Here is a 112,793-nt window from a genome sequence, read left to right on the forward strand (position 1 = left end):
CCGCCGCCATCCGGCGCGCCGCCGTCTTCGCGGTCGTCGTCGCCGCCGTCGTCATCCTGCTGGCCGCGCTGCACATCCGATGTCGGTGGCAGGAAGTCCAGCGCGTTGCCGTACTTCTGATTGACTTCCTCCGGACTGTAGATCCGCGGGGCGCTGAGCGGCTGGAACTGACTGCTGGTCGACGTGCCCTCATAGGCCTGGGTGAGCAGAACCCCGCCCGCCTGGTTGGAGACGAAGACGGAACCCGTCTGGCCGTTGTCGTCGGGCAGATTGACGACTTCCGATTCCTCGCCCTCCTGCGCGCCCTGGCCGGTCACGTAGGTGCCGCGGATACCGATGGTCAGCACCGGGGTCTTGACCTGCAGCGCGTCGTCGCCGCTCTGGGCGACCTGGCCGGAGACAAACGAGAAGGAACCCTGCAGGACGTTCATCACTGCGCTGCCGGTGCCGGCGCTCGGATCATAGACGAAATCGTCGATGACCATGCGGGCGTCCTGGCCGATCGAGAAGGTGGTGTCGTCATTGAAACGCAGGCCGCAGGCGCCACCCGCGGCAGTCTCGATCACGTCGTCCTGATAGACCGGATCGCCTGCGGACAGCTCGACGCGGCTGCCATCGGTGCGGGTGGCGACGACCACGCCATCGACCGCTTCCACCACGCCGATGGGATTGCCGAGACCGGCGCCGAGCTGCGCCAGACCGCCCGCCCTGGGCCCGGCGAGCAGCTCGGCCAGGTGGCCGGCGATCTGCGCGCCGTTGAGCGTGTATAGGTCGGGCGGCGTCTCTGTGCCGAAAAAGTCGACGATCAGGATCTTCGTGCCGTCCTTGCCCTGAAGGATCAGGTCGGAACCGGCGCGCACGAAGTCGGCGGTGAGCAGCAGCGCGCCGTGATCGATCACCAGCGCATTCTGGCCCGCCGCGTTGAGCACCTCGGCGAACTGTCCCTGGGGGGCCTCCTCGCCGAAGGTCGTCCTGTGGAATTGTCTCGTCATGACACCGCTCCGCCCCTGCGCAACGGATGACCCGGCGGCCGGCCCCTGAGGTCCGCAACCGAGTCCACCCCCCTCATACGCACACCCGAGGATAGATGACACGCCGGCTCATCCAACGTGCGAGCTTCACTATAACATCGCCCCGACGCAGCAGCACGCATCACATTTTCGCGGGTTTCCGGCGCGATTTCAGCCGGCTCTAACGCCCGGGAAAGTTGGGCGCCCGCTTCTCCACGAAGTGCGCGACGCCTTCCTTGAAGTCCGCCGAATCGAAACTCGCCGGCATCTCGGAATTCGCCGTCAGGATCGCGCTCTCCAGCGACTGGTGCAGGGCCTGGTAGACCTGCTGCTTCATCACGCGGATGGACCGCGGCGAGACCATGGTCGCCAGTTCCTCGGCGTAGGCGCGGGTCTCGTCGATGAAACGCTCGTCCTCGATGACCCGGTTCACCAGCCCCATCTGCCGCGCCTCCTCCGACGTCACCTTGCGCGCCGACAGCAGCAGGTCGAGCGCGTTGGCATGCCCGACAAGCGCCGGCAGCATCCAGGAGATGCCGTGCTCGGCGATCAGGCCGCGGCGGGAAAAGGCGGTGGTGAAGACGGCCGACCGGGCGGCGAAGCGCATGTCGCAGTAGAGCGCCATGATCATGCCCAGCCCGGCGCAGGGCCCGTTGACCGCCGCCAGGATCGGCTTCGGCACGGTGGGGAAATAGGCGTAGCGCATGGAATAGTCGCGCCCGGGGTTCAGGCCGCCGGGAATGGCGTTGTCGACCGCCGAGACGCTCTGCAGCCGCCCCCGCATGGCCGAACTCTCGTCCTGGATGTCGCCCAGCAGGTTCATGTCCGCCCCGGCGCAGAAGCCGCGTCCGGCGCCGGTCAGCACGATGGCGCGCACGCCGTCGTCCTTCGACGCCTCGATCATGGCCTCGCGGACCTCCGCTTCCATCTGCCGGGTCCAGGCGTTCAGCGCATCCGGCCGGTTGAGCGTGACGGTCAGGACCGGGCCGTCCTTCTGGTATAGAATTTCCGCGAACGCCATATCATCCTCCCTGTGGTCGTTCGGCCCATGATGGCGGAGAGCCCCGGCGGATGGAAGAAGCACAGAGCAGTCTGAAATTCGGGGCATTCGACCTCATGCTCCTCGGCGCTTTCTTCATCAGCTACAACGTGCTGGCCCTGATCCAGGTCGCCTTTCTGTACAGCGGCCGGAGCCTCGCCTTCGCCGCCGTTTCGGTGGCCGCTGTCCTGGCGGCGCCGGGCATGAGGATGCTGGATTTCGCAGAATCCTGCGCAGCGCGGCCAAGCGCGATCCTCTGCAGCGACGAAAAGCCGGTCCTGATCGGCCTGGGCACGGTCTGGGCCATTGTCTGTCTGGCGGTGCTCATGATCTACCTGACGCTTCAGGCCATCAGACTTCTGCGGACCGGACGCCGATGAAGGCCGGGGCCCGGACGGCGGACCGGATGATCACGGGCAGGGGAGAGTGAAATGAAAGCGTTCGAAGTCCATGTCGGCGATACGGAGATCGCCGACCTGAACGCACGGCTGGACGCGACGCGCTGGCCCAGGGAGGAACCGGCGGACGCGGGCTGGAACTACGGCGCCAGCATGGCCTATGTCCGGGAGCTCTGCGCCCACTGGCGCGACGCCTTCGACTGGCGCGCGGTCGAGGCCCGGATCAACGGCTTCGACAACTTCACCGCCGACGTCGACGGCATCGACATCCATTTCATCCTGGAGAAGGGCTCGGGCGCGCAGCCGACGCCGCTGATCCTGACCCATGGCTGGCCGGGTTCGATCGTCGAGTTCCTGGAGGTGATCGAGCCGCTGGCCCATCCCGAACGCTTCGGCGGCGATGCGGAGGACGGCTTCGACGTGATCGTCCCCAGCCTGCCGGGTTACGGCTTCTCGGGCGCGCCGCCGAAGGCGATCGACTGCCGCGAGACGGCGCGGCTCTGGCGCGGGCTGATGGTCGACGTCCTGGGGTATCAGGGCTTCATCGCGCAGGGCGGCGACTGGGGCTGCCTGGTGACGTCCTGGCTCGGCCTGAACCACGCCGATGTCTGCAAGGCCATCCATCAGAACATGTGGATCCTGCGCCCGGCGCGGGACGACAGCCGCCCCTATGACGCCGAGGAGAAAGCCTGGACGGGGCGGCGCAGGCAACTGATGGCGACCGAAACTGCCTATCAGGCGATCCAGTCCACGAAGTCCCAGACCCTGGCCTACGGGCTGACCGACTCACCGGCGGGCCTGGCGGCCTGGATCGCCGAGAAGTTCCACCGCTGGGGCGATACGGGCGGCGATATCGAGAGCCGGTTCTCCAAGGACCGGCTGCTGGCGAACATCGCGCTGTACTGGTTCACGGCGACGATCAACACGTCGGCCTGGATGTACCGCTCGATCATCGAGAGCGACAATTTCATCGCGCCGCCGGGCCGGAAGATCGAGGTTCCGACCGGGGTCGCGCACTTCCCGGGCGACATCTTCGCCACCCCGCCGCGCCAGTGGGTCGAGCGGGTCGCCAACGTCGTGCACTGGACCGACATGCCGGCCGGCGGCCATTTCGCCGCCATGGAGGAACCGGCGCTGTTCGTCGACGACATCCGCGCCTTCCGGCGGCTGGTGGAGGCCGACAGCTAGTCGCCTGCGGAGTGTCAGTCCCCCGGGGCGGCCTGCTTTTCCTTCTCCGCCATCATCGCCTTGAGCTCTTCGGGCGTCAGGCGGACAATGTCCTCGTTCTGGTGGCTGTAGAGGTCGAAATCCTCGGTATCGAGCTCCTCGAGCACCGTCTCGCCGTCGAGGACGCTCCGCTTCCAGGCCTGATGCGCGGCTTCCTCGCCATGGAACTCCGGCATGACTTCCTCCGCGAACAGGCGGTAGCTCTTGCAGATATCCTCGTGGCTGGTGCGGCCGGCCTGGGCCACCAGAATGCACTGGTCGACATGGGCGTCGGCGAACATGCGCAGCTTCTTCCGCAGCGTCTCCGGGCTGCCGATCAGCGCCGTCTCGACAGCCTTCTGCGCCTTTTCGGAATGGCGCCAGTCCTGGTAGGCGGCCCAGAGGTCGCTCTTGCCCGGCGCGTCGACGCCCTTCCTGCCGTAATAGGACAACGCGAAGATGAAGAACGTCCACCCCGACGCCTTCTCGATCGCCTCCTCGTCCGTCTCGGCGCAGAAGAAGCCGTTGGCGATGGCGATGTTCGGGTTGAGCGGATAGTCGGTCAGCGGCTGGCGGCGGCGCAGCAGACAATTGTAGTAGCGATGCACCCAGGCCCGCGCGGCCTCCGCCGAGATGAAGCTGAAGCCCAGCGCCCCCATGCCCCACTCGCCGGCCTTGGCAATGGTCTTGATGTTGGAGCAGGCGACCCAGAGCGGCGGATGCGGTTTCTGCAGCGGCTTCGGCACCACGTTGCGGGCGGGGAAATCGAAATGCTCGCCGTGGAATTCCCAGTCCGTCTTCGTGAACATGGGCACGATGGCCTGGACCGCTTCCTCCCAGCGCTCCCGCTTGGTGCGGACCTTGACGCCGAAGGGGTGCAGTTCCGCGGGGCCTGCGCCCTCGCCAAAGCCCAGCTCGACACGCCCGTTCGACAGCAGGTCCAGCGTGCCCACCTTCTCGGCCACGCGATGCGGCTGGTTGGTGGTGATCTGGACGATACCGTGGCCCAGGCGGATGTTCTTCGTGCGCTGGCTGGCCGCGCCGAGGAAGACCTCCGGCGCCGAGGAGTGCGAATACTCCTCCAGGAAGTGATGCTCGACCACCCAGGCGGCGTCGAAGCCCAGCCGGTCGGCCAGTTCGATCTGCTCCAGCGATTCGTTCAGGATGCGGTGCTCGCTCCGCTCGTCCCAGGGCCGCGGGATCTGGTGCTCGTAGAAGATGCCGAACTTCATGCCTCAGTCCTCCCCCTGACCATTGCCGCCATAGTCGCCCCAGAACGCGACCGGGCCATTATAGCGATGGAAGCCCTGATAGGGTTTCGCCCTGGTATGGTCGGGTATGTCCCAGTCCTGGCGGATCGACTGGCTGGCGCCGTGGACGTAGTAGCAGGCGCCGGAGACGTAGGACGCCCCCTCCGACAGCAGGAATGTGATCACCGAGGAGACCTCGGATTCCGTGCCCATGCGCTTGAAGGGCATCTTCTTCAGCCCTTCGGTGAACTTCGCCTGCATCTCGGGCGTGTAGGCGTTCATCCCCGAGGACGCGATATAGCCCGGCGCGACGGAGTTCACGCGGACGCCGTGATTGGCCCATTCGACCGCCAGGGTCTCGGTCACCGACATCATGCCGGCCCGCGCGCCGGCCGAGTGCACCATGGCCGGCATGCCGCCGATCGGATCGGCGACGATGTTCACGACGGAACCGCCATTCGCCTTCATCCACTGGGTGAAGCACTCCCGGGCGACCACGAATCCCGAGACGAGATTGTTGCGAATCACCGTCTCGAAGCCCTTCTGGCTCATGTTCTCGGCCGGCGACGTGAACTGCCCGCCGGCATTGTTGACCAGCCCGTCGATCCGACCCAGCCGCTCGATGACGTCGGCCACCATCGCCCGGACCGCTTCCTCGTCGCGCAGATCGCAGGCGTGGCATATCGCCCGGCCGCCGTCCTCCTCTATCTCCTGAGCCACGGCCTCGAGGCGCTCGAGGCGCCGGCCAACCAACGCCACCGCCGCGCCCAGCGACGCCAGTTCATGGGCGTTGCAGCGCCCGATACCGGACCCGCCGCCGGTCACGATGACGGCCCGGCCCTCGAACAGGCCAGGCCGATATATCGACCTGTAGGACATGATGATGCCTCCCCGCGTTCTCCATCCCGCCACAATGCATAAGTCACAATCGCAGCCGCGAACAGGCCGCGATCACACTTTGGCAAGGCTTCTGTTGTAAAGATCGCGAATACGCGGCAATTTCGATCGGCATTCGGGCAAGGAGTTCTGAGATGGGGATCAGCAGGAACCTGGCCGTCCTGGCCTTGGGCGGGATGATGTTGACGTCGGCTGCAGCAGCAGCCGATGCGCCCGCCGATCCCTACGAGCAGACCAACCGCGAAATCTTCGACTTCAACATGGGCCTCGACCGCGCCGTGATGCGGCCCGTCGCCCGCGGCTATCGCACCGTGGCGCCGGAGCCGCTGCGCCTTGGCGTGTCCAACGCACTGGAAAACCTGACGGAACCGCGCACGCTGATCAACAACATCCTCCAGGGTGACGGCGAAGCGGCGTGGAACACCTTCATGCGTTTCATGATCAACTCCACCGTCGGCATCGGCGGCCTGTTCGACGTCACCACGGCCGGCAATTTCCACCGCCGCAAGGAAGACTTCGGCCAGACGCTGGCGGTCTGGGGCTACGAAAGCGGCGCCTACATCATGCTGCCCGTCTTCGGCCCCTCGACGGGCCGCGACACGGTGGGATTCGTCGTCGATTCGGTGACCGATCCCTTCAATCTCGTATTCGGTTTCGTGCCGACGGCCGCGCGCACCGGCACCGCCATGGTCGACAAGCGCTCCGAGGTGATCGAGGAATTCGAGGTGCTGGAGGATACGGCGATCGACCTCTACGCCTCCGTGCGCACGCTCTACTACCAGAACCGCGAGAACGCGATCCGCAACGGCGCACCGCCGCCGCTGGACGATCTGTACCGGGATCTGGAGCTGGAGAAGAGCGTCGAAGTCAGCTTTCCCCGCGCCCAGAACAACTGATCTCAACAGCTGTCGGGCCTGGGCCCGATGCGGAAGGGCCCGTCCGCAAGGCGGGCCCTTTTTCGTTCTGTGCCGGCCGCTTCCGGAAGGAGGAGCGGCCGGCATGACGATTCGCGAGAACCTTCACGCCGGCCGCTTGGGAGGACCGCCGCCCCTTGGGGTGTTGGGGATCGCAGGACGACGGTCAGTGCCATGCCAAGGCCTGATCAACATCGTCTTATTGAGAATGATTGTCAATCTCATAATTTCGATGCGGGCTTTTTTTGCCGCCAGGCTCCGGGGGACGCTCAGTCCTCCTCGGGCCGGCCCCGCATCATCCTGAGCGGATTGTAGGTCAGCACCACGTCGCCCTTCTGGTTGACCACCTTGTTGTCGGTGCGAACCAGGGCGCGGTTGCCCTTCTTCGCCGGGCGGATCTCGGTGACTTCCCCTTCCACGTGCAGCGTGTCGCCGGCGAAGGACGGCCCCTTGACGTCGATCTCGCAGTTCAGGAAGGCGAGGCCGGTACGCGCGATGGTCGACGGGATCACCAGGCCCTCGGCCAGCGAGAAGACCAGGGCGCCCGGCGCCAGACGGCCGGCGAAGTCGGTATGTTCCTCCAGGTACCAGTAGCTTGTGAACAGCTCCTCGGTGAGGCCGGAGACGCCGACGAAGTTCATGATGTCGGTTTCGGTGATGGAACGCGTGAGCGTCCTGAACTTCCAGCCGACGGACCAGTCCTGATAGTAGAATCCATGTCCCAGGAGTTGCATCAGATCGCCTTTTCCTTCTTCTCGATGGCCGCACCGGCGGCCAGCATCGCTTCCACGGTCGCCTCGTCGTAGCCGAGTTCCCCCAGCACCTCGCGCGTCTGTTCGCCCAGATGAGGGGTGTGACGGCGGACGCTGGCGGGACTCTTCTCGAAATTGACCGGGTATTTCATCGTCCGCAGCGGCCCTTCGGTCGGATGGTCGTATGTCTCCCAGAATCCGACATCCGTCAGGTGCCGGTCGGTCAGCAGATCTTCCGGCGTGTTGACACGGGAGCACGGCACGCCGTGCGGCTCCAGGGCGGCCAGCCATTCATCCGTGGTCAGCGCCTTGCTCAGCTCTGCCAGCGTCGAATAGACCGTGTCGACGTTCTTCTGGCGCGCGGCGAACGAGTTGAACATCGGATCCTCGGCCAGGTCCGAACGGCCCGCCGCCTCCAGCACCACCCGCCATTGCCGGTCGTCATAGGGCAGGATCGCCACCCAGCCGTCCCTGGACGGATAGGGCTTGCGCCACGGCGTGCGCAGTCGGCTGTAGCCCGTCGGACCGGTGGCGTCGGCGTAGGTGGCCCCGTCCAGATGTTCGATCAGGTTGATGTGCACCATGGTCTCGAACATGGGCACCTCGACGAACTGCGCCTCGCCCGTCCGCTCCCGGTGCAGCAGCGCCGTCACCACGGCGTTGGCCGCCATCAGACCGGTGGTCTTGTCCGCCTGGACGAAGCCGACATAGCGCGGCTGGTCCAGCAGCCAGCCCTGGATCGCCGCGCCGCCCGAGGCCGACTGGATGATGTCGTCAAAGGCCGTCTTGTGACCGTAGGGGCCCTTCTCCGAAAAGCCGTAGGCGCCGACATAGATCAGGTTCGGATTGACCGCCTTCAGATCCTCGTAGGCGATGCCCAGCTTGCGCACCGCCTGGGGCCGGAGCGCATGCATGAAGACGTCCGCCGTTTCGATCAGCCGCATGAAGGCTTCCAGCCCCTCGGGCTTCTTCAGGTCCAGACAGAGCGAACGCTTGTTGCGGTTGCAGTTGAGGAAGCACGAGGCCATGCCGTCTCGCCGCGTTGTGCCGATGGCGCGCGCCAGGTCGCCGGCCGGCTCCTCCACCTTGATCACGTCCGCGCCGAGGTCGCCCAGCATCTGCCCGGCCAGCGGGCCCAGCACGATGCGGGTCAGGTCGACGACGCGGTAGCCCGCCAGCGGGCCCTTGTTTTCCGTCTCCATGGCGTCAGTAGCTTCTCGGCAGCCCGAGCTTCCGCTCGGCGATGTAGTTCAGGATCATCTGCATCGAGACGGGCGCGATGCGCGCGATCATGCTTTCTCGCATCAGCCGTTCGACGTGATACTCCTTGGCATAGCCCATGCCGCCATGAGTCATCACCGCCTGGGTCGCAGCCTTGAAGCCGGCCTCGGCGCCCAGGTACTTGGCCGCGTTCGCTTCGCCGCCGCAATCCTCGCCGCGGTCGTAGCGATCGGCGGCCAGCATGCACATCATGTAGGCGGCCTCCAGCTCGGCCCAGTTGACCGCCAGCGGATGCTGGATCGACTGGTTCATGCCGATCGGCCGGCCGAAGACGACGCGGTCCTTGGCGTATTCGGTGGCCCGCGCCAGCGCGTTCTGGCCGATGCCGACGGCCTCGATGCCGACCAGCACGCGCTCGGGATTGAGGCCGTGGAGCAGGTAGTAGAAGCCCTTGCCCTCCTCGCCGATCAGGTCTTCCTTGGGCACCGGCAGGCCGTCGATGAAGACGGCGTTCGAATCCACCGACTTGCGGCCCATCTTCGGGATCACCCGGGCCTCGATGTAGTCGCGGTTGAAGTCGGTGTAGAACAGCGAGATGCCGTCGGTGGACTTCTTGCTCGCCTCCTTCGGTGTGGTGCGGGCCAGCAGCAGGATCTTGTCGGCTTCCTGCGCCGTCGACGTCCACATCTTGCGGCCGTGGACGACGTAGTTGCCGTTGCCGTCCTTCTCCGCCCGGGTCTTGATCGAGGTGGTGTCGAGGCCGGCATCCGGCTCGGTGACGCCGAAGCAGGTCTTCTGCTCGCCCTTGATCAGCGGCGGCAGATGCGCGCGCTTCTGGTCCTCGTTGCCGGCGACGACCAGCGGATGCGGGCCGAAGATGTTGATGTGGATGGCCGACGCCGCGCTCTGCGCGCCCGACGACTTCGCCACCGTGTGCATCATTATCGCCGCCTCGGTGACACCGAGGCCCGCGCCGCCATATTCCTCGGGCATGGCGATGCCCAGCCAGCCGCCGTCGGCCATGGCCTTGTGGAAGTCGTGCGGGAACTCGCCGGTCTCGTCGCGGTCCAGCCAGTAGGCGTCGTCGAAGCGTTCGCAGATCTTCGCGACGGCGTCGCGGATCGCTTCCTGCTCATCGGTCAGTCGAAAATCCATTCGGTGCCTCCCCAGGTTCGAAGTGTGAGTCTAGCGCGCCGCGGCGCGTGAGAGAAAGACGAAGGGCGAACCGGCGGCCACGAGGACGACGGCGCCGACATAGAACAGCGCGGCATGACCGCCCGCCGCGTCATGGATGAAGCCGCCCAGCCAGGCGCCGAGCCCGCCGCCGGCGCCGCCGAAGGCCAGGATCGCGCCGTAGATGCGGCCGAAGGCCGGACCCTGGAAAGTGCGGCTGACGATGGAGGAGACCATGGGTCCGCGGCTGCCCAGTGTCAGGCCGAGACAGACGGCCGAGCCGTAGAGTACGAACTCGCTGAACATCTCCGGCAGGGCCAGGAAGCCGGCATAGGAAACCAGGGTGAGGCCGTAGGACAGCGTCGCCGCGCGCAGCATGCCCAGCCGGTCGGCGATGACGCCGAAGGCGACCATGCCGACAGGCGCCAGCGCGCCGGCCACGCCATAGATCGACGCGGCCTCCAGCGCCGGCACGCCCAGCACCTGGAAATAGTCGACGAGTTGTGTGATGGCCACATAGATGCCCATGCCGGTGATCCCGTAGATCCACGACAGCGCCCAGAACGGCCAGCCGCCGAGCGCTTCGCGGAGACTGCGGTAGTTCGGACGCCGCGGCCCCTCGCGCGGGGCCGCCGCGGCCGCGGCGATCTCCGGGTGGCCCGCCCGGAACCGCCCCCACGGCGCGAACAGCGCGATCGGGACGATGACGGCGAGGCCGATCAGGGTCAGACCCCGATAGGCGCCCTGCCAGCCGAAGCTGTCGATCAGCAGCTGGGTGATGGGCGAGAACAGCAGCACGCCGATGCCCATGGAGGAATGCACAAGGCCGAGCGCGGTCGAACGGCTGCGGTCGAACCAGCGGCTGACCAGCGCCGCCTGGACGACAGTGCCGAGCAGCGCCGTCGCCGTGCCGACGGCGACCCCGTGGCCGAGATAGAAGCTCCACAGCCCCCAGTCGGTGCTCGCCAGCATCAGGCCGCCGGCGGAACAGGCGATGCCGAGCAGATAGACCGGCCGCGCCCCGGCCCGGTCGAAGATGATACCCGCCAGCGGGGCGCCGAGTCCCCAGCAGGTCATGGCGATGGCGTAGATCGCCGTCAGTTCGTCCCGGCTCCACGAATGGGAGAGGTCGAGCGGCCTCAGCATGACGACGAAGCTGTCGAACAGTCCCCGCCCCGTCATGCCGATGACGAAGCAGAAGAACAGCACCCCGGCGGCGTTCCAGCGGGCGCCACGCGCGCTCAGGGAACCGGCGCTGCCCTTCGGCAGGGAATCCGCGCTCACGCGGCGAGAACGGGCGCGAGCGCCCGCAGCAGCGCCTTCGGCTGTTCGAACATCATCATGTGACCGCAGTCGTCCAGTTCGGTGACAGCGGCGCCGCCGATCATCGCCGCCGTCTTGCGGCCGGCCTTGAGCGGCGTCATCAGGTCCTGCCGGCCGAGGACGACGGTCGCGGGACAGCCCACCGCAGCGGCGGCCTTCTCGCCGCCCTTGTAGGCCGAGCAGATGGCCAGGCACTTGTGCAGGACGCCGGGCCGGGCCTGTTCGATGACGCGCGTGTCGGCGCCCACCATCCACAGGCCGGGGACCTGGAAGCCGCCGAAATGGGCGCGGGGGCCGTGTGCCCAGTCGTTCATCAGGCCGATGGCGAGCGGCAAATCGTTCTTCGCCGCGTCGAGAAAGGCCTCGTTGACCGCAAGCGGATAGCAGAAGCCCAGCAAACCCAGCGCCCTGATCCTTTCCGGTTGCTGGCCGGCGGCCTCCATGGCGATCAGCGCGCCCATGGAATGGCCGATCAGCCTGGCCTTCCCCACGCCGAGTTCATCCAGAAGCCGATGCAGCCAGCGCCCGCATTCCTCGATGCTGTCGGGCAGTTCGCCCTCGGATCGGCCGCAGCCCGGCAGGTCCACCGCCAGCACCGAATGGCCGTGATGGGCGAGCCAGCGCGTCTGCAGCGCCCAGGCCAGATGGTTCATGGCCGCGCCGTGGATCAGCACCACGACGTCGCCTTTCGGGTCGAAGGCCCTGCCGCCGGTGTGGGCGAAGACCTTGTTGCCGTCGATCGTGAATTCCATCGCCCCTACTCCGCCGCCGCCTTGAGCACGCGCTGGCTGGCGCGCAGGGCCGATTTCAGATCGTCGATCAGGTCGTCCGCATCTTCCAGCCCGACCGAGAGACGCACCAGATCCTCGCCGACGCCGGCCGCCTTCAGCGCCTCGGCGTCCATCTGCTGGTGGGTGGTGGACGCCGGGTGGATCACCAGCGACTTGGCGTCGCCGACATTGGCGAGGTGGGAGAAGACCTTCAGGTTCTCGATGAACGCACGGCCGGCCTCGCGGCCGCCATTGACGCCGAAGCTGAAGATCGCGCCGGCGCCGTCGGGCAGCAATGCCTTCGCCCGTTCGTGGTCGGGATGGCTCTCCAGGTCCGGATAGGCGACCCAGCCGACCGCTTCGTGGCCTTCCAGGAAGGCGGCCAGCCGGCGGGCGTTCTCGACATGGCGCGGCATGCGCACGTGCAGGGTCTCGACACCCTGCAGCAGGTAGAAGGCGTTCTGCGGCGACATGCAGGCGCCGAAGTCGCGCAGGCCTTCGGCGCGGGCCCGCATGCACAGCGCCGCCGGCCCGTACTCCTCCCAGAAGTTCAGGCCGTGATAGCCCTCATAGGGTTCGGTGAGCGTCGGAAACTTCCCCGACGCCGCCCAGTCGAAGGTTCCGCCGTCGACCATGGCCCCGCCGATGGCGATGCCATGTCCGCCCAGGAACTTCGTCACCGAGTGCATGACGATGTCGGCGCCGTGCTCGACGGGCCGGAACAGATGGGGCGTGGCGAAGGTGTTGTCGATCATCAGCGGCAGCCCGTGGTCGTGCGCGATGCGCGCCACCGCCGGAATATCCATGATCTCGAGGCCTGGATTGCCCAGCGTCTCGCCGAACACCAGACGGGTCTCGGGCCGGATGGCCTTCGCGAAGCCTTCGGTGTCGCGGGGGTCCACGAAGGTGGTGGTGATGCCGAAGCGCGGCAGCGTGTGATGGAACATGTTGTGGCTGCCGCCGTAGATCGAGGCGGAACTGACGATGTGCCCGCCCTGGCCCATCAGCGTCGAGACCGCCAGGAACAGCGCCGCCTGTCCCGATGCCGTGCAGACCGCGCCGACGCCGCCTTCCAGCGCCGCCAGTCGCTCCTCGAGGACCGCAACGGTGGGATTGGAAATGCGCGAGTAGATATGGCCGGGCGTTTCCATGTTGAACAGCGCGGCCGCATGGTCGGCGTCGTCGAAGACGTAGGAAGTGGACTGGTAGATCGGTACGGCGCGGGCGCCGGTGGCCGGGTCCGGGTGCTGGCCCGCGTGCAGGCCCAGCGTCGCCGGCTTCGGATATTTCGGTTTCATCGCATCTCCCCATGCCGTCGTGGCGGCGGAAAGATCGATACCAGTCTTGGGCAAGACGAAAAAGAAAAACCGCGCCCGGTGCCCGGGTCGCGGCCTTTCACGGAGATCTCCCTCGGGCTTCTATTCCGCCCTTTGTGGTTAGCCGTTCCCTGTCAAACTCGGCTCCGCGGGTGAATTAAGGCGGCTCGAAAATGGACCGTCAAGCATACCGCTCGACGTATTTTGACACGCTACAGTACCATCAAGTACTTGCCAGTAAGGAGCGAGTCGGATTCGGCCGCTCCCTTTGGGGAGGGAGCTGGGAGCGGCCGAGTTCGACAGGGAGGGTGAGGAAGCTGTCTTGTCCTCGATACCCATCATGAGGGCGGGAAGTTAACCAAAGCTGAATCACGCTTGCATTTTTCCTCGAAAACGACCGTCAGTTGCACTATTCGGGACGCGTCCGTTGTCTGAACCGCATGAAACGGGTCAGGATCGGGATCCCGGACGCCGGCGCGACACGAGCCGTCGGCATTGGAGGCGATGCAGGATCATGAACGATCACGCCGACCAGCAGACGAATATCACTGTCCGGCTTCCGGCCGGCCCCTTGCGCCGCGTCCATGACTACTGGGCGGCGGGCGTGGCGGACGGCCTGTTGCCCGGCCGGCAGGACCTCAGGCCCGAAGATCTGACCGACATACTGGGGCACCTGTTCCTGATCGATGCGCCGGAGGCGGGCCGATACCGCTACCGCCTGATCGGCACGCGGGTGGCGGAATGGTCGGGCGGCGACGCCACGGGCAGGTATCTGGACGATCCGGTCTGCGGGGAAAGCCGCTTCCGGTTCATCGACCTGGTGCACGGCGTCGTGGAGACGCACCGTCCCATGGCCACGCTCGGCGAACCGGCGATCTTCGGCGGCAGCGCGTTCCTGTTCGACCGTCTGATGCTGCCGCTGGCGGCCGACGGCAGGAATGTCGACATGATCCTGGGCGTCGCCGACATGAAGCCGGGGCCGACCGGAGGCGGGCGCCGAAGCCTCAGCGCTTGAATACCGAGTCGGCGGCGTTGAGCACCGATTTCTTCCGCTCGACGGCCGCTTCCAGGCGGGCGATCTCGGCATGCAGCGCCGCGATCCGTTCCTGAAGCTCCTCCACCGAGACGTCGTCGAGGTCCCGCGCGGCAAAGAAAGTGTCCCTGGCGCGTTCTTCATCGTCCGTCATGGTCAATCCTCACTTGCTCCCATGCGGCCACAACAATAGATCGAAAGAGCTTCGCGACCAAAAAAGGGGAAGGCCATGGCCTCGTTGCCGGACGAAATGAATGCGATCGAGATCACGGGCCCAGGCGGGCCGGACGTGCTGAGGCAGGTTCGGCGGCCGGTGCCCCGGCCCGCCCATGACGAGGTGCTGATCCGGGTCGCGGCCGCGGGCGTCAACCGCCCCGACTGCATCCAGCGCGCCGGCGGCTATCCCCCGCCTCCCGGCGCCTCCGACCTGCCCGGCCTGGAGGTCGCGGGCGAAATCGTCGCCAGGGGCGCCGGCGTCAGCCAGTGGAAGGAGGGCGACCGGGTCATGGCCCTGGTTGCCGGCGGCGGCTATGCCGAATACTGCGCCGCGCCCGCGCCGCAGTGTCTGCCCGTCCCCGATGGCTATGACATGGTGAAGGCCGCGGCGGTGCCGGAAACCTTCTTCACCGTCTGGACCAACGTCTTCGACCGCGGACGTCTGCAGGGCGGCGAAAGCTTCCTCGTTCACGGGGGCTCCAGCGGCATCGGCACCACGGCGATCCAGCTCGCCAAGCGCTTCGGCGCGCGCGTCTTCGCCACCGCCGGCTCGGCGGAGAAGTGCGACGCCTGCGTGAAACTGGGCGCGGAGCGGGCGATCAACTACCGCGAAGAGGACTTCGTGGAGGTGGTGAAGGAACTGACCGGCGGCGACGGCGTCAACCTGATCCTCGACATGGTCGGCGGCGACTATTTCCGCCGCAACGTCAAGGCCCTCGCCGTCGAGGGCCGGCTGGTCCAGATCGCCTTCCTCGACACCCCGAAGGTCGAGTTCGACTTCACGCCGATGATGCTGAAGCGCCTGACGCTGACCGGGTCGACACTCCGTCCGCGTTCGGTTCAGCAGAAGGCGGAGATCGCCGAGGCGCTGGCCGAGCACGTGCTGCCGCTGCTGGCCTCCGGCGCGGTCGCGCCGGTGATCGACACCGTCCTGCCGATCGCAGAGGCTGCGAAGGCCCATGAAAAAATGGAGGCGAGCACCCACATAGGAAAGATCATGCTCGAGGTCTGACAACTTGCGTGATCGCGCAGAAACGTATAATGCGCTTGACCAACTCCACTCAGCATCATCAGGAGACGACATTGGCATTGCCATTGATGCCGAAGGCCACAGCCGTATGGCTGGTTGACAACACGACCCTGAGCTTCAAGCAGATCGCGGAGTTCTGCGGCATGCATACGCTCGAGGTGCAGGGCATCGCCGACGGTGAGGTCGCCCAGAACATCGTCGGGCTGGATCCGGTCGCCAACAGCCAGCTCACACGCGCGGAAATCGAGCGTTGCGAGCAGGACGAGAAAGCAACCCTGCAACTGAAGGAAACGGCGCTGCCGCCGGAACGCAAGACTCGCGGCGCACGCTACACGCCGGTCTCGAAGCGCCAGGACCGCCCGGCCGCGATCGCCTGGATCCTGCGCCATCATCCTGAACTCACGGACGCCCAGATCCAGCGACTGCTGGGGACCACCAAGGACACCATCAACAAGATCCGCGACCGGACTCACTGGAACATCCAGCAGATCAAGCCGACGGATCCCGTGAGCCTGGGCATCTGCACCCAGACCGAACTCGCCAAGGCGGTCGAGAAGGCCGTCGAGCGCCGCCGCAAGGCGCTGGCCGAGAGTGGCGAACCCGTCGAGGCCGAGGCCATACTCGACCCGCGCAACCGCCTGACGGCCGATGCGGCCGAAATGGCCGCCGCCTTCGGCCTGAACCGCGGCAAGGGCGACGACGAAGAGAAGGATGACGAAGAGGAGCCGACCGTCGATTCCGTCTTCGGCAGAAAGACCTGAACCCATGGCCGACGAAGACGGCGCTCTCGACGCCCGCAACGCGATGGAAGAGAGCGTCGAAGCGGATTTCGCACGCCTGAAATCCGTCCTGGCCCTGGGCTGGCGCAAGGACCCCCGCTACGTCCAGGCCCTGATCGACCGGCTCACGGTCGAGGGCCTGCTGGACGATGTCTCGCGCCCGAGACGCCGCGTCTACCGTGTTATTGTGGACTATTTCGAGGATGCGCTGGACGAGCGCGAGGACGCGGACCGGAACCGGGAACGCAAGCGCGCCGGCCGGCGCAGCTATCTGCGGCGGATGCTGGGCGACGGCTGACCGCCCGCGGGCCGGGTCAGGGCTGGTCGAGCGGGCGGAAACGCGGCAGCGACCTGACCCGCTCGATCCAGCGCCGGATCGCCGGATGACGTCCCAGGTCGAAGCCGCCCTGATCGGCCACATGAGTGTAGGCGAACAGCGCTATGTCGGCGATCGTCGGTTTCTCGCCGACGAACCAGTCGCGCCTTTCCAGCTGCCCCTCCATGATATCGAGCGCGCGATAACCCTCGCTTTCCCGAGCGGCCCACTGCTGCTTCCGCTCTTCGGTCAGCGCTCCGTGGCGAGACCACGAACGCAGCACGGCGATATAGGGTTCGTGGCTGTACTGTTCGAAGAACATCCACTTCAGCACTTCGGCGCGGACGCGCCTGTCGTCGGGCAGGAAGGCGGTTCCATCGGCGAGGTAGAACAGGATCGCGCCCGATTCCCACAGGCAATCGCCATCTCCCAGATCCAGCACCGGGACCTTGCCGTTCGGCGACCGGGCGAGGAATTCCGGGCGCCGGCTCTCCCCGGCATAGGTATCCACCTCGACGCGCTCGAACGGAATTTCCAGCCACGAGAGCAGCAGCCGGACCTTGTAGCCATTTCCGGAATCCAGGTTGTCGTAAAGCCTCAGCACGATGTCCCTCCAGGCGCTTGCGGCGCTATCTGATGCCCGCCAGCCAGACACCCGCAACCGAGAAGTTCTAGGCAACCCGCCAGGTTTCTCTCAACCGTCCCGGCGGCGGAATTGGCCCGGCAGGAATTGCCGCGGGGCCATGACCACCGCATGGACGAGAAAATTCACCGCCCCCAACATACTGAAAATCCGTGCCATTTCTCATGAGGCGGCGTGGCACCGACCTTGCTGATGGATGTCCGACGATTTTCATTTTCGGACGATGAACATGCCAGCCGCTTCGGACATTCTCGCCTTCGACAGAAGCTACGCCGCCGACAGGGCCGCGGTGCGCGACGCTTACAGCAGGACGCGCGAGCGAGAAGAAACCCGCCCTGCCTTCGCCGACTCGCTCGAGCGCGCCCGGCAGGACGACCGCCGGCCCGCCGAGCGCGCCGGCCGCCCGAACGACACAGGCGCACCACCGAAGAGCTCCGACGGGTCCGCCGGGACGCACGAACCGCCTCGCGCCGGGGGCATCACCGACAAGGAGGCGGCCGCCGAGAACCGCGGCGAGGACGGCCAGGTTCCGGGCGCACAGCCGGCCGAGAACGTCAAACAGACCGTCTCCGCCAGGGATACCGCCATCGCCGCTGCCGCGGCGGCCGCCGGTCAGGGTACGGCCATCACCTCGGCGGGCGCTGCAGCCACGCCCGCGCAGCCGGGCGGCGGCGGTGGCGGCGGTGCATCCGCTTCCGGCGCCGCAGCCGCGCCGAACGCCGCTGCGCAGGCGATCGCCGCAGCGGCTCAGAAGACCGTGCAGGGTGAGGCGCCGGCCTCGGCCCTGCCGGAGGGCGAACTGTCCGAGGCCGAACCGGACATCCTCGCCATCATCAAACCTCTCAATGGCAAGACGGGCCTGAAGCAGGCGACCTCGATCTCCGCGAACGTTGCGAAGAACGCCCTCGCCAACGCGGCCGCCGCGGCCTCGGCGTCGCCGAACCTGCAGGCGCTGCAATCGGGCACGGGCGGCGCTGGCGCCGGCGCGGCTTCCCACTCCACCATTATCCAGGCCATGGACAGTCAGATGCCGCGCGGCTTCGCCTTTGCCGACCCGGCTGCGTTCCAGCAGACGGCGCCGCAGCCGGAACAGCCGATCCAGACGGCGCTGCCCCAACAGAGCGCGCAGCCGACGGTCCAGAGCAGCCAGACGGCACAGACTTTCCAGGCTCACCTGCAGCCGCAGATGCCGCAGAACGCCGCCCCAGCGGCCCAGCAGCTCTCTGTCTCCATCGTGCGCGGTGCGCGCGAGGGCGCAGACAAAATCGACATCCAGCTTCACCCGGCCGAGCTCGGCCGGGTCGAGGTCAAGCTGGAACTGGGGCATGACGGCCGGATCATGGCTGTGGTCAGCGCCGAGCGCGCCGAGACGCTGGAACAGCTCCGCCGCGACGTGAACCAGCTCGAGAAAGCGCTGGCCGACGCCGGCTTCGACACCGACCGTGACAGCTTCACCTTCCAGGACCGCCGCGACCGTGAGGGCGGCGGGGAGAAGGGCGACGGACCGGCCGGCGAGAAGCCGGGCGAGCGGATCGTCCCCGACACCATCCTGACTTCCGCCGGCCGCCAGCGCCTGTCGCTCGACGGGCTCGGCATCGACCTTTCAGTCTAGGAGCCGCACATGGATCTTTCCGCACTGGGTCTTCCCACCCTGCAGAACAACGCCAGCGGCGTCGCCGGGCGGAAGCTGTCGGAGGACTTCGACACCTTCCTCACCCTGCTGACCAGCCAGCTCAAGAATCAGGATCCGCTGGAACCGCTGAAGTCGGAGCAGTTCACGCAACAGCTCGTCCAGTTCTCCCAGGTCGAGCAGCAGATCGCCACCAACGACAACCTCGAATCCCTGGTTTCGCTGTCGCTGGCCAACCAGCACGGGGCCCTGGTCGACTATATCGGCAAGTCCGTCGAAGGCGTCAGCGACCGCGCGCGGCTGACCGATGGCGGCGCCACCTGGCGCTACGAACTGGACGAGGAAGCCGAGAACGTCTCGATCCTGATTTCGAACAGCCAGAACCGCCCGATCCGCGCCGTCCAGGCCAGCGGAGAAGCGGGTCTGAACAGCTTCGACTGGGACGGCCGGGACGACCTCGGCAACACCATGCCCGACGGCGTCTACCGGATCTCGATCTCGGCCGTCGATGGCGAAGGCACGAAGATCCCCGCCACCATTCGCGCCGGCGGCATTGTCGACGGCGTCGAAGTCGTCGATGGCGTCGCCCAGCTCACCGTCAACGGCGCCATCCTGCCCCTGTCGGATGTCACCGCTGTCTCCGCGGTGACCAGCGAAGACTAGACCGAGACGACAACCCATTCGTCGCCGAAGTAGGTCGGCGGCACGTCCAGGGCACAATGCCGGACGCATTCGTGAAATGAGGCCACGCAGATGAGTATCCTTGGAGCCATGTTCTCCGGCGTCTCCGGGCTCAACGCCCAGAGCCAGGCGATGAGTTCCATCGCCAACAACATCGCCAACGTCAACACCGTGGGCTTCAAGTCCACGCGGGCTGCCTTCACCACCCTGGTGGGCCAGGCCGGCACCGCCAGCCGCGGCTTCAACGCCGGCGGCGTGCAGGCCCAGCCGATCAATCTCAACAACTCCCAGGGCCTGTTGCAGCAGAGCACGTCCGCGACGGACATCGCCATCAGCGGCAACGGCTTCTTCGTCGTCAACACCACGCCCGACGACGCCACCGGCGAGTTTCTGTTCACGCGCGCCGGGCAGTTCAGTCCCGACCAGAACGGCAATCTGCGCAACTCGGCGGGTCACTACCTGCGCGGCTGGCCGATCGACGCCAACGGCGACATCCCCACCAACCGCACCGTGCTGGACGTCACGCAGACCGTGAACGTCAACTCCATCACCGGCAGCGCCACCGCAACCGATGCGATCTCCCTGCAGGCCAACCTGCAGTCGACGCAGACGGTGAACGCCGGCATCGGCGCCTATGCCGCCGGCGACATGGCCGCGGGCACCTTCGATCCGGACTTCGAGACCACGCTGCAGCTGTTCGACAGCCAGGGCGGCACCCGCAGCCTGACCATCGGGTTCCTCAAGTCGGCGACGGCAAACCAGTGGCTGACCGAAATCTATGTCGAGCCCGCCGCACAGGTCGACGCGGCAACCCATCCGAACGGCCTGATTTCGTCGGGCACCATGGCCTTCAACACCGACGGCACGCTGGATCTGACCAGCACCAGCGCGGCGCTGCAGAACCTGAACATCACCTGGGACGCCAGCCTGGGCGTCGACAACTCCACGGTGGCGGTCGACTTCGGCAGCGACGGCGCCACGGACGGCATGACCCAGTTCAACGGCATCTCCCAGATCATCTCCAACAGCATCAACGGCGCCGTCTTCGGCTCCCTGACCGGCGTGGAGATCGACGAGAACGGCATCGTCACCGCCTTCTTCGACAACGGCACCCGCCAGAAGGCGTTCCAGCTTCCGATCGCCACCTTCACGAACAATTCGGGCCTGAGCTCGGTCAACGGCAACGCCTTCCAGCAGAACAACGACTCCGGCAATTTCAGCCTCAACGTGGCCGGCGTCGGCGGCGCGGGCTTCATTGCGCCTTCCTCGCTCGAATCCTCGACCGTCGACCTGGCCGAGGAGTTCACCAACATGATCCAGACCCAGCGCGCCTTCTCGGCCAACGGCAAGATCATCACCTCCGTCGACGAGATGCTGGAGGAACTGGTCCGGCTGAAGCGCTGACGGCGACGGACCGGGAACCGCTCGGTCCGTTAACCATCTGATTTAGAGGAATGTTAAAGGCAGCGCGGTAGCTTTCCCTGGTCGGAACAAGAGAGGAAGCCGAAAAATGCCGGATAGCCCCCGTCCAAAGGCAAGCGTCATTGGTCCGGACGGAACGCCGCTGACGGTCGACGACCTGCCCAGCCCCAATACGCGCCGATGGGTGGCGCGCAGAAAGGCCGAGGTCGTCGCCGCAGTTCGCGGCGGCCTGCTGACCCTCGAGGAGGCCTGCCAGCGCTATACGCTGTCGGTGGAGGAGTTTCTTTCCTGGCAGCGCGCCGTCGAACGCCATGGCGTCCGCGGCCTCAGGACCACACGTCTCCAGGATTACCGCGCCTCCGCGGCTGCGGGCGATTGATACTGTCTGATTGATCCATAGATAACCGGCGCGCGCGCAGAACGCCGCCCCCGGACTCCCGACCGGAAAAATATTCCCATCACCCGGCAAAACCTGCCCAGCGTTAACCGCTGATTTACGACGGCTCCCCTATCGTCGGCTGCGTCGCCCCTGGCGAAGACCGCAATTGACCCGAAGACGGAGCCGGCCTTGCCCGACATCATCAAGAATCTGGGACTGACCCGGCTGGTTCTCATCGCCGGCGTCACCTTGTCCGTCATCGTCTTCTTCGTCTTCCTGGCCAGCCGCGTCGCCAAGCCCGACATGGCGCTGCTCTACAAGGAACTGGCGCCGGCGGACGCGGCCAACATCGTCGCCATGCTGGAATCGCGGGAGATCCCCTACGAAATCCGTGGCAATGGCGGCGAGATCTACGTGCCCCGCGATCAGGTCGCCCGCCAGCGCATGGCCGCCGCCGAGGAGGGCCTGCCGCTCGGCGGCTCCGTTGGCTACGAAATCTTCGACAAGACCGACTCGCTGGGCACCACGAACTTCGTGCAGAACGTCAATCTGCTGCGCGCGCTGGAAGGCGAGCTCTCGCGCACGATCGGCTCCCTCGACCGCGTCGATGCGGCGCGCGTCCATCTGGTGCTGCCCAAGCGCGAGGTCTTCCAGCGCGAGGATCGCCAGCCCAGCGCGTCCATCGTCCTGAAGATGCGCGGCAATCTCGGCCGCGACCGTGTCTCCGCGATCCAGAACCTCGTCGCCGCCGCGGTGCCCAACCTAGACCCGGGCCGCGTCTCCGTGGTCGACAGCCGCGGCAATCTGCTTTCGCGCTCCCTGGACGGTGGCGAAGACCCGCTGAGCGCGCCCAGCGCGCTGCAGGAACTGCGCCTCGGCCATGAGCGCCGCATAAAACACGCCGTCGAATCCCTGCTGGAGCAAACAATTGGCGCCGGGCGCGTGCGCGCCGAGGTCGCCGTCGAGATTCAGCACGACCGCGTCACCACCCAGAGCGAGACCTACGATCCCGACGGCCAGGTCGTGCGCTCGACCCAGCTGCGCGAGGAGACATCGAGCACCAATGAAGGCAATGCCCAGGACGCTGTGACCGTAGCAAACAACCTGCCCGGACAGGACATCGGCGCCGGCGCGACCGAGCAAACCTCGAACAAGGAATCGGTGACCGAGGAGACGACGAACTTCGAGATTTCCCAGCAGGTCCGCACCGAAGTGCGGGAAGCCGGCGTGATCGAACGCCTCTCGGTCGCCGTGCTGGTCGACGGGAACTACCGCACCGACGCCGAGGGCAACCGCACCTATGAGCCGCGCACGGAGGACGAACTGGAGGAACTCGGCCGGCTGGTCCGCTCCGCCGTCGGCTACAACGAAGAGCGCGGCGACACCGTCGAGATCTCCAACCTTCGCTTCGCCGATGTCGATGCTGTCTTCGAGGAACCCGTCGCGGAAGAGTTCGAGGTCGCCGGACTCGGCAAGGCGGAGCTGATCCGCATCGGCGAAACCGCCGCCCTGGGTCTGATCGCCCTGCTGGTCATGCTGCTGGTCGTCCGCCCCATGCTGAGCCGCATCCTGGCCACCGGCAACATGGACGCTGCCGACGACTCGCTCGCGCTGGCCGGCGCCAGCGGCAACATCAACGCGGCGCTGGCCGCCGCCGGCCGCCAGGCGGAAGGCAACCTGTCCCTGCCGCCGCCCAGCGGCCAGGGCGGCGACGGCGGCATGCCCGCCCTGCCGGCGGCCGAGCAGCGGCCGCCCTCACCGACGATCGATCTCAGCCACGTCGAGGGCCGGGTGAAGGAATCGTCGCTGAAGAAGATCGCCGAGATCGTCGAAAAGCACCCCGAAGAGGCCGTCGCGATCCTGCGCAACTGGCTCTACCAGGACCGTTGAGGAGCGTATCATGCCAAGTCTTGAATACCGGCATCTGAGCGGTTCGCAGAAAGCGGCCATCATGATCCTCTCCCTGGGCGAGGAAGGCACCGCCAAGGTCTGGGAGCTGCTCGACGACGAAGAGATCAAGGAAGTTTCCCAGACGATGGCGAACCTCGGTTCGATCAACTCGGATCTGGTGGAGCGCCTGTTCGTCGAGTTCGCCAACCAGATGAGCTCCGGCGGCTCCCTGGTCGGCTCTTTCGAGAGCACCGAACGCATGTTGGCCAAGACGCTGGGCCGCGAGCGCGTCGAGCTGATCATGGAGGAGATCCGGGGCCCGGCCGGCCGCACCATGTGGGACAAGCTGGGCAACGTGAACGAGACGGTGCTCGCCAACTATCTGAAGAACGAATACCCGCAGACCGTCGCGGTCGTGCTCTCGAAGATCAAGCCCGACCACGCATCCCGCGTCCTGGCCGCCCTGCCCGAGGACTTCGCGATGGAAGTCGTGGCGCGGATGCTGCGTATGGAATCGGTGCAGAAGGAGGTTCTCGACAAGGTCGAGGAGACGCTGCGCATCGAGTTCATGAACAACCTGGCGCGCACCAACCGCCGCGACAGCCACGAAATGATGGCGGAGATCTTCAACAATCTCGACCGCCAGACCGAAAACCGTTTCGTCGCCGCCCTGGAGGAGCGCAACCGCGACTCGGCGGAGCGAATCAAGGCGCTGATGTTCACCTTCGAAGACCTGGCCAAGCTGGATCCGGCCGGTGTGCAGACCCTGCTGCGCGGCGTCGACAAGGACAAGATGGGTCTGGCGCTGAAGGGCGCCTCGGATTCCCTGCGCGACCTGTTCTTCTCCAACATGTCGGAGCGTGCGGCCAAGATCCTGCGCGAGGACATGGAGGCCATGGGCCCTGTCCGCCTGCGGGACGTCGAGGCCGCCCAGATGGAAATGGTGAACACCGCCAAGGACCTGGCCCAGCGCGGCGAGATCATGCTCGCCGACAACAAGGGCGACGACGAGTTGGTCTATTGAGCGGGGCGCGGAACATGGGCGAGAAGTTTCTTTTCGACAAGAACTTCGGCGACGGCGGAGCCCGGCGGCGCAAGAAGGCCGAGACCTTCACAGAGGAGGATCTCGCGGCCGCCCGCGCGGAGGGCTATGCCGAAGGCCAGCGCGCCGGCCATCAGGAAGCGCGCCAGGAGATCGAAGCCGCGGCCAGCGCTTCGCTGTCGGTGATATCGGAACAGATCGACGCCGCCAGCGAGCAGCTTCAGACGGCGCTCGGCGATTGCCGCCGCGAAGCCGCCGAGGTGGCGGTGACCGTGGGACGCAAGCTGGCGGGCAACCTGATCGAGGCCCATCCCCTGGCGGCCATCGAGGCGCTGATCGTCGACTGCATCGGCGAGCTGCGCGACGAGCCGCGCCTGGTGATACGGGCGTCCGACGGCGTGACCGAAGCGATCCGGGAGCGCATTTCCGCCATCGCAGCCAGCGCCGGTTTCGACGGCCATCTGGTGATGCTGCCCGACGAGACGATGACCGACAGCGACTGCCGCGTCGAATGGGCCGACGGCGGCGCGGCGCTCGAACTTTCCCGGACCGAGGCGCTGATCGAGCGTGCGGTCCGCACCTACCTCACCACCGACAACGTCCAGTAACCCGATCCAACGGAGCAGCCGATTATGGCGGACGACAACGAACTCGACCTCGACAACCTCGAAGAAGGCGCCGCCCAGATGCCCGCGACCGACGTCGCCGGCACCGACCTCGCCGCCGACGACGAGGAAACGAGCAAGACCGCGAACGACCTGGAGGCGGTCTTCGACATTCCCGTGCAGGTCTCGGCCGTGCTGGGCAAGTCCCGCATGCAGGTCAGCCAGCTGATGAAGATCGAGACCGGCGCAGTGGTCGAACTGGACCGCAAGGTCGGCGAGGCCATTGACATCTACGTCAACAACCGCCTCGTCGCCCGCGGCGAAGTGGTGGTCGTCGACGAGCGACTGGGCGTGACGATGACGGAAATCATCAAGGGGAACCGGAGCTGAAGGCCATGCTGAGCCGCTTCGACATCGCGACGGCGCTGGGACTGCTGGCCGGGTTCGGCCTGCTGGCGCTGACCGTGGCCCTGGGCGACGGATGGGCGAACTTCGTCAACCTGCCCTCGGTACTGATCGTGCTGGGCGGCACTGCCGCCGTGACGCTGATCAGTTTCCATGTCGGCGATGTCCTGCGCGCCGTGCCGATCACCCTGCAGGCGATCTTCCGCCGCCCGCGCGACGCCTCTCAGGCCGCGATGATGGCCGTGCGGCTGGCCGACGAGGCGCGGCGCAAGGGCCATCTGGGCCTGCCCCGGACGCTGACGGGCGTGCGCGAGGAGCCCTTTCTGCGCAAGGCGCTGGAACTGGTGGCCGACGACACGCCGACCGCCGAGATCGAACGCATCCTGGAGAACGACATGGTCTCCATCGCCCAGCGCGAGCGCGGCGTCGTCCATATCCTGCGGCGCGCCGCGGAAATCGCGCCGGCCATGGGCCTGATAGGCACGCTGGTGGGTCTGGTGCAGATGCTGAACCGTCTCGACAACCCCGCCGAGATCGGGCCGGCCATGGCCCTGGCCCTGCTGACCACCCTCTACGGCGCGGTGCTGGCCAACATGGTGCTGCATCCGCTGGCCACCAAGATCGAACGCAACGCCGCCGACGAGGCGACGCTCAACCGGCTCTACGCCGCCGCCGCCTGCTCCATCAGCCGCAAGGAAAACCCGCGCCGGCTGGAGACGCTCATCAACTCATTGCTGCCGCCGCTGAAGCGCGTGCGGTACTACGCGACCTGATACGGAGGAAAGAATCGCCATGCGGCTTCTTATCGTAGGGCCCCTGTCCGGCCAGTTCGGCGCGGCCAGCAAGATCGCCATGCAGAACGGCGCCAAGGTCGCCCACGTCGACACCGTCGAGAGCGCGATGCACGCACTGCGGTCCGGCCGCGGCGCCGACCTCGCCATGGTCGACGTCAAGCTCGACATCGCCGCCTTCGTGACCGGGCTGGCCGCCGAGCACATCAGTCTGGACGTCATCGGCTGCGGCATCGGCAACGATACCGAGGCGGCAGTGCGCGCCATCAAGGGCGGCGCCAAGGAATATGTCCCCCTGCCCCCGGATCCGGAGCTGATTGCCGCCGTCCTGAAGGCGGTCGCCGACGAGGAGACCGACCTGCTCTACCGCGACCAGCGCATGGAGCAGGTGATCAAGCTGGCCGATCAGGTGGCGCCGTCCAACGCCTGCATCCTGGTCACCGGCGAGAGCGGCACCGGCAAGGAGGTCATGGCGCGCCACATTCACCTGAAGAGCCGGCGCGCCGACAAGCCATTCGTCGCCGTCAACTGCGCCGCAATCCCCGACAACCTATTGGAATCGGAGCTGTTCGGTCACGAGAAGGGCGCCTTCACCGGCGCGGTAGCCCGGCGCATCGGCAAGTTCGAGGAAGCCGATGGCGGCACGCTGCTGCTGGACGAAATCTCGGAAATGGATATCCGCCTGCAGGCCAAGCTGCTGCGCGCAATCCAGGAACGCGAGATCGACCGGGTCGGCGGCGGCAAGCCGATAAAGGTCGATATCCGGGTCATCGCCACCTCCAACCGCGATCTCGTGGCCGAGGTGAAATCGGGCACCTTCCGCGAGGACCTGCTCTACCGCCTGAACGTGGTGAACCTGAAGCTGCCGCCGCTGCGCGAGCGGCCTGAGGACATCGCGGTTCTGGCCGACCATTTCGTCGCCAAGTATTCCGAGGCCAACGGCGTCGCCTGCAAACCGATCGACCGCGACGCCGCCCGGCTGCTGCGCGGGCATCCGTGGCCGGGCAATGTCCGCGAACTGGAGAACACCCTCCACCGCGCCGTGCTGCTGGCGACCGGGAACGAGATCACGAGCGAAGCGATCGTGCTGCCCGACGGTTCCCGTCCGGGGGAGAACTCCGCGCCGACCGCGGGCCGGGTCGCCGGACAGATCTCCGGCGGCGGCGTGATCTCGGAGGACGACGCGGCGCAGGCCGGCCTGGTCGGCCGCACCGTGGCCGAGGTCGAGCAGCAGCTCATCCTGGAAACCCTGGACCACTGCTTCGGCAACCGCACCCACGCGGCCAACATCCTGGGCATCTCGATCCGGACGCTCCGCAACAAGCTGAAGGCCTATACCGAGGAGGGCGTCCCCGTCCCCGGACCGGGCGAAATGCGGCGCATGGCGTACTGAGCAATTGGTTCTGACCCCCTTTCCGGCAGGTTGAAATGAGCGAGCAGCTCCCCGCAGAACGCGGCGGCGGCGAAGTGACGGCGACCGGCGGCGGCTTCGGCAGCAACGGCGCCGACACGCTCGCCGTCCTCAAGAGCCATCTGATGCGCGGCGACATTGCGCTGGCGCTGGGCGTCGTGGCCATCCTTGTCGTCCTGATGCTGCCCATGCCGGGCTGGCTGCTCGACTTCAGCCTGGCCATCTCGATCACCTTCTCCGTGCTGATCCTGATGACCTGCCTGTTCATCGGCAAGCCGCTGGAATTCAGCTCCTTCCCGACGGTCCTGCTGATCGCGACCATGCTCCGGCTGTCGCTGAACCTGGCCTCCACACGCCTGATCCTGTCGGAAGGCCACACCGGCACCGACGCCGCCGGCAACGTCATCGAGGCCTTCGGCAACTTCGTGATGGGCGGCAACTTCGTCATCGGGATCATCGTCTTCTCGATCCTGGTGATCGTGAACTTCGTGGTCATCACCAAGGGCTCCGGCCGCATCGCCGAGGTCGCGGCGCGCTTCACCCTGGACGCCATGCCCGGCAAGCAGATGGCGATCGACGCCGACCTCTCGGCCGGCCTGATCGACGAGAAGGACGCCCGCGACCGCCGCAAGGAGCTGGAGGACGAGAGCACCTTCTTCGGCGCCATGGACGGCGCGGCGAAGTTCGTCCGCGGCGACGCCATCGCCGGTCTGCTGATCACCTTCATCAACGTCATCGGCGGCATCGTCATCGGCGTCGCGCAGAACGACATGAGCTTCGGCGCCGCGGCGCAGACCTACACCCTGCTGACCGTCGGCGACGGTCTGGTCTCCCAGATTCCGGCGCTGATCGTCTCCACCTCCGCGGGCCTGCTGGTGTCCAAGGCCGGCGTCACCGGTTCCGCCGACAAGGCGCTGTTCGGACAGCTCAGCGGCTATCCGCAGGCGCTGGGCCTGTCCTCGTTCCTGCTTGTCGCGATGTCGCTGCTGCCGGGCATTCCGATGCTGCCTTTCCTGGCGCTGGCCGGGGCGGCCGGCTATGGCGCCTGGTACATGGCCCGGCGCAAGAAGGACGCGGCGGCCGCGGAAATCAGGCGCGAGGACGACGCCAGGCAGGCCGACGAGGAGACCCCGAGCGAGCAGCCGCTCTCGGAAGTGCTGGCGATCGACGAGCTGCGCCTGGAGATCGGCTACGGCCTGCTGAAGCTGCTGGAGGGCGACGGCAACGCGCCGAAGCTCACCGACCAGATCAGGGCGCTCCGCCGCCAGTTCGCCACCGACATGGGCTTCGTCATGCCCAGCGTACGCATCCTCGACAATGTCCAGCTGGGCGCCAACGCCTACAGCATCCGCATCAAGGAAGTGCAGGCCGGCGCCGGCGATGTCCGCGTCGGCCGGCTGATGGTGATGGACCCTGCCGGCCGGCCCATCGACATGCGCGGCGAGGAAACGATCGAACCGGCCTTCGGTCTGCCGGCCAAGTGGATCGACGAATCGCTGCGCGAGGAGGCCAGCTTCCGCGGGCTGACGGTGGTCGACGCCGCAACCGTCGTCACGACCCACCTGACCGAGATCATGAAGGACCACATGGCGGAGCTGCTCTCCTACGCGGAAACGCGCAAGCTGCTCGACGATCTGCCGGACGCCCACAAGAAGCTGGTGGACGACCTGATCCCCAACCAGATCTCGGTTTCGGCGATCCAGCGCGTGCTGCAGAACCTGCTGTCGGAGCGGGTCTCGATACGCGACCTGGCCACCATCCTGGAAGGCATCTCGGAGGCGGTCGGCTTCACCAAGAACGTCACCCTGATCACCGAGCACGTACGCACCCGCCTGGCGCGCCAGATCTGCAACGCCAATCTCAGCCCCGACGGATACCTGCCCCTGGTATCCCTCTCGCCGGAATGGGAGCAGGCCTTCGCCGACGCCCTGACCGGACACGGCGAGGAGCGTCAACTGGCGATGGCGCCCAGCAAGCTGCAGGAATTCATCGGCGCCGTGCGCCTGCACTACGACCGTCTGGGCCAGCAGGGCCATGACCCGGTGCTGCTGACCAGCCCGGCCATCCGCCCCTTCGTCCGCTCCATCGTCGAGCGATTCCGCAACGCCACCGTGGTGATGAGCCAGAACGAGGTTCATCCCAAGGTGCGGCTGCGCACGTTGGCGCAGGTCTGATCGGCGATGCAGGTCCGCACCTTCATCGCCCGCACGGTCTCCGCCGCCCTCGGCGAGGTTCGCCGAGAACTGGGTCCCGAAGCGGTCATTCTCGGCACCCGGGAGACCCGCGAAGGCGTCGAGGTCACGGCGGCGGTCGAGCGCCCGGCGCCGGCCGGGACGCCGACGCCGGACCGCGAGGACGCCGGCCTGACCGCGGACGCCGAGTTCCTGATCCGCGCCATCGCCTTTCACGGCGCGCCGACCGCGCTCAACGAACGCATCTGCCGTGTGGCGGCGCAGGTCGACGACCCGGACCTGACCGTCTCGCTGACTGCGGGCATGGACGACTGCTTCGGTTTCCGGCCCGCGGAGCCGGGCGCCGAACCGGCGCTGGCCCTGGTGGGTCCGCCCGGCGCCGGCAAGACGGTGGTGGCCGCGAAATTCGCCCTGGAGGCCGCGTTGCGCAAGCAGCCGCTGAAGATCGCCACCACCGACATCGAACGCCCCGGCGGCGACAACCGTCTGAAGGCCCTCGGCGCCATCGTGGAGAATCCGCCGGTGCGGCTCAGCCCGGAGCGCCGTCTCGACTGGCGCGGCCCCCGGCTGATCGACACCGAGGGCGTGAACCCCTTCGACGCCTATGACATGGCCAGGCTGACGGAAACGGTGCGGATCAACGAGGCCGAGCCCATCCTGGTGCTGCCCGCCGGCGGCGACCCCTACGAATCCGAAGACATGGCCGCGGCCTTCCGCGGCATCGGCGCCCGTCGGATGATCGTCACCCGTCTCGACACCGCCCGTCGGCTGGGCGGTCTGCTGGCGGCCGCCGGCTCCGGTCTCGCCTTCTGCCTCGCCGGTGCGTCGCCGGTGATCGCCGACGGCCTGCACACCCTGACTCCCGCCGCGCTCGCGCGGATAATCCTCAGCGACCCCGATCAGGCGACCGACCTGAACAACGACAGGAAACGCGCATGAACCAGCACCCGGCCCGCTCGCGCAGCCAGGATGGCCCCGCGGGGCATCCTTCCGCCCGGCTCGGCGCCAACATGATCTCGGTGGCGTCCGGCAAGGGCGGCGTCGGCAAGACGTGGTTCGCGATCACTCTCGCCCACACGATGCGCAGGGCGGGACGCAAGGTACTGCTGTTCGACGGCGACCTGGGACTCGCGAATGTCGACATCCAGCTCGGGCTCTCACCCGCCCGCGACCTGTCCGAGGCCCTGACCGGTCAAGCCTCCTTCCGGGAAGTGGTCACGCAGGATCCGGCGACGGGCGTGGACGTGGTGGCCGGCCGTTCGGGCACGGCACGGCTGGCCGATGCCGGCGCAGCCCAGCTCGACATGCTGCGCCGCGGCCTGACGCTGGTCGGCGACACCTATGACAGCGTGATCCTGGATCTCGGCGCCGGGGTGGACCGTGCCGTCCGCACCCTGGCGGCGAATGCCGGACCGCTGCTGGTCGTCACCAACGAAGAGCCGACGGCGATCACCGACGCCTACGCCCTGATCAAGCTGATTCACGGGGCCGACGCAGGCGCCGACATCCGCGTCGTCATCAACCTGGCCAGCAACCAGCGCGATGGCGAGCGCACCTACGAGAAGCTGCGCACGGCCTGCGAGAACTTTCTCGGCTTCGCCCCCTCCCTGGCCGGCATCGTCCGCCGCGACAGCCGCGTGCCCGACGCCATCCGGCGTCAGACCCCGCTGTTGAAGCGGCATCCGACCAGCCTCGCCGGCGAGGACGTGGAGCGCATCGCCCGCGGCCTCACCGGTTGACGCGACGCCCCCATCGTCATGAATGAAGATTTTCATTACCTGTAAGTAACAACCAACTACTGATTGGTAAGAAAGCGGCCGAACGAACGTTTGAACGCAAGAAGCTGGCGCACGAATTCACAACCGACTAGGCTTGCTGATCGGTACGGGGACAGGGGGTCAACCGTAGCGGCCAGCTCGACTCCCCGGATCGCGAAGAACAGAAAAGTTCCAGGGAGGAAAATCGTGCGCAGTACAGCAATCGCGCTGGCCGCGGTCACGCTTGCATTGACCGCTGCTTCGACATGGGCGGAGCCCCTGTCGGAGGCCAAGATCCGCGAAATCACAGGTGGCGTCGACAAGGACGCCATTATCGAGAACGGCAAGACCAGCGAGAACTGGCTCAACTACGGTCTGGACTATGGCGAGAAACGCTACAGCCGGCTGAACCAGATCAGCACCGCCAATGTCGGCGAACTGGGTCTGGCCTGGTACTACGACCTGAATTCGCGGCGCGGCGTCGAGGCGACGCCGATCGTCGTCGACGGCATCATGTATGTGACGTCGTCCTGGAGCATCGTGCACGCCATCGACGCGCGGCTGGGCGAGGAAATCTGGACCTACGATCCGCAGGTGCCGCGCGACTACGCCGAGAAGGGCTGCTGCGACATCGTCAACCGCGGTGTCGCGCTCCACAAGGGCAAGGTCTATGTCGGCACCTATGATGGCCGCATGGTCGCGCTCGACGCGGCGACCGGTCAGCCGGTGTGGGAAGTCGACACCGTCATCGACCGCGACAAGGCCTACACGATCACGGGTGCGCCCCGTGTCGTGAACGGCAAGGTGATCATCGGCAATGGCGGCGCCGAATACGGCGTGCGCGGCTACATCACCGCCTATGACGCCGAAACCGGCGAGCAGGCCTGGCGCTGGTTTGCCGTGCCGGGCGACCCCTCGAAGCCGTTCGAGGACGAATCCATGGCGCGCGCGGCGCTGACCTGGGATCCGTCGGGCAAGTACTGGGAGGCCGGCGGCGGCGGCACCATGTGGGACAGCATGGTCTACGACCCGGAGCTCAATCTGCTCTATGTCGGCACCGGCAACGGCAATCCCTGGAACCGCGACATCCGCAGCCCCGGCGGCGGCGACAATCTCTACCTCGCCTCCATCGTGGCCCTGAACCCCGACACCGGGGAATATGTCTGGCACTATCAGGAGACGCCGGGCGATCACTGGGACTACACCTCCACCCAGCCGCTGATGCTGGCCGACCTGCAGATCGACGGCCGCGAGCGCAAGGTCATCATGCACGCGCCGAAGAACGGCTTCTTCTTCGTGGTCGACCGCACCGACGGCGAGTTCATATCGGCGGAGAACTTCGTGGAAGTGAACTGGGCCGAGGGCTACGACGCCAACGGCCGGCCGATCGAGGTGCCGGCGGCGCGCGCCAAGGACAAGCCCTGGGAGACCATTCCCAGCGCCTATGGCGCTCACAACTGGCATCCGATGGCCTTCAGCGAGCAGACCGGCCTGGTCTACATACCCGCCCAGGGCGTTCCGCTCACCCAGTTGCCGGAAAAGGATTTCGTCCAGGACGAGCACAAGCCGTTCAAGTTCGCGTCCAATTCGGGCTGGAACCTGGGCTTCGCGCTGAACGCCGTGGCGCCGGAAGCCAAGCCTTACGGTTCCCTGATCGCCTGGGATCCGGTCAACCAGCGGGAAGTCTGGCGGCAGGAATATCTCTCGCCGTGGAACGGCGGCACGCTCGCGACCGCCGGCAACCTGGTCTTCCAGGGCACCGCGGACGGCCGCTTCGTGGCCTATGACGCGACCACCGGCGTCACCCTCTGGCAGACGCCTCTGGGCACCGGGGCGGTGGCCGGCCCCTCCACCTACATGATCGACGGCAAGCAGTATGTCTCGATCGCGGTCGGCTGGGGCGGCGTCTACGGGGTCGCCAACAAGGCCACCGAGACCGTCGGCCCGGGCCGGGTCTACACCTTCGCGGTCGGCGCGAGCGGTGAGAAGCCGAAGGACGTGGCGATGCAGGCCGGCGAACTGGTGCAGGGCGTCGAGTACGATCCCGAACACGTCACCGCCGGCACGGGCCTCTATGTCTCGAGCTGCGCTCAGTGTCATGGCGTGCCCGGCGTGCAGAACGGCGGCAACGTGCCCAATCTGGGTTTCACGGACGCCAACGTGCTGCGCAACCTGCCCGATCTGGTCCTCAGCGACACCTTCGTGCAGGGCGGCATGCCGGACTTCACCGGCCGCCTGAGCAAGGATGACGTCGTCAGGATCCAGGCGTTCATCCAGGCCACGGCAGACGCCGTCCGGCCGAAGTAGGGACGGGACCAGCCAGGAACCGGGGGAGCGGGCGTCGCCGCCCGCTCCCCCTCGTTCTTTGCGAGTTCTAGCGCGAGTCCCGCCAATGCCCCTCCCCAACAACCGGCGCGCCACACGCCCGAGGCCGACCGTGCGCCTGCTGGCGGTCCTGCTGATCCTGTCCAGCGTCCTGGCCGCAGGCCCGGCACAGGCGCGGGAATGGCTGGTGCTTGTCGTGGACCGCTCCAACTCGATCGACGACCGCGAGCTTGCCCTGCAGCGGGGCGCCTATGCCCGCGTGCTGCGCGACCCGTTCATGGCCAGGGCGTTGAAGGACACGATGGTCGCCATCGTCGAGTTCGACACCCGCTCGGAAATCGTGGTCGGCTGGAGCACGCCTGCGGACGCCGCCGACATCTACGAACACTGGAGCCCGATCGGTCCGAGGGGCGCCACGGCGATATCCCGGGGCATGTCGGACGCGCTGGAACTGCTGGAGGGCAAGCCGGGCCGGCGGATCATCGACATCTCCGGCGACGGCCGCGACAACCGCGATTCACTGGGGCTGGAGCGCCTGCGCGAGCAGGCGACCGGCGCAGGGATCGAGATCAACGGGCTGGTCTTCGGCCATCAGCGCGAGAACCTGGAGGTCTACTACGCCGGCAAGGTCGCCAATGGTTTCGTCATGGGCGTCGACAGCCTGGATCATTTCGAGGACGCCCTGCGCCGCAAGCTGACCCAGGAAGTGCTGGTCTCCGGTCTCCTGCCCTGAGGTCAGACAGCGAAGCGGTCGGTCGCGCGCACCAGTTCGTCGACGATGCCGGGTTCGCTGCCCGCGTGTCCCGCATCGGAGACGACACGAAAATCGGCCTCCGGCCAGGCCTTGCGCAGCGCCCAGGCCGTCATCATCGGGGTCACCACGTCATAGCGGCCCTGCACGATCACGCCGGGAATGCCGCGGATACGGGCGGCGTTGGCAATCAGCCAGTCATCGCTCTCGAAGAAGCCGCCATTGACGAAGTAGTGGCACTCGATCCGGGCGAAGGCGAGGGCGAAACGCGCATCGGCGAAGTCGGCGACCCGGCCGGGGTCGGCGTACAGCGAAAGCGTCCCGCCTTCCCAGGTGCTCCAGGCGCGGGCGGCCGAAAGGCGGACGCTCTCGTCCACGGAGGTGAGCCGGCGGTAGTAGGCGGCGATCATGTCGCCGCGCTCTTCCACCGGAATCTCGGCGACATAGTTTTCCCAGAGATCGGGGAACAGCGCGTCCGCTCCCTTCTGGTAGAACCAGAGCAGTTCCTCGCGGCGCAGGGTGAAGATGCCGCGCAGGATCAGCTCGCTGACCCTGTCCGGATGAGTCTCCGCATAGGCCAGGCCCAGCGCGCTGCCCCAGGAGCCGCCGAAGACCTGCCACTTCCCGATGCCGAGATGGCTTCTCAGCGCCTCCAGATCCTCGACCAGCCGCCAGGTAGTGTTTTCGTTCAGCTCCGCATGGGGCGTGCTCTGCCCGCAGCCGCGCTGGTCGAACAGGACAATGCGGTACTTCTGCGGATCGAAATAGCGCCGATCGTCGGGTTTCTTGCCGCCGCCGGGACCGCCATGGATCACCACGGCGGGCTTGCCGTCGGGGTTGCCGCACTGCTCGTAGTGCAGCGTGTGCAGGTCCGAAACCGAAAGGCGTCCCTGGTCGAATGGCTCGATGCGCGGATAGACGGTCCGCCTGCTGGACTTGTCGATCATGGCGTGGTGAACGAACTCCGGAAATGGAACCGCTGCGGACACTATATTCTGCGGCTTGCCGTGGCCATCCGCTTTCACCGCATGGCGCGATGGTTGCGAGAGGTGCTCCGATAATGCGTCAACCCTGGGACGGAAGCCCGAACGTGAACAGGATCACATTCACCGCGGTGCGTATTGTGACGGCAGTCGCATTCTGTGGCCTGCTCGGCGCGGCCGCCTCCAGCATTCCGCTCGCCCCGCCGGAACGCCCTTCCGACGCAATGCTGGCGCTGGAACTGGCCGAACGGCATTGCGTCGAGGCCCTGACGCGCTCGATCGTCCTCCGCACTGCTGCGGCCGTCCGGCAGGCCGAGGAGCAGGCCGAGGCGCGCTGCGAGCAACTGTTCGCAGGAAATCCGTCCGCGGCGCCGAGCGCGCCGGCCGCCAAAGCCTGACCGCGGGCGCTCAATCCGACAGGGCTTCCTGCACCTTGAGCACGATTTCGTCGACGGTGAAGGGCTTGACCACGATATCCTCGATCAGGCTGTCGAGGTTGTAGGCGCGGTCGCGCTGATCGGCATAGCCGGTCATCATCAGGATACGGACGTCCGGATGTTCCTTGCCGACCTTCAGCGCCAGGGCCACACCGTCCATGATGGGCATGACGATGTCGGTCAGCAGCAGGTCGAAACGCTGCTCGCTCAGCTTCTGCAGCGCGGCTGCGCCGTCGGCCACGGCCGTCACGTCGTGACCGGCCGCCTTGAGGGCGCGCTGTATCACGTCGCGAATGTCGGGTTCGTCATCTGAGACCAGTATCCGGGACATCGGTTCAGGTTCCGGCTCAACTACCTAACAAAAGGTGACCTCGGATCGGAAAACAGACAATCCCGGACGTCATTCCGCCGGTTCCGTATCCGCGCGCACCTTTTGCAGCCCGTCGGGAAGGTCTTCCAGCAGCAGACGCATGGTGCGGCTTTCCTTCGGCGCCAGCGGATCGTCGTCGAGGCGGATGCGTTCCGTCTTCACCACATCGCCCGCCGCATCCAGCAGATGGATGACGGCGACCGGCAGCGGCTGCGGCTGCGCCGTGCCGTTGATCAGCCGGATGCCGAGTTCCATCTGCTCCCCGGTAAGGCGGGAACTCTCGATCACCAGACTCACCGGCTGAAGCGCTTCGGCGCGGCTCACGCGGTCGATCCGGTCGAAAAGACGCGCCGACGGCGGCCACGCGTTCACGATCGGCCCCCTGAGAAAGGCCAGCGCAAGAGCGGTGAAGACCAGTACCGCAAGGATCAGCGCCCATCCGCCCCAGACCCAGGCTGGCGTCCGCCGCTTCTCCGTCCTTTCGGCAGGGCGGAAATCGTCGTCCGCCGGCCGCGCGGCGCCGGGGATGGTGTCGAAGACCGGTTCCCGCCGTCCGGGCGTCGGTTCCGGCTCCGTCTCGGCGCTCCCGGGATCATCCGCCGTCCCGTCATCGCCGGCGTCCTCGCCGTCATCTTCGGCAGCCGCGTCTTCCGCTGCCGCGTCCGCTTCCGCCGGCGGCAGCGATTCGGCCGCTGCGTCCTCTTCCGGTGCTTCGTCGACGGCGACAGGCGCGGCAGACGCCGCATCCTCAGCTTCGCTGTCCGGATCGGGCCGGCCCCGCCACTCGTGCCTGCAGCGCGCGCACCGCACCAGCCGCGGGCCCGCGGCGAACATTTCTGGTTTTACCCGGAACCGGGCCCCGCAGGAGGGACAGGTCAGCATCATTCAGGCATTGATCCGCTGAGTCTTTGTCGATTATCGAACATCGGAAGCCATATAGGCAGCTTATCAAAAGCCGTTCAAGGCGGCGGCAATGCGGGGCGGACGTGACCAACGGCGATGAAAGATCGGCAGCTTCCCCCCTGGTGACGCTGCGCAATGTCGGATTGCGCTACGGCAGCGGGCCCGAAGTGCTGCGCGGGCTCGACCTCGACCTCGCGCCGGGCTCCTTCCATTTTCTTACCGGCCGCTCCGGCGCCGGGAAGTCCTCGTTGCTCAGCCTGCTGCATCTCTCGCAGCGGCCGAGCCGGGGCCTGATGGCCATGTTCGGCAAGGACGTCAACGAGGTGCCGCGCCGCCAGGTGCCGGCCATGCGCCGGCGCGTCGGCGTGGTGTTCCAGGATTTCCGCCTGCTGGATCACCTGAGCGCGGCCGAGAACGTCGCCCTTCCGCTGCGCCTGGCCGGCCGGCTGCCGGCCGCCGACATCCGCAACTATGTCGCCGAAATGATGGCCTGGGTCGGCTTGACCGACAAGACGGATGCGCGCCCGCCGACACTCTCTGGCGGCGAGAAACAACGCGTCGCCATCGCCCGTGCCGTCATCGGCGGGCCCCGCCTGCTGCTGGCAGACGAGCCCACAGGCAATGTCGACCGGGAGATGGGCGAGCGGCTGATGACGCTGTTCGTCAAGCTGAACGGTCTCGGCACCACGGTGCTCATCGCCACGCACGACCCGGCGCTGCCAACGCGGTTCGCCTATCCGGTGCTGCGCCTGGAGGACGGAAGGCTTGACGCCGACCAGCCTGCGGCGGCGCCCGCATGAGCGGCCGGGAACTCGCCCTCGAGCGCGATCCGTCCAGCCGTTTCATGCCGTGGATCATCGCGGCGCTGTCCTTCGTGGTCGCCATCGCCATCGGCGCGGCGTTCTCGCTGGCGGCGCTGACGGCCTCCTGGGGCGATCTGGGCGGCGACCGGCTGACCGTGCGCGTGACCGCCGCGCCGGGCGCCGAGGGCACGGCCAGGGCACTGGTGCGGGAACTGGGCGCCATGTCCGAGGTGCTGGAAGTCGAAGCCCTGCCCCGCCGTGCGGTCGCGGAACTGCTGGCGCCGTGGATCGGCGACGCGGACCGGGCGGGTACGGACAACGCCCTGCCCTTGCCGCTGCTGATCGAGGTGCGCCTGACCGCGCCCACGGCGGCGCGCGTCGTGGCGGCCCGCCTGGGGGGCCGCGAAGGCATCGTCGTCGACCGTTCGGAGAGCTGGCTGAAACCTCTGCAACAGCTCGCCGGCATGGCCGGTCTCGTCGCCGGCGCACTGGCGCTGATCGCCATCGCCGTGATCGTTCTTGTCACCATTTTCGCCACCCGCGCCTCGCTTTCGGCGCAGCAGGACACCGTGGAGCTTTTGCGCCTGATCGGCGCCGACGAGACCTACATCGCGCGCCGTTTCCAGCGTCACGCCATGTGGCAGGGGCTGGCCGGCGGTCTGGGCGGCGTCATCCCCGGCCTGATCGTCATCGGTTTCGGCGTCGGCGCGGCGCGACTGGAGAGTTCGGAACTGCTTCAGGGCCTGAGCCCGATGGCGTCCGGCTGGATCGCCATGGCCGTTCTGCCCGTCATCATCGCCCTCGTCGCCACGCTGACGGCGCGCTATACGGTCATGGGCATGCTGAGGAAACGCTGGTGAGCCGTTCGGGTGTCGTGATCCGCCTGCTCCTGTGCCTCGTCGCGCTCTGGCTCGGCGGGCTGCTGGGTTTCGCCTGGCGGGTCTACAGCATTCCCACCAGTCCCGGACCGGCCGAGGGCATCGTCGTGCTCACCGGTTCGGCCGGACGCATCTCGGGGGGGCTGGAACTGCTGAAGCGCTATCCGGACGCGCGCATGCTGATCACAGGCGTGGGCGACGGCACGGCGAAATCCGAGATTGCCGCCGCCTTCTCCACCGACGAGGCGCTGTTCGACTGCTGCATCGAACTCGACCGGCGGGCCAAGGACACGGTCGGCAATGCTGAGGAGACAGCGCGCTGGGTCCGGCGCAACAATATCTCCTCGCTGGTCGTGGTGACTGCCGCCTACCACATGCCGCGCAGCCTGGTCGAGATGCGCCGGGTGATGGCTGACGTGCGCCTGGAGCCGCTGCCCACCCGCGCCGGCGAGGACAATCCGGAGCGCTGGTGGTGGAACTCGCCCACGCGGCGGCGCATCGCTCTGGAATATCACAAGTATCTCTTCAGTCTCGTTCGCGCCCGGCTGACGGCCGACATCGGCGACCTGCGCTTCCGATGACCGTCGTCCGCGCACTCCTGTTCACCATATGGTTCTGGCTCTGGTCGGCGGTGATGAACGTCGCCTTCCTGCCCGGCCTGCTGCTGCCGCGTCAGGCGGTGATGCGGGGCCAGCGCATCTGGGCAATGGGACTGAACTGGGGCCTGCGCTGGCTGGTGGGAACGCGCTGGAGCGTGCTGGGCCGTGAGAACCTGCTGCCCGCGCCAGCGATCCTGGCGGTCAAGCACCAGTCCATGTGGGACACCATCATCTGGCATATCGAGGTCGACGATCCCGCCATCGTCATGAAGCGCGAACTGCTGCGGGTGCCCGTCTATGGCTGGTATTGCCGCCACACGCGCCAGATCCCTATCGACCGCGGGGCGGGTGCGGCGGCCCTGAAGGACATGCTGCGCCACGCCCGCAGGGCCCGCGACGACGGCCGTCACCTGATCATCTTTCCCGAAGGCACGCGCGTCCTCCCCGGCGAGACACGCCGCTATCTGCCCGGTGTCGCCGCGCTCTATCGCGATCTCGGCCTGCCCGTGATCCCGGTGGCCCTCAACTCAGGCAGTCACTGGGCGCGCAAGGGCTTCATGAAGTGGCCCGGCGAGATCGTGCTGGAATACATGGAGCCCATCCCGCCGGACCTGGAACGCAAGGATTTCATGCAGCGCCTGGAGGCAGCCATCGAAGGCGGAACCCGGAAACTCGAAGCCGGGGGCTGAAATTCGTCCACAGCGGTGGATATATGGGTGGAGAACGGCGTGACCGCCCGCTCTGCCTGTTCACTGATCGGTGGGCGAATGCCGTAAACATAAAGAGAACGCTTCGTTGATTGGCGGCAACGCATGGCCTATGATCCCGTGTCCTCCAATCCCGCCGCGGAAAGCCGAAGATGAACGCGATCGCTCCCCTTTCCCAGCAGATCTGGGACATGAAATACCGCCTGAAGGGCCCGGACGGGCAGCCGGTCGACCAGACCCTGGAAGACAGCTGGCGCCGGATCGCGAAGGCGCTCGCCTCGGTGGAGGGCGCAGACGCGGCGCGCTGGGAGGAGACCTTCTACCGCGCGCTCGAGGATTTCCGCTTCCTTCCCGCAGGCCGGATCATCGCCGGAGCCGGCGCCTCGCGGCGGGTGACGCTGTTCAACTGTTTCGTCATGGGGACGGTCCCCGACGACATGGCCGGCATCTTCGAACATCTGAAGGAAGCCGCGCTGACCATGCAGGCGGGCGGCGGCATCGGCTACGACTTCTCCACGCTCCGGCCGAAGGGCGCGCCGGTGAAGGGCGTCGGCGCCGACGCGTCGGGGCCGCTCAGCTTCATGGATGTCTGGGACGCCATGTGCCGGACCATCATGTCCGCCGGCCACCGCCGCGGCGCGATGATGGCCACCATGCGCTGCGATCACCCCGACATCGAAGCCTTCATCGCCGCCAAGGAGGATCCGGGCCGGCTGCGCATGTTCAACCTGTCGGTGCTGGTGACCGATGCCTTCATGGAGGCGGTCAAGGCCGACGATAGCTGGGAACTGACCTTCGGCGGGCGGACCTACCGCTCGCTGCGCGCCCGCGATCTATGGGACCGCATCATGCGCGCGACCTACGCCTACGCCGAACCGGGCGTGATCTTCATCGACCGCATCAACCAGCGCAACAACCTGCACTACTGCGAGGAAATCTCGGCGACCAATCCCTGCGGGGAGCAGCCGCTGCCGCCCTACGGCGCGTGCCTGCTGGGTTCGATCAATCTCGCCGCGCTGGTCGTCGATCCCTTCACCGACGACGCCCGGCTGGACGAGGACCGGCTGGCGGAACTGGTGCCGGTGGCGGTGCGGATGATGGACAACGTCACCGACGTCTCCAACTTCCCGCTGGAGGAACAGCAGAAGGAGGCGCAGGCCAAGCGCCGCATCGGCCTGGGCGTCACCGGCCTCGCCGACGCGCTGATCATGTGCCGCGCCCGTTACGGCTCCGCAGAAGCCGTGGCGATGACCGAACGGTGGATGGCCGCGATCCGCCGACACGCCTATCTCGCGTCCGCCGAACTGGCGCGGGAGAAGGGTCCGTTCCCCCTGTTCGACCGGGACCGCTATCTGGCGGGAGAGAGCATCGCGGAACTGGACGCCGACGTCCGGGAGGCGATCGCACGCGACGGGGTGCGCAATGCGCTGGTCACTTCGATCGCGCCCACGGGCACCATCTCGCTGTTCGCCGACAATATCTCCTCTGGTCTCGAGCCCGTGTTCAGCTTCGCCTACAACCGCGCGGTCCTCATGCCCGACGGCTCCAGGCGGGAGGAGGAGGTGACCGACTACGCCTTCCGGCTATGGCGGCGCATGCACGGCGACCGGCCGCTGCCCGATTACTTCGTGGATGCCCAGTCGCTCAGCCCGGCCGAGCATGTCGCCATGCAGGCCGCGGTCCAGAAGTACATCGACGCATCGATTTCCAAGACCATCAACTGCCCCGAAGAGATCGGCTTCGAGGATTTCAAGGACATCTACCTGCTGGCCTACGAGAGCGGCTGCAAGGGCTGCACGACCTACCGCCCGAACGAGGTCACCGGCGCCGTTCTGTCGGTGAAGAAGAAGGAAGCGGACAAGGCGGCGGACGAGCAGGCCGAATTGCCGCTGGCGCCGCGGGCCGAGGCGGCGAAGCCGCAACCGAAGGCGAAGGATCCCTACGAGTCCGGCGGCGTTGTCTACATGACGCAGCCGCTGGACCGGCCCGGCGTGCTGCCCGGCCAGACCTACAAGCTGAACTGGCCGGAAAGCGACCACGCCATCTACATCACGCTGAACGACATCATCCAGGATGGCCGCCGGCGGCCCTTCGAGATCTTCGTCAATTCCAAGAACGTCGAGCATTTCGCCTGGACGGTGGCGCTGACGCGGATGATCTCCGCCGTCTTCCGCCGCGGCGGCGATGTCAGCTTCGTCGTCGAGGAACTCAAGGCGGTCTTCGACCCGCGCGGCGGGGCCTGGATCAAGGGCCGCTACGTGCCCTCCATGCTGGCCGCCATCGGCGAGGTGATCGAGAAGCACATGATCTCCATCGGCTTCATGGCCGATCCGAAGCGGCCCGAGCTGGAGGCCCAGGCGAAGACCATTGCCGTGGGCGAGCAGAACACGCCCGCCGCCATGCGCCAGTGCCCGCGCTGCGGCGAGGCCAGTCTGGCGCGCATGGAGGGCTGCGACACATGCCTTTCCTGCGGCCATTCGAAGTGCGCCTGAGCGGCCGGAATTCACCGGACAGGGGGCGGCTCCGCTCCTGCGGCGACGGCGCGGCGCGGCAACGGCGGCGTCTGATGCCATCGCTCGTCATGCTGGCCGCGTCCCTGATTCCGGCTGGCGCGGGCCTCGCCCAGGAAGATCCGCTGAAATGGCTGCCGCCCGGCTCGACGGTCCAGACCACGCTGAGCGAACGCCCGGCCCGCTGGATCCGGGCCGAAATGCAGGGCGGGACCATGGGCTACATGGCCCGGCTGGGGGAACTCGCCTTCCGCAGCCCGCTGACCCTCGGCCGGGAGGCCGCTCGGCGCGGTCTCTCCTGCGACGCCTGCCACCCGAACGGCGCGGCCAATGTGCGTTTCTTCGTTCCCGGCGCTTCGGACAGACCCGGCAATGTGGACGTCACGCACCGCGAGTTCCATTTCCGCGAGGACGACGGGATCGACAATCCGGTGAATATCCCCAGCCTTCGCGGCGTGCGGCTGACCGCTCCATACGGCCATGACGGCCGTGTCGCCAGCCTGCGGGACTTCAGCCGCCACGTGATCATGAACGAGTTCGGCGGTCCGGAGATCGAACCGTGGCTGCTCGACGCCCTGGTCGCCTATCAGCAGCAACTCGCCCTCCCGCCACGCCCGGACACCGGGGATGAGGCCGCGGACGCCAGGCGTGCGGCCTACCGGGACCACTGCGCGGATTGCCATGGCGATGACGACGCTCTGCCGCCGCCGGCTCGCCACGACATCGGTACGGGCGGCTTTTTCGAGCCGCCGGCCGTCTTCGGCCTTGCCGAGAGCGCGCCCTATCTGCATGACGGATCGGCGCCCACCCTCCGGGCCGCCGTGGCGGCGCATCGGGATCCGCCGCCGGCGGAGGCGCTGGAACCGATCCTTGACTGGCTCCAGGCCGCGAGGGCGGTCACGCGGCGGTTCGATCCGGAGACGCCGGCCGGAGATCTGGCGCGTCTGCTCGGCTTCCTGGAGGTGCTCGAGCAGCCGCTTCTGGACGAGGATTTCGTCCGCGCCGACCTGATCGCGGACATGGTGGCGATGGAGGTCGGCCGGGTGCACCGCCGCTACCGCCCCGAGGCGACGGATGCGCGGGAAGCGACACGGTCCTGGGCGAAGGATCTGAAGCAGGTCACGGCGTTCGCCCGCGAGGGCCGGTTTCCCGAGGCGCGCGCTGCCCTGGCTGCACTCGGCGAAGCGATGGAAGCTGCCCTGCCCCAACTGGAGTCCGCACAGGGACTGTCGCTTTATGCCGCAACGGCTGCGGACTGACCGGCTTAACCCGGCGCGGCGGCGATGATATGGTCCGCGCCTTTCCCGCAAGAGACGGAACGGACGTGCAGAATCAGAAGGCTTCGAAGGGCGCGGGACGGCGGACGCCGACGGGCAGGCTCGTGCGCCGGATCTGGTCGGACTACATGTCCCGCTACAAGCGGGACCTGGTCATCGGCCTGATCTCCATCGCCGTGGTCGCCGGCACGACCGGCGCCATCGCCCACATGATGGAGCCGATCATCAACGAGATCTTCATCAACCAGAACCGCGAGAAGCTGTTCGGGATCCCGCTGATGATCATCGGCATCTTCACCGTCATGGCGGTAGCGACTTTCGGCCAGCACTATGTGATGCGGGCGGTCGGCATACGCGTGGCGAACGACGTCCAGGGCGATCTCTACGACCGCATGATCCGCTCCGATCTGCGGTTCTTCTACAATCACACGGTCGGACAGTCGATCAGCCGCTTCCTGACCGACGCGCAGATGATGCAGGAAGCGCTGGCGACGACCTTTGTGGCCCTGGTGCGGGACTCCATGACCGCCATCGCGCTGATCATCGTGATGTTCACCAAGGACTGGCAGATGGCGCTGGTGGCGATGATCGTGCTCCCGGCGGCCGGCCTGCCCATCGCGCGCATCGGCCGGCTCTCGCGGAAATCGTCGCAGCAGGTGCAGCAGGCATCGGGCTTTCTCGCCTCCTTTCTCTCCGACACCCTGACGAGCATCCGCCAGGTCAAGGCCTACAATCGGGAGGACTACGAGGCCCGACGCGCCAGGGACGCGCTGGCGATCCGGCTCGCAACCCTGTTGAAGAACCTGCGCGTGCGCGCGCTGATCAGCCCGATCATCGAGGTCATCGCCGGCGTCGCGGTGGCCGCCGCGGTGCTCTATGGCGGCATCAGGGTGATCGAGGGCGCGCTCACGCCCGGCGCCTTCTTCGCCTTTCTCACCGCGTTGCTGCTCGCGGCTTCGCCGATCCGCCAGCTCGGCAAGGTCAACGCTGCCTTCCAGTCGGGCCTGGCGGCGGCGGAACGGCTGTTCGACGCGCTGGACAGCCTGCCGCAGATCGAGGACCGCTCCGGCGGGCGGGAACTGAAGGTGCCGCGCGGCCATGTCCGCTTCGACGACGTCCGCTTCGTCTACCCCGACGGTACCGAGGCGCTGCACGGCATCACGCTGGAATGCCGGCCCGGCGAGACCATCGCGCTGGTCGGCCAGTCCGGCGGCGGCAAATCGACGATCCTCAACCTCGTCGGCCGCTTCTACGACACCAGCGGCGGCCAGGTGACGATCGACAACCAGGCAGTCGACGCGGTCAGCGTCGAGAGCCTGCGCCGCGCCATCGGCTTCGTCAGCCAGGAAACCGCCCTGTTCGATGACACGGTGCGCGCCAATATCGCCTATTCCAAGCCCGACGCGACCGACGACGAGATAGAGGCCGCGGCCGAGGGTGCGAACGCCCACGGCTTCATTTCGGCGCTGCCGGACGGCTATCAGACCGTTGTGGGGTCGGCCGGATTCCGGCTCTCGGGCGGCCAGCGCCAGCGCATCGCCATTGCGCGCGCCATGCTGCGGGACGCGCCGATCCTGCTGCTGGACGAAGCGACCTCGGCGCTGGACGCGGATTCCGAGCGCAAGGTCCAGGCTGCGCTCAACCGCCTTCAGAAGGGCCGCTCGACCATCACGGTCGCCCACCGGCTTTCCACCGTGATCAACGCCGACCGGATCTATGTCATCGAGGACGGGCGGGTGGCGGAATCCGGCAGCCATGGCGAGTTGATGGCCCGCGGCGGGCGCTATGCCGAGCTCTATTCGGGCGACGCGGAGATCACGGCTGCGGCGGCAGTCGGGGCCGAATGATCCTCTGGCTTTACCGGCGGGCGGGCCGCGCGGCCGCGCCGCTCGGACAAGCGCTGCTCCGCCGCCGTCTGCGCGCCGGCAAGGAAGACCCGGACCGGATCGGGGAGCGCATGGGCCACGCCTCCCTGCCCCGGCCCGAGGGGCCGCTGATCTGGCTGCACGCCGCAAGCGTCGGGGAGGCGCAGTCCGTGCTCCGCCTGATTCACCGGCTGCGCGCCGAACGCCCCGGAACGGCCATCCTGATCACCACGGGCACGGTGACGTCGGGGCAAATGCTGTCGCGGGACCTGCCCGACGGCGCCCTGCACCAGTACGTGCCCGTCGACCTGCCGGATGCGACCGGGCGTTTCGTCGCCCACTGGCGGCCCGACATGGCGATCTGGATCGAAAGCGAGCTTTGGCCGAACCTGCTCGCCGCCATGGCGGGCACGGGCCGGCCCATGGCGCTGATCAACGGCCGGATGTCGCGCCGTTCCTGGCGGCGGTGGCGGATGGCGCCCGGTGCGGCGCGGGAGCTGCTCTCGGCCTTCCGCCTGATCCTGGCGCAGACCGACGAGGCGGCAGCCCGTTTCGCCGACCTGGGCGGCGCCAATGTCCGCTGCGAGGGCAACCTGAAATACGCCGCCGATCCCCTGCCCGCCGACGAGGAAGAGCTGGCGCGCCTGCGCGGGATCGTGGCCGCGCGGCCATTCTGGATCGCCGCCAGCATCCATCCGGGCGAGGACGACATCGCGCTGGATGCCCATCTGACCCTGCGCGACAGTTTCCCGGACCTGCTCACCGTTCTGGTACCGCGTCATCCCGCCCGCGCCGCAGACATGGCCCGCAAGGCGGAAAAGCGCGGAATCGCGTGGAGCCAGCGCACGGCAGGGCAGACGCCGGGCCCCGACTGCGGCGTCTACATTGCCGACACCATCGGGGAACTGGGCCTGTTCTACCGTCTGGACGGGCCGGTCTTCGTGGGCGGTTCCCTGGTGCCCCATGGCGGGCAGAACCTGCTGGAGCCCGCGCGCTTCGGGCGCGGGCTGCTGACCGGTCCGCATACCCACAACTTCGCCGACGTGGTTGCAGACCTGCGCTCCGAAGGCGCCCTGATCGAAGTGCAGGACAGCGAGGAACTCGCCGCCTCTCTGGCGCGGCTGATCGCCCACGCGGACGAGCGCAACAGCCTCGGCGCACGGGCGCTCGCCATCGCGGCCCGCCAGTCGGCGGTTCTGGACCGGGTCATGGCCCGTCTGGAGCCGCTGCTGCCCGGGTCATGAAGGCCCCGCATTTCTGGGCGCCCGGCGGGGCCGCCCTGCCGCGGCTGGCGCTGCGGCCCTTCAGTCTACCCTGGCGGGCGGCCGCTTGGCTGCGGCGGGCAACGGCCAATCCCCATGACCCCGGCGTTCCAGTGGTCTGTGTCGGCAATCTCGTAATGGGGGGCGCCGGCAAGACGCCCACTGTCCGGATGCTCGCCGACTGGTTCCGCGCTCATGGGCTACGGCCGGGCGTGCTGAGCCGGGGATATGGCGGCGGACTGTCGGGACGGGGCGCAACCCTGGTCGATCCGTCGCGCCACAGCGCGGCTGAGGTCGGCGACGAAGCCCTGCTTCACGCCGCGCACGGCCCGACGGTGGTCGCCGCCGACCGCCGCCGGGGCGCGGAACTGCTGGCGCGCCACGCCGACATCATCGTGATGGACGACGGGCACCAGAACCCGGCCCTGGTCAAGGCGCTCTCGATCATCGTCGTCGACACCGCATACGGCTTCGGCAACGGCGCGGTCTTTCCCGCCGGCCCGCTCAGGGAAAGCATCGCCACCGGCCTCGGCCGCGCCAACGCCGTAATCGCCATTGGCGGCGGAAGCATCGGCGAACGGCTGCAGCGCGGGCCCCTTTCCGTGCTGCGAGGCGATCTCATTCCCGATACGGCCGCGCAGGCGCTGGCCGGCTGCCGGGTCCACGCCTTCTGCGGCATCGCCCGGCCCGAAAAGTTCCGCGAGACCCTGCGCAGCATCGGCGCGGAGATCACCGGATACCGGGATTTCCCCGATCATCATCCCTTCCGCAAGACCGAGATCGAAGCTGTGCTGAAGGCGGCGGCGGCGGAGAACGCCATTCCGGTGACGACCGCGAAGGACGGGGTCCGCCTGGCGGCGGAACAGCGCGCCAAGGTCACGGTCGTCGAGGTCGCCCTGCGGCTCGACCAGCCGGAAAGCCTCGACGCCCTGCTGTCGCCGCTGCTCGCCCTCGTGCGGCCGTCAGGCGGCGCGGATGCGGCGCAGGACGGCTGAACAGGTGAGCACGATCCGGTCGTCGGTGTAGATCTCGCCGCGGATGAAGACCGTCTTGGGTGTCCGCCGCACCACTTCGGCGCGAGCCTTGACCAGATCCCCCTCCTCGCCGCTGGCCACGAATTCCGCATTGAAGGCGACCGTGTAGACGCCGCGGTCGTCCGTGCCCTCGGTGGCGGTGCCGCACATCATCAGATCGGCGAAGGTCATCAGCAGACCGCCATGGACGATACCGCCGGAATTGCAGTGCTTGCGTTCGGCGCGGAAGGCGAACTGCACCTGCCCTCCCTTCTTGCGCCAGTGGAAGGGGCCGGTGTTGACCTCGTGCGGGTCTTCCGGGTCGAAATGGCGGTAGTGCTCGTCCGGATTGCGCTTGTTGGCGAAATAATCGGTCTTGTCGTCCATGAATCCTCCCCCGCGGCGGCCGGATCATCGGCAGGCAATTGCTGCCTGTCCAGCCCCGAAGGGGCCGCTCAGCGCGCCGCGCGGCGGACCAGCGCCCGGGCCGCGGCATCGGCTATGGCGTCGGCGTCGATGCCCTGATCGGCGTAGAGATCGATCGTGTCGCCCGACTGGCCGAAGCGAGTGACGCCCAGCGCCTCGGTCGCGTGCCCCTTCACACCGCCCAGCCAGGCGAGCGTCGCGGGATGGCCGTCGATCACGGTGACAAGCCCCGCGTCCGGCGCCAGCCGGCCCAGCAGCGCCGCGACATGGCTGCGCTCGCCGTCGCGCTTCCAGTGCCGGTAGAGCCGGTCGGCCGAGGTCACCGCGAGCAGTCCCGCACCGGGGCAGTCAGCCGCGATCTCCTCGAACGCCTTCAGCGCCTCGGCTGCGATCGCGCCCTGAAAGGCGACGGCCACCTCGGCGTCGCCGGACGGTTCCACCAGCCAGCGTGCGCCGAGCACCGCCGCATCGCGCTCGCCCGCGGAAAGCTCGCGCTCGGGCTGCGCCAGCGCCCGGGTCGAAAGCCGGAGATAGATCGCGGCGCCGTCGTCGGCCTGCATGTGGCGAAAGCCGAAAGCCATGATCGCCGCCAGTTCGTCGGCGAAGGCGGGCTCGTAGCTGAGCAGGCCCGGCTGGCCCAGGCCGATCAGCGGAGTCGAGACCGACTGGTGCGCGCCGCCTTCCGGCGCCAGCGAGACGCCCGACGGCGTCGCCACCACCATGAACCGCGCGTCCTGGTAGCAGGCGTAGTTCAGCGCATCGAGCCCCCGGGCGATGAAGGGATCGTAGAGCGTGCCCACCGGCAGGAGCCGGGCGCCGAACTGGCGGTCGGCGAGCCCCGCCTGCGAGAGGAAGAGGAAGAGATTGTTCTCCGCAATGCCCAGTTCGACATGCTGGCCCGTCGGCGACTTCTCCCAGCGCTGCGGGGAGGCGACGTGTTCCTCGCGGAAGACGTCCGGCTGCGGGTTGCGGTCGAAGATTCTTCGCCGGTTCACCCAGGGTCCGAGATTGGTCGAGACCGTGACGTCGGGTGAGGCCGTGATCATGCGCCGGGTGAAGTCGCTGTCTTCCCGGCTCAGATCGTTGAGTATCCGTCCGAACGCCTCCTGCGTGGACATGCGCTCGCCGGCCGGCGCGGCGATCTCCGGCACGTCGATCAGCGGCGCCGGCGGCAGCGGCTTGCGGGCGTTGAAGGGCGCGGCGCGCAGGAAGGCCATCAGGTCGTCGGCATCGGCCTCCAGACCCGCGGTCGGCGACCACTCCTCGCCCTCGGCGACGCCCATGATCTCGCGGAAACCAGCCATCTGGTCCGGCGTCATCAGGCCGGCGTGATTGTCCTTGTGGCCGGCCAGCGGCAGGCCGAAGCCCTTGACCGTGTAGGCGACGAAGCAGTGCGGCAGATCGGAATTGACGCCGCGCAGCCCCTCCAGCACTGCGGCCATGTCGTGACCGGCCAGATTGGTCATCAGGCGCTGCAGCGCCGCGTCGTCGTGGCTGTCGAGAAACTCGCGACCGCCATCGGCGTCCTTCAGATCGCGGGCAAGGTGCTCCCGCCAGGCCGCGCCGCCCTTGAAGGTCAGCGCCGAATAGAGCTGGTTCGGACAGTCGTCGATCCAGGCCTTCAGCGCGCCGCCCGCCGGCCCCTCGAAGGCCTGCTGCTGCAGCTTGCCGTATTTCAGCGTCACCACTTCCCAGCCCACGGCGCGGAAGAAGCCCGTGATCTTCTCGAACAACCGGTCGTTGACCACGCCATCCAGGCTCTGGCGGTTGTAGTCGATGATCCACCAGAGGTTCCGCACGTCGTGCTTCCAGCCCTCCATCAGGGCTTCGAAGACATTGCCCTCGTCCAGCTCGGCGTCGCCGAGCACGGCGACCATGCGCGCCGGCGGCTCGCCGTCATCTGCGAGACCCTGCAGACGGACATAGTCCTGGATCATCGAGGAGAACATGGTCGCCGCGACGCCGAGCCCGACGGACCCCGTCGAATAGTCCACATCGTCGGCGTCCTTGGTCCGGGAGGGATAGGACTGGGCCCCGCCCCAGGCCCGGAACCGCTCCAGCCGCTCCCGGCTCTGGCGACCGAACAAATACTGGATGGCGTGGAAGACCGGCGAAGCGTGGGGTTTCACCGCGACCCGGTCCTCGGGCCTGAGCACCGCGAAATAGAGCGCGGTCATCAATGTCGACACCGAAGCGCAGGAGGCCTGGTGGCCGCCGACCTTCAGCCCGTCGCGGTTCTCGCGCACATGGTTGGCGTGATGGATCGTCCAGGACGACAGCCACAGTACCTTCCGCTCCAGTTGCTGAAGCAGGTGCAGGTCGTTCATCGTCGCGCCGGTGTCGGGCATCTCCGGATCTCCCGAATTCTGGCAGGCATGGTAGTGCGCGGCCCGGGCGCTGTCGAACGGCGGCGACGAATCGAACTCGATTGCGCAGGATGGCCGGATGGCACGGATCGGATTGCTCTCGACGGAACACCCGCCTTCACCGCTCGTGCTGGCGCTCGCGCCCGTGCTGGCGGCGACGGGCTGCAGCGTGGCCGCTGCCATTGACGACTTCCTGCCCTTCGACTGCGACCGGCTGGAGGACGGCGGCCTGATGATGCTGCGCGGCGCGGGCGCGCGGGCGTCGGAGCGGATTCCGGCGGAGCGCGTCTTCTGGATCGGCGAGCCGCCCTTCACGCGCCCCATACCGATCGGCCGCACGCTGGGCAAGGCGCGGTTCCACGAGGTCGCCGGTCTGCTGACCGGCAAGGCCCGCGGCGGCGCACTGGAGAAGGCGGTGATCGAAACCGGCGCCTATATCCTGACCGGGCTCAGGGAATTCGACCGCACCAGCGCCTTCTACGCCATGGAGGGCGGGCTGACATCCGGCACGGCGGCCGAACGCTTCGCGCTGATCTTCGGCGAGGACGCATTACGCAATCCGGGCGAGGTCGCGCCGCTGGCGGCGAAGCGCCGCGACGTCATGGCCGACCGGCGCGGCGCGATCAGCGCCTGGAATGGCGGGCCGCTGCGCGCGGCGCTCGAGACCCTGGGGCCCAGAGGCGCCATCGGCCGGATCGCGGAGGCCGGCTTCGTCACCGGCCCGCGCAAGCCCGTCGCCCGCCTCTATGGCGAGGACGACGCTGCTCTCGACAAGGCCGAAGGCCAGGTCCGCGGGGCGCTGAAACTCGGTTAGTCCCCGGCCGGCGTTTTCGGGCCCGACCCGAGAACCCAGCACAGCATGTGTTTTCCTCTGGGCCCTCGGATCGAGTCCGAGGGCGCCGTCATCTCGGGCGTCACTACCTCCGCTTGCTGCCCGTGACCCGCGTCAGCGTCTTCGGAATGAACTCCGTCGCCGTGACATTCTCGAAGCCGGCGGCCTCCAGATAGCCAATGCATTCCGCGATCGAATGGGCGTGGCCGGTCGAGCCGGGAATCGCCTCGTAGAGCCCCCAGAGCGCCGGGCCGATCGGGCCCATGCGGTCGTCGTCGACCATCTCCCCGATCAGGTGATACTCGCCGCCCGGCTCCAGCGCGTCGTGGATGCGCTGCACCAGTGCGCCGATGATCGCGCGGTCATAGATCGGCAGGTTGGATGCCTGGATCGCCACGTCGCAGCCCCGGGGCAGCGGATCGGCGGTGAAGTCGCAGACCTCGGCGCTGACCCGGTCGCCGACGCCATGCTTCGCGATGTAGTCGCGGGCCACGGGCACCACGGGCGGCAGATCGAGCACGACCCCTTCGATCTCCGGATAGGTGTCGGCGGCGACGATGCAGTAGGCGCCGGAACCGCCGCCCAGGTCCATGATGCGCCGCCGTCCGGACAGGTCGACCTCCCGGTGGAACTTGCGCGCCGCACCGAGACCGATCGAATAGGTCGCCTCGTGATAGGCGCGCGCGCTTTCCTCGGTCAGGTCGTCATACATGCCGAGCCGGTCGGCCGGCGTGTCCTGCTTCAGGATCTCGGCCATGCGGTTCCAGTCGGGCCAGCTTTCCCTGAGGAAGCACATCCAGGCGCCGGCATAGCCCGGCTTGCCCTTGACCAGGAAGCGGTCGACGTCCGGCGGGTTCGCGTAGACGCCGCTTGCGTCACGGGTCACCAGGTCCATGCCGGCCAGGGCGTCGAGCAGCCGCTCCGCATTGAGCGCGCCAATGCCGGCGGCGGCGCCCAGCTTCTCGACCGTATTCTTGCCCGCGTCGATCAGGGTGAAGGCCTCCAGGTCGATGGCGGCGAAGAACGCGCCCGCTTCCCAGTAGCCCTTGGAGATGCGCTGCAGGCGCACCGTGTCGATCTTCGGTCCGGCCATTGAATCCTCCCCTCCTCAATGCGGTGCCGGGGAAGGCTAGCACCGCGACGATTCCTTAACCATGCCATCCGATGATGGCCCCCATGATCAGAACATCCAAAGCCGGATCGAAAGCTGCGGCCCGTGGCTGGGCGGCGCTGTCGCGCGGCCGGCCGGATCAGGCGCTGATCTGTTTCGACCAGGCCGCCGCCGCGAGCCCGCGCGACTTTCAGGTCCACCAGGGCCGCGCCACCGCGCTGCAGGCGCTGGGCGATGCCGCCGGCGCCGTCGACGCCTTCGAGCGGGCGCTTTCGGTCGCGCCGGGCAATGCCGAGACGCTGACCGCGCTTGGCCGTCTCGCCCGCGATCTCAAGGCTCCGGAGCAGGCCGCCGGCTTCTTCCGCGAGGCTGCCATGGCGGAGCCGGGCTCGCCGGCGGCGATCTGCGGCCTGGCTCACGCGCTCCGCGACCTGGAGCGCCAGGAGGACGCCATCGAGCTTCTCCAGTCGGCGATCCAGCTCGACGAGACCTGCGCGCCGTTGTGGACGACGCTGGGCGCGGTGATGGCGGACCTGGAAGACCACGCGAACGCCAAGACGTTCCTGAAAGAGGCGCTGCGGCTCGATCCGAAGGACGGCGCCGCGGCCGGCAACCTGGCCGAGGTTCTGTTCGCCGACGGCCGGCCCGGGGAAGCGCGAGAGTTCTACCACACGGCGTTGAAGCTCAGGCCCGACGATGCGGCGCTTCGCTTCAATCACGCCCTGTTCGCCCTGGCGACGGGCGACATTGAGGCCGGCTGGCGGGACTATGACGCGCGGCTGGAGCCGACCTACCCGGGCTTCGTCCGCCGCGACCTGAAGCTGAAGCGCTGGAACGGCCGCGTCATGCCCGACGGCCGTCTGCTGGTCGCCGCCGAGCAGGGCGTGGGCGACGAACTGCACTTCCTGCACTGCCTTCCCGATGCGCGGGCCGCGTGCGGCGAGCTCTGGTGGGAATGCGACCCCCGGCTGGCGGAACTGCTCTCCCGCAGCTTCCCGGACGTGCGTTTCGTCCCATGGCAAGGCTCGGAGAAGCCCGGCGTCCACCGGGGCTATGACTGGCTGGCCGAGGCGCCGAGATTCGACGCCTTCATCGAGGCCGGCAGCCTGCAGACCATCTTCCGGCGGCGGCTGGAGGATTTCCCTTCCGCCCCGCCGCTGTTGTCGGCCGAGACGCCGACGCACGCAGGCGACGGGCTGCGCGTCGGCATCTCATGGACCAGCACAAGGCGCAGCCGGTTGCGCGACCGGGGCTACGTCCCGCTCGAACACTGGGGCCCGATCTTCGCCGTCCCGGGCGTCACCTGGGTGAACCTGCAATATGGCGACGTCGCCGGCGAGATCGGCGAGGCCGAGGGCCGCTTCGGCATCCGGATCGAACGGACGCCGGGCCTGGACATGAAGGACGACTTCGACGGAGTCGCGCGGCTCACCGCTGGCCTCGACGTGGTGATCGGACCGACCAACACCTCGCGCCAGCTCGCGGCCAGCCTCGGCGTGCCGTCGCTCGTGCTCTCCCGCCTGCCCTACGAGTTCGCGCTGGGCCAGCCGGTCAATCCGTTCTTTCCGAACATGACCGATTTCGTCCGCCTGCCGGAGCGGGACTGGTCCCACGCCGTCGGCGGCGTCGCCGCCCGGCTCGCGGAGCTGGCGCGCCGTCAGGCGGCGGCCTGAATCTCCCGCACCCGTTCCGCCAGCCGGAACAGGCCATGATCGACCAGCTTCAGCTCCGCCAGGTGATCGACCGTGTTCAGAAGATAGTCCGAACAGGGCCCCAGCCAGCCTTCGGCCCTCGCGATCATCTGCGCGCTTTTCTCAAGGTCCAGCTTGCAGCAATAGCGCGGGCTCACGGGGTTGATCACGAAGGTCACGGCGCGGACCGGCCCGTCGGCGGTATGCACCCGGACCACGCGGGCGAGATAGGCGTCGCTGACCATCTCCCGGCGGAAGACGATGTCGAGTTCGTGCGCGGCAAGCTCCGGCGCGACGCGGAAGGCGACGCCCTGGCACGATCCGCCCCTGTCGAGGCCCAGTACCAGCCCCGGCGCCTCGGGCGATCCGCGCCCCAGCGGCGTCTCCAGGCAGAAGCTGCGATGAAAGCCGTGGATGCGGCCCGGACGGCTTTCGACGTAGTGGAAGGCCGGATTCCAGATCAGCGAACCATAGCCGAAGACCCAGACCGTCTCGCCCATCTCGGCCAGCACCCGCTCACGCTCGCGAATACGCACCTCTTCCGGCAGACGCTGCAGCAGGCCCTTGCGCTCGGCTTCCTGCAGCCGTTCCTCCACCGCCCCTTCCAGGATGCCTTCGCGGGTAATCTTGTGTTCGCTGCTCATTCACCGACCGGTCTGCAATGGCTTTCGCGCATCAGAAGCGACAGCAGGAAGCCAATGCCGGACGCCACCGGGATGATCACCAGCGCCGTGTCGTAGTTGGCCGGCGTATAGACCGGCACCCCGCCGTCGGCGGACACCGTACCATCCCAGACCCAGTCGAGCACGATACCGATGATCGGCTGCAGCAGCGCGCCGCCGCCGACGAAGGCGCCATTGACGAAACCGGTCACGGCGCCGCCGATGGAGGGCGGCGAAAGCTCCCGCCCCAGAGCGATGACGAGGATCATGGAGCCGCCGAACAGGCCGACCAGGAACAGAAGCACCTGATAGACCGGCAACGGCAGCGTCGGGGCGTACAGCATGGTCGCCCAGAGCACCAGCGAAAGGAGAGAAGCGAATATCAGCGGCAGCTTGCGGCGGCGGAAATAGTCCGAGAGGAAGCCGCCGAGGGGGCCGCCGATGGCGAAACCGATGGTCATCAGGCTGGCGCTGAATCCGGCTGTGTCGCGCTCGATGCCATAGACCAGCATCATGTGCGGCACCCCCCAGAGCAGGCCGTAGGCCAGGAAAGGGCCCGAGATGACGAGGCCATAGATCGCAAGCACCCAGTTGTGGCCCAGACTCATGGCCTGCACCAGCGAGCGTCCGAGGCTCTGGTTGCCCGTCCGCTGCACGGGCCTGCCATCGGGCCGGTCGCGGACAACCAGCCAGATCAGCGCCGCCAGCACGACCCCCCAGACCGCCGTCACCAGCAGGGGATCGCGCCAGCCATAGGATTCGACCAGCGCGCCGAGCGGGCCCTGCGCCAGGAAGCCGCCGACCATGGCATAACCCATGGTCATGCCGGAAAAGAGTCCGAAGCGGTGCGGCGGCTGCCAGTGGGCAGCCAGCGTGAGCGCCGAAATGAAGCCCACGGCGGAGCCCGCGCCGATCGCCAGGCGGCCCGCATAGGCGACCCAGATATTGTCCGCCAGGGCGAAGGTCGCCACGCCGAGCCCCGCGATCTCCATCCCGGAAGCAAGCAGCTTCTGGGGTCCCCAGCGGTCCAGCAGCAGACCCACGGGAAGCTGCAGCAAGGCGTAGATGTAGAGATAGAGCGCGGCCAGGTTGCCCACGACGCCCGCGCCCGCGGCGAAGGCGCCCATCAACTGGTCGACCATGACGCTGGGGGCCGCCCGTTCGAAGAAGGCGTAGAAGAAGGCGTTGGCGCCCAGGAACCAGACGATCCAGGCGCGCAGGCCGCCAACGCGCGCCGAGGCGCTTTCGTCCATCGTGCCTGTCGTCATGCCGCCGCCCGCGCCGTCAGACCGAACGCCTCGGCCAGCAGTTCATAGGAACGCACGCGGGCGTCGAAGTCGTGGCTGATGGTGACGATGACAAGCTCATCGGTGCCGTATCGTTCGGCGAACGCCATGAGCTGCGAACGCACCGCCGCGGCGTCGCCGGCGATCGAACGGCCGCGATTGGCCTCCAGGATCGCCAGATCATGGGGACCATAGTCGTAGGCGTCGGCTTCCTCCGGCGTCGGGAACGGCGCCAGTTCCCCCTTCATCAGGCGGACCAGCCACAGATTGCGGGACTTGACCAGGTACTGCGCCTGTTCGTCGGTGTCTGCGGCCAGCGCGAAGACGCCGACCGAGGTCATCGGCGCGGGGCAGTAGTCGGAGGGACGGAAGGCCTGCCGGTAGGCCGCCGTCACCTGATCGCCGCCGCGCGGGGCGATGAAATGGGCGAAAGAAAACGGCAGACCGAAATGCGCGGCATAGGAGGCGCTGTCCGCCGACGATCCCAGCAGCCAGACCTCCGGCGCGGTCGGCCCCTTCGGCTGCGCCTCGATGCCGTAGAAGGGATGATCGGGCTCCAGCGCGTCATTGAGGAAGCCGATCGTGTCCAGCACCTGCCGGGGGTAATAGTCGACCGGTGCGGATCCCGGCCCCGCGCGCAGCACCTGCATGGTTCTCTGATCACTCCCCGGCGCGCGGCCGAGGCCGAGATCGATGCGGCCCGGATGCAGGGTCTCCAGCATTCGGAAGCACTCCGCCACCTTCAGCGCCGAGTAATGGTTCAGCATCACCCCGCCGGAGCCGACACGGATATGGCGCGTCGCCTGGGCAATGTGGCCGATCAGGATCTCGGGCGCGGCGCCGGCAAGCCCGGCGGAGGCATGATGCTCGGCCAGCCAGTACCGGTGATAGCCGAGCCGGTCGCAAACCCTTGCGAGTTCGACGCTTTCCCGCACGGCGTCCGCTGGTGTGCAGCCCGCGCGGATGGGACTCTGATCGAGTACGCTCAGGCGCAAGGCTGGTCTCTCCAGGTCGATGATCTACATTCCGGCCCTGTCATTTCACGCTCGCAGATAACGCGGAGGGGTTGGGGATGGAAGACCCGGATATTGCAAGGCTGCTCGGCTTCTGGTTCGGGGAACTGGAGCCGAAGGACTACTGGACCCGGAACGATGCGCTGGACGAGCGCATCCGGCGCGAGTTCGGCGCGCTGTACGAAAGGGCCTCAGCCGGCGGGCTGGACCACTGGCAGGAGACGCCGGAGGGGGCGCTGGCGCTCGTGATCGCATTGGACCAGTTGCCCCGCAACATGTTCCGCGGCGAACCGCGCGCCTTCGCTACCGACGAGAAGGCGCTGGACGTGGCGGAAGGGGCGATCGAACGCGGCTTTGACCGGCGCCTGCCGAACGACCGGTGCATGTTCCTCTACATGCCGTTCGAACATTCCGAGGATCTGTCGGTACAGGAGCGCTCGCTGGAAATATTCCGCCGCCTCGGCCTGACCGACGAGGTCTACGGCTTCGTCGTCCGCCACCACGAGATCGTCGCACGCTTCGGACGCTTCCCGCACCGGAACCGCATTCTGGGCCGGGAAACCACGCCGGAGGAAGCCGCCTTCCTGGAGGAGCCGAACAGCTCCTTCGGCGGCTACTAGAGCTGCCGCACGGATGTCGCGCTGCGGATCATGCGGTTCATCAGGATGACTGGGCCGATGCCGGCGAGCACGATGATCAGCGCAGGCAGCGCCGCCTGTTCCAGCAGTTCGTCCTTGGCGTACTGGTAGACGAAGGTCGCCAGGGTCTCGAAGTTGAACGGCCGCAGCAGCAGCGTCATCGGCAGTTCCTTCATCACGTCGACAAAGACCAGCAGGCCGGCCGCCATCACCGAGCTGCGGATGAAGGGCAGCACCACCTGCACGACGCCGCCGGAGAAGCTGCGGCCCAGGACGCGGCTGGCATTCAGCAGGTTGGGCGGCATGCGGCCGACTCCCGTGACCAGGGCGCCATAGCCCACCGCCTGGAAGCGCACCAGACAGGCGAGCAGCACCAGGGCGATGGTGCCCGTCAGATACCAGCCGCCAGGCAGGCCCAGACCCTCGACGAAGACGCTCGCGATGACATCGTCCACCGCCCCCGCGAAGGTGAGTACGCCGATGGCGAGAATGGTGCCGGGAAAGGCGTAGCCGGTCGCCGCCAGCCCGGCCAGGATCCTGAGCGGGCGATTGCCCCGCCAGGTGACGGTGACCGCAAGAATGGCTGAGCACAGCAGCACCAGCCCTGCGACCGCCGCCGCGACCCAGACCGAGTTCAGGGCCACGGCGAAGACCGTGGCGTAGTCGTCCAGCGAATGGCCGCGCAACACGAAACCGGTCAGAATCGCAGCGGGAAAGACGAAGCCCAGCGTCACCGGTATCAGACAGGCCACGGCGCAGCCGACGGCCCGCCAGCCGGTCAGCCGCCGGGGCCTCGGCGGAGTCACCCGCCGCCCCGAATCCGCATAGCGCCGCCGCGAGCGCGCATAGAGTTCCATCACCAGAAGTGTGACGACGAAAAGCACGGCGACGATGGAGATCTGCGCCGCACCTGGCAGGCTGTTCATGCCCAGCCAGACATTGAAGATGCCGAGCGTGAGCGTCTCCAGCGCGAAATACTCGACCGTGCCGAAGTCGGAGATCGTCTCCATCAGCACCAGCGCCAGCCCAGCCGCCATCGCCGGCCGCGCCATGGGCAAGGCGACGGTGAGGAAGACTTTGCGGTCATGCGCACGGGCCACGTCGTAGAGGGAGTCCGGCGTCATCCGGAAGGCGATCCGCGTCATCATGTAGACGTAAGGATAGAGCGTCGCGCCCATCACCAGGATGGCGCCCCCCATGGAGCGGATCTCGGGGAACCAGTATTCACGCGACGTCCGCCAGCCGAACAGGTCCCTGAGCACGCCCTGCACCGGCCCGGCGTATTCCAGGAAGTCCGTATAGGTGTAGGCGACGATGTAGGCGGGCACCGCCGCCGGCAGCAGCAGCGCCCATTCCAGGACACGGCGTCCCGGAAAGCTGTAATGGGTGACGAACCAGGCGGCCCCCGCGCCGAAGGCCAGCGCCACCGCGCCGACCCCGGTCATCAGGATGATGGTATTGGCGACATAGGTCGGCAGCACCGTCTGGAGCAGGTGCGGCCAGAGACCTTCGCTGTCCTGCGCGGCAGCGAAGAACACGGCCAGGATCGGACCCAGAAGGACTCCCGCCAGCAGGATCACCAGCAGGGTCGAAGGGCGCAGCAGCCACCCGCCTGCACGCGGCGGCGCGGCGGCTGCGTCGGCCGCTACCATCCGACCCTGTCGATGATCTTCTGGGCTTCCGGCGCCAGCTCCGCGATGCGGTAGATGGGCAGTTCGTCGGCCTTGAATGCGCCCCACTCCGCCAGCGACGCCGGGGTCTCGACCGCCGGGTTCACCGGATACTCGGTATTGACCTCGGCATAGAGCCGCTGCGCCTCGGGGCTGGTCAGGAATTCGAGGAAGCGGACGGCGTCGGCCTTGTTGTCGGCGTGTTTCGCGACACCCCCGCCGGAGATGTTGACGTGGCTGCCGCGGTCCTCCTGGTTGGTGAAGACAAGCTGCACCGATTCCGCCCATTCACGATGCTCGGGCGTCTCGGAGGACTTCAGCTTGCCATAGTAATAGTGGTTGATGATGGCGACGTCGCACTCGCCTTCGTGAATCGCCTTGATCTGGGCGCGGTCGTTCCCCTGCGGACGGCGCGCCAGATTGGCGACCAGGCCCTCGGCCCATGCCTCGGCCTTGTCGACGCCGTGCGCGGCGATCAATGAGGCCAGCAGGGCGCGGTTGTAGACGTGGCTGCCGGGCCGGGAGCAGATCCGGCCCTCCCATTTCGGGTCGGCGAGATCCTCGATCCGGGTGATGGCGCCCGGCTCGACCCGCTCCCTGGAAACCGCGACCACCCGCGTGCGGATGGACAGGCCGAACCAGCGGCCCTCCGGATCGCGCAGATGCGCCGGTATGTTCTCTTCCAGCACGTCGGAATCGACCTTCGCCAGCAGGTCCTTGTCCGCGTAGACGCCCAGCCGGCCGATATCGACCGTCAGCACCAGGTCGGCGGGGCTGCGTTCGCCCTCCACCAGAAGACGCTGGGCCAGGCCCTTGGAGGCGTAGACGACGTTCACTTTCACATCCGTCTGCTCCGTGAACGCGTCGATGAAGGGCTGAATCAGGAAGGGCTGGCGGTGGGAGTAGATGTCCAGTTCCCCTTCCGCTGCCGAAAGATCGCCGGCGGCCAGCGTGGCGGCGGCGAGAACGCCGGCGCCAAGCGCGAAAGCACGGACGCGCGCGGCCGCGGGCCGGCCGCCATGACGGACAGCATTGAACGCTTGCATGAATGTCCTCCCCAGGAATCGGATGGGCGGTACGCGCCGGAAAGCCTGTGCGGCAAGCCGCACCGGTCCGACATAGAGGTTGTAGAGCGAGTTGGCGTCGTGGCCCGGCGCCGCAGCCACACCGAAGCGCAGTTCCTCGCCGCGCTGCGAGACGACCAGACTGCCGCCGATCCAGTCCCAGACCGCCAGCGCGGCGCCGAAGTTCCGGTCGTGATGACGCGCGGCAAGGGAATGATGAATCTGGTGCTGCGCCGGCGAGATCAGGAAGCGTTCCAGCCGCCGGCCATAGCGGATCGGCACATGCGAATGGCGCAGGTTCGAACCGGCGACATTGAAGGCGAAGACCAGCGCATTGGCGCCAAGCACGGTGACCAGATCGACGCGGCTATCGACGAAGAAGACGAAACCAGCGATCACCAGGCCCTGCACGGCGGCGCTGCGCAGGGCGAAGAGGACGCCCTCGACCGGATGCGTGCGGTAGACGGTCAGCGGCGTCAGCACTTCGGCGGTGTGGTGGACCGCGTGGAACGGCCAGAGCAGCGGCGAACGGTGCATCATCCGGTGTACGGCATAGCGCGAGAAGTCGTCGGCGAGGAACAGCACGACGGAGAACAGCGCCGCCACCGCCCAGGCCGGCATCTCCGGCGAGGGCGACGCCGGCATCCCTGCCCAGCCGTGCAGCCAGAGATAGAGCGCCGAGGCGACGGTCATGTGCGTGATCAGCCGCGGCGCGATCAGCATCATCGCCGCGCGATTGATGAAGACGATCAGATAGTCCGCGCGCGCCGAGCGCGAGAACCAGATGCGTCGGTCGAAGGCGCGGACCAGCCCTGCGCGCAGGCCCTGACGCCAGCCGCCGGCGGCCAGAACGGACGCGGCCAGCGCGATGACGAGCGCGCTGGCCAGGTAGCCGAGGAAGACCCGCTTCTGCGGATTGACGAACGCATCCGCAATGGAGCCCAGATAGTCGATCAGGATCGCCAGCATGGCCCCCTCGTCGAGCGCCGGTGCCGCGGGGCGCGGGCGGGCCGGACCGCCGCGTCCCGCGTTCCGCGTTCAGTCGTTCTCGGCGCTGGCGCCATTGCCGAGCTGGCCGGCCAGCGACTTGATGTCCGCCATCATGTCGTTGCTGCGCGCCTCGACGCCGAACTCGTCGACCATCAGCTTCTGGATCTTCAGCATGTGCAGCATGTACTCGCCCATCTCCGGCGCCTGGCCCTTGAGGTAGTTGCCGTCGCTGTCGACGTCGACGACCTGGCTCGAGTTCAGCAGCCACGGGCCGAAACCGATCAGGCGGTTCATCCGTACGGCGGTTTCGCCCAGGTTCTCGCGGCCGGTCTGCAGCGCCAGCGAGAAACCCTTCAGTTCGCCCCAGTGCTTGACGTAGTTGCCGAAGGCCTCGTCGGTCTCGCCCTTGGCGTCCATGATGATCTTCAGCTTGCCCAGATCCTTGTAGACCGAGCCGGCATATTTGAAGACGGCCTCGGCCAGCACCTTCGACCACAGGTCATCGATGGTCGCGGCATGGGCCTTCAACTCGGTGCGCTGGGCGTCGGTCAGCTTCTCGCCGCCAGCGGCGGTGATCAGCTTCCGTCCCTCCAGGAACGCACCGACGATGCCGTGCAGGTACTCGGTCTTGCCGCCCTTGTCGAAACCGGCGGCGTAATAGGCCGGCCCGAAGGTCATTTCGGTGCGGAGGTCGACCTTGCCGTCGCCATTGTGGTCGGCGGCGGCCAGCGCCTCCGGATTCTGCTTGGCGATGTCGTAGACCTGCGCCGGCGTCAGGTTCATGGCGTGGGCGGGCGCGCCGAAATAGCCGAAGGCCTCGTCCCAGCTGTGTTCCTTGCCGGTATAGGCCGCGCCATCGCTGTAGGGCTTGTCGTTCGGCTTCTTGTCCGCCTCCAGGTTCTCGTCGAGATAGCCGTCGACGGCCTGGTTGTAGTTCATCGCGCCCATGATGAACTTGGAGATCAGCTGCGCGTAGTCGTAGCCGTTGGTCAGATCCACGCCGTTGCCGCCGGCGGCCTTGCCGATCCAGAAGCTGACGACCTCCGGACCGGTCAGCGCATTGGGCCAGCCCAGGATGGCGCCCTTGTAGGTCTTGCCGGCGATGTTCTTGTCGCCGCTGATTTCGTCGACGGTCGACTGCAGGATCGGGAAACCGTCCTTCGAGGCCGGCGCGATGATCGCGCGGCCCGGCCCCTTGCCTTCGTAGTAGCTCAGCATCTCCTCGGCGCTGGCGCCTTTGCCGGCCAGCTTCTTCAGCGAGTCGTGCAGCACGTTGCGCGCCGCCTGCCCGGTGTAGGCCACCGAATGCGTCTTGTCGCCCGAGTACCCCTTCACCGTTACCGGGAAGCCGGCATAGACGCCCTCCTCGGCCTGCGACGCCGTCGTCAGCGCGGCAATGGCAATAGCAGCGGCGGCGATTTTCGAAGCGTGCTTCATTGGATCCTTCCCCTGAACATCCGATAGCGTGCGATTGCCTCTCAATAGCGCCAATGCCGTCCGAGAGCAATACGAATGAAAATCACTTTCATTGTCAGAATGCCGCATCGCGAATCAGCCATGCGGCCGGTTCATGGGGGCGGCCGGACATTCCGGCTTGGCGAGCAGCCCGTTGCCGCTACAGTCCCCGCCCATGTCCGTTACCGCCCTCACGGAAGAACGCGGCCGCGCCTTCAGCCTGTTCATGTTCGTCATGCTGGTTCTGGTCTGGGGCCTGCTCTGGCCGGCGATGAAGGTCGCCGTCGCCGAGATCCCGGTGCTCAGTTTCCGCGCCATCAGCTCGGTGCTGGCGGTGATCTCGATGGTGATCGTGACCAGGGCCGCCGGCTACAGCCTCAAGGTGCCCAGGGGCTCCTGGCGGCCCCTGATGATCGCCGGCATCTTCAATGTCGGCGCCTGGCTGCTGCTGTCGGCCATCGGCGTCACGCTGATCGGCGCCGGACGGGCGGCGCTGATCGCCTACACCATGCCGGTCTGGGCCTTCCTGTTGGGCATACCGATGCTGGGCGAACGGGTCACCCGCTGGCGGCTGGCGGGACTGGCGCTCGCCATGATCGGCCTGCTGGTCCTGATCGGCGACGACATCACCAGCTTCGGCGAGACGCCCGTGGGCGTCCTGGTCATGATCGGCGCCGCCTGGTGCTTCGCCTTCGGCACTGTCTGGCAGAAACGCACCGACTACGGCATGCCCCACATGTCGGTGATCACATGGCAGCTCGTCTTCGGCGCCGCGCCCATCGTGGTCATGGCCCTGCCCGAACTGCCCCACCTGAAGCCGGTATCCTGGCAGGCCGTCGGCGCGACGCTCTACGCCGGGATGATCGCGCAGGTCTTCGGCGTCGCTACCTATCTGTGGCTGGTCAAGCGGTTGCCGGTGAAGACCTCGTCGCTGTCCATGCTGCTGGTGCCGCTGGTCGGCCTCGGCTCGGCGGCCCTGCTGCTGGGCGAGCGGCTGGGCTGGACGGAGATCGTCGCGGCCCTGTTCATCTTCGCCGCTATCGGCACCGCCTTTCCCAAGGATGCGCCGCAGCCGCCGGCTGCGCCGCGGCGCTGATCCTCAGCCCCGCCCCTTCATCAGCGCGCTGATTTCGGGATAGCCGGGCTTCGCCGAAGCGAATTCAAAACTGCCGCGCTCCATGACCTCCTCGGCCGCGCCGACGAGACCGCGCAGCGCAGCCAGTGCGAAGGCGGAGCCCAGGCTGATCCGCGCCGCGCCCGCCTCGGCAATCGCAGCGACCGTCAGTCCCGGCGAAGCCAGCACGTTCACCGGCCTGTCGACGGCGGAGATGACGTTGCGGACCGTCTCGATGTCACGCAGGCCGGGGGCGTAGAGCACATCGGCCCCGGCCTCGGCGAAGGCGTTCAGCCGGCGGATGGTGTCGTCCGGATCCCGCCGGCCATAGAGAAAATTCTCCGCCCGCGCAGTCAGCACCAGCCCGCCGGCCTGGCGCGCCGCCTCGGCCGCAGCCGCCACACGTTCGACCGCCAGTTCGAATGGGACGATCGGGTTCGCGTGATCGCCCGTCGTGTCCTCGATGGAGCAGCCGGCGAGACCGGCCTCGACGGCCTGCCGCACCGTCTCCGCGCAGTCCTCCGGCGTCGGGCCGAAGCCATTTTCCAGATCGCCGTTGACGGGCAGATCGGTGGCTTCCGCGATCAGGCGCGCATGGGCGATGGCTTCAGCGCGGCTGACCGCACCTTCCGCGTCGCGCCGCCCGAGGCTGAAGGCCAGACCGGCGCTGGTAGTCGCCAGCGCCGGGAATCCCATGCTCTCCAGAATTCGGGTCGAACCGATATCCCAGGGGTTGGGCATGACGAAGGGCTGCCCCTTCACGTGGAGTTTCAGGAAGCCGTCCGATATCGCCGTCATGGCCTGTCTCCTTCGCCGGGCGGCCAGGAATTCCGCCCCCGTCCCGTACCTCGAAAACTAGCGGCAAAGGCCGGCAGGGCAATCGATTCCGAGTCTGGACTTGCGCCCGATGCCGACGATGCCAAATGGCGCAAGGAAACCGGTCGAGACAAGATTGGAGCAACAACCGATGTCCCGCCTCGCCCGCACCGTCGTGCACGAATATGGCTGGATTCACACGGGTCTGGGATTGTTCGGCAATATCAACTTCCTCGCCGGCAGCGTACTCTTCCTGCCGCAGTTCGAGCAGTGGAAGACGCTGGGCGCCTGGCTGTTCATCGTCGGCGCCGCCTTCATGATGCTGGGCGCCATCGGCGATTTCCTCGTCAAGGTCTACGAGAAGCGCAATGGCGATCGGTAGGCGGGACGTCCGATCCCGGACCGGACGCCCCCACATCCTCAGAAGCCGATATGGCTGCCGCCGTCGATGGTCAGGTGCTGACCGGTGATGTAGCTCGCCCCGTCCGAGAGCAGGAAGCAGACGGGCACGGCGACCTCCTCGGGCGTCGAGAAGCGCTGCAGCGGGATGCTGGCCATGTACTGGTCGCGGAACTTCTCGCCGCGGATCGTCTCGGTCATCGGCGTCTCGACCAGTCCGAAGCAGACCGAGTTGACGTTGAGATCGTGGCGGCCCCATTCGCGCGCCGCGCTCATCGTGAGACCGAGCACGCCCGACTTGGCCGCGCCGTAGTTGATCTGCCCGATGGTGCCGCGCCGTCCGGCGATAGAGGAAACGTTGACGATCCGGCCCGGCTCCTTGTCGCCGTCCTTGCGCCGCTCGATGATGTGGCGGCCCACCGCCTGCAGGCAGAGGTAGACGCCGGTCAGGTTGACGTCGATCACCTCCTGCCAGGTCTGCAGCGGCATCTTGTGGATCATCGCCGCGCGCACGATCCCGGCATTGTTCACCAGGCCGTGGACGGCGCCCGCCTGCTTGACCGTATCGTTGACCATCTGCTCGACGAAGCCGGCATCGGCGACCGACCCGACATGTGAGATCGTGTCATCCCGCCCGATCAGATCGACGGTCTCCGCCAGTCCGTCGGCATTCATGTCGTTGATTGCCAGGCGCGCGCCCAGCGAGGCCGCCTGGAGCGCCACCGCGCGGCCGATTCCCTGCGCCGCGCCTGTCACCAGCACAGTGCGGCCTTCCATCCCCATCGGATTGTTCATCGGATATCCTCCCCATTGCAAAATCAGGGGCAGGATAGAGCAGCCGCGTGAAACCGATAAAGGCTTCAGTTGACGGCAGCGCCCTCCACCGGCGGCAGACGGAAGACCTGGCCAGGATAGATCAGGTCCGGATCGCGGATGCGGTCGTCATTGGCCTTGTAGATCACCGTGTAACGGATGCCCTGGCCATAGGTGCTGCGCGCGATGCGCCAGAGCGAATTGCCCGGCTGGACAATGACACGCTGCCGGCCGAGGTCCAGTTCGCCCGGCTCCGCCCGCGAGAAGGGCAGTGCCACCCGCGCCTGAACCGCACCCTTCTCGTCCACCTCGTCGACGCGCAGGTCGTAGACGCCGGGCTTGATCTCGGTGTCCGGCACCAGCAGCCAGCGGCCGCTGGAATCGGCGCGCGTGCGGCCGACCAGCTTGCCGTCGACATAGGCGCGCACCTCCCGGTCGGCCTTGCCGGACCCCGAGACCGAGACATTGCCCTGATCGTCATAGTCGACCTTGCCCACGGTCAGTTCTCCGGCCACGGTCCCGGTCTTCGGCTCCTGCAGGATCTTCGTGTCCGTCCGGTCCTTTGGCGCCAGCAGCGCGATGGCGGAATTGTCCCCGGACGGCCTGGCGCAGTCGGGGACCACCAGGATCACCTCGCTGGCCGATTCGGCGGCGCGTCCATCCCGCTCCGCGCGCAGGCTGAGCGCCACGGACCCAGGACCCAGCGGCGTCTCCACGTAGTGCGCCCACTCTCCGGCTGCGTCGGCCTGCACCGTCGCCAGCACCTCGTCATCGGCCAGCAGGGAAACCGTCGCGCCGGGTTCGGCCCGACCGGCCGTCACCGCCGTGCAGTCGACGTCGGAGATGCGCACGATATCGAAGGCGGGCGGGGTCATTGCGACCATGGCCTGGTCGGTTTTGCGTCCGCTCTCCGCCGCCGCTTCACCGGCGGACGCCGCGGGCTTCTCGACCCTTTCCGCGACCGCTGCGACGGTGGTATTTCCGCCTGCGCCTTCGGCCGCCGGCTTTTCGCCGACCGCCTGTTCGGCGCGGGCCACGTTCTTCGCTACCTCGACGCTCGGCGTTTCGCCGCCCGCGTTCCTGGCGTCCGCCGCGCCGGACTTGCTTTCGGGCGTCTGCGCCGGTGTCTTCGCCTCGGTTTCGCTGGCGGCCCGGCCGTCGGGGCCGGTCCCGGCTGCGCCCGCTGCAGTGCCGGTGTTCCCCTCTGGCGCCGGAGCGGCAGCGTCGGCAGTCGGCCGGTCCGCAGCAGCCGCGTCAGCCCCCGCCGGCTTGACCGCGGTTTCAGGCTCGGCCGGAGCATCCTTGTCGGCGTCCGCGCCCGCCGTCGCAGGAGCCCGGGTTTCGCCGCTCAGAACGACGACGCTGGAGTCCTCCGAGTCCTGGAAAACGAAATAGGCGCCGATGGCGATCACTGCCGCCAGGCCGATGGCGGCGAACAGGGCTCTGTTCAAGAGATTTCCGATCCGCAGTTCACGTCAATCGGGAATTCGTAGTCCTGCAAGCCCGTAACCGCAATGATTCCTTCATGTCAGCCTCCGTGCGGTACCGCCACCGAGACCACCCGGCCGCCCAGGCCATGGACATTGTCATGCGCCCGCACGGTCACCTGGCCGATCTCCGGCGGGATTCTGATATCGGCCCCGCGGGTGAAGGGCTGTTCGCCGACATGGGGATGCAGCAGCTCACGCCGGCCCAGCACCCGGCCCTCGGTCGCCACGACCTCCCAGCCGTCGGCATAGTGTTCCCAGCCCGTATCGCCGTGCCGGACCGTCACGCTGAAGCGGAACATCCCGGGGTCCGCAGGCGATGCGGCGACCTCCACGGTGACCACGTCGGCCTCGCCGGCCATTGACCGAGTCGCGCCGAACGGCGAGATAAGTGCGACGGTCACCAGGATCAGAGCGATCTTCCGCATGTCAGAGATAGCCTCCATCTGCATCTACTGCGGCTCCAGCAGCCGCGCCAGCGAGGCCCATCTCGACGCCGCGGCCCGGCTGGGCAGGCTGATCGCGGAGAGCGGCCGCACGATCATCTACGGCGGCGGCCGGCTCGGCCTGATGGGCCGGATCGCGCAGGGCGGCCTGGCCGGCGGCGGCACCGTGGTCGGCATCATCCCCGAACATCTCTACAAGGTCGAGGTCCAGAACGAGGACGTCACCGAACTGCTGGTCGTGGACACGATGCATACGCGCAAGGCCGAGATGGTGCGCCGCGCCGACGCCTTCTGCGTGCTGCCGGGCGGTATCGGCACCCTGGACGAACTGGTCGAGATCCTGACCTGGCGGCAGCTCGAGCTGCACGACAAGCCCGTGGTCGTGGTCAATCAGGACGGCTATTTCGAACCGTTCCGCGCCCTGCTCGCTCACTTCATCGAGCACCGCTATGCGGGGCCGGCGCTTCTCGGGTTCGTCAGTTTCGTCGATCGCGTCGAGGACGTTCTGCCACTGCTGGAAGCCTCGCCGGCGGAGCGGTTCGAGGAACACCCCGAGAAGATCTGACCGGGCGTCGGGACAATTGGTCCCGCTTGCGCCGATGGTCCGAACGACCAGTTCCGTCCACGAAAGGACCGGTGTGGCCGGTCCGGGTGTCAGCGAAACGGCAAACGAGAAGAACGATGGACCGCCAGGAAGAATATGCCCGGAAGATGCACGCCCGCCTGAAACAGGCGGACATGGACATCGTCAAGCTGGAAGAGAGCGCCGAACGCTCCGATGTCGGCGGTTCCAGCGAGTACGAGGAATACATCCGCGAACTGCGCGAACGGCGCCAGCAATTGCGCGACCGCTGGGAGGAGGCCAAGGACCAGAGCGACGACAGCTGGGAGGGTTTCCTGCGCGGCCTCGACAATGCCTGGGACGATCTGCAGCGCACCTTCGAGAAGGCCCGCGCCAGGATGCGCTGATCGCCAGGGCGGTCATGCAACGGTAAGAAAAGCGGCACAAATACGTCAGAATCAGCGGCTATCTCCTGCCGTCATCGCGCCGGCAGCACGGGGCGCACGTGCTTGCACCGCTGACTGGGCGGCGGCTTTGCGCTATGGGACGGAGCGGCGGGCAGGCCGCCGACAGAACGGAGGGCCGCGAAGATGGGCGAGACGGTATTCGACAACGCGCAGATCGTCCTGCGCGACCGCGTCGTCACCGGCTCGCTGGTTCTGCGTGACGGGCGCATCGCTGCCTTGTCCGAAGGCCCCGGCGCCACGGGCGAGGATATCGACGGCGACTTCCTGCTGCCCGGCCTGATCGAGCTGCACACCGATTTCCTGGAGGGCTGCTACCTGCCGCGGCCGAAGGTGAAATGGAACCCGGTCGCGGCGGTGCTGTCCCACGACGCCCAGGTCGCGGCCAGCGGAATCACCACGGTGTTCGATGCGCTGCGCGTCGGCGACGACGCCGATTCGGTGAACATCGGCGAGGACGCCATGGTGCTGGCCGGCGCGATTTCCGATGCGCTGGACGCCGACATGACCCGCGCCGACCATCTGCTGCATATCCGCTGCGAGCTGTCGGCCGACAACGCCGCCGACGAGTTCGAGCGCATGGCGGAAAGCCCCCGCATCCGTCTGGTCTCGCTGATGGATCACACCCCCGGCCAGCGGCAGTTCACCGATCTCGACCAGTTCCGGACCTATTACGGCGGCAAGACCGGCTGGCCGACCGAGAAGCTGGACGCCTTCATCACCGACCGGCAGGCGCGCGGCGCCCGGGTTGCGCCAGACAACCGGCGGCGCATCGTCGAGCGCGCGCGCAGCATGGGACTGGCGCTCGCCAGCCATGACGACGCCACCGCCGGCCATGTCGCCGAAGCCGTCGCCGACGGCGTCGCCATCGCCGAGTTCCCGACCCGCGAGGAAGCCGCCCGCGCCTCCCACGGGCATGGCATGAAGGTGCTGATGGGGGCGCCCAACGTCGTCCGGGGCGGTTCGCATTCGGGCAACATCGCCGCCGCCGAGTTGGCGCGGCTGGGGCTGCTGGACATCCTGTCCTCGGATTACATCCCCTACAGCCTGCTGCAAGCGGCGTTCGACCTGCCCCACCACGCGCCGGAGATGAATCTCGCCGACGCCGTGCGCACCGTGACGGTCAACCCCGCGGAAGCCACCGGCCTCGCCGACCGGGGCGAGATCGCCGAGGGCCTGCGCGCCGATCTCGTCCGCATCCGGCTGGTGGACGGCCTGCCGGTCGTGCGCGGCGTATGGCGCGAGGGAAGGAGGGTCGCATGAACGATATTGCCGGCGAGATCCTGCACCTGCTGGCTGCGCGCGGCGGCCGGATGTACGGCAACGAGGCCGTGACCCAGCTCGCCCACGGGGTACAGTGCGCCCTGCTGGCCGAACGGGACGGCGCCAGCCCGGCCACGATCACCGCGGCGCTGCTGCACGACTACGGGCACCTGTTGCTGGACGACGACGCCGAGGCCGCGAACCAGGGCAAGGACTTGCGTCACGAGGCGATCGGCGCCGATGAACTGGCAAAATGGTTCGGCCCCGCCGTGACCGAGCCGGTGCGGCTGCATGTCGACGCCAAGCGCTTTCTCTGCGCCACGGATCTGGAGTACTTCGCCATGCTCTCGCCGGCCTCCGTTACCTCGCTGGCGGTGCAGGGCGGGCCTTTCACGGGCCGGGAGGCCGAGCACTTCGTCCACCGTCCCTTCGCGCAGGAAGCCGTGATGCTCCGCCGCTGGGACGACCTGGCCAAGGACCCGGCGATGCGCACCCCGCCGATCCAGCATTTCCGCCGGTCCGTCGAAGCCTCGCTGGAGGACTGACCGAAGCCCTGCGGGGGGCGGACGCCGGACGCATCCGCCCCACTTCCGGCTCAGTCGGCGGATCCGTTCCCGGTCATGGCGCCGTAGACCATGTTGCGCAGGATCGCGCGCACCTTCACCCGGTTCTTGGGCGACTGCATCATGTAGACGAGGAACATGTCGTTCGTGGGATCGGCAAAGTAGTAGGTGCCGGCCGCGCCGCCCCAGTAGTACTCGCCCGGAACGCCGTTCGCGGGCGAGACGCCGCGGTCCAGACGCACGCCGAAACCGAGGCCGAAACCATAACCCGGCCCGGGCAGATAGTACTTGCCGGGTCCGATGCGGTCGCCGAGGTGATCGGCGGTCATGAAGGCCACTGTCTCCGGCGAGAGGATCCGCGCGCCGTCAAGTTCGCCGCCGTTCAGCAGCATCTGTGCGAAACGCGCGTAGTCGTGCACCGTCGAGTGCAGACCGCCGCCGCCGGATTCGAAGGCCCGCTCGGCGGCCGGATCGTGCATGGTGATGGGACCGACGTTCATGTCGTCGGCACGGGCCTCGGCGAGCCGCGCCTGGTCGGCCGGATCGGCGACCCGGAACATGGTGTCCTCCATGCCGAGCGGGTCGAAGATGCGGTCCTGGAAGACCTCACCGAGCGGCCGGCCCTCGACGACCTCGATCACGGCGCCCAGAACATCGGTCGCGCGGCTGTACTCCCAGACCTGGCCCGGCTGATGTTCCAGCGGCAGGCCGCCGATGACACGGGCGATCTCGCGGTTGTTCAGGCCCGCGCTTTCCAGGTTCATCTCGCTCATCGCCTCGCGCGCGGGACCGGCGCCGAAGAAGCCATAGGTGAGTCCGGCCGTATGGCGCAGCAGGTCCTGAATGGTCATCGCCCGCCTGGCGGGCTCCAGAGTGACATTGCCGTCGGCGTCCTTGCCGGTGGCCACCTGCATCTCCTTGTATTCGGGCAGGTAGGCGTGCACCGGATGGCTCAGGTCCAGCCGGCCCTCCTCGACCAGGATCATCGCCGCGACGGAGGTGATCGGCTTGGTCATGGAATAGATGCGGAAGATGGCGTCCTCGGCCATCGGCTCGCCGCCCTCGGTGCGCTTGCCCATGACCCCCAGATGCGCGATCTGCCCGTCGCGGGCGACCATGACGATGGCGCCCGGGAAGCTGCCGGCCTCGATCTCCTTCGCGATGCGCGCATCCAGCGCCTGCAGCCGGTCGCCGGAGAACCCGAGCGACGCCGGATCCGACGCACGCGGCAGTTCGGCCGCCTGGACCAGCGTCGCGGCGGCGCACGCCACGGATGCCATCATTCCGATCATCTTCAGTTTCATCGTTACCTCCCGGTTCCCGATCATGCTTGTCCGGCAACCGGAGGGCTGTGGCCCCCGGGCGGCCTCTGTCACGGCGGCCATGGCTCGGGACGGCCGGCCGCCTGTATTGCGCCGATCTTGCCGCCGGCATCGGGGCCGTTCAAGCCGCGTATGGAAAACCGCCCGGCGGCGCGTGGCGTCTAGTAGATCGTCCGGGCCATGTGTTCGGGATAGGTCCGGTCGTATTCGTCGCCGTCGAAATCCCGGTCCTGCATCAGCGCCTGCAGCATCTGCCCGGCCGTCGGCACCTCGGAGCGATCCGCCTGCGCCGCCGGGTCCCAGAGGCCCGAGCGCGCGAGCGCCTTCTGGCACTGGAAATAGACGGTCTCGACATGGACCCGGACGATGCAGCGCGGCGTCTTGCCCTCGAAGGCGAAGCTCTCGAGCAGGCCGGGATCGATCGCCAGGTCCGCGCGGCCGTTGACGCGCAGCGTCTCGCCGATGCCGGGGATCATGAAGATGAGCGAGGCGCGGCCGTCGCGCACGATGTTGCGCAGTGAATCCACTCGGTTGTTGCCGCGCCGGTCCGGCAGCATCAGCGTCCGCTCGTCGGCCACCCGGACAAAGCCCGGCGGGTCGCCGCGGGGCGAGACGTCGACGCCCTCCGGCCCGACGGTCGCCAGCATGCAGAACGGCGCGCGGCGCACGAATGCGGCGTATTCCGGAATCAGCGTCGGGCTCTCCTTGACCAGCGCCCGCTCCGGGACCTCGCCGTAGATCGCCTCGAGCTGTTCGATGGTCTGGATTCTGTCCACGGTTCCGCCTCCCGAATGGCTGCCGAGATCGTCACCGCCGTGATACGCTCCCCGCCGGCAGCAGGGGAGGATTATCGATGCCCAGGGTTGAATTCCATTTCGATTTCGGCAGCCCGAACGCCTATCTGGCGCACCGGGTGATTCCCGCGGTCGAGCAGCGCAGCGGCGCGAAATTCGATTATGTGCCGGTCCTGCTGGGCGGGGTGTTCAAGCTGACCGGCAACGTCTCGCCCATGGAGAGCCTGAAGGGCATCCGCAACAAGGCCGAGTACGGCCAGCTCGAGATGAAACGCTTCGTCGAGAACCACCGCATTGCCGGCTTCCGCTGGAACGAGCACTTCCCCGTCAACACGGTGCTGATCATGCGCGGCGCGCTGGCGGCCGAGCGCGATGGCCGGCTGGCGGACTATGTCGAGGCCGTCTTCCGCGCCATGTGGGAGGACAACCGGAAGATGGACGATCCCGGGACCGTCGCGGCGGTGCTGGACGCCGCTGGCCTCGATGGCCGCGCCCTTGTCGAGGCGACGCAGGATCCGGCGATCAAGCAGAAGCTGATCGAGAATACCGAGGCCTCGGTCGAACGCGGCAATTTCGGCAGCCCCACCTTTTTCGTCGGCGACGAGATGTTCTTCGGCAAGGACAAGCTGCGCGACGTCGAGGACGAGATCGCACGCCAGAAGGCGGGCTAGAGTAGCAATTGTCGCTGCCCGTCTTGTCCGGGCAATGACATATTGCGACAAGCGCCGGCCCCGGGATTCTAGAGCGAGCCTTGGGGAGATTGAATTGCCAGTGGAGCTTCGGTGTCATGCCCGCCTTGTGCGGGCATCCGGCCAGATTGTCGACTTGCGGCGAAGCCGCTCCGGACCCCCGCACAGAGGCGGGGGTGACACGCCGAGTGAGTGGCGGTTCAATCAAACAGCGGAACGCTCTAAAGGGACCTACCGCGCCGCCATGCGCGCCCGGACGATACGGGCGACCTCGGCGGTCTCGTTCAGCGGCTCGTATGCGTAGCGCTCCAGCAGCCCCTCGAAGGGCCGGACCAGGCCCGCCTCCCGGAACAGCCGGTGGAAACGGTCGAACTTGGGCGTGCCGCCCGGCAGGCCATGGACCATGACCGGCTTCCCCGTGGCGCAGGCCTCCGAGATCATGTTCACGGAATCCCCGGTGACCACGAAAGCATCGGCGAGGCCCAGCCATCCCAGATAGGGGTTCTCGCCGATCCCTTCCCACCAGAGATGCGGCAGGCCCTCCAGCGCCTCCCGGAGCACGGCGGCGTTCGCCTCGCCGGTGCGGCGCGAGGCGGTGACCAGCAGCCCCGCCCCCTCCCGCTCGGCCAGGGCGCGCAGCTTCGCCGCGAGATCGCGGCCGCTGGCTTCCGTCATCCGGTAGGCCTTGCTGGAGCCGCCCACCAGCACGGCGATCAGCGGGCGCGGCAGATGGGCGACGCTGTCGGCGAAGCGGGCGGCCTCGGTCTCGAGGCGCGCCGGCGTGATGCGGTTCAGCCCGCCCTTGGTGGCGACGACGTTCGCACCGGCCAGCCGGTCATGCTGCGGCGTGACCACGAGGTCGAAATGGCGGGGCGGAATGCCGGGCTTCTGGATCTGGACGGTAAATGTGCGGCCCGCCGAGGCACGGCGGATGGCCGCGGCGATGGCGACGGTCTGGCGGCCGCTGGCGATCAGCAGGTCCGGCCAGGGCGGCCGCAGGTCCGAAGAGCCCGGACCGAGCGCGGCGAAGGGCCTGAGCCACAGGCCGGGCGGCAGGCTGAGCCAGGGCTGGCGGATGGCCACGCGCTTGTCGGTCCACGCGACGTCCATCGCCTCGGCCAGGCCGATGCACTGGTTGAGCATGCCGGCGCCGCCGTTGGAAAGCACCCAGCAGTCGATGTCGCCCGTTGCCGCCAATTCTCCGACCCCGAAAGAAGGAACGGGGAGCGCCGATGACGCTCCCCGTCCGCGATCGTAGACCTGCGGAGACGCGCCGCAAGGGCGCGCCCCGTTTCAGGCCTTACTTGTCGCCGTCTTCCTCTTCGTCGTCCTTGCCGGCCTCCATGCGCGCCTTCAGGGCGGCGCCCAGGATGTCGCCAAGGCTGGCGCCGGAGTCGGAGGAGCCATAATTGGCCACGGCCTCCTTCTCTTCGGCCACTTCCAGCGCCTTCACCGACAGGTTGACCCGGCGGGTCTTGCTGTCGACGTTGATGACGTTGGCGTCGAGCTTGTCACCGACAGCGTAGCGGTCCGGCCGCTGCTCGGAGCGGTCGCGGCTGAGGTCGCCCTTGCGGATGAAGCCCGAAAGGCCTTCCGAAGTCTCGACCTCCAGACCGGCGTCGAGCACGCGGGTGACCGAGCAGGTGACGGTCGCGCCGCGCTTGAGCGACTTCGCGCCGGCGAACGGATCGTTCTCGAGCTGCTTGATGCCGAGGCTGATACGCTCCTTCTCGGTGTCCACATCCAGCACCACGGCGCGGACGTGATCACCCTTGTTGTAGTCGTTCATGGCCTGCTCGGCCGAAGCGTCCCAGCTGAGGTCGGACATGTGGACCATGCCGTCGATCTCGCCGTCCAGGCCGACGAACAGACCGAACTCGGTCTTGTTCTTGACCTCGCCCTCGACGGTCGAGCCCACGGGGTGGGTCTCCGCGAAGTTGTCCCACGGATTGTCCATGGTCTGCTTCAGACCCAGGCTGATGCGGCGCTTCTCCGGATCGACCTCCAGGACCTGCACCGTCACCTCCTGGCTGGTGGAGACGATCTTGCCCGGATGGACGTTCTTCTTGGTCCAGGACATCTCGGAGACGTGGATCAGACCTTCGACGCCGGCCTCCAGCTCCACGAACGCGCCGTAGTCGGTGATGTTGGTGACGCGGCCCGTCAGCTTCGCGCCGACCGGGTACTTCAGCGCCACGCCGTCCCACGGATCTTCCTGCAGCTGCTTCATGCCGAGGCTGATGCGCTGGGTCTCCTTGTTGACCTTGATCACCTGGACCTTGATGGTCTCGCCGATGTTCAGAACCTCGGTCGGGTGATTGACGCGCCGCCAGGACATGTCGGTGACATGCAGCAGGCCGTCGATGCCGCCCAGGTCGACGAACGCGCCGTAGTCGGTGATGTTCTTGACCACGCCGTCGGTGATCATGCCTTCCTCCAGGCGCTGGATCAGCTCCTGGCGGGCCTCGGCGCGGGTCTCTTCCAGCACCGCGCGGCGGGAGACGACGATGTTGCCGCGGCGGCGGTCCATCTTCAGGATCTGGAACGGCTGCGGCGTGTTCATCAGCGGAGTCACGTCACGGATCGGACGGATGTCGACCTGGGAGCCCGGCAGGAACGCCACCGCGCCGGACAGGTCGACAGTGAAGCCGCCCTTGACCCGGCCGATGATCATGCCCTCGACGCGCTCGTTGGCGTCGAAAGACTTGGCCAGCTTCGCCCAGGCTTCCTCGCGGCGCGCCTTGTCGCGGCTGATGACGGCCTCGTGCTGGCCGTTCTCGATGCGCTCGAGATAGACCTCCACCGAGTCGCCCGCATGAATTTCCGGCGGCCGGCCGCCGTTCTGGAACTCGCGCAGCGGGATGCGGCCCTCGGTCTTCAGGCCGATATCGACGATGACGTGGTCATTCTCCACGCCCAGCACGGTTCCCTTTATGACCGAGCCTTCGAGATTGTCTTCGGAGCCATAGGTTTCGTCCAGGAGGGCGGCAAAATCATCCTGGCTCGGGAGCTGAGTGCCAGCTCCGGCGTTAACATCACTCATTTCGAGGGTTCTCTCCTTTCAGCGGCCCGAGGCTTGATTTTGCGACGCCGGGGGCGATCGCAACCTTCGGACCCTCCGCAGCCGGCGTCAGCTCCCGTCCATACGGGACGCGCACGCCTCCAGCGCCGCGGAGAATGCGGCTTCTATATCCAATTTGGTGGTGTCGATCAACACTGCGTCGTCCGCCCGCGCGAGCGGGGCGGTGGCGCGGGCCGAATCCCGGGCGTCGCGGTCCTTCAGGTCCCGCAGAACGGTCTCGTAGGCGACCTCCTGTCCCTGCCCTGTCAGTTCGAGGTGCCGGCGGCGCGCCCGCGCTGCCACATCGGCGGTGACGAACAGCTTCACCCGGGCATCGGGACAGACGACGGTGCCGATATCGCGTCCGTCGAGGACGGCTCCGGGCAGACCGGCCGGCGGGCAGGCGGCGAAGTCTCGTTGCAGCGCGAACAGCGCATCGCGCACCGGCTGCAGCGCGGCCACGCGGGAAGCCATGTTGCCCGTCGCCTCCTCACGCAGGGCCGGATCGGCGAGATCGTCCGGTCCGATCCCTTGTGCCGCCGCCACGGCGGCATCGGTGTCCGCCCCGTCGCCGCCCGCCCTCAACAGCCGCAGCGCCGCCGCACGGTAGAGCGAGCCGGTGTCCAGATAGGCGAAGCCGAAATGCGCCGCCAGCCGGCGGGCGAGGGTTCCCTTGCCGGAAGCCGTCGGGCCGTCCACCGCGATGACCATGCTCATGGGCGTTCCATCCTGCCTTGAATCCGCAGGCGATGATTAACCCCGCAACCGCCCCGCCGCCACCCAGCAATCGGGACGGCGCGCGCCGAAATCCCGCGCCGCGGACGCCGCGGCTGGCGCATCGGGGAACAGTGCGAAACAGGTCGCGCCGGATCCGGACATGCGCGCCAGCAGGCATTCCGGCAGTTCGCCCAGCACCGACAGGATCGTCGCAATTTCCGGCAGCAGCGTTTCGGCCGGCGCCTGCAGGCTGTTGCCCGCCGCCGCGAGATGATGCAGCCAGCGATGGGGATCGGGCTCGACCGTCCAGTCATGGGCAGCGCGCGCGGCAAAGCACCCGGTGCGGCGAAAGCCGGCGAAGACCCGGGGCGTGGAGACCGGCTGCAGCGGGTTGACCAGCAGAACGCCGAAGGGGGCGGGCAGCGCCGCCGGCTCCAGGACTTCGCCGACACCCCGCATAAGTGCGACATGAGAGGCGATGCAGACGGGCACGTCGGCGCCGAGCGCGAGGCCCATCCCGGCCAGATCGCCCTCCTTCAGCCCGCCCTCCCAGAGACGGTTCAGCAGCCTGAGCGCAGCGGCCGCGTCCGCCGAACCGCCGCCGATGCCCGAGGCGACCGGCAGGTTTTTCTCCAGATGCAGCGCCGCGCCGGCGCTGACGCCCAGCCGGCTTCGCAGCGACCGTGCGGCGCGGAGCACCAGGTTCTCCGGGGACTCGGTCAGAAGCGCCCCGAAGGGCCCGGAGACAGTCAGGGACAGCGCCCCGTCGGCCCGGACCGTCGCCGACAGGCGATCGCCGATATCGGTGAACGCGACGAGGCTCTCCAGCAGGTGATAGCTATCGTCGCGGCGGCCCACGACGTGCAGGAACAGGTTCAGCTTGGCCGGCGCGTCCTCGAAAAGCGCGGCCGGCGCAATCGCCTCAGAAGAAGCAGCCACGGAAAGCCCTGGCACCCTCGTCCAGACCGTCGTTCAGCTTCTCGACAATTCGCTCCGCCTGCTCCGGCTCGGGATCGAGCTGCAGGGCGTGACGCCACTGGTAGCAGCTCTCCCGGCGGCGGCCGACATGCCAGAGCGCATCGCCCAGATGATCGTTGATCGTCGGATCCTCGGGCCTCAGTTCGACGGCGCGTTCCAGTTGCTTGACCGCGTTTTCGAAGTCGCCCTTCTGGTAATAGGCCCAGCCCAGGCTGTCGACGATGTAGCCATCGGTCGGCCGCAGGTCGACGGCCTTCTGGATCATGGCCACCGCCTTTTCCAGGTTCACGCCCTGATCGGCCCAGGAGTAGCCCAGATAGTTCATCACCAGCGGCTGATTGGGATTCAGCTCCAGGGCCTTGAGCAAGTCGGACTCGGCCTGCTTCCAGCGCTGGGTTCGCTCCAGGGCGATGCCACGGGCGTAGAACAGCGACCAGTGCCTCGCGCCAGGCGTCTCGATGCGTTCGATCGCCTCGGCGTAGACCCTGGCCGCCTCGTCGAAGCGGCGGTGACCCCTCAGGACGTCGGCCAGCGTCGCCAGAGTGGTGATGTTCTGCTTGCGCTGGTCCGCCATCGTGCGCAGCAGCGATATCGCATCGTCGGTATGGCCCAGCGTGTCGAGGGCCCAGGCGACGCGGATGTTGGCGCCCCACTTGTAAGGCGACTCGCCATCGATCCGCCGGTAGGAGGACATGGCGGCGTCCCAGCGGCCGCTTTCCTCCTGCATGTCGCCCAACAGCGCGTAGCCGACATCCAGATCGGGACGGACGTGCAGCGCCAGCCTGAGATAGACCAGCGAGACGTCGTTGACCGCATCCCGCGCCAGCGCCGACGCAGCGCCATAGAGCGCTTCTGCTGCGCCATCCCCGGCGTCGATGACCGGGAAGGCATCGGCGACCGGCCGTTCGCCGGTCAGATAGGTCCGCAACACCGGATCTTCGCCATAGCGCGCTGTCAGCCCCTTCAGATAGGCCAGCGCCGCCTCGCGACCGTCGCGCCGCTCGATCAGCGATGCGTAGACAAGGCGCGAACGCAGATCCAGGCCGACATCGTCGGGCAGGGAATCGAGGGCGGCGAGAGCGCCGTCCGGGTCGCCCGATGCGCCGAGCAGCAGCGCGCGGTGGTACATTTCGAACGGTTTGAAGGTCTCGTTGCCCTCCAGCGGGTCGAGACGGGCCAGCGCCCCCTGAACGTCGCCCGCGCCATAGGCGGCCCAGGCGCGGAGCAACGGACCCACCAGACGCATGGCGCCGCGCTTCGCCGCCCTGGCGATCCGCGCTTCGGCCTTGCCGTAACGGCCGTTCTTCAGATCGTCGACGGCGATGGTGAGGTTCGCGACCGGCGCCGCCTCGTCCCCGGCCAGCACACGGTTCGCGAGCGGAATGGCGCGATCGAACAGGCCCTCGCTGACGTCGAGAACAAAGGCGCGCCGGGCCAGCCTGTCATTGTCCGGATCGGCGGCCAGCGCCATGGCATAGTAGCGCGCGGCGGCGGTGGTATCGCCGTCCTTGCGGGCCTGCCGTCCGGCGAGATAGGCGCCGAACCCTTCCCCGCTCAGCCTCTGGCCCCTGGGGGTCTGGGCCGAGGACTGACCGGTCACCGCGGCGACCTGCGGCAGTTCGGAAAAATCGTTGTTCGGCTGCCGTTCCACCGCACCGGCGGTCATGGTTGTTGCGGCGATCAGCGCGGCGCTCGCCCAGACGGTGCGGGCCACACTTCCAGTTCTCAGCGCAAGAATACCCATAAGTCCGATCTTCCAGAGCTTCCCGATCAGCCGCAATAGCAAATCTCACAGATCCGGGTTAACCCTTCATGAGCGCTCGCCCCCGACATCCGGTGCGGCGGGCCGGTTTCGACGGCTCCCGGCCAACCTGGCGCGGCGCGAACCCCACTTCAGCGCATCATCTTGTGATCTGGATCACAAATGGAAAGCGCGCCGCCTTTTCGGCGGCGGTCAGCTTCCATTCCGCCGGATACGCGCCGCGCCCAGCACCGGGCCGAATCCGGCCGTCTGAACGATCACGGCGCAGCCGTCGCGGCCATCCGCCCAGGCCTGCCGCATGTCGACCGGCACGTCGAGCGCGGTCCGTCCGTCCCATGTGGCGATGCGTTCGATGCGGCGAACGACATTGTAGTAGGAGAGCGTCTTGCCACTGTTTTCGCCCCGCTCGATGTCGACGTCGTGACGGTCGTCGAAGGTCACCAGCCAGACCCAGACGATCTCCGGCAGCTCGGTCGGTTCCATCGCAACATGCCACATGCCGCCGCCATCCGGCCGGGCCCGGATCTCCACCGCCATGGGCTCGGCGGCTTCCTCGCGGATCGCAGTCTCGACCGCGGCGCGCCGGCTGCCGACGACCTGATGCTCGCCGCCGACGACGATCTGCGGCGTATAGGCGTAGCGCCCGCCGGCGTGTCCCACATAGCCCCGCTGGCGCACGGAGGATTCCGGCAGGGAGAACGTGTCCTTCCAGCCGAGATAGTCCCAGTAGTCGACATGGTAGCTGAGCCCGAGCACATCCTCCCGTGCCGCCAGCTCGCCCAGCAACCTGTCGGCGGGCGGACAGGAATTGCATCCCTGACTGGTGAACAGCTCGACGACGGTGAGATTGCCTGCTGCGTCCTCCGCCCAGCTCGACGGCGCCACAAGCGCCGCGGCCGCCAGGGCCAGCAATGATCTCACGCGTGTCATGCGCCGGAAACTAGGAGGGCGCCGCGATCCGGGCGAGTCACACATGGGTGACCCGCCCGTCAATCGCACCGGCCCCTACGCCGCCAGGCGGCGCAGCACGTACTGCAGGATGCCGCCGTGCCGGTAGTAGTCCACCTCGTCGAGCGTATCGATGCGGCAGAGCAGGGTGACATGCTCCGTCGAGCCGTCCGGCCGGGTGATGGTGCAGGGCACGTCCATGCGCGGCTTGATCCCGCTCTCGATGCCGCCGAGGGAGATGAGCTCCTCACCGGTCAGCTTCAGCGTCTTGCGGTTCTGGCCATCCTTGAAGACCAGCGGCAGCACGCCCATGCCCACCAGGTTGGAGCGGTGGATGCGTTCGAAGCTTTCCGCGATCACCGCCTTGACGCCCAGCAGGCGCGTTCCCTTCGCCGCCCAGTCGCGCGACGAGCCGGTGCCGTACTCCTTGCCGGCCACGACGACCAGCGGCACGCCCTCCTCGGCGTAGCGCATGGCAGCGTCGTAGATCGGCATTTCCTCACCCGAAGGCATGTGCCGGGTGATCCCGCCGGTGGTGCCGGGAGCCATCTCGTTGCGGATGCGGATATTGGCGAAGGTGCCGCGCATCATGACCTCGTGATTGCCGCGGCGGGAGCCGTAGGAGTTGAACTCCCGCGGCGGCACCTGGTGGTCGGTCAGATAGCGCCCGGCCGGCGTCTCCTCCTTGAAGGAACCGGCCGGCGAGATGTGGTCCGTGGTCACCGAGTCGGCCAGCACCGCCAGGATGCGCGCATGCCTGACGTCGCTCACCTCGCCGGGCTCCGCCTGCATGCCCTCGAAATAGGGCGGGTGCTGGACATAGGTGGAGGTGGAGTCCCAGTCATAGGTCAGGCCGCCGGAGACATTGATCTTCTGCCAGTGCTCGTCACCCTTGAAGACGTCGCCATAGCGGTTCAGGAACATCTCCTTCTTCACGCAGGCGCGGACCGTGTCGATGACCTCCTGGTTCGAGGGCCAGATGTCCTTCAGGTAGACGTCATTGCCGTCCGGATCCTGACCGAGCGGATCCTCCAGCAGGTTGACGTGCATCGAGCCGGCGATGGCGTAGGCCACGACCAGCATCGGCGAAGCCAGGTAGTTGGCCTGCACGTGCGGGTTCACCCGGCCTTCGAAGTTGCGGTTGCCCGACAGGACCGAGCAGGCGACGAGATCGCCCTCGGTGATCGCCTCCGCGATCGGCTCCGGCAGCGGGCCGGAATTGCCGATGCAGGTGGTGCAACCATAGCCGACGAGATTGAAGCCGAGCTTGTCCAGATCGTCGTCCAGACCGGCCTCGGCAAGGTAGTCGGAGACCACCTGGCTGCCCGGCGCCAGCGAGGTCTTGACCCACGGCTTGACGGTCAGCCCACGGGCGACGGCGTTGCGCGCCACCAGGCCCGAGCCCAGCATCACGCCCGGGTTGGACGTGTTCGTGCACGACGTGATGGCCGCGATCACGACATCGCCGTGACTGATCGCGTAGTCGGCGCCCTTCACCTGCACCGACTTCGCCTTGTCGGGGACGTTGAAGTCCTTCGTCAGCGCCTTGTCGAAGGCGTCCGCTGCGATCGACAGCGGCACCCGGTCCTGCGGCCGCTTCGGCCCGGCCAGGGACGGCTCGACGGTGGAGATGTCGAGTTCCAGCGTGTCGGTGAAGACGGGCTCCACGTCGTCCAGCCAGAAACCCTGTTCCTTGGCGTAAGCCTCCGTCAGCGCCACCAGGTCGTCCGGCCGCGCGGTCGCCCGCATGTAGGCGAGCGTCTCGTCGTCGATCGGGAAGAAGCCGCAGGTGGCGCCGTACTCCGGCGCCATGTTGGCGATGGTCGCGCGGTCGGCCAGGCTCATCTCACGGATGCCGGGGCCGAAGAACTCCACGAACTTGCCGACCACGCCCTTCTTGCGCAGCATCTCGGTGACCGTCAGCACCAGGTCGGTGGCGGTGGTGCCTTCCTTCAGCTTGCCGGTCAGCCGGAAGCCCACGACCTCCGGGATCAGCATGGAGATCGGCTGTCCCAGCATGGCCGCCTCGGCCTCGATGCCACCGACGCCCCAGCCCAGCACGGCCAGACCGTTGATCATGGTGGTGTGGCTGTCGGTGCCCACCAGCGTGTCGGGATAGGCGACGGTCCTGCCGTCCTCCTCCTTCGTCCAGACGACCTTGGCGAGGTATTCCAGGTTCACCTGATGGCAGATGCCGGTTCCCGGCGGCACGACCCGGAAATTGTCGAACGCGGTGGAGCCCCAGCGCAGGAACTCGTAGCGCTCCTTGTTGCGGGCGTATTCCAGTTCGACGTTCTTCTCGAAGGCCTGCGGATTGCCGAACGCGTCGACCATCACCGAATGGTCGATCACCAGATCGACCGGGCTCAGCGGGTTGATCTTCTTCGCGTCGCCGCCCATCGACTCGATGGCGGCGCGCATGGCGGCCAGGTCGACCACGGCCGGAACGCCGGTGAAGTCCTGCATCAGCACGCGCGCCGGCCGGTACGCGATCTCCCGGTCGGAGCGGCGCTCCTTCAGCCATTCGGCGACCGCCTTCACGTCGTCGGTCGTGACCGTGCGCCCGTCCTCGAAGCGCAGCAGGTTCTCCAGCAGCACCTTCAGCGTCTTGGGCAGGACCGACAGGTCGCCCAGTTCCGCCTCCGCCGCCTTCAGGCTGAAATAGTCGTAGGTCTTGCCCCCAACGTCGAGGCTGCGGCGCGTCTTCAAGGTGTCCTCGCCCACTCCCAACTCCTTCCGTGGTTAGAATCTGTGCCTCGATTGCCCGGCATGGTGCGCCGGTTCGTCCCCAACCGAATTCGTCGCGCACTATAGGCGAAAGGCCCGGCGGATTCCTGCCTCATTTGCGCATGCGAAGGCAAGATGGCGCAATGGTTCCGGAGGGGCGGAGCCTACCGCTTCGCCTCGATCGCATCCCAGATCAGACCGGAGAGATTGGCCCCGTCATAGCGGTCGATCTCCTGGATGCCCGTCGGACTGGTCACGTTGATCTCCGTCATCAGGCCGCCGATCACGTCGATGCCGACGAAGATCATGCCGCGCGCTTTCAGCTCCGGGCCGATGCGGGCGCAGATCTCGTGCTCCCGCTCGGTCAGCGTCGATTTCAGCGGCGTCCCGCCGACATGCATGTTGGAGCGCGACTCGCCCTCCGCCGGGACGCGGTTGATGGCCCCGGCGGGTTCCCCGTCGACCAGGATGATCCGCTTGTCCCCCTCGCGCACGGCGGGCAGGAACTTCTGCGCGATCAGGGGCTCGCGGAACATCTGCTGGAACATCTCCAGCAGGGAACTCAGATTGTGGTCGCCGTCCCTGAGGTAGAAGACGCCCGCCCCGCCATTGCCGTAGAGCGGCTTGACGATGATGTCGCCATGCTGGTGGTAGAAGGCCCGGATCATCGCCGTGTCGCGGGTGATCAGGGTCGCCGGCATCAGGTCGACGAACTCGGTGACGAACAGCTTCTCCGGGGCATTGCGCACTTCTGTGGGATCGTTGACCACCAGGGTCTTCGGATGGATGCGCTCCAGCAGGTAGGTCGTCGTCAGATAGGCCATGTCATAGGGCGGATCCTGACGCAGCAGGACGACGTCCATCTCGGTCAGGTCGGCGATGCGGTCCTCGCCAAGCGTGAAATGGTTGCCCTTTTCCCGCCGGACCTCGACCTCGCGCAGACGGGCCTTTACCTGCCCGCCGGTCCAGGCCAGTTCCTGGGGCAGATAGTAGTGGAGCCGATGCCCCCGCGCCGACGCCTCCAGCATCAGGGCGAAGGTCGAATCGGCGTTGATGTCGATCGCGGCGATCGGGTCCATCTGGACCGCGACTTTCAGGCTCATCCGGCGGCGCTCCCCAAAGAATTCCGCCGCGATGATAGGGCGTACGCCGGGCCGGTCAAAAGCCGTTCCGCCGCAGGCGCCCACATTGACCGCAGTCCCGCCCGCCCCACGTCGCCTGCATGACCGGCGCGCATGCCAGCATCGTCGTGGTCGGCGCCGGCCCCACCGGGCTGAGCGCAGCGCTGGCGCTTGCCCGGCGCGGACATGCAGTCCGGGTGCTGGAACGGCTTGAGGACACCATCGGCGAATCCCGCGCCGTCGGCGTCAACCGCCGCAGCCTGCTTCATCTCGATACGGTGGGCGCGGCCCGGCCGATCCTGGACGCGGCGACCCCGCTGCAACGCGTCAGATTTTTCCGCAATGGCCGCGCGCTCACCACGCTCGATATCCCGCAACCCGACGCGCCGCCGCCGACCATGGTCGCACTGCCCCAGAGCCGCACCGAAGCGATCCTCGCCGGACTGGCCGAGGCGCGCGGTATCGAGATTCTCTGGTGCACAGAAGCCGCGGAGGTCCGGCAGAACGACGGCACCGCGTCGGTCGCGACCGATGACGGTCAGATCTTCGAGGCCGACCTTGTCCTGGGCGCCGACGGGGCGCATAGCATTACCCGCCGAAGCCTGGGCGTCGAATTCGAAGGGGTGCCCTATGAGGGCGACTGGTCCCTGCTCGACGCCGAAGTGGACTGGCCCTGGCCCGACTGCCAGGCCGCGGCCTTTCTGGACGATCCGAGCCTGGCGCTGTTCATGATCACCCTGGGTGACGGTCGCTTCCGTGCCATTGGCAACCACCCCGACCTGGAGGCGAGGGTCCGCCGCGAAATGGCGCTGGGCACGGTGAGCTGGCGCAACAGCTTCGGGCTCAGCGAGCGCCGCGTCGACTGTTTCGGTCGCGGCAGCGTCTGGCTGGCGGGCGATGCCGCCCACGTCCATTCCCCGGTCGGCGGCATGGGCATGAACCTCGGCATCGACGACGCTTTCGATTTCGCCCGCGCCGTCTCCGAAGGCGGCCTGGACGGCTATCAGCACCGCCGGCTGGAAGCGGCAAAGGGTGTCATGCGCGCCGCCGACAGGGGGGTTCCGGCTCGTCACCGCCTCGGGACCGCTGACGAAGGCCGCCCGAGACGGTCTGATCCGGCTGCTCGGCGCCTCCGCTTTCGCGCGGAAAAGGCTCGCCGCAATCATGTTCTCCAGCGACGGCGGGTGACCTTGAACCGGTCAGTTGAGACGCCGGCCCAGTGCCTGCCGGGCATCGGCGAGGGCGAGTTTCGAGACCTCGTCGGCCGCGTGCTCGGCGCCCCGGTCGAGCAGGGCCAGCGCGCGGCGCATGTTGCCCCGCCCGCTCTCGATCCCGGCCCATTCAAGCCAGACCGCCGCCTCCGCCGGCGCGAACAGGCTGACCCGCTCCAGCACCGCCACCGCCCTGTCCGTATCGCCCGCCTGCAGGGCCCGGATCTTGATGTTGTTCTGCAGCCGCATCAGCACGTGCCGCACCGGGACCGCGGCCATGTGGCCGGGCTGCAATCTTGCACCGGCCCCGTTCATTCGCTGGAGCATGGCGTTCATTTCCGCGGGGGTGATGGTGTTGCCTGCGTTGAAGGGGTCAATGAGTTCGGGCTTCTCCCCGCCCTGAAGCCGGAGCAGGAAGTGGCCGGGGAAGTTGAGGCCGGCGATCGACCAGCCCTGGGCGCGGCCGCAATGCATGTAGAGCAGCCCCAGCGCGACGGGCAGCCCCCTGCGCCGGCGCACCACCTCGGCGATGTCGGCATTACGCATGTCGTCATAGGTCTCGGCGTCGCCGCGATAGCCGTGGCCGCGGGCGATCCGGCCGGCAAGAGCGGAGGCCGAGGCCTGCGCCGCCAACGGTTCGGCCAGCGCCGCCAGTTCGGCGCGCGCCAGTGTCAGATCGCGCCCCGGATCGTCCGCTGCGGAGAGGGCGAGCAACGTCCCCGCGATGTCCAGGGCGTCATTGTCCCGCCTGCCCTGTTCGCTCAGCTCGCCGCGCCAGTCCATCCCGGGTCCCCGGTCAGCCTGCCCGCCGCGGATCGTCCTTCAGGCGCACATAGCTCTCGACCTTCTTCACGCCCTTGATCGAGCGGGCGTGCTGGATCACGCGGTCCAGTTCCTCCTCGCTCTGGGCGATGCCTATGAGATAGACCACGCCGCCGACGGTCTCGATCGAGTAGTTGATTCCCAGGATCCTGGAATCGCCCAGAATGGCCAGACGCAATTCGTTGGAGATGCGCACGTCGCGGGCATAGGAGCCGATCCCGCCCTCCGAAGTGACCTGGATGGCGTTGGCCACCTCATTCACGCCCTTGACCTTCCAGGCCAGTTCCTCGGCGCGCAGCCTGTCCTTCATTTCCGGCACCTTGCCGGTCAGCAGGACGCGGCCCTCGACCACTTCCAGGTCGACGTCGCGAAACAGGCTGAAGCTGTCGTCGAGCAGTGCCGCGGACAGTTTCGTGGCGATGGTGGTATCGTCGATCGCGTCGCCGACCGAGCGCTCCTGCGCCACGCCGATCCCGGCGGCGGCTCCGCCGCCCAGCACCGCGCCCGTGCAGCCGCCCAGGGCTGCCGCAAGTCCGGCGGCCAGCGCGGCGGCGGCGGCGAAATTCGACAAGGGTAATCTGCTCATTGCCGTGGCTCCTGGTGGAAGCGAATCACCCGCGCATTCTAGCGCATCCGGCGGGCGTCGCGCGCCTCAGGGTCGCCAGGCGTCCGGAATGTGCAGCGGCAGGCGCCCGCGGCGCACGATCACCACGTCGAAGCGGAAGCTCTCGGCGCCCGGTCCGAAACGTCCGGAATCCGCCAGATAGCGGGCCCCGTGGGCAATCCTGTCGCGCTGGCGCACGGTCACGGCGCGACGGGCGTCATCCTCGTCGTCGCGGCGCTTGACCTCGACGAAGGTCACGATCTTGCCACGGCGCGCAATGAGGTCGATCTCGCCATGAGGCGTGCGCACATTCCGCGCCAGCACGCGGAAGCCCTTCAGCCGGAGCCACAGCCCCGCCAGCCATTCGGCGCGATGCCCGGCGCGCTCAGCGGCACGCCGGTCCGCCCGGCTACGCGCCACCATCGCCATTCTTCAGCGCCAGCGCCCGGCGGTAGACCGCCTTGCGGGGGGCGCCGCTTCCGGCGGCGACCGCGTCGACGGCGTCGCGCAGGCTCTCCCCCGTCAGCCTGTCGGCGAGTTCCCGGTCGATCGCCGCCCAGTCGGTTTCCGCCGCCGCCGGGGGGCCGACGATGATGACGATCTCACCCTTCGGCGGGCCCGCGGCGGTGTAGTGGTCCGCCAGGTCCGGCAGTCCTCCCCGGCGCACTTCCTCGTGCAGCTTCGTCAGTTCCCGCGCGACGGCCGCCGGCCGGTCGCCCAGGACCGCGGCCATGTCACGCAGGCAGTCGGGCAGCCGGCGCGGCGATTCATAGAACACCAGCGTTGCGGCAATACCGGCGACCTCCGCCAGGAAGCTGCGCCGCGCCGCCTGCTTCGGCGGCGGGAAGCCGACGAACATGAACCGGTCCGTCGGCAGACCCGAAACCGAAAGGGCCGCGATCACCGCGGAGGGGCCGGGGACGGCCCGGACTGCCACGCCGGCCTCCAGCGCCTCGTCGACGAGCCTGTACCCAGGATCAGAGATCAGTGGCGTACCGGCGTCGCTGGTCAGCGCGATTACCTGACCTTCCGCGAGGCGGCGCAGGATGTCCGGCCTTGCTCTGGCCGCATTGTGCTCGTGGTAATTGGCGACTGTGGTCCGCACGCCTATGTGTTGGAGAAGTCTGGCCGCCATCCGCCGGTCCTCCGCCAGGACGAGATCGGCGCTCGCGAGGACCTCTCTGGCGCGTTCGGAGATGTCCCCGAGATTGCCGATCGGCGTGGCGACGACGTAGAGTCCGCTTCCGGGCTTCGGGCGTCGCGGATCGGTTTCGACAGGCTCGGTACAAGAAGAAGTTGGGTGCCCTGATGAGACGATTTTCGATCCCCTACCGCCGCCGCGTATGCGCGCTTGTTCTCGTCGCCTTCGCCGCCGCCGGATGCGAGCAGGCGCAGCGGGAAGAACCTACCACGGCGACGCCCGAAGTGGCGACCACACCCGACCCGCGGCCCGCGCCTTCGACCGAACCCGACAAGCCGGCCCTGCCCGGCGGTCTGGCGACCGGCTCCCTGAACGACTTCGAGACCGCCGCCGCCAGCGACGCCCGCATGCGGAAACTTGTTGCATCCGGTCAGCCGGTGCGGGTGGCGTTGCTGGCGCCGCTCAGCGGCCGCGCCGGCACGGTCGGCCAGATGATGCTGAAGGCGGCGCAGATGGCCGTCTTCGACCAGGGCGCCGACCGGTTGATGCTGATGCCCAAGGACACGGAATCGACGCCGCTGGGCGCCCGGACCGCCGCCGAAGCCGCGGTCGCCGAGGGCGCGCACATCATTCTGGGCCCCCTGTTCGGCGATCACGTGCCCCTGGTGCGCGACATCGCCGCCCGCAACAGCATCAAGGTGCTGGCCTTCTCCAACGACGCCTCCAAGGCCTCGGACGGCGCATTGATCCTCGGCCTGACCCCCGAGACCGAGATAAGGCGCATCGTCGGCTTCGCCGCACGCAACGGCTATTCGCGGTTCGGTGCCCTGTTGCCGGATTCCGATTACGGCCGGGTGGTGGCCGAGAACCTGCGCGAGGCGGCCATCGACGCGGGCGCCGCCGCCGAACGGATCTACTTCTATCCCGCCGGCGCGCAGGCGAGCGACGATCGTCTGCTGAACGCCGCCAGGTCATTCGCCGACTACGACGCACGCGCGGCCGCGCTGGAGCGGGAGCGCGCCCGGCTCAGGAGCCGCGGCGACGATATCTCGAAGCAGGCGCTGAGGCGGCTGGAAAACCTGGACACCTTCGGCGACCCACCATTCGACGCCGTGCTGATCGCCGAGCCGCGCAGCCGGCTGCAGACCATGGCGCCGCTGCTTGCCTATTACGACATCGATCCGGAAACGGTGCGCTATCTGGGCATGAGCAGCTGGTACGGCGACGGCCTGGAGACGGAGCCGACGCTGATCGGCGCCTGGTTCCCCCACCCGGATCCGAAACTGATCAACGCCTTCAGCGACCGCTACCGCTCGGAGTACGGCGAGACGCCATTGGATATCGCAGCACTCGCCTATGGCGCCGTGGCGATGACGGCCGATCTGGTGCGCACCGCCCAGCCCGGTCAGAACCCGTTCTCGGCGGACCGGCTGCACAACCCGGACGGCTTCCGCGCCTATCTGGGCGCGTTCCGGATCGGACCGGACAACACCACCGATCGCCAGCTCTCGATCCTGCGGGTGACGGAGAACGGCCCGACGGTGATCGACGAAGCTCCGGAGAATTTCGATCTGCTGATCAACTGATCCCGCACGGAGCGGATGGCGCGAGAGGCGCGTTATCTGCTATCCGACCTTCCCGAGGGCCGCGGCGGGCGCGGCGCGCGAATGATACCGGGGAGGGAAGCGACATGGCGTACCAGCCGTTCGATCTGACGGGCAAGGTGGCGTTGATCACCGGCGGCAATGGCGGCATCGGCCTGGGCTTCGGCGAGGCCATCGCCGCCGCCGGCGGCGATGTCTCGATCTGGGGCCGCAACGACGCCAAGAACGCCGAGGCGCTGGAACGGCTGAAGGCCGCCGGCCCCGGCGGCACGCACACGGCGTTCGTCTGCGACGTGGCCGACGAGCAGGATGTGGACAGGCGCTTCGCCGAAACGCTGGAGGCCCATGGCCGGGTCGACGGCTGCTTCGCCAATGCCGGCGTCTCGGCGCGCGGGACGTCCTTCACCGAGATGACGATCGAGGAATGGCGTCACGTCATGTCGGTCAACATGGAGGGCGCGTTCTTCACCTTCCGCGCTGCCACGCGGCACATGGTCGAGCGTTCGAAGAACGGCGACCCCTTCGGCCGGCTGGTCGGCACCGCCTCCCTTGCCGCGCTGTCCGGCCCCGCACGCAACGAACACTATGCCTTCTCCAAGGGGGGTCTCGTCTCGATGATGAACGCCCTGGCGATCGAGTTCGCGCGCCATGGCGTGACCGCCAACGCCATCCTGCCGGGCTGGATCGAGACGGAGATGACCGAAAAGGCCTTCGCCGATCCGCGTTTCCACGGCAATGTCATGCCGCGCATGCCCATGCGCCGTTGGGGCCGCCCGGAGGACTTCGGAGGCATCGCCGTCTACATCATGTCGGAGGCCTCCGGCTTCCACACCGCCGAGAGTTTCCTGATCGACGGCGGCTATTGGGTTTTCTGACCGGACTGGGCCGCCCGGCGTCACAGCTTGATCACCAGCCGGTCATAACGTCCGCCGGCTGCAGCCACTAGTTTGTTCATGGAAGTGGCGCGCTGCACTTGCGCGTCCACACGGAACGCCGGGCCTTTCCGCGTTCTGAAGATCCAGCCTCTCGGGAGGATTCCAAGACATGATCAACCGGCTGAAACAGACGACAAGCCTGCTGGCGCTCGGCGCCGTCGCCTTTGGCGGCGCCCTGATGATGGACGCCGGCATCGACGGCAAGAAGCTGACGGTCGAACTGCCCGCCGCCCTGGCCAAGGGCGGTCCCGGCGGCGGTGGTCCGGGTGGTAGTCCCGGTGGCGGTGGTCCGGGTGGTGGTCCCGGTGGCGGCGGTCCGGGCGCTGGCGGTGGTCCCGGTGGCGGCGGTCCGGGCGCTGGCGGTGGCCCCGGTGGCGGCGCCGGTGATGGTGGCCCCGGCGCCAGCGCCGACGCAGGCGATGGCGCCCCGGGCAACAGCGGCAGCGCACCGGGTCATGGCGGCACCGCGCCCGGACAGAGCGCCGAGGCGCCCGGCCAGAGCGGCACGGCGCCCGGACACAGTGGCGAAGCGCCCGGCCGCGGACTTGGTCTGAGCGCGGACACCGACACCGATACCGACGTCAATGGTCGGGGCCACGGCGTCCGGGGTCGCGGTATCGATACGGCGGATGTCGATGACAGTGATATCGACGACGGCGATATCGATGACGGCAAGGCGTCGGCCAGCACCCTGGGCGCGCTGAACGCCGCACACGCCTCGCAGACGGCCAGGGACAACGCCGCGCCGAATTCCCAGGTCGGGCTGGTTCAGGCCTATGCGGACGCCGTGGCGGAACATGGCCAGGAGAGCGCCGAGGCAGAGGCCGCGCTCGAAGCCGCAGCCAACAAGGACGTCAATGATGATGTCGTCGCCGCGGTGAACGACCTGCTCGGCATCGAGGATCCCGACGGCGGCATCGATGATGGCGACGACGGTGACGTGGCCGATGACGGCACCGACGACGGTTCGACCGACGACGGCGATGTCGCCGACGACGGCAGCGACGACAGTTCGACCGACGATGGCGACGTGGCCGATGACGGCAGCGACGATGGCTCGACCGACGATGGCGACGTGGCCGATGACGGCACCGACGACGGTTCGACCGACGATGGCGACGTGGCCGACGACGGCCCGACCGATGACGGCGATGTCGCCGAGGGCGACACCGACGACGCCGATACGGATACCGGCAGCGAAAGCTGATCGCGTTCCGTCGGACGGACCGGTCTTCAGGGGCCGGTCCGCAGCGGCCGGAACAGAATGGGACGCCGGACCGAGGTCCGGCGTCCTTCTTTTCGCTCTTTTCGCTCGGGTGGGGTGAGGCGGTCAGGCGGTTTCCTGGCGGAGCGTTCGAAGGACAGGCTCGTCGATCCCGGCGCCGCCGCCGAGCGCCCGGCTCTGGCGGAACGCGCGAACCGCAGCGCGCGTGCGGGGCCCGTCGAGACCGTCGACGGCTCCGGCGTCGAACCCGAGCCTGTTCAACATCGCCTGGACATAACGCACGGTCGCCGGGTCCACTGGCTCGACCTGGCCGGCCGGACGGGGCCGCCACGCGCGCGCAGCCGCTTCAGCACGCCTCACCGCGGCCGGCGAAAGCCGCGCCTCCAAGGCGTCAACCACCGGCGGGGCTTCGGCGATGCCCTTCCCCTCCGCCAGGATCAGCCATTTGAGGCCGGTTTCCGGATCGGCCGGCATGCCGCGGCCGGCGGCGACCAGGACGCCGAACTTGAACTGGGATCGGGCAACGCCGTACCCGGCGGCGCGCTCGTGCCAGCGCATCGCCCAGGGCAGATTCTTTTCGACCCCGACACCGTTCTCGTAAGCCTTTGCGATGGCGGCCGCGGCTTCGGGGAAGCCCTGCCGGGCCGACTGCCGGAACCAACCGGCGGCGGCTTCCGGATCCCTGGTCACGCCCGCCCCGGTCTGATGGAACAGACCCATCCGGTACCGCGCCGCCGCATGGCCGGCTTCCGCCGCCTCGCGCATGTACCGGACGGCTTCCGTCTGGTCTGCCGCCGTGCCCCTGCCGCGATGATGCGCCAGTCCCGCCAGAAAGGCGGCATCGGCATGACCGTCGGCAGCCGCGGCCTCGAACAGCCTCAGCGCACGGGCGCGATCCCTCGGCACCCCTCGCCCGTCGCTGTAGGCAAGGCCCAGCAGGAAGCGCGCTTCCGCGTCGCCCTGGTCGGCAAGCGGGCGCAACAGCGCTACGCCCTGCTCCGGCCGGCCATGGTCGAAATGCGATTGCGCCTGGGCGATACGGGTTTGGTCCGCCTGCTGATGCGCCGCGTCAGCCGTATCACTGCCGCCGGCAAGATCCCTGGCGCCGTCGACGATACTCTCGCAGCCGCCCAGAGCGAGCCCTGCGATGAGCACGGAGGCGAGGGCCGGCCGTGCGAACCTCGCCTGGATGTAGTTCGCTGTCTGATCCATCGTCTATCTGTGTCGCCGGTTGCGCCCGCCATCAAGTGGTAGCCGGTGACCTTTCGGTGGCCGGCGGCACTACCGCTTGTCGCTGCCGCATTGCCTCCCGGTCCGCGGCAAGCTATTCGAATGTCGGCCCCCGGGCCGCCAGTCCGCACGCGAAAGGGGAGCGCGTTGAACCTCGATTTCTCAGACGACCAGAAGATGCTGCGCGACCATGTGCGGCGCTTCCTGACCGACTGCTGTCCGTCCAGCGCCGTGCGCGCGGTGCTGGAGAGCGACCTGACTCACGACGCCCAGGTCTATGCAGGACTGGCCGAACTGGGTGTGCTCGGCGCGGCGATACCCGAAGAGTTCGGCGGCGCAGGCCAGGGCCGTCTGGAGCTGTGCGTGGTGGCGGAGGAACTGGGCCGTGTCCTGGCGCCCGTGCCCGTGGCCTCGTCGATCTATCTCGCCGCGGACTTCATCATGACCGCCGGCAGCGAGGCGCAGAAGCGCCACTGGCTGCCGAAGCTGGCCGCCGGCGAGGCGATCGGCTGCTTCGCCCATGGCGAAGCGCCGGGACGCACCACTGTCCGGAACATCGCCACCACGGCCACCGACGGCCGCGTCAGCGGAGTCAAGGCGCCAGTCGCCGATGGGGGCGGCGCCGATTTCGCCATCGTCAGCGTGCGGAACGCCGACGGGCTGTCGCTGCGTCTCGTCGAACTGAATGCCGAGGGTGTGAGAGTGGACGCCGTGGACAGCATCGATCCCGCCCGCAAACAGGCCCGCATCACCTTCGAGAACGCCCCGTCGGAGCCCCTTGGCGACGGCGCGGATGGCGCGCGGACGGTCGAGGCCGTGCTCGACCGGGCCGCGGTGCTGCTTGCCTTCGAACAGATCGGCGGCGCCGACCGGGCGCTGGAGACCGCAACGGAATATGCCAGGGAACGCATGGCCTTCGGGCGGCAGATCGGCTCCTTCCAGGCGATCAAGCACATGCTGGCGGACATGTACGTCTCGGCGACGCTGGCGCGCTCCAACGCCTATTACGGCGCCTGGGCGATCTCGACCGGCGCGGCGGAGACCCCCGTCGCCGCGGCCACGGCGCGGGTCTCGGCCACGCAGGCCTATCAGCACTGCGCGAAGAACAACATCCAGGTCCATGGCGGCATGGGTTTCACCTGGGCCTTCGATTGCCATCTGCACTATCGCCGCGCCAACGGACTCGCCCTGGCGCTGGGGCCGCTGTCGGCCTGGGAAGACCGGCTGATCGAGCAGATGCGCAACGCCAACGCGTCCGCCGCCTGAAGGGAGGAACGAAGATGGATTTCGACGATACCCCGGAAGAGGCCGAGTTCCGCAAGACCGCCCGCGCCTGGATCGCGGCCAATGCGCCGAAGCACCTGGAGCCCGAACTGAAGCAGGCCGGCTTCGCCACCAGCGGCATCACCTCGATGGACCCGCTGGTCGCCTCGCGCGAATGGCAGAAGAAGAAGTACGATGCCGGCTGGGCTTGCCTGCACTGGCCGAAGGAGTATGGCGGCGCGGCGGCGACACCCATCCAGCGCGTCATCTGGGGTCAGGAGGAAGGCGTCTACGCCAAGCTCTCCAGCCCCTTCCTGATCGGCCAGGGCATGTGCGGCCCCACCGTCATGGAATGGGCAGACGAGGAGACGAAACGGCGGATGCTGCCGCCGCTGGCCTCGGGCGAGGAAATCTGGTGCCAGCTCTTCTCCGAACCCGCGGCCGGCTCCGACCTGGCCGGCATCCGCACCCGCGCCGAGCAGCAGGACAATGGCGACTGGATCGTCAACGGCCAGAAGATCTGGACCTCCGGCGCGCACCGCGCCCAGTACGGCCTGCTGATCGCGCGCACCGACCCGAACGTGGCCAAGCACAAGGGCCTGACCATGTTCTTCCTCGACATGCGCTCGGAGGGCGTCGAGGTCAGGCCGATCAAGCAGGCGAACGGCGACGCCAATTTCAACGAGGTCTTCTTCACCGACGTGCGCATCCCCGACAGCCAGCGGCTCGGACGGGTCGGCGAAGGCTGGCGCGTTTCGCTGACGACGCTGATGAACGAGCGGCTCTCCATCGGCTCGGGCATGCCCACGGGCTTTCCGGAACTGTTCGACTTCTGCATGAACGCGGAGATCGACGGCCGGCCGGCGGTGGACGACCCCGCGGTGCGATCGCGGCTGGCGAACTTCGCGGTCCGCGCGTCGGGCCTGAAGTACACCGGCATGCGGGCGATCAGCGCGCTGTCCAAGGGCGAGACGCCGGGCCCCGAGAACTCCATCGGCAAGCTGGTCGCCGGCTCGATGATGCAGGAACTGGCGATGTTCGCCCTGGACGTGCAGGGCCAGGCCGGCGTGATGACGGGCGACGACGCCGAGGCCAGGGGCCGCTTCCAGGCCATGCTGCTCCGCTCACCCGCAACCCGCATCGAGGGCGGCTCCGACGAGATCCTGCGCAACATCATCGGCGAACGGGTGCTCGGCCTGCCCGGCGACATCCGCGTCGACAAGGACGTCGCCTTTAACGAGATCCCGACCAGCGGCAAGGGCTGAGTATCCGGCCGGACGTCCCTGTCAGGGAATCTCGGGTTCGAAGACGGGTACGTCGTCGATGACCTCGGAATGGGGCGCCTGGCCCGGCAGCGCGCCCTTCCGCTCCGCCCAGTCGGTGCCCGCGATCTGGTCCAGCAGCGGACCCCACTGCTCGAACATGCGCAGCCGCTCCTCCTCCAGTTCGGGCCGGGGATGGCTCTCGCGGACATTGCGGATGTCGTTGCGGTCCTCATAGACCCCCTTGCCCGCGGCCCGCACGGCGAGGAAAGCCTTGTCGCGGTCCGGCGGGCTGACATTGGCCTCCCGCATCAACTGCAGGAACAGGTAGTCGGCCTCGTCGCGGTCGAGGCCGCAATGCGGCTCAGGATCGCCCTTCTGGTAGAGATAGCAGTAGTCGTGGATGATCGAGGCTTCGGTGTGGCGCCCCGTCACCGACAGGAAACTGCGGGCGATCGGCGGCACGCTGGCGAGGTCGGTCAGCATGCCCGCCGGCACGGTGACCACTGTGCCGGGACCCGCCTGGTCGTCGGTCTTGCGCCAGTAGCGGACAGAATAGTCGCGGAGGACGATGTAGTTGTTGCCCTCGCCGCGGCGGTTGCCGTTCAGCAGCCGGCCCAGCAGCATGTGATCCTGATAGCGGACCCTGGAGAAGGGATTGGTCATGGCTTGCCCCCTTGCCGCACGCCCTGACCTGAATCAAGACGCCCGGGCCGCCGGTGCGCAAGCCCGGTCGGCAGGAATCCTCTGTGAACGACCGCTTGAAACGACCGCCCGCGCTGCGCAGGTGAGCGGGTGACGGCCGCCGGCCCACCAATGGGCCGACGATGCGTCCAATCAGCAAGACAGAGGAGTAGAATATGTCTGTCGCACGCGTCACCGAGATTTCCTCCACCTCCAGCCAGAGCTTCGAGAAGGCGATCGAGGACGGCATCGCCCGCGCCTCCAAGACCTTGCGGAACGTCAAGGGCGCCTGGGTGAAGGACCAGAACGTCGAGGTCGAGAACGGCAAGGCGAGCGCCTACAAGGTGAACCTGCTGATCACCTTCGAGCTTGATGACTGACGACGGCGCCGGGACACGACCCGTGGCCGGCAGGCCCGGGTCCTGTCCTCCCCGTCAGCTCCACCCTCAGGCCGTCTCCGCCTCCTTCAGTCCCAGTTCGGCCATCATCGCCTGGCGCATCTCGATCTTGCGGGCCTTGCCGGTCACCGTCATGGGGAACTCGGTCACCGACTTCACGTAGCGCGGAATCTTGTAATGGGCGATCTGCCCTTCGCAGAACGCGCGGACACTCTCGACAGTGACCTTCGCGCCGGCCCGCGGCACGATCCAGGCACAGAGCTCCTCGCCGAAACGTTCGTCGGGCACGCCGAAGACCTGCGCGTCGGCGACGTCGGGATGGCCGCGCAGGAATTCCTCGATCTCGGCGGGATAGATGTTCTCGCCGCCGCGGATGACCATGTCCTTCACCCGGCCGATGATGTTGCAGAAGCCCTCGTCGTCGAAGCGGCCGAGATCGCCGGTGTGCATCCAGCCGTCGGCGTCGATCGCCTCGGCCGTCCGCTCGGGATCGTCCCAGTAGCCCTGCATGACAAGATAGCCGCGCGTGCAGATTTCGCCCTCCTGCCCCACGGGCACGGTTTCACCGGCTTCGTCGACGATCTTCACCTCGGCATGGGGCTGGACGCGTCCGACCGTCGAGACGCGGCGGTGGAGGGGGTCGGTGATCGCCGTCTGGAAGGAGACCGGCGAGGTTTCGGTCATGCCATAGGCGATGGTGATCTCACCGGCGTGCATGTCACGCATGACCCGCTTCATCAGGCTGGCCGGACAGGGCGCGCCGGACATGATCCCTGTACGCAGCGAGGTCAGGTCGAAGCGGCCGAAGTCCGGATGCTCGACCATGGCGAGGAACATGGTCGGCACGCCATGGACCGCGGTGCAGCGCTCGCGTTCCAGGGCCTTCAGGGTCTGGCCGGCCTCGAAGCCCTCGCCGGGGAACACCATGCAGGCGCCATGCGCCACGCAGGCCAGGTTGCCCAGCACCATGCCGAAGCAATGGTAGAGCGGCACCGGGATGCAAAGCCGGTCCTGCTCGCTCAGATTCATCGCCCGGCCGACGAAACAGCCGTTGTTGACGATGTTGCGGTGGGTCAGCGTCGCGCCCTTGGGCGCACCCGTGGTGCCGGAGGTGAACTGGATGTTGATCGGGTCTTCAGCCTTCAGCCGGCCGCACAGCCCGTCCAGTCGGCTGCGATAGGCGGTCCGGCCCCGCGCCATCACCTCCGCCCATGCAAACATGCCCGGCCGCTTCTCCGCCCCCAGATGGATGACGGTACGCAGCTTCGGCAACCGCTCGGCGCGCAGCCGGCCCGGCGCGGCGCCCGCCAGCTCCGGCACCAGATCGTTCAGCATGCCGAGGTAGTCGGAGCTCTTGAAGCGCTCCGCGGTGATCAGCGCCGCGCAGCCGACCTTGTTCAGGGCGTATTCCAGCTCGGCGCGGCGGTAGGCGGGGTTGATGTTGACCAGGATCAGCCCGATCCGCGCCGTGGCGAACTGCGCCAGCAGCCATTCGGAGCGGTTGGGCGACCAGATCCCGACCCGGTCGCCGCGGTAAAGTCCCAGGGAAAGCAGACCCGCGGCGCAGCGGTCGACCCGGGCGGCGAACTCGCTCCAGGTCCAGCGCACGCCCTCGGCGGCGAAGACAGCCGCCGGCCGGTCCGGCCACTTGCGGACGGCGCGCGCCAGCAGTCCCGGCACGGTCTCCCGCCGCAGAGGCGGGACGCTCGCCCCCTTCACATGGGATCGGCCGCCAAGAGGCGCGGTCATCGCGCTACATCTTGCGCCAGTCGCCCGCCCTCTCGAAGGCGCCGGCGGCCTGGTAGATGGTGCTTTCGGCGTAGTGCTTGCCGACCAGCATCAGGGAGATCGGCAGCCCGTCGCCCATGCCGCAGGGTACGGCCATGGCCGGATGGCCGGTGGTGTCGAAGGGCGCGGTGTTGTTCAGCATCTCGAAGGCGCGCTGCAGATACTCGGACAGCGGCGCGTCGGGCGCCGGGATCGGCTGCGCCTTCATCGGCGTGGTCGGCATCAGCAGCAGATCGTAGGCCCCGAGCATCTGGTCGTAGGCCTCGCGCAGCTTGCGCGCCAGGTTCTGCGCCTTGGCGTAGAAGTGACCCCGGTAGTGGCGCTGGAAGTACTCGCCGACCATCATGGATATCTTCAGGCTGTCGGAGAGTTCGTCGGCGCGCGAGCGCCAGTTGGAGTGGAAGTCGAGCAGGCTGGTGACATAGAGGCCTTCCCAGCCCGTGCCCATGCCGTTGCCCTTCATCATCTGGTTGGTCAGGCCCTCCAGCGCGATGGGCGTCCAGATCGCCGTACCCATGTTGTGCATCGGGATCGAGACCTCGTCGACCGTCGCCCCCATCTCGCGGAAACGCTCGGCCGCCGCGCGGTTGGCGTCGTCGACGTCGCGCTCGGATTCCTCGCGGCCGAAGCCCTCCTTGACCATGCCGATGCGCAGGCCGCCGACGCCGCGGTTCACGGCTGCCGTGTAGTTGTCCGTCTTCGGTGCGTACTGGCGCGGATCGAGACCGTCCGCGCCGGCGATGACTTCCAGCATCAGGGCGTTGTCGTGGACGCTCTGGGTCATCGGACCGGTATGGTCAATCGTGTTCTCGATCGGCATGACCCCCGAATAGGGCACCAGCCCGTGCGTCGGCTTCATGCCGTAGCAGCCGCAGAAGCTGGCCGGCATGCGGATGGAGCCTCCCTGGTCGCCGCCGATCGCCATGTCGACCTCCCCCGCGCCGACCAGCGCGCCGGAGCCGGACGAGGATCCCCCCGCCGAGAAGCCGCGCTTGTGGGGGTTGTGCACGGGCCCGGTGGCGTTGGTGTGGCTGCCGCCCGAAAGGCAGAAATACTCGCAATGCGCCTTGCCCACGATGGTCGCGCCTGCGTCGAGCAGGCGCGTCACCACGGTCGCGTCGACGTCGGGGACGTAGCCCTTCAGCGTCGAGGCGCCGTTCATCATCGGCACCCCGGCCAGGCAGACATTGTCCTTCAATGCGACAGTCCTGCCGGCCAGCGGCCCGCGCGGCGCGCCCTTGATCTCCGTTTTCACGTACCAGGCGTTCATCGGATTCTCGTCCGGCCCGGGGCGATAGCCGGCGGTCCGCGGATAGTCGACAGGCGGCAGGTAGTCGGGCAGGGAATCGATCAGATCATAGGCCTGCATGTTGCCTTCCATCAGATCCATGAACTCGCGGATACGTTCGTCCGGCATGTGCATGCCGAAGTCCTCCACGATGGCGCGCATCTGGGAGAGGGTGGGTCGCTTCACGGTCATGTAGATCGCCTCCTGTACGGGCGTCGGACGCGCTGGCTGGTGCGGTGTCATGTCGGCGGCCTGGCGCGTGGCCCTCGCCGACGGTCCGGGTGTCGTCGCCGGCCGTTTGCCGGTCGATGTGGCGGCGCGGGGCTGACGGCCGGCGCCGAAGCCGGTGAACTCTTCGATCAGTTCGGGGTCGTTGGCAGCGGCCGAAACCTCTCCGGTCACCACGCCCTTCTGCAGCAGCAGGATCCGGTCGGAGAGCTCGGTGATGAATTCCAGGTTCTGCTCCACCAGGATGATGGAGATGCCGCGCTCGCGGCGCAGCTTCTGCAGCAGGGCGCCGATATCGTCGACGATGGACGGCTGGATGCCCTCGGTCGGCTCGTCGAGCAGGATGACCACGGGATCGCTGATCAGGCAACGGGCCAGGGCGAGGATCTGCTGCTCGCCGCCGGAAAGCGCGCCGCCGCGGCGGTCCAGCATCGGCTCCAGCCGCGGAAACTCGGCCACCATGCGCTGCACGGCCTCGTGCTCGTCGGCCTCATGGGCGGCGATGCCCATGCGCAGGTTGTCGGTCACCGACAGCATGGGAAAGATGCCGCGGCCCTGGGGCACGTAACCGATGCCCATGCGGTTACGCTCGTGCGCGGGCTCGCGGGTGATGTCCATGCCGTCGAAATCGATGCGCCCGCCGGTGGGCCGGATGATGCCGCAGAGCGTCTTCAGCAGGGTCGTCTTACCCATGCCGTTGTGCCCGAGCACGCCGACGATCTCGCCCTCGCCCAGGTCGAGGTCGATGCCGTGCAGCACCGGCACCCGGCCATAGCCGGCGCGAAGTCCCCTCGCCTGCAGGATCGCCTCGCCGCTCATTGCTTCCTGTGCCCCAGATAGACCTCGCGGACGGTCGGATCGGCCGAGACCCTGTCCATGGTGTCCTCGATCAGGATCGCGCCGCGGTGAAAGACCGTCACCTTCTCCGCGATCATGCGGATGAACTGCATGTCGTGTTCAACGACGATCAGGGTGGCCGTCTCGTTGATCTCCCGGATCAGTTCGGCGGTCAGTTCCACTTCCTCGTGGGTCATGCCCGCCGCCGGCTCGTCCAGCAGCACCAGCCAGGGTTCGGCAGCGACGACCATGCCGAGTTCCACCCACTGGCGCTTCCCGTGCGAAAGCTCGTTGACCGGTTCGTTGCGGATGTCGCCCAGACGGATGCGCTCGATCGTCTCCTCCACCAGAGCGCGGGCGCGGCGGCTGTCGTGCCAGCGGCGTGCCGACAGCCAGATGTTCTCGCGCACCGTCAACCCCTCGAAGACGTTCGGCACCTGCGTCTTTATGCCGACGCCCAGGCCGGCGATCTCGTGGCTGTGGGCGCGGTTCACGTTGAGGTCGCGGATCACCACGTCGCCACGGGTTGGCTTGAGCTGGCCCGTGAGGCACTTGAAGAAGGTGCTCTTGCCGGCGCCGTTCGGCCCGATCAGGCAGCGAAGTTCGCGCTCCCTCAGGGAGAAATCGACCTGGTCGACGGCGACGACGCCGCCGAAGTGCACCGACAGCCCGCGCGTCTCGACGACGATCTCACCCCTATCCCTCATGATGGACCTCCGTCGAGGCGCCGGAGCGCTTGCGGCTGCGCGGTCTGCGCCGTCCACGGCGCGAGAACTCGCGACGGCGGCCTGTACGCGCGTCCCAGAGCTCGATCACGCTGGGTACGATGCCCCGCGGGACCAGCAGGACGAAGACGACCAGAATGACGCCCAGGATCAGGTTGTTGTTGATCGTGCTCTGCTGGCCCAGGCCGCTGGTCAGATAGAACAGCGCGAGCGCGCCGAGGATGGGTCCGATCAGCGTGCCGCGGCCGCCGACGATCACCCAGATGATGGTCAGCGCGGCGTTGTAGAGGTTGAAGACGTCCGGCGTCACGCGGCCCACGCCATTGGCGAACAGCACGCCAGCCGCGCCGGCCAGTCCGCCGCCGATGGTGAACAGGCCCAGCTTGTTCAGGCGGATGTCGTAGCCGATCAGTTCGGCGCGCAGTTCGTTCTCGCGGATGGCCACCGCGACCCGGCCGAAATGGGTCCGGGTCAGCCAGACGCAGCCGAAATAGGCGACGATCAGGGTCGCCATGGCGACGTAGAAGACGTCCTCCGGGAACAGGAACCAGTCCGCATATCCCGGCACGTTTAGCGGCGGCGCGTTGATGCCGTTGAAGCCGCCCAGCAGGGCGTCGCCGATCTTGTATTCCGGTCCCGAGGTCCGCCGCATCAGGTTGTAGAAGATCAGCGTGACCGTCAGCGTGATCACCGCCAGATAGACGTCGGAGACCCGGCCGTAGAACACGAAATAACCCAGCACCGCAGCGAAGGCGGCGGCGGCCAGAATGGCGACGACGACGGCCCAGCTGGTGCCGCCGAAATTTATCGCGGCGACGACATAGGCGTAGGCGCCGACGCCGAAGAAGGTCGTCTGGCCGAAGCACAGGATGCCGCCGAAGCCCCAGATCAGCCCGAGACTGAGCGCCAGCAAGGCCAGCGCCAGGGCGGTCGTCAGGTTGATGATGGTGAACAGTTCCAGCACCTGCGGCGCGCCCAGCAGGAAGATCACCGCAACGATGCCGGTGATGGTCAGCCAGCGGTTCTCCCGGGCGCGGCTCACAGGCTTTTCCGGAAGAACTTGGAGGTGATGCCCTGGGGCATGAGCCTGAGCAGAACGATGGCGACCACCAGCAGTCCCACCTCGCCGATGGTCGGGCCGGTGACGTAGCTCAGAACCGAGTTGACGCTGCCCAGCAGGGCCGAGGCCGAAAGCGTGCCGGACAGGATCGCCGCGCCGCCGGAGATCACCGTGATGAAGGCCTTGGCGATGTAGGTGGCTCCGATGGTCGGCAGCACGCCCGTGACCGGCGCCAGCAGACCGCCGGCCAGGCCCGACACGGCGGCGCCCAGGCCGAAGGTGACGGCGTAGATCCGTCCCGTCGAGACGCCCAGCGCCGAGGCGATCTCCGCTCCCTGCATGGTGCCGCGGGCCAGCAGCCCGAGCTTGGTGTAGCGGAGCACGGCATAGACGGCGATCGAGAGCAGGGCCGTCACCGCGATAAGGAAAATCTCGTAGCCCGAGGAGGTGAAACCGCCGATCCGGACCGCGCCGATCGGCGGCGAGATCGTGGTCGCCGTCTGGGCCCCGAAGATCGTGGTGATCAGGCCGATCAGCACCAGCGACAGACCCCATGTCGCCAGCAGGGTGTCGACCATGCGTCCATAGAGGAAGCGGATCATGAGCCGCTCCACGACGAGCCCGATGATCCCCACCACCAGCGGCGCCAGGATCAGCATGGCGATCCAGATGTTGACGCCGGCATTGGTGGAGATGACCACCGTGTAGCCGCCCAGCATGAGGAACTCGCCATGGGCCAGGTTGATGACCCGCATCATGCCGAAGATGATCGCCAGCCCCAGCGAGATCAGCACGAGGTTGGCGACGCCATAGACGATCTGCAGGGCCAGAGCGGCGTAGAGGTCCAAGTTTCGGCGTTCCTTGTTCGAGGCGGCGCGAGTGGCGGTGGAAGCGGCCGGACCCCGCCAGGGCGCCCGGCCGCCGGATCGCGGACTACTTGATGCCCGCCGCCTCCAGGCCGTTCTCGAACAGGAAGGCGGACTGGTTCGGGTTCTCGATCAGATTGCAGACCTGCATGGTGTCGGTCGGCTTCTGCTCCGGGAACTTCTCCAGCACGTTGAACTTCTGATCCTGCACCTCGGCGATGTAGGCGTTGAGCGTCGCATGGTGGGAGGTCGGCTCGATGGAAATCACGCCGGACGGCCCGTCATAGGTGACATTGCCTTCCAGCGCCTCGATCACCGCCATGCGGTCCAGCGTGCCGGCCGCCTTCACGCCCTCCGCCCAGAGGTGGATGCCCTCGTAGGAGCGCACGGCCAGTTCGTTCAGATAAGGCGCGTCGGCGCCGCCGTACTGATCCTTGAAACGCTTGACGAAGGCCTGGTTCCGCGGCGTGTCGATCTCCTCGTAATAGGTGTAGGAGGTCAGCATGCCGTTGCCTTCTTCCGCCGAGATCGACTGGTGTTCGTTGCCCAGACCGAAGGTCGTCGAGGCGACGGGAATGCTACCCTTCATGCCGGCGGCGGCGTACTGGCGGTAGAAGGATATGTGCGCGCCGCCGACCAGCGCCGACCAGACCATGTCGGGCTTGGCGGCCTGGATTTTCTGGATGGTGGGTCCGAAGTTGGTGACGTCCAGCGGGAAGAACTCGGTGGCAACCGTCTCGCCGCCCTGCTCGGCCACGTACTTCTGCACCCAGTCGGCGATGATCTGGCCGTAGTTGTAGTCGGCGGCCACGATATAGACCTTCTTGCCCCACTTGTTCATCACGTGGGGCACCAGCTTCTCGACCGTGTGCGCCGGCGTGGAGCCGGTGCAGAAGGTGTTCTTGTCGCAGACTCCGCCCTCGTACTGGACGTTGTAGAAGTAGAGCACGTTGAAACGGTTCAGCGTCGGCCGGATGGCCTCGCGGGAAGCCGAGGTGATGCCCGCGTGGACGACGTCGGCGCGGTCGGAGGCCGCCGCCTGGGTGGCGTACTGGGTGTAGAGCTGGATGGTCGACTGCGGGTCGTACATCGTCAGTTCGACCGGCCGCCCGAGCAGGCCGCCGGCCTCGTTGATCTCGGCCACGGCCATCTCGCTGGCGCTGACCATGGGCCGGCCATAGATGTCGAGACCGCCGGACTGATCCAGGATGCTGACCAGCTTGATCGGATCGGCCGCCTGCGCCCGTCCGATGATCGCCGGGGCCGCCAGCGCCGCCGCGGTCGCGGCGGTGCCCTTGAGAAAGGTTCTGCGCGTCGCCTTCATGTTGCTGCTCCCTGTCCTTGGACCCGCAACGGGCCCGGTACGCCCGGTTCGCCCGGGCAGATGGGTCATTCGTCGTCGGCCGGACGGCCCGGCGCCGGCCGCTCGTCGCCGCCGATGGTGGCCGAAAGCCCTCTCAGGCCGTCGCCCACATTCATGCCGATGTCCTCGCCGAGCTTGCGGATGGCGGGCAGTTGCAGCGCCATGGACAGCACGCTGTCGACCACCTGGTTGATCGCCGCGCCCTCGCCGCCGCCCGTCCCGTCGCCCTTGCCGCCGCCGGCGCCGTTGAAGCCGGAAATGTGGTTGATGCGGATGGAATCGATCTTTTCCGCCGGCTTGGTCATGCGAGACACGACCTCCGGCAACGCCTCGATCCGCGCCAAGTCGAGCTTCAGGCGCATCAGGTTCTCACTCTGGTCATTCTCCGCGTTGACCAGCGCCTTGCGGCCCTCCGCTTCGGCCAGCATGGCGATCCTGTTCGACGTCGCTTCGATATCGGTCGCTTCGCCCTTCGCCCTGGCCATGGCGAGGATGGTTTCGGTCTCGCTCTTGACCCGGGTGTCGTCGACCTCGGCTTCCTCCTGGGCGCGGATCGTCGCCAGACGTCTCTGCCGTTCGGCTTCCGCGATCACGCGGGCGGTCTCGACGCCGGCATCGGCCTCCACCCGCTTGGCCTCCTCCAGCAGCGCGGCGGCATGCGCCCTGGCCTCGTCGATCCGCTTCGCGGCCAGCGCGACCTCGCGCTCGTGGCGCGCGGTCCGGGTGCTCATCTCCGCCTCGACCTCCATGCGGCGGACGTCCTGATCGCGCTTGATTTCGGCGGATTTCACCTCCCGGTCGCGCTCGATGCGGGCGGCTTCGCGGCGGCGCTCGGCCAGTGCCTGCTGCTCGGCGATTTCGGCCTGGCTTGCCGCGCGCCGGCTCTCGATCTCCTGCTGCTGCGCCTGATGGGCCAGTTCGGATTCCTGCTCGATCACATAGCGCCGCTTCGTCGCCTCCAGCTGGCTCTGTCGAACGGCGACATCGGCTTCCGCATCGATCTGCGCCCGCTCTTTCCGGGAGGTCGCGATGATCTCCGAAAGGCGGCGCATGCCGATGGCGTTGAAGGCGTTGTTCTCGTCCAGCGAGGCGAAGGGCGTCTGGTCTAGTCGGGTCAGGGCCACGTTCTCCAGCAGCAGACCGTTCAGCGCCAGCGTCGGCGACAGGGCCTCGGAGACCTCGCGCACGTACTCGCCGCGCCGGTCCTGCAGTTCGTCCATGGTGTAGCGCGCCGCCACCGACAGCATGGCGTCGACCAGCTTGCCTTCCAGCGTCTCGGCCAGGTCGGCGGCGCGGAAGGACTTGCCCGCCAGGGCCTGCGCGGCCGTCGTCACCCCCTCCTCGGACGGGTTCACCCGCACATAGAATTCGGCCGCCGCATCGACGCGCAGACGGTCCTTGGTGATGATCGACCGCTCGCCCTTGCGCTCGATCTCCAGCCGCGTCGTCTTCATGTTGACTTCGGAGACGCGGTGGACGATCGGCAGGGCAATGCAGCCCCGCTCCATCACGATCCGCTGACCGCCGAAGCCGGTCCGGATCAGCGCGACGTCGCGGCTGCCCTTCTTGTAGAAGCGGTTCAGGAAGAGGATCGCGACGATCAGGACGACGATCGCCAGGATGATTCCGACCAGCCAGCCCAAGGTCCCCTCCCAAGCCAATCCGTCTGTGTGGCGCCAGAATGTCCGGGCCACCGGCCCTTCGCTTTTCTCGCGCTGCAGAAAAATCGTCCGTGGGAAACGCCCGGGGAGTCAAGTGTTTCATCGAACGGGCCAGAGAATGGGCAGGCGTATCACTTGACGGGCAGCCATCTGGTCAAGGGATGTGCAGACCAGGCGCGGCAGATGCGCGCCGCGCGCCGGAGGGGGTGACAAGCACCGCGTTTTTGGCGTCAATTACGGCTGGTTCAGATGGGAGGAGAGAACCTTGTCAGACGATAAGAAGATCACCTTCCCCGTCGAGGCGACGCACATCCTGATGTTCGCGCGCTCGATCGGGGACTATTCGCCGGAACACGTCGACGCCGAGGCGGCGAAGAAGACGGAGGCCGGGGGCATCGTCGCGCCGCTGACCTTCCCGCAGTCGGTGGCGCAGTTCGACCCCGACTATTACCTGCGTCTGCAGCCGGGCAAACCATGGTTCGGCTCCGGCAGGAACCCGAGCGGCATCGAGGGCAAGCCATCCTCCTCGGGCGGACTGCATGCAGAACAGCACTTCGAGTACATGCGCCCGTTGCGTCCCGGCGACGTGCTGACGGTGACCGTGCATGACGGCGACACCTGGGAGAAGGAGAGCAAGCGCGCCGGCAAGCTGATGTTCTCCGAGCGGATCACGGAATATCGCGACCAGAACGGCGAACTGGTCGTCCGCGCCCGCAGCGTCGGCGTGAAGACCGAGCGCCCGGTCGCACAGGGTTGAGGGAGACAGTTCGATGGCAGTGAAGAAGAGCGACATCAAGGTCGGCGATACGCGCGAAATGGAGCTGGTCGACGATCTCAAGCGCACCCAGCTGGTGATGTATTCGGGCGCGTCGGGCGACTACAACCCGCTGCACACCGATGACGTCTACACGCGCGAGGCGGCGGGCTATCCGGGCGTCTTCGCGCACGGCATGCTGACCATGGGCATGACCGGACGCATCGTCACCGATATGTTCGGCGTCACCAACGTGAAGAAGTACGGCGTTCGCTTCACCAATCAGGTCTGGCCGGGCGACTCGCTGAAGGCCAAGGCGACCGTCGCAGACATCCGCGAGGAGAACGGCGAAACGGTGGCCGACGTCACGATCGAGACCACCAACCAGAAGGGTCAGACGGTCATCACCGGCAACGCCACCGCGCGGCTGGAAGGGTAGAAGGTTCCTCTTCCGCCATGCCGCCGGATCGTTCGAGTGTTTGATCGAACCATCCAACGCTGGGCCCTTGGATCCCGGATCAAGGTCCCGGGCAGGCTTGATCCAAGGGCCCAGCGCACCGGAGGAATGGGTCCTGGGGTCAAGCCCCGGGACGCCGTCGCTCGGTTGGGCGTCCCCTCACGCGGCCCCGGTCCGCGTCTTCCGGGTGCCCGGCGCGGGCGGGTCGTTCGGCGCGCCGGCGAAGCACTGGGCCTTGGCCATCCACTCGGTGGCGTTCGGTCCCGTCACCTTCAGCGAGGTGTCGGCGATGTTCCGCACCTGGGTGACGACCTGGCAGAACTCCTCGGCCAGGCCTTCGATCAGTTCCGCCGACCCCGGATCGCCATATTCCCAGATCTGGCCGGACGGCGCGGTGAGCCGGAGATGCGGCATGGGCTCGGGCGGCGTCTCACCACGGACGTGGAAGGTCCAGCCATAGGTATTCACGCCCAGGATCACGATGTTGCGGATCCGGTCGGCGTTCTTCCGCACCACACCGAGCACGTCGAAGACCTCCTGACCGTGCGCCCAGGTCTCCATCAGCCGGGCGGAGATGGACGAACGCACGCTCATCGACGGGCCCGCCCAGGGCACGCGGGCCGAAGGATCGGCCTGGGCGAAGCGTTCGCTCATCGGGCCGTAGTAGTCGTGCCACATGCGGACCAGATCCCGGCCCTCCGCGCCCTCGCAGAACGCCTTCTCGAAGTCGATCACCAGGCCGCCGGCGTCGCGGTGCGCCACCAGCCGTTCGAAGAACTCTCGGAACTTCTCCGGATCGCTGAGTGACAGGTCCGCCCCGTGGTTCCAGGTGTGCAGATGCGCGATGACGTTGTTGATGGTCCAGCCCTTGAAGGCCGTCACCGTCGCCATCCGCTCGTCACTCAAGGGTTCGATCAGCGCATGAAGCTGATCGCTTTCGTCGCGGAAGTCCCTGGCCTGTTGCATGTTCCGACCCTCCCCATGGTCTTCTCGGCAAACGGACGGCCGTAGGCCGTCCTTCGTCAGTCGTCGTCCGCCGGATCCACCGGCAGAGCGGACCGGCCGCATTTCAGATCGCGCAGCCGGCCGTCCGACAGGCGGTAGATCCAGCCATGCACGGCCAGTTCCTGGCCGCGCTCCCACGCCTCGACCACGATGGGCGAATGGCACAGTGCGTCGACCTGGGCGACGACGTTGAGTTCGCAGACCCGGTCGATCTGCGCGTCCAGCGTCTCCAGCGTCGCCAGTTCCCGCCGGTAGCGGCGGTAGAGATTGTGGACCGGCGCCAGCCAGTGGTCCACCAGGCCCTCCTGAGAATTCTCCAGCACCGCACGAACCCCGCCGCAGCCGTAGTGGCCGCAGACGATGATGTGCTTCACCTTCAGCCCATCGACGGCGAATTTGACCACGGACATGCAGTTGAGATCGGCGGCGTAGACGATGTTGGCGACATTGCGGTGGACGAACACCTCGCCGGGCTCCAGCCCGGTGATCACATTGGCCGGGACGCGGCTGTCGGAGCAGCCGATCCAGAGGAAGTCCGGCGACTGCAGCGACGAAAGCCGCTGGAAGTACTCCGGATCGCTGGCGATGCGGTCTTCCGCCCAGCGCACGTTCTCGGCCAGAAGATCCCGTGGCGTCTTGGCGTTCATCCATTTCCTCCCGTCAATCGTACCGGGGGACAGATAGCAGCGTCCCCGGCCCACAGCACCCCTGAAATATCAGGCCGCAGACGGAAAACCAGCAGGAGAGATATCATGTTCACCCGACTCCTTCTCGCCCTTGCACTGTTCGCGGTGGCGGGCGCCGCCGGCGGGCAGCTGCGTGCCGACGAAGCCGCCTGGGCCGCGCTGGCGAAGCCCGGCGCCATCGCCATCATGCGCCACACCATCGCGCCGGGATATGGCGACCCGGCGGATTTCGAGATCGGCGACTGCGCCACCCAGCGAAATCTGGACGCCGAAGGCCGTGACCAGGCGCGCGCGATCGGCGCCGCGGTCCGGGACCGCGGCATCGAATTCGCCCGTGTGCTGACCAGCCAGTGGTGCCGATGCCGGGACACGGCGCGCCTGCTGGGTCTGGGCGAGCCCGAGGATTTTCCGGCGCTCAATTCCTTCTTCCGGGACCGGTCGACGCGCTCGGCCCGGACCGCCGAGGTCCGCGATCTCCTCCACGCCCATGACGGCGGAGAGCGGCTGATGCTGGTGACCCATCAGGTCAATATCTCGGCGCTCACCGGACGCGGCGTCGCCTCGGGCGAACTGCTCGTGCTGGACGTCGCCGAAGACGGATCCGTCCGGGTCGCGGGCTCCATTCTCATGCGCCCCTGAACGGAAGGCAGCGGGCCGCTATGCTGGTGGCGGCAAGGAGGAGGATTCGGCATGGCGAACGGACCGGTCAGGCTCGGCATCATCGGCTGCGGCATCATGGGGGAACGGATTGTCCGCGCGACGCTCGCGCACGATCCGGCGCTGATCCGGCTCACCGCGCTCTGGGATCCCGACCCGGCGGCGCGGGCGCGGCTCGGGGCCGGCCTGCCGGACCTGCCCTTCGTCGATGACGCCGACGATGTCATCGACCGGGCCGAGACCGTCTACATCGCCTCGCCGCCGGCGGCCCATCTGGAGCACGCCCGCGCGGCGCTGGCAGCCCGCCGCGCCGTCTTCACCGAGAAGCCGCTCGGCGTCTCGCTCGAGGAATCTCGGGATTTCCGCGACATGGCCGGAAAGGCCGAACGCCCGGCGGCGGTGAACTTCATCCTCGCCTCCGCGCCGTCGGTGGACTCAGTGCGCGCCTGGATCGAGCAGGGCGTCGTCGGTCGGCCCGAGCGGCTGGAGATCTATGCCCGCTTCGCGCAATGGCCGCGCGACTGGCAGATGGACGCCGCCGGCTGGCTTGCGAAACGTCAGGAGGGCGGCTTCACGCGGGAAGTCATCTCCCACTTCCTGTTCCTCGCCCGCCGCTTCGCCGGCCCGCTGGAGCTGCAATCGGCCCGCGCGGTCTTCCCCCGCGGCGACGGGGCGGAAACGGCCGTCGAGGCTGAACTGACCGCCGGCGGCCTGCCGCTCCGGCTCACCGGCGACGTCGGCGTGATCGACCACGCCGACCACAATCTCTGGGTTCTGCACGGCTCGAACGGCTCGGTGCGCATCCGCGACTGGTCCCTGGCCGAACGGCTGATGCCGGATGGCCGCTGGGCGGGCGACCCGGACGCGCCCGGTCACGCCGAGGCGCGGCCGCTGATCCTGAAACGGCAGGTGGAGAAACTGGCCGCCATGACCCGTGGCGCCCCCCACGATCTCGCCAGCGTCGGCGAGGCGCTCAACGTGCAGACGGTCGTCGAGGGCATCCTGGCCAGCGGCTGAGGTCCGCGAAGGCGGTCCCTGCGGACCGCCGACGTCTAGAACAGATCGCTTTCCTGCAGTCCGGTGACGCCGATCAGTCCGACGGTGGCGCCGTTGGAGAACGTCACCAGCGTGTCGTCGACCAGGGTGTCCCCATCGGCATCGGCGTCGGCCACCGAGTTGACGGTCAGCCCGACCAGGACGAAGCGGTCCGTGGCCTGTTCGAAATCCGTGATGATGTCGGCGTCCGTGGCGGCAATATCGGTGGCGAAGAGGAAAACATCGGCATCCGCGCCGCCACTCATCGTGTCGTTGCCGGCATTGCCCGAGATGGTGTCCGTGCCGTTTCCGCCATCCAGCACATCTGCGCCTGCCCCACCGTGCAGCTGATCTGCTCCGTCGCCGCCGGCGAGGCTGTCATTGTCGCCCCGGCCTTCCAGCAGATCGTCGCCCAGGCCACCGGCCATGGTGTCGTCGCCCGCCTCGCCCACCAGCCGGTCGTTGTCCGCATCACCCGAAACGCTGTCATTCCCTGCACCAGCGAACAGCGAGTCATTGCCGTCGCCGCCCGACATGGTGTCGGCGCCGCCGCGGCCGATCACCGTGTCGTTGCCCAGGC

106 protein-coding genes and 1 pseudogene (1 of these 107 running past the window's edge) are annotated in these 112,793 nt (G+C 67.7%); 53 read left to right on the plus strand and 54 right to left on the minus strand.

Features of this window, described 5'->3' with window-relative positions; translation table 11 throughout:
* A partial coding sequence (locus CWC60_RS20070) for a FecR domain-containing protein (RefSeq protein ID WP_206420061.1) occupies positions 1-992 on the minus strand: 992 nt, incomplete at its 3' end.
* Positions 993-1,191: 199 nt separating this feature from the next.
* A complete protein-coding gene (locus tag CWC60_RS20075; protein WP_109795715.1) occupies positions 1,192-2,031 on the minus strand; it encodes an enoyl-CoA hydratase in 840 nt (279 codons plus the stop codon).
* Between the two features lie 50 nt (positions 2,032-2,081).
* Between CWC60_RS20075 and CWC60_RS20080 the strand changes: the two genes are divergently transcribed.
* Positions 2,082-2,429: a hypothetical protein gene (locus tag CWC60_RS20080; RefSeq protein WP_109795716.1), complete on the plus strand. Its 348-nt coding sequence runs from the start codon at positions 2,082-2,084 to the stop codon at positions 2,427-2,429.
* 51 nt (positions 2,430-2,480) lie between these two features.
* Positions 2,481-3,635, plus strand: a complete 1,155-nt coding sequence (locus tag CWC60_RS20085) for an epoxide hydrolase family protein (RefSeq protein WP_109795717.1) — start codon at positions 2,481-2,483, stop codon at positions 3,633-3,635.
* A 14-nt stretch (positions 3,636-3,649) separates the two neighbouring features.
* Here CWC60_RS20085 and CWC60_RS20090 read toward each other — a convergent pair whose 3' ends face one another.
* Together CWC60_RS20090 and CWC60_RS20095 are read right to left on the minus strand one after the other, a co-directional pair.
* Positions 3,650-4,885 carry an LLM class flavin-dependent oxidoreductase gene (locus CWC60_RS20090; RefSeq protein ID WP_109795718.1) on the minus strand — a complete coding sequence of 412 codons (1,236 nt, stop codon included), beginning with the start codon at positions 4,883-4,885 and terminating at the stop codon, positions 3,650-3,652.
* Positions 4,886-4,888: 3 nt separating this feature from the next.
* The gene (locus CWC60_RS20095; protein ID WP_109795719.1) at positions 4,889-5,782 is read right to left on the minus strand and encodes an SDR family NAD(P)-dependent oxidoreductase; all 894 of its coding nucleotides are present in this window, start codon (positions 5,780-5,782) and stop codon (positions 4,889-4,891) included.
* A 152-nt stretch (positions 5,783-5,934) separates the two neighbouring features.
* Here CWC60_RS20095 and CWC60_RS20100 point away from each other — a divergent pair, with 152 nt between their 5' ends.
* Positions 5,935-6,696: an MlaA family lipoprotein gene (locus CWC60_RS20100; protein ID WP_109795720.1), complete on the plus strand. Its 762-nt coding sequence runs from the start codon at positions 5,935-5,937 to the stop codon at positions 6,694-6,696.
* Positions 6,697-6,983: 287 nt separating this feature from the next.
* Here CWC60_RS20100 and CWC60_RS20105 read toward each other — a convergent pair whose 3' ends face one another.
* Genes CWC60_RS20105 through CWC60_RS20130 form a run of 6 tightly spaced genes read right to left on the minus strand, consistent with a single transcriptional unit; the run spans position 6,984 to position 13,251 of the window.
* A complete protein-coding gene (locus CWC60_RS20105; protein WP_109795721.1) occupies positions 6,984-7,448 on the minus strand; it encodes a MaoC family dehydratase in 465 nt (154 codons plus the stop codon).
* Positions 7,448-8,668 carry a CaiB/BaiF CoA transferase family protein gene (locus CWC60_RS20110; protein WP_109795722.1) on the minus strand — a complete coding sequence of 407 codons (1,221 nt, stop codon included), beginning with the start codon at positions 8,666-8,668 and terminating at the stop codon, positions 7,448-7,450. The genes CWC60_RS20105 and CWC60_RS20110 overlap by 1 nt, the downstream gene beginning before the upstream one ends.
* A 4-nt stretch (positions 8,669-8,672) precedes the next feature.
* Positions 8,673-9,842, minus strand: a complete 1,170-nt coding sequence (locus CWC60_RS20115) for an acyl-CoA dehydrogenase family protein (protein ID WP_109795723.1) — start codon at positions 9,840-9,842, stop codon at positions 8,673-8,675.
* Between the two features lie 30 nt (positions 9,843-9,872).
* A complete protein-coding gene (locus CWC60_RS20120; protein ID WP_109795724.1) occupies positions 9,873-11,144 on the minus strand; it encodes an MFS transporter in 1,272 nt (423 codons plus the stop codon).
* Positions 11,141-11,935, minus strand: coding sequence for an alpha/beta fold hydrolase (locus tag CWC60_RS20125; protein ID WP_109795725.1), 795 nt, complete (start codon positions 11,933-11,935; stop codon positions 11,141-11,143). The genes CWC60_RS20120 and CWC60_RS20125 overlap by 4 nt, the downstream gene beginning before the upstream one ends.
* A gap of 5 nt (positions 11,936-11,940) precedes the next feature.
* Positions 11,941-13,251 (minus strand): O-acetylhomoserine aminocarboxypropyltransferase, encoded by a 1,311-nt coding sequence (locus CWC60_RS20130; protein ID WP_109795726.1) that lies wholly within the window; start codon positions 13,249-13,251, stop codon positions 11,941-11,943.
* A gap of 532 nt (positions 13,252-13,783) precedes the next feature.
* Here CWC60_RS20130 and CWC60_RS20135 point away from each other — a divergent pair.
* Positions 13,784-14,284, plus strand: coding sequence for a PAS domain-containing protein (locus CWC60_RS20135; protein WP_109795727.1), 501 nt, complete (start codon positions 13,784-13,786; stop codon positions 14,282-14,284).
* On the opposite strand, the gene CWC60_RS20140 is transcribed toward CWC60_RS20135, so the two are convergent.
* Positions 14,274-14,456: a DUF1192 domain-containing protein gene (locus CWC60_RS20140; RefSeq protein WP_109795728.1), complete on the minus strand. Its 183-nt coding sequence runs from the start codon at positions 14,454-14,456 to the stop codon at positions 14,274-14,276. The two genes, CWC60_RS20135 and CWC60_RS20140, sit on opposite strands and share 11 nt — an antisense overlap.
* Positions 14,457-14,531: 75 nt before the next feature.
* Here CWC60_RS20140 and CWC60_RS20145 point away from each other — a divergent pair, with 75 nt between their 5' ends.
* Genes CWC60_RS20145 through CWC60_RS20155 form a run of 3 tightly spaced genes read left to right on the plus strand, consistent with a single transcriptional unit; the run spans position 14,532 to position 16,625 of the window.
* Positions 14,532-15,530 (plus strand): NAD(P)H-quinone oxidoreductase, encoded by a 999-nt coding sequence (locus tag CWC60_RS20145; protein ID WP_206420062.1) that lies wholly within the window; start codon positions 14,532-14,534, stop codon positions 15,528-15,530.
* An 8-nt stretch (positions 15,531-15,538) separates the two neighbouring features.
* Positions 15,539-16,309 (plus strand): DUF1013 domain-containing protein, encoded by a 771-nt coding sequence (locus CWC60_RS20150; protein WP_206420063.1) that lies wholly within the window; start codon positions 15,539-15,541, stop codon positions 16,307-16,309.
* Positions 16,310-16,313: 4 nt separating this feature from the next.
* The gene (locus CWC60_RS20155; RefSeq protein ID WP_109795730.1) at positions 16,314-16,625 is read left to right on the plus strand and encodes a hypothetical protein; all 312 of its coding nucleotides are present in this window, start codon (positions 16,314-16,316) and stop codon (positions 16,623-16,625) included.
* 16 nt (positions 16,626-16,641) lie between these two features.
* Here CWC60_RS20155 and CWC60_RS20160 read toward each other — a convergent pair whose 3' ends face one another.
* Positions 16,642-17,247, minus strand: coding sequence for a glutathione S-transferase family protein (locus tag CWC60_RS20160; protein WP_109795731.1), 606 nt, complete (start codon positions 17,245-17,247; stop codon positions 16,642-16,644).
* A 268-nt stretch (positions 17,248-17,515) separates the two neighbouring features.
* Between CWC60_RS20160 and CWC60_RS20165 the strand changes: the two genes are divergently transcribed.
* The 15 genes from CWC60_RS20165 (at position 17,516) to CWC60_RS20235 (ending at position 34,549) form a co-directional block, all read left to right on the plus strand.
* Positions 17,516-18,898: a flagellar hook-length control protein FliK gene (locus CWC60_RS20165; RefSeq protein WP_125182839.1), complete on the plus strand. Its 1,383-nt coding sequence runs from the start codon at positions 17,516-17,518 to the stop codon at positions 18,896-18,898.
* Between the two features lie 9 nt (positions 18,899-18,907).
* A complete protein-coding gene (locus tag CWC60_RS20170; RefSeq protein ID WP_109795733.1) occupies positions 18,908-19,579 on the plus strand; it encodes a flagellar hook assembly protein FlgD in 672 nt (223 codons plus the stop codon).
* Between the two features lie 90 nt (positions 19,580-19,669).
* Positions 19,670-21,001 (plus strand): flagellar hook protein FlgE, encoded by a 1,332-nt coding sequence (locus CWC60_RS20175; protein WP_109795734.1) that lies wholly within the window; start codon positions 19,670-19,672, stop codon positions 20,999-21,001.
* A gap of 106 nt (positions 21,002-21,107) precedes the next feature.
* On the plus strand, positions 21,108-21,398 hold the full coding sequence (gene sciP / locus CWC60_RS20180; RefSeq protein ID WP_109795735.1) for a CtrA inhibitor SciP: 291 nt from the start codon (positions 21,108-21,110) through the stop codon (positions 21,396-21,398).
* A 189-nt stretch (positions 21,399-21,587) separates the two neighbouring features.
* Positions 21,588-23,288, plus strand: coding sequence for a flagellar basal-body MS-ring/collar protein FliF (fliF, locus tag CWC60_RS20185; RefSeq protein ID WP_206420064.1), 1,701 nt, complete (start codon positions 21,588-21,590; stop codon positions 23,286-23,288).
* Between the two features lie 10 nt (positions 23,289-23,298).
* Positions 23,299-24,312: a flagellar motor switch protein FliG gene (fliG, locus tag CWC60_RS20190; RefSeq protein WP_109795736.1), complete on the plus strand. Its 1,014-nt coding sequence runs from the start codon at positions 23,299-23,301 to the stop codon at positions 24,310-24,312.
* 14 nt (positions 24,313-24,326) lie between these two features.
* The gene (locus tag CWC60_RS20195) at positions 24,327-24,938 is read left to right on the plus strand and encodes a FliH/SctL family protein (RefSeq protein WP_109795737.1); all 612 of its coding nucleotides are present in this window, start codon (positions 24,327-24,329) and stop codon (positions 24,936-24,938) included.
* 24 nt (positions 24,939-24,962) lie between these two features.
* Positions 24,963-25,325: a flagellar motor switch protein FliN gene (gene fliN, locus CWC60_RS20200; protein WP_109795738.1), complete on the plus strand. Its 363-nt coding sequence runs from the start codon at positions 24,963-24,965 to the stop codon at positions 25,323-25,325.
* Between the two features lie 5 nt (positions 25,326-25,330).
* A complete protein-coding gene (locus tag CWC60_RS20205) occupies positions 25,331-26,113 on the plus strand; it encodes a motility protein A (RefSeq protein ID WP_109795739.1) in 783 nt (260 codons plus the stop codon).
* Positions 26,114-26,132: 19 nt separating this feature from the next.
* Positions 26,133-27,524 carry a sigma-54-dependent transcriptional regulator FlbD gene (flbD, locus tag CWC60_RS20210; protein WP_109795740.1) on the plus strand — a complete coding sequence of 464 codons (1,392 nt, stop codon included), beginning with the start codon at positions 26,133-26,135 and terminating at the stop codon, positions 27,522-27,524.
* Between the two features lie 35 nt (positions 27,525-27,559).
* Positions 27,560-29,716, plus strand: a complete 2,157-nt coding sequence (flhA, locus tag CWC60_RS20215; RefSeq protein ID WP_109795741.1) for a flagellar biosynthesis protein FlhA — start codon at positions 27,560-27,562, stop codon at positions 29,714-29,716.
* 6 nt (positions 29,717-29,722) lie between these two features.
* A complete protein-coding gene (locus CWC60_RS20220; protein ID WP_109795742.1) occupies positions 29,723-30,673 on the plus strand; it encodes a flagellar biosynthesis protein FlhF in 951 nt (316 codons plus the stop codon).
* On the plus strand, positions 30,670-31,473 hold the full coding sequence (locus tag CWC60_RS20225; protein WP_109795743.1) for a MinD/ParA family protein: 804 nt from the start codon (positions 30,670-30,672) through the stop codon (positions 31,471-31,473). Before CWC60_RS20220 ends, CWC60_RS20225 begins: the two co-directional genes overlap by 4 nt.
* 225 nt (positions 31,474-31,698) lie before the next feature.
* Entirely contained in the window at positions 31,699-33,798 is a 2,100-nt protein-coding gene (locus CWC60_RS20230; RefSeq protein ID WP_206420065.1) for a PQQ-dependent dehydrogenase, methanol/ethanol family, read from the plus strand.
* An 85-nt stretch (positions 33,799-33,883) separates the two neighbouring features.
* On the plus strand, positions 33,884-34,549 hold the full coding sequence (locus CWC60_RS20235; RefSeq protein ID WP_164516657.1) for a DUF1194 domain-containing protein: 666 nt from the start codon (positions 33,884-33,886) through the stop codon (positions 34,547-34,549).
* A gap of 2 nt (positions 34,550-34,551) precedes the next feature.
* On the opposite strand, the gene pip is transcribed toward CWC60_RS20235, so the two are convergent.
* Positions 34,552-35,514 (minus strand): prolyl aminopeptidase, encoded by a 963-nt coding sequence (pip, locus tag CWC60_RS20240; protein WP_109795745.1) that lies wholly within the window; start codon positions 35,512-35,514, stop codon positions 34,552-34,554.
* Between the two features lie 143 nt (positions 35,515-35,657).
* Between pip and CWC60_RS23355 the strand changes: the two genes are divergently transcribed.
* Positions 35,658-35,948 (plus strand): hypothetical protein, encoded by a 291-nt coding sequence (locus tag CWC60_RS23355; RefSeq protein ID WP_109796395.1) that lies wholly within the window; start codon positions 35,658-35,660, stop codon positions 35,946-35,948.
* 10 nt (positions 35,949-35,958) lie between these two features.
* Here CWC60_RS23355 and CWC60_RS20245 read toward each other — a convergent pair whose 3' ends face one another.
* Positions 35,959-36,318, minus strand: a complete 360-nt coding sequence (locus tag CWC60_RS20245) for a response regulator (protein WP_109795746.1) — start codon at positions 36,316-36,318, stop codon at positions 35,959-35,961.
* Between the two features lie 69 nt (positions 36,319-36,387).
* Complete coding sequence (locus tag CWC60_RS20250) at positions 36,388-37,242, minus strand: zinc-ribbon domain-containing protein (RefSeq protein WP_109795747.1); 855 nt, start codon at positions 37,240-37,242, stop codon at positions 36,388-36,390.
* A gap of 101 nt (positions 37,243-37,343) precedes the next feature.
* On the opposite strand from CWC60_RS20250, the gene CWC60_RS20255 reads away from it, so the two are divergent.
* From CWC60_RS20255 to lpxK, 9 genes are all read left to right on the plus strand, one after another.
* The gene (locus CWC60_RS20255) at positions 37,344-38,060 is read left to right on the plus strand and encodes a cell division ATP-binding protein FtsE (RefSeq protein ID WP_206420066.1); all 717 of its coding nucleotides are present in this window, start codon (positions 37,344-37,346) and stop codon (positions 38,058-38,060) included.
* Positions 38,057-38,923 carry a cell division protein FtsX gene (locus CWC60_RS23780; protein ID WP_164516658.1) on the plus strand — a complete coding sequence of 289 codons (867 nt, stop codon included), beginning with the start codon at positions 38,057-38,059 and terminating at the stop codon, positions 38,921-38,923. Before CWC60_RS20255 ends, CWC60_RS23780 begins: the two co-directional genes overlap by 4 nt.
* Positions 38,920-39,522 (plus strand): YdcF family protein, encoded by a 603-nt coding sequence (locus tag CWC60_RS23785; protein ID WP_164516659.1) that lies wholly within the window; start codon positions 38,920-38,922, stop codon positions 39,520-39,522. The genes CWC60_RS23780 and CWC60_RS23785 overlap by 4 nt, the downstream gene beginning before the upstream one ends.
* Positions 39,519-40,229 (plus strand): lysophospholipid acyltransferase family protein, encoded by a 711-nt coding sequence (locus CWC60_RS20265; RefSeq protein ID WP_109795748.1) that lies wholly within the window; start codon positions 39,519-39,521, stop codon positions 40,227-40,229. The genes CWC60_RS23785 and CWC60_RS20265 overlap by 4 nt, the downstream gene beginning before the upstream one ends.
* 170 nt (positions 40,230-40,399) lie before the next feature.
* Positions 40,400-42,739 (plus strand): adenosylcobalamin-dependent ribonucleoside-diphosphate reductase, encoded by a 2,340-nt coding sequence (locus CWC60_RS20270; protein WP_109795749.1) that lies wholly within the window; start codon positions 40,400-40,402, stop codon positions 42,737-42,739.
* A gap of 74 nt (positions 42,740-42,813) precedes the next feature.
* On the plus strand, positions 42,814-44,016 hold the full coding sequence (locus CWC60_RS20275; RefSeq protein ID WP_125182840.1) for a hypothetical protein: 1,203 nt from the start codon (positions 42,814-42,816) through the stop codon (positions 44,014-44,016).
* 65 nt (positions 44,017-44,081) lie between these two features.
* Entirely contained in the window at positions 44,082-45,881 is a 1,800-nt protein-coding gene (locus tag CWC60_RS20280; RefSeq protein ID WP_164516660.1) for an ABC transporter ATP-binding protein, read from the plus strand.
* Positions 45,878-47,143 (plus strand): 3-deoxy-D-manno-octulosonic acid transferase, encoded by a 1,266-nt coding sequence (locus CWC60_RS20285; RefSeq protein WP_109795752.1) that lies wholly within the window; start codon positions 45,878-45,880, stop codon positions 47,141-47,143. Before CWC60_RS20280 ends, CWC60_RS20285 begins: the two co-directional genes overlap by 4 nt.
* On the plus strand, positions 47,140-48,156 hold the full coding sequence (lpxK, locus tag CWC60_RS20290) for a tetraacyldisaccharide 4'-kinase (protein ID WP_109795753.1): 1,017 nt from the start codon (positions 47,140-47,142) through the stop codon (positions 48,154-48,156). The genes CWC60_RS20285 and lpxK overlap by 4 nt, the downstream gene beginning before the upstream one ends.
* On the opposite strand, the gene CWC60_RS20295 is transcribed toward lpxK, so the two are convergent.
* Together CWC60_RS20295 and CWC60_RS20300 are read right to left on the minus strand one after the other, a co-directional pair.
* Positions 48,124-48,561: a PaaI family thioesterase gene (locus CWC60_RS20295; RefSeq protein WP_109795754.1), complete on the minus strand. Its 438-nt coding sequence runs from the start codon at positions 48,559-48,561 to the stop codon at positions 48,124-48,126. The two genes, lpxK and CWC60_RS20295, sit on opposite strands and share 33 nt — an antisense overlap.
* A 68-nt stretch (positions 48,562-48,629) precedes the next feature.
* On the minus strand, positions 48,630-50,948 hold the full coding sequence (locus CWC60_RS20300) for a 1-deoxy-D-xylulose-5-phosphate synthase N-terminal domain-containing protein (protein ID WP_109795755.1): 2,319 nt from the start codon (positions 50,946-50,948) through the stop codon (positions 48,630-48,632).
* A gap of 97 nt (positions 50,949-51,045) precedes the next feature.
* Here CWC60_RS20300 and CWC60_RS20305 point away from each other — a divergent pair, with 97 nt between their 5' ends.
* The gene (locus CWC60_RS20305; protein ID WP_125182841.1) at positions 51,046-51,780 is read left to right on the plus strand and encodes a hypothetical protein; all 735 of its coding nucleotides are present in this window, start codon (positions 51,046-51,048) and stop codon (positions 51,778-51,780) included.
* A gap of 103 nt (positions 51,781-51,883) precedes the next feature.
* Here the strand turns inward: CWC60_RS20305 and CWC60_RS20310 are convergent, their stop codons facing one another.
* Positions 51,884-52,891 (minus strand): methyltransferase, encoded by a 1,008-nt coding sequence (locus CWC60_RS20310; protein ID WP_109795757.1) that lies wholly within the window; start codon positions 52,889-52,891, stop codon positions 51,884-51,886.
* Between the two features lie 83 nt (positions 52,892-52,974).
* Between CWC60_RS20310 and CWC60_RS20315 the strand changes: the two genes are divergently transcribed.
* On the plus strand, positions 52,975-54,582 hold the full coding sequence (locus CWC60_RS20315) for a tetratricopeptide repeat protein (protein ID WP_164516661.1): 1,608 nt from the start codon (positions 52,975-52,977) through the stop codon (positions 54,580-54,582).
* Here CWC60_RS20315 and CWC60_RS20320 read toward each other — a convergent pair.
* From CWC60_RS20320 to CWC60_RS20330, 3 genes are read right to left on the minus strand one after another with little or no spacing between them, the layout of a single operon-like run.
* Positions 54,567-55,244, minus strand: coding sequence for a gamma-glutamylcyclotransferase (locus CWC60_RS20320; RefSeq protein WP_109795759.1), 678 nt, complete (start codon positions 55,242-55,244; stop codon positions 54,567-54,569). The genes CWC60_RS20315 and CWC60_RS20320 overlap by 16 nt on opposite strands.
* Positions 55,241-56,530 (minus strand): MFS transporter, encoded by a 1,290-nt coding sequence (locus CWC60_RS20325; protein ID WP_109795760.1) that lies wholly within the window; start codon positions 56,528-56,530, stop codon positions 55,241-55,243. Before CWC60_RS20325 ends, CWC60_RS20320 begins: the two co-directional genes overlap by 4 nt.
* Positions 56,527-57,543, minus strand: coding sequence for an LLM class flavin-dependent oxidoreductase (locus tag CWC60_RS20330; protein WP_109795761.1), 1,017 nt, complete (start codon positions 57,541-57,543; stop codon positions 56,527-56,529). Before CWC60_RS20330 ends, CWC60_RS20325 begins: the two co-directional genes overlap by 4 nt.
* A 77-nt stretch (positions 57,544-57,620) precedes the next feature.
* Between CWC60_RS20330 and CWC60_RS20335 the strand changes: the two genes are divergently transcribed.
* Positions 57,621-58,181, plus strand: a complete 561-nt coding sequence (locus CWC60_RS20335) for a DUF924 family protein (RefSeq protein ID WP_109795762.1) — start codon at positions 57,621-57,623, stop codon at positions 58,179-58,181.
* On the opposite strand, the gene CWC60_RS20340 is transcribed toward CWC60_RS20335, so the two are convergent.
* The 3 genes from CWC60_RS20340 to CWC60_RS20350 form a co-directional block, all read right to left on the minus strand.
* Positions 58,178-59,851 carry an ABC transporter permease gene (locus CWC60_RS20340; RefSeq protein WP_109795763.1) on the minus strand — a complete coding sequence of 558 codons (1,674 nt, stop codon included), beginning with the start codon at positions 59,849-59,851 and terminating at the stop codon, positions 58,178-58,180. The genes CWC60_RS20335 and CWC60_RS20340 overlap by 4 nt on opposite strands.
* A complete protein-coding gene (locus tag CWC60_RS20345) occupies positions 59,845-61,902 on the minus strand; it encodes an extracellular solute-binding protein (RefSeq protein ID WP_109795764.1) in 2,058 nt (685 codons plus the stop codon). The genes CWC60_RS20340 and CWC60_RS20345 overlap by 7 nt, the downstream gene beginning before the upstream one ends.
* A gap of 69 nt (positions 61,903-61,971) precedes the next feature.
* Positions 61,972-63,360: a DUF4856 domain-containing protein gene (locus CWC60_RS20350; protein ID WP_109795765.1), complete on the minus strand. Its 1,389-nt coding sequence runs from the start codon at positions 63,358-63,360 to the stop codon at positions 61,972-61,974.
* A 193-nt stretch (positions 63,361-63,553) separates the two neighbouring features.
* Here CWC60_RS20350 and CWC60_RS20355 point away from each other — a divergent pair, with 193 nt between their 5' ends.
* The gene (locus CWC60_RS20355; protein ID WP_164516662.1) at positions 63,554-64,474 is read left to right on the plus strand and encodes a DMT family transporter; all 921 of its coding nucleotides are present in this window, start codon (positions 63,554-63,556) and stop codon (positions 64,472-64,474) included.
* A 3-nt stretch (positions 64,475-64,477) separates the two neighbouring features.
* On the opposite strand, the gene CWC60_RS20360 is transcribed toward CWC60_RS20355, so the two are convergent.
* Positions 64,478-65,290, minus strand: coding sequence for an isocitrate lyase/PEP mutase family protein (locus tag CWC60_RS20360; protein ID WP_109795767.1), 813 nt, complete (start codon positions 65,288-65,290; stop codon positions 64,478-64,480).
* A gap of 169 nt (positions 65,291-65,459) precedes the next feature.
* On the opposite strand from CWC60_RS20360, the gene CWC60_RS20365 reads away from it, so the two are divergent.
* On the plus strand, positions 65,460-65,690 hold the full coding sequence (locus tag CWC60_RS20365) for a YrhK family protein (protein WP_109795768.1): 231 nt from the start codon (positions 65,460-65,462) through the stop codon (positions 65,688-65,690).
* Positions 65,691-65,728: 38 nt separating this feature from the next.
* Here the strand turns inward: CWC60_RS20365 and CWC60_RS20370 are convergent, their stop codons facing one another.
* From CWC60_RS20370 to CWC60_RS20380, 3 genes are all read right to left on the minus strand, one after another.
* Positions 65,729-66,502 (minus strand): SDR family NAD(P)-dependent oxidoreductase, encoded by a 774-nt coding sequence (locus CWC60_RS20370; RefSeq protein ID WP_109795769.1) that lies wholly within the window; start codon positions 66,500-66,502, stop codon positions 65,729-65,731.
* A gap of 65 nt (positions 66,503-66,567) precedes the next feature.
* Complete coding sequence (locus CWC60_RS20375) at positions 66,568-67,971, minus strand: LysM peptidoglycan-binding domain-containing protein (protein ID WP_109795770.1); 1,404 nt, start codon at positions 67,969-67,971, stop codon at positions 66,568-66,570.
* Positions 67,972-68,048: 77 nt separating this feature from the next.
* Positions 68,049-68,435, minus strand: a complete 387-nt coding sequence (locus tag CWC60_RS20380; protein WP_109795771.1) for a hypothetical protein — start codon at positions 68,433-68,435, stop codon at positions 68,049-68,051.
* Here CWC60_RS20380 and CWC60_RS20385 point away from each other — a divergent pair.
* From CWC60_RS20385 to CWC60_RS20400, 4 genes are all read left to right on the plus strand, one after another.
* Positions 68,434-69,018 carry an LOG family protein gene (locus CWC60_RS20385; RefSeq protein WP_109795772.1) on the plus strand — a complete coding sequence of 195 codons (585 nt, stop codon included), beginning with the start codon at positions 68,434-68,436 and terminating at the stop codon, positions 69,016-69,018. The two genes, CWC60_RS20380 and CWC60_RS20385, sit on opposite strands and share 2 nt — an antisense overlap.
* Before the next feature lie 116 nt (positions 69,019-69,134).
* On the plus strand, positions 69,135-69,422 hold the full coding sequence (locus tag CWC60_RS20390; protein ID WP_109795773.1) for a sll1863 family stress response protein: 288 nt from the start codon (positions 69,135-69,137) through the stop codon (positions 69,420-69,422).
* Between the two features lie 183 nt (positions 69,423-69,605).
* Positions 69,606-70,742, plus strand: a complete 1,137-nt coding sequence (locus CWC60_RS20395; protein ID WP_109795774.1) for an alpha-D-ribose 1-methylphosphonate 5-triphosphate diphosphatase — start codon at positions 69,606-69,608, stop codon at positions 70,740-70,742.
* Positions 70,739-71,287, plus strand: a complete 549-nt coding sequence (locus CWC60_RS20400) for a phosphonate degradation HD-domain oxygenase (protein WP_109795775.1) — start codon at positions 70,739-70,741, stop codon at positions 71,285-71,287. Before CWC60_RS20395 ends, CWC60_RS20400 begins: the two co-directional genes overlap by 4 nt.
* 50 nt (positions 71,288-71,337) lie before the next feature.
* Here the strand turns inward: CWC60_RS20400 and CWC60_RS20405 are convergent, their stop codons facing one another.
* Both CWC60_RS20405 and CWC60_RS20410 read right to left on the minus strand, forming a co-directional pair.
* Positions 71,338-72,609 (minus strand): serine hydrolase domain-containing protein, encoded by a 1,272-nt coding sequence (locus CWC60_RS20405; protein ID WP_109795776.1) that lies wholly within the window; start codon positions 72,607-72,609, stop codon positions 71,338-71,340.
* A 179-nt stretch (positions 72,610-72,788) separates the two neighbouring features.
* Positions 72,789-73,403, minus strand: coding sequence for a pyridoxamine 5'-phosphate oxidase family protein (locus CWC60_RS20410; RefSeq protein WP_109795777.1), 615 nt, complete (start codon positions 73,401-73,403; stop codon positions 72,789-72,791).
* A 77-nt stretch (positions 73,404-73,480) separates the two neighbouring features.
* Here CWC60_RS20410 and CWC60_RS20415 point away from each other — a divergent pair, with 77 nt between their 5' ends.
* Positions 73,481-74,092 (plus strand): 2-hydroxychromene-2-carboxylate isomerase, encoded by a 612-nt coding sequence (locus tag CWC60_RS20415; RefSeq protein ID WP_109795778.1) that lies wholly within the window; start codon positions 73,481-73,483, stop codon positions 74,090-74,092.
* Positions 74,093-74,341: 249 nt separating this feature from the next.
* On the opposite strand, the gene CWC60_RS20420 is transcribed toward CWC60_RS20415, so the two are convergent.
* The 8 genes from CWC60_RS20420 to gshB all read right to left on the minus strand — a co-directional run bounded on the left by CWC60_RS20420 (position 74,342) and on the right by gshB (position 85,406).
* Positions 74,342-75,307 (minus strand): mitochondrial fission ELM1 family protein, encoded by a 966-nt coding sequence (locus CWC60_RS20420; RefSeq protein ID WP_206420067.1) that lies wholly within the window; start codon positions 75,305-75,307, stop codon positions 74,342-74,344.
* 103 nt (positions 75,308-75,410) lie between these two features.
* On the minus strand, positions 75,411-77,153 hold the full coding sequence (rpsA, locus tag CWC60_RS20425) for a 30S ribosomal protein S1 (RefSeq protein ID WP_109795779.1): 1,743 nt from the start codon (positions 77,151-77,153) through the stop codon (positions 75,411-75,413).
* Positions 77,154-77,240: 87 nt separating this feature from the next.
* Complete coding sequence (cmk, locus tag CWC60_RS20430; RefSeq protein WP_109795821.1) at positions 77,241-77,882, minus strand: (d)CMP kinase; 642 nt, start codon at positions 77,880-77,882, stop codon at positions 77,241-77,243.
* Between the two features lie 42 nt (positions 77,883-77,924).
* A complete protein-coding gene (locus CWC60_RS20435) occupies positions 77,925-78,827 on the minus strand; it encodes a 4-(cytidine 5'-diphospho)-2-C-methyl-D-erythritol kinase (RefSeq protein WP_206420069.1) in 903 nt (300 codons plus the stop codon).
* The gene (locus CWC60_RS20440; RefSeq protein ID WP_164516663.1) at positions 78,811-80,580 is read right to left on the minus strand and encodes a tetratricopeptide repeat protein; all 1,770 of its coding nucleotides are present in this window, start codon (positions 80,578-80,580) and stop codon (positions 78,811-78,813) included. Before CWC60_RS20440 ends, CWC60_RS20435 begins: the two co-directional genes overlap by 17 nt.
* Before the next feature lie 240 nt (positions 80,581-80,820).
* The gene (locus CWC60_RS20445; RefSeq protein ID WP_165787546.1) at positions 80,821-81,549 is read right to left on the minus strand and encodes a DUF1223 domain-containing protein; all 729 of its coding nucleotides are present in this window, start codon (positions 81,547-81,549) and stop codon (positions 80,821-80,823) included.
* An 84-nt stretch (positions 81,550-81,633) separates the two neighbouring features.
* Positions 81,634-84,306, minus strand: a complete 2,673-nt coding sequence (gene acnA / locus CWC60_RS20450; RefSeq protein ID WP_109795782.1) for an aconitate hydratase AcnA — start codon at positions 84,304-84,306, stop codon at positions 81,634-81,636.
* Positions 84,307-84,467: 161 nt separating this feature from the next.
* Positions 84,468-85,406: a glutathione synthase gene (gshB, locus tag CWC60_RS20455; protein WP_109795783.1), complete on the minus strand. Its 939-nt coding sequence runs from the start codon at positions 85,404-85,406 to the stop codon at positions 84,468-84,470.
* Positions 85,407-85,525: 119 nt separating this feature from the next.
* Here gshB and CWC60_RS24435 point away from each other — a divergent pair.
* Positions 85,526-86,410 (plus strand): annotated as a pseudogene (locus CWC60_RS24435) (FAD-dependent oxidoreductase); the annotation flags it as partial.
* 213 nt (positions 86,411-86,623) lie between these two features.
* Here the strand turns inward: CWC60_RS24435 and CWC60_RS20470 are convergent.
* The 4 genes from CWC60_RS20470 to rsmI all read right to left on the minus strand — a co-directional run bounded on the left by CWC60_RS20470 (position 86,624) and on the right by rsmI (position 89,406).
* Positions 86,624-87,418, minus strand: coding sequence for a transglutaminase family protein (locus CWC60_RS20470; protein WP_109795784.1), 795 nt, complete (start codon positions 87,416-87,418; stop codon positions 86,624-86,626).
* Between the two features lie 13 nt (positions 87,419-87,431).
* Positions 87,432-88,043 carry a BON domain-containing protein gene (locus CWC60_RS20475; protein ID WP_125182843.1) on the minus strand — a complete coding sequence of 204 codons (612 nt, stop codon included), beginning with the start codon at positions 88,041-88,043 and terminating at the stop codon, positions 87,432-87,434.
* 66 nt (positions 88,044-88,109) lie between these two features.
* Positions 88,110-88,484: a YraN family protein gene (locus CWC60_RS20480; protein WP_206420070.1), complete on the minus strand. Its 375-nt coding sequence runs from the start codon at positions 88,482-88,484 to the stop codon at positions 88,110-88,112.
* Positions 88,471-89,406, minus strand: a complete 936-nt coding sequence (gene rsmI, locus CWC60_RS20485) for a 16S rRNA (cytidine(1402)-2'-O)-methyltransferase (protein WP_420891175.1) — start codon at positions 89,404-89,406, stop codon at positions 88,471-88,473. The genes CWC60_RS20480 and rsmI overlap by 14 nt, the downstream gene beginning before the upstream one ends.
* On the opposite strand from rsmI, the gene CWC60_RS20490 reads away from it, so the two are divergent.
* The 3 genes from CWC60_RS20490 (at position 89,370) to CWC60_RS23360 (ending at position 92,948) form a co-directional block, all read left to right on the plus strand.
* On the plus strand, positions 89,370-90,788 hold the full coding sequence (locus CWC60_RS20490; protein WP_109795788.1) for a penicillin-binding protein activator: 1,419 nt from the start codon (positions 89,370-89,372) through the stop codon (positions 90,786-90,788). The two genes, rsmI and CWC60_RS20490, sit on opposite strands and share 37 nt — an antisense overlap.
* Before the next feature lie 104 nt (positions 90,789-90,892).
* A complete protein-coding gene (locus CWC60_RS20495; RefSeq protein WP_109795789.1) occupies positions 90,893-91,681 on the plus strand; it encodes an SDR family NAD(P)-dependent oxidoreductase in 789 nt (262 codons plus the stop codon).
* Between the two features lie 169 nt (positions 91,682-91,850).
* Positions 91,851-92,948 (plus strand): hypothetical protein, encoded by a 1,098-nt coding sequence (locus tag CWC60_RS23360; protein WP_109796392.1) that lies wholly within the window; start codon positions 91,851-91,853, stop codon positions 92,946-92,948.
* A 123-nt stretch (positions 92,949-93,071) separates the two neighbouring features.
* On the opposite strand, the gene CWC60_RS20510 is transcribed toward CWC60_RS23360, so the two are convergent.
* Positions 93,072-94,178: an SEL1-like repeat protein gene (locus tag CWC60_RS20510; RefSeq protein ID WP_109795792.1), complete on the minus strand. Its 1,107-nt coding sequence runs from the start codon at positions 94,176-94,178 to the stop codon at positions 93,072-93,074.
* 165 nt (positions 94,179-94,343) lie between these two features.
* Here CWC60_RS20510 and CWC60_RS20515 point away from each other — a divergent pair, with 165 nt between their 5' ends.
* On the plus strand, positions 94,344-95,462 hold the full coding sequence (locus tag CWC60_RS20515) for an acyl-CoA dehydrogenase family protein (RefSeq protein ID WP_109795793.1): 1,119 nt from the start codon (positions 94,344-94,346) through the stop codon (positions 95,460-95,462).
* A gap of 14 nt (positions 95,463-95,476) precedes the next feature.
* The gene (locus CWC60_RS20520; RefSeq protein ID WP_109795794.1) at positions 95,477-96,724 is read left to right on the plus strand and encodes an acyl-CoA dehydrogenase; all 1,248 of its coding nucleotides are present in this window, start codon (positions 95,477-95,479) and stop codon (positions 96,722-96,724) included.
* 21 nt (positions 96,725-96,745) lie between these two features.
* Here the strand turns inward: CWC60_RS20520 and CWC60_RS20525 are convergent, their stop codons facing one another.
* Complete coding sequence (locus CWC60_RS20525) at positions 96,746-97,387, minus strand: DUF1353 domain-containing protein (protein ID WP_109795795.1); 642 nt, start codon at positions 97,385-97,387, stop codon at positions 96,746-96,748.
* A gap of 194 nt (positions 97,388-97,581) precedes the next feature.
* Between CWC60_RS20525 and CWC60_RS20530 the strand changes: the two genes are divergently transcribed.
* Positions 97,582-97,785 carry a dodecin family protein gene (locus CWC60_RS20530; RefSeq protein WP_109795796.1) on the plus strand — a complete coding sequence of 68 codons (204 nt, stop codon included), beginning with the start codon at positions 97,582-97,584 and terminating at the stop codon, positions 97,783-97,785.
* A gap of 66 nt (positions 97,786-97,851) precedes the next feature.
* Here the strand turns inward: CWC60_RS20530 and CWC60_RS20535 are convergent, their stop codons facing one another.
* The 7 genes from CWC60_RS20535 to CWC60_RS20565 all read right to left on the minus strand — a co-directional run bounded on the left by CWC60_RS20535 (position 97,852) and on the right by CWC60_RS20565 (position 107,601).
* Entirely contained in the window at positions 97,852-99,552 is a 1,701-nt protein-coding gene (locus CWC60_RS20535; protein WP_109795797.1) for an AMP-binding protein, read from the minus strand.
* Positions 99,553-99,556: 4 nt separating this feature from the next.
* Positions 99,557-101,926, minus strand: coding sequence for an amidase (locus CWC60_RS20540; protein WP_109795798.1), 2,370 nt, complete (start codon positions 101,924-101,926; stop codon positions 99,557-99,559).
* Positions 101,923-102,651 carry an ATP-binding cassette domain-containing protein gene (locus CWC60_RS20545; protein WP_109795799.1) on the minus strand — a complete coding sequence of 243 codons (729 nt, stop codon included), beginning with the start codon at positions 102,649-102,651 and terminating at the stop codon, positions 101,923-101,925. The genes CWC60_RS20540 and CWC60_RS20545 overlap by 4 nt, the downstream gene beginning before the upstream one ends.
* Positions 102,641-103,711, minus strand: coding sequence for an ABC transporter permease subunit (locus tag CWC60_RS20550; protein WP_109795800.1), 1,071 nt, complete (start codon positions 103,709-103,711; stop codon positions 102,641-102,643). The genes CWC60_RS20545 and CWC60_RS20550 overlap by 11 nt, the downstream gene beginning before the upstream one ends.
* On the minus strand, positions 103,708-104,577 hold the full coding sequence (locus tag CWC60_RS20555; protein ID WP_109795801.1) for a branched-chain amino acid ABC transporter permease: 870 nt from the start codon (positions 104,575-104,577) through the stop codon (positions 103,708-103,710). The genes CWC60_RS20550 and CWC60_RS20555 overlap by 4 nt, the downstream gene beginning before the upstream one ends.
* An 85-nt stretch (positions 104,578-104,662) precedes the next feature.
* Positions 104,663-105,919, minus strand: coding sequence for an urea ABC transporter substrate-binding protein (locus CWC60_RS20560; RefSeq protein ID WP_109795802.1), 1,257 nt, complete (start codon positions 105,917-105,919; stop codon positions 104,663-104,665).
* Between the two features lie 65 nt (positions 105,920-105,984).
* Positions 105,985-107,601 carry a flotillin family protein gene (locus CWC60_RS20565; protein WP_109795803.1) on the minus strand — a complete coding sequence of 539 codons (1,617 nt, stop codon included), beginning with the start codon at positions 107,599-107,601 and terminating at the stop codon, positions 105,985-105,987.
* A 283-nt stretch (positions 107,602-107,884) separates the two neighbouring features.
* Here CWC60_RS20565 and CWC60_RS20570 point away from each other — a divergent pair, with 283 nt between their 5' ends.
* Together CWC60_RS20570 and CWC60_RS20575 are read left to right on the plus strand one after the other, a co-directional pair.
* Complete coding sequence (locus tag CWC60_RS20570) at positions 107,885-108,376, plus strand: FAS1-like dehydratase domain-containing protein (RefSeq protein ID WP_109795804.1); 492 nt, start codon at positions 107,885-107,887, stop codon at positions 108,374-108,376.
* 13 nt (positions 108,377-108,389) lie between these two features.
* Positions 108,390-108,812, plus strand: a complete 423-nt coding sequence (locus tag CWC60_RS20575; RefSeq protein WP_109795805.1) for a MaoC/PaaZ C-terminal domain-containing protein — start codon at positions 108,390-108,392, stop codon at positions 108,810-108,812.
* A 177-nt stretch (positions 108,813-108,989) separates the two neighbouring features.
* Here the strand turns inward: CWC60_RS20575 and CWC60_RS20580 are convergent, their stop codons facing one another.
* Both CWC60_RS20580 and CWC60_RS20585 read right to left on the minus strand, forming a co-directional pair.
* Positions 108,990-109,796 (minus strand): TIGR03084 family metal-binding protein, encoded by an 807-nt coding sequence (locus tag CWC60_RS20580; RefSeq protein ID WP_109795806.1) that lies wholly within the window; start codon positions 109,794-109,796, stop codon positions 108,990-108,992.
* 56 nt (positions 109,797-109,852) lie between these two features.
* Positions 109,853-110,482 (minus strand): carbonic anhydrase, encoded by a 630-nt coding sequence (locus CWC60_RS20585; protein ID WP_109795807.1) that lies wholly within the window; start codon positions 110,480-110,482, stop codon positions 109,853-109,855.
* Positions 110,483-110,587: 105 nt separating this feature from the next.
* On the opposite strand from CWC60_RS20585, the gene CWC60_RS20590 reads away from it, so the two are divergent.
* Both CWC60_RS20590 and CWC60_RS20595 read left to right on the plus strand, forming a co-directional pair.
* Entirely contained in the window at positions 110,588-111,160 is a 573-nt protein-coding gene (locus tag CWC60_RS20590; RefSeq protein ID WP_109795808.1) for a histidine phosphatase family protein, read from the plus strand.
* Positions 111,161-111,211: 51 nt separating this feature from the next.
* A complete protein-coding gene (locus CWC60_RS20595; protein WP_109795809.1) occupies positions 111,212-112,195 on the plus strand; it encodes a Gfo/Idh/MocA family protein in 984 nt (327 codons plus the stop codon).
* 35 nt (positions 112,196-112,230) lie between these two features.
* Here CWC60_RS20595 and CWC60_RS24220 read toward each other — a convergent pair whose 3' ends face one another.
* On the minus strand, positions 112,231-112,793 hold the 3' end of the coding sequence (locus CWC60_RS24220) for a matrixin family metalloprotease (protein ID WP_109795810.1). Its footprint extends 5,149 nt past the window's final position; 563 of the gene's 5,712 nt are visible here — the last part of the coding sequence; its start codon lies beyond the right edge, outside the window; it ends in the stop codon at positions 112,231-112,233.

Source organism: Minwuia thermotolerans, from assembly GCF_002924445.1.
GTDB classification, from domain to species: Bacteria; Pseudomonadota; Alphaproteobacteria; order Minwuiales; family Minwuiaceae; genus Minwuia; species Minwuia thermotolerans.

Excerpts from the sequence above, each read along its gene's own strand:
- CWC60_RS20270 (WP_109795749.1), top strand. The coding sequence starts at position 40,400 with ATGAACGCGATCGCTCCCCTTTCCCAGCAGATCTGGGACATGAAATAC.
- lpxK (WP_109795753.1), top strand. The coding sequence starts at position 47,140 with ATGAAGGCCCCGCATTTCTGGGCGCCCGGCGGGGCCGCCCTGCCGCGG.
- CWC60_RS20225 (WP_109795743.1), top strand. The coding sequence starts at position 30,670 with ATGAACCAGCACCCGGCCCGCTCGCGCAGCCAGGATGGCCCCGCGGGG.
- CWC60_RS20130 (WP_109795726.1), bottom strand. The coding sequence starts at position 13,251 with ATGAAACCGAAATATCCGAAGCCGGCGACGCTGGGCCTGCACGCGGGC.
- CWC60_RS20580 (WP_109795806.1), bottom strand. The coding sequence starts at position 109,796 with ATGCAACAGGCCAGGGACTTCCGCGACGAAAGCGATCAGCTTCATGCG.
- CWC60_RS20405 (WP_109795776.1), bottom strand. The coding sequence starts at position 72,609 with ATGAAACTGAAGATGATCGGAATGATGGCATCCGTGGCGTGCGCCGCC.
- rpsA (WP_109795779.1), bottom strand. The coding sequence starts at position 77,153 with ATGAGTGATGTTAACGCCGGAGCTGGCACTCAGCTCCCGAGCCAGGAT.
- CWC60_RS20235 (WP_164516657.1), top strand. The coding sequence starts at position 33,884 with ATGCCCCTCCCCAACAACCGGCGCGCCACACGCCCGAGGCCGACCGTG.
- CWC60_RS20350 (WP_109795765.1), bottom strand. The coding sequence starts at position 63,360 with ATGAAGCACGCTTCGAAAATCGCCGCCGCTGCTATTGCCATTGCCGCG.
- CWC60_RS20335 (WP_109795762.1), top strand. The coding sequence starts at position 57,621 with ATGGAAGACCCGGATATTGCAAGGCTGCTCGGCTTCTGGTTCGGGGAA.
- CWC60_RS20170 (WP_109795733.1), top strand. The coding sequence starts at position 18,908 with ATGGATCTTTCCGCACTGGGTCTTCCCACCCTGCAGAACAACGCCAGC.
- CWC60_RS20245 (WP_109795746.1), bottom strand. The coding sequence starts at position 36,318 with ATGTCCCGGATACTGGTCTCAGATGACGAACCCGACATTCGCGACGTG.
- CWC60_RS20100 (WP_109795720.1), top strand. The coding sequence starts at position 5,935 with ATGGGGATCAGCAGGAACCTGGCCGTCCTGGCCTTGGGCGGGATGATG.
- CWC60_RS20380 (WP_109795771.1), bottom strand. The coding sequence starts at position 68,435 with ATGCGGAAGATCGCTCTGATCCTGGTGACCGTCGCACTTATCTCGCCG.
- gshB (WP_109795783.1), bottom strand. The coding sequence starts at position 85,406 with ATGAGCCTGAAAGTCGCGGTCCAGATGGACCCGATCGCCGCGATCGAC.
- CWC60_RS20585 (WP_109795807.1), bottom strand. The coding sequence starts at position 110,482 with ATGAACGCCAAGACGCCACGGGATCTTCTGGCCGAGAACGTGCGCTGG.
- CWC60_RS20345 (WP_109795764.1), bottom strand. The coding sequence starts at position 61,902 with ATGCTGGCGATCCTGATCGACTATCTGGGCTCCATTGCGGATGCGTTC.
- CWC60_RS20560 (WP_109795802.1), bottom strand. The coding sequence starts at position 105,919 with ATGAAGGCGACGCGCAGAACCTTTCTCAAGGGCACCGCCGCGACCGCG.
- CWC60_RS20275 (WP_125182840.1), top strand. The coding sequence starts at position 42,814 with ATGCCATCGCTCGTCATGCTGGCCGCGTCCCTGATTCCGGCTGGCGCG.
- CWC60_RS20495 (WP_109795789.1), top strand. The coding sequence starts at position 90,893 with ATGGCGTACCAGCCGTTCGATCTGACGGGCAAGGTGGCGTTGATCACC.
- CWC60_RS20390 (WP_109795773.1), top strand. The coding sequence starts at position 69,135 with ATGGACCGCCAGGAAGAATATGCCCGGAAGATGCACGCCCGCCTGAAA.
- CWC60_RS20510 (WP_109795792.1), bottom strand. The coding sequence starts at position 94,178 with ATGGATCAGACAGCGAACTACATCCAGGCGAGGTTCGCACGGCCGGCC.
- pip (WP_109795745.1), bottom strand. The coding sequence starts at position 35,514 with ATGATCGACAAGTCCAGCAGGCGGACCGTCTATCCGCGCATCGAGCCA.
- CWC60_RS20385 (WP_109795772.1), top strand. The coding sequence starts at position 68,434 with ATGTCAGAGATAGCCTCCATCTGCATCTACTGCGGCTCCAGCAGCCGC.
- CWC60_RS20250 (WP_109795747.1), bottom strand. The coding sequence starts at position 37,242 with ATGATGCTGACCTGTCCCTCCTGCGGGGCCCGGTTCCGGGTAAAACCA.
- CWC60_RS20295 (WP_109795754.1), bottom strand. The coding sequence starts at position 48,561 with ATGGACGACAAGACCGATTATTTCGCCAACAAGCGCAATCCGGACGAG.
- CWC60_RS20365 (WP_109795768.1), top strand. The coding sequence starts at position 65,460 with ATGTCCCGCCTCGCCCGCACCGTCGTGCACGAATATGGCTGGATTCAC.
- CWC60_RS20075 (WP_109795715.1), bottom strand. The coding sequence starts at position 2,031 with ATGGCGTTCGCGGAAATTCTATACCAGAAGGACGGCCCGGTCCTGACC.
- CWC60_RS20300 (WP_109795755.1), bottom strand. The coding sequence starts at position 50,948 with ATGCCCGACACCGGCGCGACGATGAACGACCTGCACCTGCTTCAGCAA.
- CWC60_RS20320 (WP_109795759.1), bottom strand. The coding sequence starts at position 55,244 with ATGAGCAGCGAACACAAGATTACCCGCGAAGGCATCCTGGAAGGGGCG.
- CWC60_RS20145 (WP_206420062.1), top strand. The coding sequence starts at position 14,532 with ATGGCCTCGTTGCCGGACGAAATGAATGCGATCGAGATCACGGGCCCA.
- CWC60_RS20535 (WP_109795797.1), bottom strand. The coding sequence starts at position 99,552 with ATGACCGCGCCTCTTGGCGGCCGATCCCATGTGAAGGGGGCGAGCGTC.
- CWC60_RS20545 (WP_109795799.1), bottom strand. The coding sequence starts at position 102,651 with ATGAGGGATAGGGGTGAGATCGTCGTCGAGACGCGCGGGCTGTCGGTG.
- CWC60_RS20175 (WP_109795734.1), top strand. The coding sequence starts at position 19,670 with ATGAGTATCCTTGGAGCCATGTTCTCCGGCGTCTCCGGGCTCAACGCC.
- CWC60_RS20490 (WP_109795788.1), top strand. The coding sequence starts at position 89,370 with ATGAGACGATTTTCGATCCCCTACCGCCGCCGCGTATGCGCGCTTGTT.
- CWC60_RS20285 (WP_109795752.1), top strand. The coding sequence starts at position 45,878 with ATGATCCTCTGGCTTTACCGGCGGGCGGGCCGCGCGGCCGCGCCGCTC.
- CWC60_RS20310 (WP_109795757.1), bottom strand. The coding sequence starts at position 52,891 with ATGGCCGGACCGAAGATCGACACGGTGCGCCTGCAGCGCATCTCCAAG.
- CWC60_RS23780 (WP_164516658.1), top strand. The coding sequence starts at position 38,057 with ATGAGCGGCCGGGAACTCGCCCTCGAGCGCGATCCGTCCAGCCGTTTC.
- CWC60_RS20475 (WP_125182843.1), bottom strand. The coding sequence starts at position 88,043 with ATGAGCAGATTACCCTTGTCGAATTTCGCCGCCGCCGCCGCGCTGGCC.
- CWC60_RS20090 (WP_109795718.1), bottom strand. The coding sequence starts at position 4,885 with ATGAAGTTCGGCATCTTCTACGAGCACCAGATCCCGCGGCCCTGGGAC.
- CWC60_RS20400 (WP_109795775.1), top strand. The coding sequence starts at position 70,739 with ATGAACGATATTGCCGGCGAGATCCTGCACCTGCTGGCTGCGCGCGGC.
- CWC60_RS20105 (WP_109795721.1), bottom strand. The coding sequence starts at position 7,448 with ATGCAACTCCTGGGACATGGATTCTACTATCAGGACTGGTCCGTCGGC.
- CWC60_RS20165 (WP_125182839.1), top strand. The coding sequence starts at position 17,516 with ATGCCAGCCGCTTCGGACATTCTCGCCTTCGACAGAAGCTACGCCGCC.
- CWC60_RS20095 (WP_109795719.1), bottom strand. The coding sequence starts at position 5,782 with ATGTCCTACAGGTCGATATATCGGCCTGGCCTGTTCGAGGGCCGGGCC.
- CWC60_RS20395 (WP_109795774.1), top strand. The coding sequence starts at position 69,606 with ATGGGCGAGACGGTATTCGACAACGCGCAGATCGTCCTGCGCGACCGC.
- CWC60_RS20135 (WP_109795727.1), top strand. The coding sequence starts at position 13,784 with ATGAACGATCACGCCGACCAGCAGACGAATATCACTGTCCGGCTTCCG.
- CWC60_RS20590 (WP_109795808.1), top strand. The coding sequence starts at position 110,588 with ATGTTCACCCGACTCCTTCTCGCCCTTGCACTGTTCGCGGTGGCGGGC.
- flhA (WP_109795741.1), top strand. The coding sequence starts at position 27,560 with ATGAGCGAGCAGCTCCCCGCAGAACGCGGCGGCGGCGAAGTGACGGCG.
- CWC60_RS20470 (WP_109795784.1), bottom strand. The coding sequence starts at position 87,418 with ATGGACTGGCGCGGCGAGCTGAGCGAACAGGGCAGGCGGGACAATGAC.
- CWC60_RS20360 (WP_109795767.1), bottom strand. The coding sequence starts at position 65,290 with ATGACGGCGATATCGGACGGCTTCCTGAAACTCCACGTGAAGGGGCAG.
- CWC60_RS20265 (WP_109795748.1), top strand. The coding sequence starts at position 39,519 with ATGACCGTCGTCCGCGCACTCCTGTTCACCATATGGTTCTGGCTCTGG.
- CWC60_RS20080 (WP_109795716.1), top strand. The coding sequence starts at position 2,082 with ATGGAAGAAGCACAGAGCAGTCTGAAATTCGGGGCATTCGACCTCATG.
- CWC60_RS20575 (WP_109795805.1), top strand. The coding sequence starts at position 108,390 with ATGGCAGTGAAGAAGAGCGACATCAAGGTCGGCGATACGCGCGAAATG.
- CWC60_RS20115 (WP_109795723.1), bottom strand. The coding sequence starts at position 9,842 with ATGGATTTTCGACTGACCGATGAGCAGGAAGCGATCCGCGACGCCGTC.
- CWC60_RS20530 (WP_109795796.1), top strand. The coding sequence starts at position 97,582 with ATGTCTGTCGCACGCGTCACCGAGATTTCCTCCACCTCCAGCCAGAGC.
- CWC60_RS20340 (WP_109795763.1), bottom strand. The coding sequence starts at position 59,851 with ATGGTAGCGGCCGACGCAGCCGCCGCGCCGCCGCGTGCAGGCGGGTGG.
- CWC60_RS20520 (WP_109795794.1), top strand. The coding sequence starts at position 95,477 with ATGGATTTCGACGATACCCCGGAAGAGGCCGAGTTCCGCAAGACCGCC.
- sciP (WP_109795735.1), top strand. The coding sequence starts at position 21,108 with ATGCCGGATAGCCCCCGTCCAAAGGCAAGCGTCATTGGTCCGGACGGA.
- CWC60_RS20540 (WP_109795798.1), bottom strand. The coding sequence starts at position 101,926 with ATGAGCGGCGAGGCGATCCTGCAGGCGAGGGGACTTCGCGCCGGCTAT.
- CWC60_RS20415 (WP_109795778.1), top strand. The coding sequence starts at position 73,481 with ATGCCCAGGGTTGAATTCCATTTCGATTTCGGCAGCCCGAACGCCTAT.
- CWC60_RS20155 (WP_109795730.1), top strand. The coding sequence starts at position 16,314 with ATGGCCGACGAAGACGGCGCTCTCGACGCCCGCAACGCGATGGAAGAG.
- CWC60_RS20125 (WP_109795725.1), bottom strand. The coding sequence starts at position 11,935 with ATGGAATTCACGATCGACGGCAACAAGGTCTTCGCCCACACCGGCGGC.
- CWC60_RS20595 (WP_109795809.1), top strand. The coding sequence starts at position 111,212 with ATGGCGAACGGACCGGTCAGGCTCGGCATCATCGGCTGCGGCATCATG.
- fliN (WP_109795738.1), top strand. The coding sequence starts at position 24,963 with ATGGCGGACGACAACGAACTCGACCTCGACAACCTCGAAGAAGGCGCC.
- CWC60_RS20525 (WP_109795795.1), bottom strand. The coding sequence starts at position 97,387 with ATGACCAATCCCTTCTCCAGGGTCCGCTATCAGGATCACATGCTGCTG.
- CWC60_RS20195 (WP_109795737.1), top strand. The coding sequence starts at position 24,327 with ATGGGCGAGAAGTTTCTTTTCGACAAGAACTTCGGCGACGGCGGAGCC.
- CWC60_RS20085 (WP_109795717.1), top strand. The coding sequence starts at position 2,481 with ATGAAAGCGTTCGAAGTCCATGTCGGCGATACGGAGATCGCCGACCTG.
- CWC60_RS20325 (WP_109795760.1), bottom strand. The coding sequence starts at position 56,530 with ATGACGACAGGCACGATGGACGAAAGCGCCTCGGCGCGCGTTGGCGGC.
- cmk (WP_109795821.1), bottom strand. The coding sequence starts at position 77,882 with ATGGTCATCGCGGTGGACGGCCCGACGGCTTCCGGCAAGGGAACCCTC.
- fliG (WP_109795736.1), top strand. The coding sequence starts at position 23,299 with ATGCCAAGTCTTGAATACCGGCATCTGAGCGGTTCGCAGAAAGCGGCC.
- CWC60_RS20355 (WP_164516662.1), top strand. The coding sequence starts at position 63,554 with ATGTCCGTTACCGCCCTCACGGAAGAACGCGGCCGCGCCTTCAGCCTG.
- CWC60_RS20480 (WP_206420070.1), bottom strand. The coding sequence starts at position 88,484 with ATGGTGGCGCGTAGCCGGGCGGACCGGCGTGCCGCTGAGCGCGCCGGG.
- CWC60_RS23360 (WP_109796392.1), top strand. The coding sequence starts at position 91,851 with ATGATCAACCGGCTGAAACAGACGACAAGCCTGCTGGCGCTCGGCGCC.
- flbD (WP_109795740.1), top strand. The coding sequence starts at position 26,133 with ATGCGGCTTCTTATCGTAGGGCCCCTGTCCGGCCAGTTCGGCGCGGCC.
- CWC60_RS20110 (WP_109795722.1), bottom strand. The coding sequence starts at position 8,668 with ATGGAGACGGAAAACAAGGGCCCGCTGGCGGGCTACCGCGTCGTCGAC.
- CWC60_RS20220 (WP_109795742.1), top strand. The coding sequence starts at position 29,723 with ATGCAGGTCCGCACCTTCATCGCCCGCACGGTCTCCGCCGCCCTCGGC.
- CWC60_RS20140 (WP_109795728.1), bottom strand. The coding sequence starts at position 14,456 with ATGACGGACGATGAAGAACGCGCCAGGGACACTTTCTTTGCCGCGCGG.
- CWC60_RS20205 (WP_109795739.1), top strand. The coding sequence starts at position 25,331 with ATGCTGAGCCGCTTCGACATCGCGACGGCGCTGGGACTGCTGGCCGGG.
- CWC60_RS20305 (WP_125182841.1), top strand. The coding sequence starts at position 51,046 with ATGGCACGGATCGGATTGCTCTCGACGGAACACCCGCCTTCACCGCTC.
- CWC60_RS20370 (WP_109795769.1), bottom strand. The coding sequence starts at position 66,502 with ATGAACAATCCGATGGGGATGGAAGGCCGCACTGTGCTGGTGACAGGC.
- CWC60_RS20315 (WP_164516661.1), top strand. The coding sequence starts at position 52,975 with ATGATCAGAACATCCAAAGCCGGATCGAAAGCTGCGGCCCGTGGCTGG.